Genomic DNA, 115343 nt, shown 5'->3' with positions numbered 1-115343 from the left:
GACTGGTGCACGTGCATGCCCGAGCCGTTGTCACCGAAGAGCGGCTTCGGCATGAAGGTCGCGGACTTGCCGTTCTGCCAGCAGGTGTTCTTCACGATGTACTTGAACAGCTGCAGGTCGTCGGCCGCCGCGAGCAGGGTGTTGAACTTGTAGTTGATCTCCTGCTGGCCGCCGGTGCCCACCTCGTGGTGGCCGCGCTCGAGCTCGAAGCCCGCGTTCTGCAGGTTGGTGGAGATCTCGTCGCGCAGGTCGACGTAGTGGTCGTACGGGGCGACCGGGAAGTAGCCACCCTTCGGGCGGACCTTGTAGCCGAGGTTCGGGCTGCCGTCGGCGTTGACCTCGTTGCCGGTGTTCCAGGAGCCGGAGATCGAGTCCAGCTCGTAGAAGGCGCCGTTCATGCCGGAGTCGTAGCGGACCGAGTCGAAGATGTAGAACTCGGCCTCGGCGCCGAAGAAGGCGGTGTCGGCGATGCCGGTGCTGACCAGGTACTCCTCGGCCTTGCGCGCGACGTTGCGGGGGTCGCGGCTGTAGGACTCACGGGTGAACGGGTCGTGCACGAAGAAGTCCATGTTCAGCGTCTTGGCGGCGCGGAACGGGTCGACTCGGGCGGTGCTGACGTCGGGCAGGAGCATCATGTCCGACTCGTGGATCGACTGGAAGCCGCGGACGGACGAACCGTCGAACGCGAGGCCGTCCTCGAAGACGTCCTTGTTGAACGCGGACGCCGGGATCGAGAAGTGCTGCTGAACGCCCGGCAGGTCGCTGAACCGGATGTCGACGTACTCGATCTTTTCGTCGGCTATGTAGTTGATGACCTCTTCGGCCGTGGTGAACGCCACGCGTGTGCTCCTTCAGTTGGTGCCTGCCGATTGTGCATTCCGGCGGCTTGCGTCGAGACAGACGGTATGGACCTGGTGTTGCCCAGCAATCAAGGTTGTGTTTCGCCAGTGTTACACGTCTCGGAAAACGGTGTATCTCACACCCTCCCCGGGCCATCGTGATCCACCCGCCACGCTGGGCCTATCCTGGGGAGCATGGCGCGAAGCACTGGATCCTGGCTCTCCGGCCCCTCGGCGGCCCTTCCCAAGGGGGAGGACGGCACCGAGAACCTCTACAAGGGCGAGCGGCTCGGATTGCCGGAGTCGGGCCGCGGATCGTTGGTCGGGTCCGGCCGACGTCTCGCGGCCTTCATGATCGATTGGCTGATGGGCGGCGGCGTCGCGCTCCTGATCCTCGGCGGGGATGCGCTCGACGGCCGGCTCGGCAGCATCATCCTGATGGTCTGGTTCGTCGTCGGCGTGCTCACGGTCTCGCTGTTCTCCTTCACCCCCGGCCAGTACTGCGTGGGACTGCAGGTGGCCCGGGTCGACGCGCCGGTGCCCGTCGGCATCGTGCGTGCGCTGGCCCGCCAGGTGCTGCTGGTGTTCGTCATCCCCGCGCTGATCACCGATCTCGACGGCCGCGGCATGCACGACCGCGCCACCGGCACTGCGCTGGTTCGCTCGCGCTAGTAGCCCCGCACCCGAACGCGAAGTGCCCTCGACGTGATTCACGTCGAGGGCACTTCGGTTGTGAGGGGGGAGGGTCAGCGCCTGCGCATCGTGCGCTGGACGCCCTTCATCTTGGCTCCGCCGGGCAGCGGGCCCTTCGGCATGGCCGGGCCGCCGCGGGCGCCGAGCGCAGCCAGCCGCGCCTCGATCGAGTCCATCCGCTTGGTGTCGATGTTCTTCGGCAGCTTCGCGAGGTACTTCTGCAGCTGCGACAGCGGCACCTGGCCCTCGTCGTTGCCGATGATGATGTCGTAGATCGGGGTGTCGCCGACGAGCCGCGCGGTCTTCTTCTTCTCCTGCGCGAGAAGGGACTTCACCCGCTGAGGCGAACCCTCGGCGACCAGGATGACGCCCGGCCTGCCGATCACCCGGTGCACGGCGTCGAGCTGGGTTGTGCCGGCGATCGCGTTGGACACCCGCCAGCCGCCCTGCAGGTTGTCCAGTGCCCAGGCACCGGCGCCTGCCTGGCCCTCGGCCTTGCCGTACACGGTCTTCTGCACGCGCCTGCCGAAGATGATGAACGCGGCGAGCACGCCGAGCAGGATGCCGATCGGCAGCAGGAACCACTCGATTCCGAAGATGAGGCCGACAAGGAAGAACACCACGGCGAGCCCGACGACGGCACCGATCATCAGCGGCAGCAGCAGCTTGTCTTCTTTGCGCTGCATCTGGAACGCCTGCCAGAGCTGGCTCCTGCGCTCCTTCGATGCCTGCTTACGGGCCGCTTTCGCCGCAGCCTTCGCCTCTTTGGTGGGCTTGCCCTTGCCGTTCGCCATACGTCACAGGATACGTCCCTGGCCGGAGGCCGATCGCACCCGAGTGGTGGTCGGGCTCAGGCGCGGGCGAGCCGCTCCATCAGGGAGCTGGCTTCCTGCGAGGCGCTGCCCCCGTCGGCGAGATGTGCCTGGCCTTCGGGCAGCTCGCGGCCGTGGTGCGCCATCGCCTGCGCGTAGAGGCGACCGGCCCGGTAGGAGGAGCGGACCAGCGGTCCGGCCATCACGCCCGCGAAGCCGAGTTCGGTGGCGAACTGGGAGTGCTCGACGAACTCCTCCGGCTTGACCCACCGCTCGACGGGATGATGCCGCGGCGACGGACGCAGGTACTGGGTGATGGTGATGATGTCGCAGCCGGCCTCGTGCAGGTCGACGAGCGCCTGACGGATCTCCTCTGGCGTCTCGCCCATGCCGAGGATCAGGTTCGACTTGGTGACCAGTCCGAAGTCGCGGGCGGCGGTGATGACGCCGAGCGAGCGCTCGTACCGGAACGCGGGACGGATGCGCTTGAAGATCCGCGGCACGGTCTCGACGTTGTGCGCGAGGACCTCCGGCCGCGACTCGAACACCTCGGCCAGCAGATCCGGCTTGCCGTTGAAGTCGGGGATCAGGTTCTCGACGCCGGTGCCGGGGTTGAGGGCGTGGATCTGGCGGACCGTCTCGGCGTACAGCCAGGAGCCGCCGTCCTCGAGGTCGTCGCGGGCGACGCCGGTGATCGTGGAGTACCGCAGACCCATCGCCTGCACCGACTCGGCGACGCGGCGCGGCTCGTCGCGGTCGAGCGCGTCCGGCTTGCCGGTGTCGATCTGGCAGAAATCGCATCGGCGGGTGCACTGTTCACCGCCGATGAGGAAGGTGGCCTCGCGGTCCTCCCAGCACTCGTAGATGTTGGGGCAGCCCGCTTCCTCGCAGACCGTGTGCAGACCCTCCCGCTTGACCAGACCCTTGAGCTCGGAGTACTCCGGGCCCATCTTCGCTCGGGTCTTGATCCAGTTGGGTTTGCGTTCGATGGGGGTCTCCGCGTTTCGGATCTCGATACGGAGCAGCTTGCGTCCTTCTGGGGCCACAGTCACGGCTCCGATGCTACGCCCGGCGCGAGGACGCCGATCGACCGGGAGAGGCGCAGGCGATGGGCGTCAGGCGAACCGGTGCGTGGTGAAGCGGGTAGGCGCGGCCGCGGCCGCCTCGTCGAAGGTGATGCGCTCGATGTCGTGCTCGGTGACCTGGAGTTCGCCGTCGAGCGCGGCCGCGACCGCGGCGACGACAACAGGGGTGATCTCGGCGACGGTGACCGTCCGCCCGAGTTCACGCGAGAGCGAGGTGACGCCTGCGTCGGCGATGCCGCACGGGATGATCTCGTCGAAGGCCCCGAGGTCCGCGTCGCAGTTGATCGCGAAGCCGTGCATGGCGACCCCGCGCTGCATCCGGACGCCGATCGCGGCGATCTTGCGCTCGGGCAGCCAGGACCCGCCGGTCAGCGAGGCGGGCAGCCACACTCCTGAGCGGCCCTCGACGCGTCCGCATCCGATGCCGAGGTCGGTGCAGACGGAGATCAGTGCCTCCTCGATCCGCCGGACGTAGTTCACGACGTCGACCGGCACGGCGAGCTTGACGATCGGGTAGCCGACCAACTGTCCGGGCCCGTGCCAGGTGATCTTGCCGCCGCGGTCCACGTCGATCACCGGGATGCCGTCGGTGGGCCGGTCCTCAGGGGCGGTGCGACGCCCGGCGGTGTAGACGGACGGGTGCTCCAGCAGCAGCAGGGTGTCACGCCCGCTGTCCGCGGCCCGCTCGGCGACCAGTTCGCGCTGCAGATCCCATGCCGCCAGGTAGTCGAGAGTGCCGAGACTCCGCACCTCGAGGGGATCCGTGCTGAACCGAACCGAGGAAGTGGTGCCCATGGGGCACACGTTACGCCGGGCCCACCGGTCGGCTGGGCGCGGTCCGGGCCGAGGGCAGTCAGTCCGACAGCGCGGCGTCGATGGCTTCGCCGATCGTGTTGTGGTGGAAGGTGAATCCGGCGCTCTCCAGCGCCGTGGGTAGGACCCGCTGCCCGGTCAGTGCGACCTCGTCCGCGATCTCGCCGACCAGCGCGCGCACCGCGAATCGGGGCACCACCCATGGCGTCGGGCGGTGCAGGGCGCGGCCCAGCTCGGCTGTGAAGCACGCGTTGGTCGCGGGCGAGGGCCCGGCGAGGTTCACCGGGCCGCTCAACGTCTCGGTTCGCAGCGCGAACGCGATGGCGTCGAGCTCGTCCTCGAGGGAGATCCAGGACAGGTACTGCCGCCCGGTGCCGAGTCGGCCGCCGAGCCCCAACCGGAACAGCGGACGCAGGCGGCCGAGCAGCCCGCCCCGCGGCGAGATCACCGCCGCGCTCCGCAGCAGCACGGTGCGCACCCCGGCCTCCCTGGCGGGCATGGTCGCCGCCTCCCAGTCCCGACACAGGTCGGCCAGGAAGCCGGTTCCCGGCGCCGCGGTCTCGTCGACGACCCGCTCGCCGGTGTCGCCGTAGTAGCCGACCGCGCTGGCATTGAGCAGCGTCGGCACCCCGGCATCGGCGACCGCCCGCGCGATCACGTCGGTGGAGGTGATGCGGCTGTCCCGCAGCGTCTGCTTGAACGCACCGTTCCACCGGGTATCGCCGAAGTTGGCGCCGCACAGATTCACCACCGCGTCCGCGTCGGTGAAGGCGCGCTCGTCCAGCTCGCCGCGCTCGGGGACCCACCGGTACTCGTCCGGACCCGCGGCAGGCCGCCGCACCAGCCGCCGGATCTCGTGGCCGTCCGCCCGCAGCGAAGCCACAAGGGATGACCCGATCAAGCCGGACGAGCCGGCGATTGTCACTCGCATCGTGCTGCCTCCTGACGCCGTCGGGGGCACCACCGGTGATCCGGTGGTGCCCCCGACGGGCGTGTCCGTGCTGCCGATCTACAGGTCGAGCTAGAGCCCCAGGTCCGCCTCGAACGAGGCTTCCTCGAGCCGCTGCTTGATCGTGGTGAGGAACCGACCCGCGTCGGCGCCGTCGATCAGGCGGTGATCGTAGGTGAGCGGCAGGTAGCACATCGATCGGACGCCGATGGACTCGTTGCCGTTCTCGTCGGTGATCACCATCGGGCGCTTGACGATCGCGCCCGTGCCGAGCATGGCGGCCTGCGGCGGCACCAGGATCGGGGTGTCGAACAGGGCGCCCTGGCTGCCGATGTTGGTGACCGTGAAGGTGCCACCGGCCAGCTCGTCCGGCTTGAGGCCGCCGGAGCGGGCCCGCTTGGCGATGTCCGCGATCGCGCGGGCCAGGCCGGCCAGCGACAGGTCGCCCGCGTTGTGGATCACCGGGGAGAGCAGGCCCTGCTCGGTGTCCACGGCGATGCCCAGGTGCTCGGCCGCGTGGTAGGTGATCTCCTTGGCGTCCTCGTTGTAGCTGGCGTTGACGTTCGGGTGTGCCCCGAGCGCCTCGACGACGGCCTTCGCGAAGAACGGCAGGAAGGTCAGGTTCACGCCCTCACGCTCGGCGAACCCGGCCTTGGCCTGGGCCCGCAGGGCGACGATCTTGGTGACGTCGACCTCGAAGGTCTGGGTCAGCTGCGCGGTGGTCTGCAGCGACTCCCGGGTCTTGACCGCGGTGATCTGGCGGATCCGGTTGACCTTCTGGGTGGTGCCGCGCAGGTGCGCGAGCTCGGGCCGGACACCCGCGGCCGGTGCGGCCGGGGCCGCGGCGGCGGGAGCAGCGGTTGCCGGGGCTGCGGCCGGGGCCTTCTTCGCCTCGGCTGCGGCCAGCACGTCCTGCTTGCGGATCCGTCCACCGACGCCGGTGCCGGTGACCGTCGACAGGTCGACGTTGTTGTCCGTGGCCAGCTTTCGGACCAGGGGGGTCACGTACGGGCTGCCGTCACCGGAGGGTGCTGCCGCCGGAGCGGGTGCGGCCGGAGCTGCGGGCGCCGGAGCTGCGGGAGCGGGCGCCGGTGCCGGGGGAGCTGGAGGTGCGACCGGGGGAGCCGGCGGTGCCGGGGGAGCCGGCGGCGCGGCGGCCGGTGCCGGGGGAGCCGGCGGCGCGGCGGGCGCGGCGGGCGCGGCGGCGGGGGCGCCCGAACCGATGACGGCGAGCTGGCCGCCGACCGGGACGGTGTCGTCCTCCTGGGCGCTGATCTCGAGCAGCGTGCCCGCGACGGGCGAGGGGATCTCGGTGTCCACCTTGTCGGTCGAGACCTCGAGCAGAGGCTCGTCGACGGCGACCGAATCGCCGACCGCCTTGAGCCAGCGGGTGACGGTGCCCTCGGTCACGGACTCGCCGAGTTCCGGCATGGTGATCGGGGTTCCGGACGCCGCCTCGGCGGGCGCGGGTGCGGCGGGTGCCTCTGCGGCCGGGGCGGGGGCGGCGGGCGCCTCTGCTGCGGGCGCAGGCGGTGCGGCCGGTGCGGGTGCGGCGGGCTCCGGGGCGGCTGCGGGCGCGGGTGCGGCGGCTTCTCCAGCCGCGCCGATCACGGCGAGCTCTCCGCCGATCTCGACGGTCTCATCCTCGTGCGCGACGATCTTGGTCAGCACGCCTGCCACCGGGGAAGGGATCTCGGTGTCGACCTTGTCAGTGGAGACCTCGAGCAAGGGCTCGTCGACTTCGACCGTATCTCCTTCCTGCTTGAGCCACCTCGTGACAGTCCCCTCGGTAACGCTCTCACCAAGAGCTGGCATCTGGACGGAGAAGGCCATGCTTTTGACTCCTCGACAGTTGTGTTCGGGTTGTTGAGTTTTGCCGACTTGTGGTCGAAATCCATTGTGCGTGTCGTACTGGGTCCACGGGGCGTGTTGCGAACCGTGGACCTCGCGGACCCATCCTGTCATTGATCGGATTCGCCCGTCCTATGAGGGCCTGGTCACATGTTCCACATTCAGTTCTCAGCAAGCGCTGGCAAACTTGAAACTGGTCAGAACGGGCGGTCGCGCCACGGTGGGAGGAGGTAGGACGTGGGTCTTTTCAGCAGGCTCTCGAGGGGACGGGCGGGTTCCGGCCGACACGGCACGCGCGGACCCGACGCCAAGTACCTGGCGAACTGGGTGCACACGCACACCGGGGTCGAGGCCTTCGTCGAGCCGCAGACCACCGTCACGCCGGTCACGGTCGTGCTGGTCGCGAACGACGGGGAATGGACGCGACGCCCGGTGGGCGGGGTGCACGGAGCCCGCCGCCTCGGCGAGGATCTGCACATCCCCGTGTACGACGTCCACAAGACCGGGTACCCGCAGCGGATGCGCGACTACGACGCCCGGCAGAAGATCCTGCGCAACCGCGCCCGCGAGGCGTAGGCGGCCGCGCCGCCCGTGAGTCCTTCCGGCCCGCGGCGGGGCCGGAAGGACTCACAGGGTGTCAGCCCTGCTGGTCGATGTCCTCGAGGACGCTGATCATGGTACGCACCGGGACCCCGGTGCCGCCCTTGCCGGTGAAGCCGAACGGCCCGCCGGTGTTATAGGCCGGACCTGCCACGTCGATGTGCGCCCACTGCACGCCCTCGGCGACGAACTCCTTGAGGTAGATCGCGGCGGCGAGCATGCCGCCCCAGCGATGGTTGGTGACGTTGGCCAGGTCGGCGACCTTCGAGTTGAGGTCCGCGCGCAGCTCGCCGGGCAGCGGCATCGCCCACGCGTTCTCGCCGATCTGCTGCGAGATGCGGGCGACGCGGTCGCGGAACTCGTCGGTGCCCATCACGCCGGGCGTGCGGTTGCCCAGCGCGACCATCTGCGCCCCGGTCAGGGTGGCGGTGTCGATCAGGTAGTCGGGCTCCTCCTCGCAGGCGCGAACGATCGCGTCGGCCAGGATCAGCCGTCCCTCGGCGTCGGTGTTGATGACCTCGACCGTGGTGCCGCCGTACTGGGTGAGCACGTCGCCGGGGCGCTGCGCGGTGCTGGACGGCATGTTCTCGGCCATCGGCACCCAGGCGTCGACGCCGACCCTCAGGCCGAGCTTCGCGGCCAGCACCACCGTCGCGACGACCGCCGCGGCGCCGCCCATGTCGGAGGTCATGTTCTCCATGCCCGCGGCAGGCTTGATCGAGATGCCGCCGGTGTCGAAGGTGATGCCCTTGCCGACCAGGGCCACGGACCTGCCGCCGGACCCCTTGTGGGTGAGCCGGACCAGTCGCGGCTGACGCGAGGAGCCCTTGCCGACGCCGAGGATGCCGCCGAAGCCGCCCTTCTCGAGCGCCTTCTCGTCGAGGATCTCGACCTCGAGTCCGGCCGCGGTGCCGAGCGCCTCGGCGCGGGCGGCGAACTCCTCCGGGAAGAGGTGGCTCGGCGGGGTGTTCACGAATTCACGCGCGGTGGCGACGGCCTCGGCGATCGCGGCGGACCGGGCGAGGGTGCTCGCGGACTCCTGGTCGCCGGGCTCCTCGACGAGCAGCTCCACGCGGGCGAGCGGCTTCCCGTTGTCCTTCGGCGCCGACTTGGCCGACTTGAACCGGGTGAAGGTGTAGGCGCCGAGGTAGAAGCCCTCCGCGGCCGCGCCGAGGTCGAGCGAGGACAGCGTGGTCGCCGCGACGGTGGTCCCGGCCAGCGCGCGGGCCGCGACGCCCGCGCCCTCGCGGATCCGCTGGGCGTCCACGTCGTCGGGGTCGCCGAGCCCCACCGCGAGGATGCTGGCGACGCCCGAGCCCGCGGGCGCCGGGATCCGGGTCAGTTCCTCCGCCTTGCCGGTGGCCCCGACCGCGACCAGCCCGGCCAGCACCGCCTCGGCGGTCGCGTCGTCGAGCGCATCGCCGACCGAGGCCTCCGGGCCTTCGGCGCCCTTGGTGAGGCCGATGACGAGGACCTCCACCGACTCGGCGACGGATCCGGCCAGCGCGAGCTCGGGGCCGAGGGGCGCGGTGGGGGTCTTGGCGGCACTCACTTCGATCTCCTGATCTGTTGGTGAACAACTGCGGGCCAACTCTAGTGCGGGGGCGATGTCCCGGTCGGCTAGCGTGTTCGCCCATGAGCGACGCTGAACTCTTGCAGGGCCCCCTCCGCGCGGTGCACGCCGAACTGGGTGCCACCTTCGCCCCGTTCGGCGGCTGGGAGATGCCGGTTTCCTACGCGGGTGTGGTGGCCGAGCACACCGCGGTCCGCGAGACCGTCGGCGTCTTCGACGTCAGCCACCTGGGCAAGGCGCTGGTCGCGGGACCGGGTGCGGCCGAGTTCGTGAACGCCTCTCTGACCAACGATCTGGGCAAGATCGGGCCCGGCCAGGCGCAGTACACCCTGTGCGCCACCGAGACCGGCGGCGTCACCGACGACCTGATCGTCTACTACGTCAGCGACGAGGAGGTCTTCCTCGTCCCGAACGCGGCAAACACCGCGGCCGTCGTCGCCGAGCTGGCCGCCAAGGCTCCCGCCGGGATCACGGTGACCGACCAGCATCGCGAGTTCGGCGTGCTCGCCGTGCAGGGTCCGAAGTCCGCGGAAATCCTTGCCGCGCTTGGGCTTCCGTCCAACATGGAGTACATGTCCTTCGCTGACGCCACCTTCGGGGGAGTCACCGTTCGGGTGTGCCGCACCGGGTACACCGGTGAGCACGGCTATGAGCTGCTCCCCGCCTGGGACGACTGCGAGAAGGTGTTCCGCGCGCTCGTCGCCGAGGTCCGTGCCGCAGGCGGTGAGGTCGCCGGGCTCGGTGCCCGCGACACCCTGCGCACCGAGGCGGGCTACCCGCTGCACGGTCACGAGCTGTCGACGGAGATCTCGCCGCTGCAGGCGCGCTGCGGCTGGGCGATCGGGTGGAAGAAGCCGGAGTTCTGGGGCCGTGCCGCGCTGGTCGCCGAGAAGGAGGCCGGACCGGCCCGCAAGATGTGGGGCATCAAGGCGCTCGACCGTGGCGTGCTGCGTCAGGGCCAGACCGTCATGCGTGACGGCGCCCCGATCGGCGAGACCACCTCGGGCACCTTCTCGCCGACCCTGAAGGTCGGGATCGCGCTGGCGCTCATCGATACCGATTCGGGTGTCGGGGTGGGGGATCAGATCGAGGTCGACGTGCGCGGCAGGGCGTTGCGCTGCGAGGTCGTCAACCCGCCGTTCGTCCCCGTCCACACCAAGTAAACGTCCTCACCCGGTTCGATAGGATTCCCGCCATGACTGGTGTTCTCGACTTCACGCGCATCCCGCACCCCTCGCCCGCCACAGCCGCGGAGCGCGATCGGGTGCTGGCTGCTCCCGGGTTCGGGAAGTACTTCACCGATCACATGGTGACGATCGACTACACCGAGGGACGCGGGTGGCACAGCCCGACCGTGCAGCCGTACGCCCCGCTCCAGCTCGACCCGGCGGCCATGGTGCTGCACTACGGCCAGGCGATCTTCGAGGGGCTCAAGGCCTACCGCCAGCAGGACGGGTCCATCGCCTCGTTCCGGGTGACCGCGAACGCGGACCGTTTGCGTGCCTCGGCCCGCCGCATCGCGATGCCCGAGCTGCCCGACGACCTGTTCCTCGCCTCGATCACGGAGCTGCTCGCGGTGGACCGGGACTGGGTGCCCGCCGCGGGCGGCGAGGACTCGCTGTACATGCGCCCGTTCATGATCTCGACCGAGGTCGGGCTCGGGGTGCGTCCGTCCACCGAGTACCGGTACCTGCTGATCGCCTCGCCCGCCAGTGCCTACTTCCCGCGCGGGGTGAAGCCGGTGAGCGTGTGGCTGTCCACCGAGTACGTGCGTGCGGCTCCCGGCGGCACCGGAGCGGCCAAGTTCGCAGGCAACTACGCGGCCTCGCTGGTCGCGCAGGCGCAGGCGGCCGACGAGGGCTGCGACCAGGTGGTGTGGCTCGACGCGAAGGAGCGCTGCTACGTCGAGGAGATGGGCGGGATGAACCTGTTCTTCGTCTTCGGGTCCGGCTCGTCCGCCCGACTGGTGACCCCGGAGCTGTCCGGTGCGCTGCTGCCCGGCATCACCCGCGACTCGCTGCTGACGCTGGCCGCCGATGCGGGGTTCGCGGTCGAGGAGCGCAAGATCAGCACCGACGAGTGGCGCGAGAAGGCCGCCTCCGGCGAGATCACCGAGGTGTTCGCCTGTGGCACGGCCGCGGTGATCACCCCGGTCGGCACGGTGAAGTCGGCCGCGGGTGAGTTCACCATCGGCGACGGCGGATCGGGCGAGGTGACGATGGCCCTGCGCGACACCCTCACCGGGATCCAGCGAGGCACCTTCGCGGACACCCACGGCTGGATGTCCACGCTGGCCTGAGTCCGGCAGCGGGAGGGCGCCGCAGGCGCACCTACCGGGTGCGTCAGTCGACGTCCTCGACGGCGATCCGGCCGAGCCGCCGACGGTCGGAGAGGATGTCGATCTCGGCGATCCGCCCGCGCCTGATCGTCACACCGACGACCGCGAGCACCCGGCCCCGCGCGATGGTGACCACCCCCGCGGTCCCGTTGACCAGCACCGGACGGGCGAACCGGGCCAGTCGCGAGAAGGTGATCGTTCGAGCCGCCACCGCAGGCGCCCCGGTGACCACAGCGGGTACTCCCGCCTGGGCCGCTCCTGCGTCGGTCCGCAGGACCACGTCCGGATCGAGCAGCGCCACCAGCCGGTCGAGGTCGCCGCCGCGCGCGGCGGCCAGGAAGGCGTCCACGACCTCGCGTTGGCGTGGCCGATCGGTGTCGGGAACCGGGGCGCTCCGCACGCGTCGTCGCGCGCGACTGGCGAGCTGCCGGGCGGCCTCGGGCGACCGATCCACTATGGGGGCGATGTCGTCGAACGGCACGGCGAACATGTCGTGCAACACGAACGCTAGCCGCTCCGCCGGCGGCAGCGTGTCGAGCACCACGAGCAACGCCAGCCCCACCGAATCTGCAAGGAGCGCTTCGTGTTCGGGCCCCGTGTCGTCTGGCCCGGCGACGATCGGGTCGGGTAGATGAACGCCGAGGAGGGTCTCGCGGCGCGCACCGCGGGCCCGCAGCAGGTTGAGGCACACGCGGGCGAGCACGGTGGTGAGCCACCCGCCCAGATTCCGCACGTCGTCCGTGTCGGCGCGGCTGAACCGCAACCACGTCTCCTGGACGGCGTCCTCGGCCTCGCCGACAGACCCGAGCATGCGGTAGGCCACCGCCCGTAGGTGTGCGCTGTGCGCCTCGAACTCTTCCGCCAAGAAGTCGTCGCCGTCCATCGGTCACATTCCTTCGTCGCCGTCTGTCAATTAGATGACGGACAGAACCCGGCCGGTGTGACAACGGCGAGCCGGGTGATCAGACAGGAGACCCGACATCATGAACGCAATCACGAACACCTCCCCGATCACCGCGCGGCGATTGCGCCCCGGCGACCCGATCGAGCACCGGACCCTGACCACCATCGGAGGGGACCGGATCGCTCTCCCCGATCCCTCCGGGCTGACCCATCTGCAGTTCCGACGCTTTGCGGGGTGTCCGATCTGCAACGTGCACCTGGCGTCGATCGCCCGGCGGCACGACGAGATCCGCGCCGCCGGGATCCGCGAGGTCGTGGTGTTCCATTCCCCGGCCGAGCACATGCGGCCGCACCAGGGCCGGCTGCCGTTCGCGGCGATCGCGGACCCCGACAAGGTCCTGTACGCCGCCTTCGGCGTCGGATCCGCGGCCAGGGCGGTGCTGCACCCGAGTGCCTGGAGCGCCCCGCTGCGCCCGCGGACCTGGGCCGTCGTCGCGAAGGGTGTTCGGGCGGGCGGGCTGCCGACCCCACGCGGACAGAGCGTCCTCGGGTTGCCTGCCGATTTCCTGATCGGCCAGGAGGGCACGGTGCGGGCCGTCAGGTACGGCAGGCACGCGGCCGATCACTGGTCGGTCGACGAGATCCTGAGCGAGGCCGCTGCCGCGCCGTCCCGGAGGTGATGCCCGCCCGCGGCCTCACCCGGCCAAAAGCGCACCGACGGCGACGACGGTGACCGTCACCTCGACCGCCGCGCCGAGCACGTCCCCGGTGACGCCGCCGAACCGGCGGACGCAGTGCCGGGTCAGCAGCGCGGTCGCGGCCAGCGCTGCGAGCACCACGACCGGTCCCTGCCACCAGCGGCCGGGTACCGCGAACAGGGCAGCCGCGGTCAGCGCCAGCGACCACAGCGCGCACGACCACCGGCCCTGGCTGTCGGCGACCAGCGCGCCGAACCCGGTCGGGCCCGCTGCGGGAACACCGCGCCTGCAGGCGAGCACGACCGCCACCCGGCCCGCCGCCACGGCGACACCGATCGCGATCCACTGCCCGGACTGGGCCAGCGAGCCGAACGAGAGGGCCTGCGCGCCGATGCAGACGATGAGGGCGACCACGCCGAAGGGGCCGATACCCCCGCCGCGCATCACCTCGAGGGCGCGCGCGGGCGGGCCGTAGCAGCCGAGCCCGTCGACGGTGTCCGCCAGCCCGTCGACGTGCATGCCGCGGGTGAGCAACGCCAGTGCCGTCACCGCGATCAGCCCGGCCAGGGCCGGATCGAGCGAGGCCGCGAGCAGCAACCAGAGTAGGCAGGCACAGGCGGCGCCGAGCAGCATCCCGACCACCGGGGTCGCGGCGATCGCCCGACGGCCGGCCGTCCGGTCGATCGCCGGGGCGTCGGGATCGTGGCGTGCGGGCAGCACCGTCAGCCAGGACAGTGCGAGCCGGATCCCGCCGAGCGCGTCGGTCACCGTCAGCGCGCCTCGGCCTCGGTCTCGTCGTCGGCCTCGGAATCGGTTGCCTGCTCACCGGATTCGGTGCTCACACCCGCGTCGGCGAAGGTTGCCATGTCGGCCAGGGTGGCGACCGCGGACTGCAGCACGGGCAGCGCCACCAGCGCACCGGACCCCTCGCCGAGTCGCATGCCCAGTTCGAGGATCGGGTCGAGCCGCAGGTGCTTGAGCGCGATCGTGTGCGCCGGCTCGGTGGAACGGTGGCCTGCGACCCACCACTCGCGGGCGCCGGGCGCCAGGTCCTCCGCGACCATGGCGGCGGCCGTCACCACGACGCCGTCGAGGATGACGGGGGTGCGGCGCAGCGCGGCCTGGGCCAGGAACCCGGCCATCGCCGCCAGGTCCGCTCCCGCGCCCACCCGCAGTAGCGCCACCGGGTCGGCGGTGACGGGCCGGACCCGGCGCATCGCGTCGCGGATGGCCGCGGTCTTGCGGCTCCAACCGGCGTCGTCGACGCCGGTGCCACGCCCGACCGCGGCGACCGGCTCGGTGTTGGTCAGCGCGGCGATCAGCACCGTCGCGGGCGTGGTGTTGCCGATGCCCATCTCGCCCGCGATGAGCAGATCGGCGCCGCTGTCGATCTCCTCATCGGCGATGGCGCGCCCCGCCGCGATGGCCTGCAGCGTCTCCGACTCGCTGAGCGCGTCCTCGCGGTCGATGGATCCGCTCGAGCGCCGGACCTTGTGCGTGGAGACGGAGGGCTCGGTGTCGGTCGCGACGGCGATGTCGACCACCCGTACCCCCGCCCCCGTGGTGGCGGCGAGCGCGTTCACGGCCGCGCCGCCCGCCTGGAAGTTGGCGACCATCTGCGCGGTCACCTCGGCGGGGTACGCGGACACGCCGTGCGCGGTCACGCCGTGGTCGCCCGCGAAGACGACGACCCGGGGGCGCGCGAACACCCGTGGCGGGCACTGGCCCTGGCAGGCCGCCGCCCATCCGCCGAGCGCCTCGAGCCGGCCGAGCGAGCCCGCGGGCTTGGTCAGCTGCTGCTGGCGGGCGTCGGCCTCGGCCGCGACGGCCGGGTCCGGGGGCGTGACGGCCTCGAAGGCCGCCTCGGAGGGGATGCCCGATTCGGTTGTCACAGTTGACCTCTCACTTCAGCGTGGTACCGCTTGAACGTGTCACTTGAAATAGGCGTCACTTGAGTCTGGTCGCCAGCCCGGCAACGACGAGGAGCACCTCGTCGCAGACCTGGGCCATCCTCGCGTTGAGGGAGCCGATCTCGTCTCGGAAGAGTCGACCGGACCGGGTCTCGGGGATCACGCCGAGGCCCACCTCCGGGCTGACCAGGACGAGTCTGCCGCGATGGTCGGCGACGGCGTCGACCAGGTCGTCGATCCGGGGGGCGAGGGTGCCTCGTGGGAGTTCCCAGGCCTGCGCCGCGTCCATCTCCGCGGTCAGCCAGGTGCCGAGATCGTCGACCATGGTCGGGGCGGCGTCGGTGCGCAGCAGCTCGGCGAGCCCGGCGCCGGTCGCGCTCTCGACGGTGGTCCACTCCCGCGGTCGGCGGCTGCGGTGCGCCTCGATCCGCTGCTCCCAGTCGGCGTCGTCGGCGTCGAGGCGGGCCGTGGCGATGTAGCGGACGGCGGTCGGCGCGGATCCGTCCATCAGTGCCTCGGCGTGGCCGGACTTGCCGGATCGTGCCCCGCCGAGCACGAGGGTGCGTAGCGGCGGCTGCGGGGCGGGGGACGGCACGGGCTAGACGGTACCAACGGCAGGGGCGCGGTCGCCGAACCGTCGGCGGTAGTCGGCGGGAGCCAGCCCGACCTGCCGGTGGAAGTGGTGGCGCAGGAGCGCGCCGGACCCGAACCCGCAGCGGCCCGCGATCTCCTCGAGCCCGTAGCCGGTCTCCTCGAGGAGCTGCTGGGCCAGCAACACCCGTTGCGTCGTCAGCCATTTGACCGGCGTGGTCCCGGTCTCGGCCGCGAACTTCCGCGCGAAGGTGCGGGTCGACATCGTCGACCGAGCCGCCAGGCTCTCGATGCTGTGGGCGGCGTCGAGGTGCTCGCTCATCCATCGCAGGGTGTCGGTGATGCTGTCGTCGGCGCAGTCGACCACGGCCCGCTCGATGAACTGGCGCTGGCCGCCGTCCCGTTGCGGCGGCACCACCATGCGACGCGCGATGGTGTTCGCGACGGCGCTGCCGAGTTCGCGCCGGACCAGGTGCAGGCAGGCGTCGATCCCGGCGGCGGTGCCCGCGCTGGTGATGAGGTTGCCCTCGTCGACGAAGAGGACGTCCGGATCGACGGTGGTGGTGGGAAAGGCGCGGGCCAGCTCGTCCGCGTGAACCCAGTGGGTGGTGCACTTGCGTCCGTCGAGCAGCCCCGCGGCGCCTGCCAGGAACGCGCCCGAGCAGACCGTGAGCACGGTGGCGCCCGCGTCGGCGGCCTCCCGCAGCGCCGCGACGACGGCGGGCGGGAAGTCGGTGCGGGTCGCGGAGGCCGGGATCGCGACCAGGTCCGCCCCGCGCAGTCCGTCGAGTCCGCGCTCGGGGGTGATGGAGATGCCAGGGGTGACGGACGTCAGGGGTACGCCCGCCTCCGGGCCGCAGACCCGGAAGTCGAAGGCGGGCAGGCCCGCCGCGGTGCGGTCGACGCCGAACACCTCGCAGACCACGCCGAACTCGAACATGGCGGCGTGGTCGACGAGGAGTACCGCGACCGAGGACAGCATGAGCACAGTATATGGCGCGATATTGACGAACTATGTCATTGCTGCCACTGTTGGCGGCAAATCCATGGCCGCAAAATTACAGCCATGACCACATTCATTGCGCTCGTCCTGCTGATGATCGCCCTACAGGGAGTCTTCGTGGCGGTCGCCCGCCGCGACCGGGACCGGGAACCCGCCGGCATCCGGCGATACCGGTTCAACCACTTTCGGTCCGATGTCGCCTCGGGTTCGGTGAACGTCGTCGATCGGGACGCCGAACGGATGTTCGCCGACCTCCAGGCCGTGCGGCACCGGGCGCCGCACAGCTGAGGGGCACCGACTAGACGGCGTCGCCAGGGGAGACCCGGGGCTGCGGCGCCCGCATCTTCCGGATCTGCGAGGCCCGGACGAACGCGTACGAGCCCAGCTTCAGGCCGCCGTCCATGGTGTCGGGGAACCTCTCGCGGACCTGCCGATTGATGGTGCGGCCCATGATGTACCCCTCGGCCAGCATGAACAACATCAGCACCAACATGCCCAGCGTCACGATCGACTGGATCGCGGGGCTCAGGAACATCGCCATGATCAGCAGCAGCGCCAGCGGCATGAACAGCCCCACCAGGTGCCTGCGGGAGTCCACGAGGTCGCGGACGTAGGCGCGCACGGGGCCCTTGTCGCGCGGCAGCAGGTACTTGTCCTCACCCGCGAGCATTCGGGCGCGTCGATCGGCGGCGGTCGCCCGGCGCTCCGCGGAGGCCTGCTTGCGCTCCTCCTTGCTGCCCTGGGTCTGCTTGCGTCGAGCCCGCGCTTCCTTTGCGGTCAGCGGTGCGGGTGCGACCGGGCCGCGTCGCTTGCTCTCGGCCTCGCGGCGCTTCGGGGTCGGCCTGCCCTTGCCCTCGGTCTCAGACGTGGGGGAGGTCAGTTCGACCGCGGTCGACTCGACGACCTCATGGTCGCCGTTGTCGGGGGTGTCGGAGTTTCCTCGGCGCAGCAGCTTCACCCCTTCAGGTTACTTGCCGTGCGCGTGCATCGATTCGCACCCGTCCCGTCGGGATGGACACGGGGTCACCCCGCGCCGCGCTGCCGGGCGGCGCCGCCGGTCCTACACTCGGCCGATGCGAGTGCTGATCGCGCCGGATTCGTTCGGGGACACCCTCACCGCGGTCCAGGCCGCCGCGGCGATGGCGGCCGGCTGGTCCGCGGGTAGGCCCGACGACGAGCCGATCGAGGCGCCGCAGTCGGACGGCGGACCCGGTTTCGTCGACGTGCTGGCGGCCCGGATCGGTGAGCCGATCGCCGTGACCGTCGACGGCCCGCTCGACGCGCCCGTGCGGGCCCACTGGCTGGCCGCCGGGGACACCGCCTACCTCGAATCGGCACAGGCGTGCGGCCTGGCGTTGCTCGGCGGGCCGCCGGATCCGCGCACCGCGGTCGCCGCGCACAGCCGCGGCGTCGGGCAGCTGATCGCCGCGGCTGTGGACGCGGGCGCCACCACGGTGGTGGTCGGGCTCGGCGGCAGCGGCTGCACCGACGGCGGCAGGGGACTGGTCGAGGCTCTCGGCGGCGGGACCGACCGCGCGGCCGTCGCCTCCGCGCGGGAGCGGCTGGCGGGGATCCGGCTGATCGCCGCCACCGACGTGCGGAACCCGCTGCTCGGCGAGCACGGCGCCGCCGTGGTGTTCGGGCCGCAGAAGGGTGCGGACGCCGCGGCGGTCGAGGTGCTGGAGCGGCGCAACGCCGAGTGGGCGCGGGTGCTGGAGTCGGCCGCTGGTAAACGGGTGGCCGACGTCGAGGGGGCGGGCGCGGCGGGCGGGATCGGGGCGGCGCTGCTGGCGCTCGGCGCGACGAGGGAATCGGGTGCCGCGGTGGTCGCGAGCCACACCGGGCAGGAGTCGCTGTTGGCGTCCGCCGACCTGGTGCTGACCGGGGAGGGGCGGTTCGACCACCAGTCGCTGCGCGGCAAGGTGGTGATCGCCCTCGCCGAGGCGGCGGCCGGGCACGGGGTGCCGACCGTGGTGATCGCGGGTCAGGTGCAGCTGGATGCGGGCGAGGCCGAGGCCGCGGGCCTGCGCGCGGTGTACTCGGTGACAGATCACGCCGGCTCGGTGCGCCTGGCGATGTCCGATGCGGCTGGTCAGCTGCGCGCGCTCACCGAGAAGGTGGCCCGGCAGTGGCCGCAGGAGGGGCGATGACACGGCCGCTGGTGGCGCGGTAGGGGCGCGGCGCGGCACACTGGAGGCAGTCCGACCCGGAACATTGTCGACGGCGCCGTCACCGTCGTCGGCCCCGTCAGGAATACTGCACGGCAGAGTACCGTTGAAGCGTTCACGGGTTTGGTACGAGCGAACAGGGAGAGCCCATGACTGTGCAGAACGAGACGACAGCTCCGGTCGAGACGGAGGCGCACAAGGTCACCATGACCGACGCCGCCGCGTCGAAGGCCAAGGCGCTGCTCGACCAGGAAGGTCGCGACGACCTCGCGCTGCGCATCGCCGTGCAGCCGGGCGGCTGCGCCGGACTGCGTTACCAGCTCTTCTTCGACGACCGGAACCTCGACGGTGACCTGGTCGTCGACTTCGGTGGCGTCAGCCTCGCGGTCGATCGGATGAGCGCGCCGTACGTCGAGGGCGCCTCGATCGACTTCGTCGACACCATCGAGAAGCAGGGCTTCACGATCGACAACCCGAACGCCACCGGCTCCTGCGCCTGTGGAGACTCGTTCAACTGATCCGCCCCCGCGACGTCCGCGTCGCGTGAGTCCGTCGACACCTCTGACGCGGTGCCCCACGTGGGCCCGCGTCAGAGTCGTATTCGGGGTACCGCCAGGGTGCTCTGGTCGCCGCGGCGCCGACGTGCCGGTACCGTGGCAGTTTTGCGGCACATCAGCGCCGCGGCCGACGGACATGGCCGCGGTATCGACGAACTACTGAGAGGTCTCTGCGCGTGACAATTGCGGTCACCGGCTCCATCGCCACCGATCATCTGATGCGGTTCCCCGGGCGCTTCGCCGACCAGCTCCTCGCCGACCAGCTCAGCCACATCTCGCTGAGCTTCCTGGTCGACGACCTGGTGGTGCGTCGCGGCGGCGTCGGCGGCAACATCGCGTACGCCATGGGCGTGCTCGGTGGCACCCCGCTGCTCGTCGGCGCGGTCGGTGCCGACTTCGCCGAGTACCGCGCCTGGCTCGAGTCCGCCGGTGTCGACTGCGACTCGGTGCACGTCTCCGAGACCGCCCACACCGCGCGCTTCGTGTGCACCACCGACGAGGACATGGCGCAGATCGCGTCGTTCTACCCCGGCGCCATGAGCGAGGCGAGGGAGATCTCCCTCGAGGGCCTGGCCGAGGGCGTCGATCTGGTCCTGATCGGCGCGAACGACCCCGCGGCGATGATCCGGCACACCGAGCAGTGCCGCGAGCTGGGGCTGCCGTTCGCGGCCGACCCCTCGCAGCAGCTCGCACGGCTGTCCGGCGCGGAGGCGAAGGAACTGATCGGCGGCGCGAAGTACCTGTTCACGAACGAGTACGAGTGGGGCCTGCTGCTGCAGAAGACCGAGCTCACCGAGTCCGAGGTCGCGGAGCAGGTGGGACTGCGGGTCACCACGCTCGGCGCCAAGGGAGTCGAGATGGTGGACCGCGAGGGCAACTTCGTCCGCGTCGGCGTCGTGCCCGAGAAGGCGAAGGTGGATCCCACCGGCGTCGGCGACGCATTCCGCGCCGGATTCCTGGTCGGACAGAGCGCCGGCCTCGGCCTGGAGCGGTCCGCTCAGCTCGGCTCGCTGGTGGCGGTGTTGGTGCTCGAGACCACCGGCACCCAGGAATGGACCCTGGACCGAGACGACGCCGTCAAGCGCCTGGCCGAGGCCTACGGCACCGACGCCGCGGACGAGATCGGCGCCCTGCTGAAGTAACTGGCGGCTACGCCGCCTGTGCGCGGTTGACGAGTCCTGAGACTCGTCAACCGCGCACAGGCGCGAAGCGCCTAGACGTGGACCGGGTAGACCGGTTCCTGGATCTGCGGCACGATCCGCTTCTCCACGAAGATGCCGTGCCACACCATGAAGCACAGCACCGTCCACAGTCGGCGGCTGTGATCCGACGCGCCGTCGCGGTGCTCGTTCAGCATCGCCGTGACCGCCGCCTTGTCGAAGATGTGGTCGGTCTGCGAGTCCGCGATCTGCTGGTGTGCCCAGTCGAACAGCTCGGTGCCGCGCAGCCAGTGCCGCAGCGGAACGGGGAACCCGAGCTTGGCGCGGTGCAGCACGTGCGGCGGGACGATGCCCTCCAGTGCCTGGCGCAGCGCGTACTTGGTGGTGTGCGGCGCAGATGCGGCTCTCTTCGTTCGCCTGGTGGTGATCTTCTGCTCCAGCGGCACCCGCGAGGCCACCTCGAAGACCTCGGTGTCGAGGAAGGGCACCCGCAGCTCGAGCGAGTTCGCCATCGTCATCTTGTCGGCCTTGACCAGGATGTCGCCGCGCATCCAGGTGAACAGGTCCAGGTGCTGCATCCGGGCCACCGGGTCCCAGTCCCGCGACTGCGCGTAGATCGGCGCCGTCACGTCCTGGTGCGTCCACTCCGGTCGGAAGTCGCGCAGCACGGCCCGCAGCTGGGCGTCGCTGAAGCTGCGCGCGTTGCCGTAGTAGCGATCCTCCAGCGTCATCGAGCCGCGGTGCAGCAGGCTCTTGCCGCGGGTGCCCTCCGGGATCCGGTCGGAGAGCTTGCCCGCGGCCCGGCGCAGCGGGGCGGGCAGGTATTCGAACGGCTTGAGCGAGAGCGGCTCGCGGTAGATGGTGTAGCCGCCGAACAGCTCGTCCGCGCCCTCGCCCGAGAGCACCACCTTGACGTGCTTGCGGGCCTCCTTCGCGACGAACCACAACGGCACAAGGGCCGGGTCGGCGACCGGGTCGTCGAGGTACCAGATGATCTCCGGGATCGAGGCCGCGAACTCGGCCGGGCTGACGACCTTGACCACGTGCTTCGCACCGATCGCGGCGGCCGACTCGGCGGCGACGTCGACCTCGGAGTAGCCCTCGCGCTCGAACCCGGTGGTGAAGGTGATCAGGTTCGGGTTGTGCCGGATGGCCAGGGCCGCGATCGCGGTGGAGTCGATGCCGCCCGACAGGAACGACCCGACGGTCACGTCCGCCCGCATGTGCTTGGCGACGGAGTCCTCGAGGGCCTCGGCGATCTCCTGGTAGCGGGCCTGCTCGGAACCAGGGGTGAACGGCTTGGCCGGGAACTTCGGGGTGAAGTAGCGGGTGATCCGCGGCGCCTCGCCTGCCCGCACCCAGGCATAGGAGCCGGACTCGAGGCGGCGGATGTCGGCGTGCAGCGTCTCCGGTTCGGGCACGTACTGCAGCACCGTGTAGTGCTCGGTGGCGCGGGGATCGAGGTCCGTGCCGATGCCGATCAGCTCGGTCAGCTCCAGCAGGCTCTTCTTCTCGCTGCCGAAGGCGGTGCCCCCGGTGCCCGTCGCCAGGAACAGCGGCTTGATCCCGAACGGGTCCCTGGCCAGGAACAGGTCCTTGGTCTCGGTGTCCCAGATCGCGAACGCGAACATGCCGCGCAACCGGCGCACCGCGTCGGCTCCCCAGTGGTGGTACGCCGCGACGATGGCCTCGCTGTCGCCCTCGGTGCTGAACTCGGCACCGTGATCCCGGGCCAGCTCGGCCCGCAGTTCGAGGTAGTTGTAGATCTCACCGTTGAAGGTCAGCGCGTATCGGGTCGGGTTCTCCGGCGGGCCCCAGCGCAGCGGCTGATGCGAGTGTTCGATGTCGATGATCGAGAGCCGGTTGAAGCCGAAGATCAGGTCGTCGTCGTTCCAGGTTCCGTGCTCGTCCGGCCCGCGGTGCCGCAGGCAGTGCATCGCCGAGTCGACGCGCGAAACCGCGTCTTCGGTGGTGCCGGAGGAGGTCAGTAGCCCGAGCAGTCCGCACACGGCGTCCAATACCTCTATTCGCTCTTGGGGAAGGCTCCACACTGGTATGCAGCGGATTGCCGAATAACTCTGCCGAGTATGCCGCAGACTCGCGGAACTGATGTTGTGACCCGACGGTGGAGAGGCGCCAGCTTTGGTCTACGCTGCGTAGTATTCGGGCGTCCGGCTGGGGCTGCCCTTATTCATTGCGGCGATCAGGAAGGCGTGAACGTGGCGCAGAGTCGGATCCTTCGACGAGCAGGGCTCGCAGCATCTTTGGGCCTTGCTGCCATGCTGCTGTCGGGATGTTCGATCGACAATTCGGTGCTTCGGTTCGGATGGCCGTCGGGCATTACCCCGCAGGCTGAGCGGATGCGTGAACTGTGGACCTGGTCGGTCATCGCCGCCCTGTTCATGGGCGTGATTGTGTGGGGCCTGACCTTCTGGGTGGTCATCTTCCACCGGAAGAAGAAGGACTCTCCGGAGTTCCCCAGGCAGACGGCGTACAACGTCCCGCTGGAGCTCTTTTACACCGCGGTGCCGTTCGTCATCATCGCCGTGCTGTTCTACTTCACCGTGGTCGTGCAGAACTACGTCCACGAGAAGAAGGACGACCCGAACGTGGTGGTCGACGTGACCGCGTACCAGTGGAACTGGAAGTTCGGTTACCGCAGCATCGACCTGCGTGAGGGCGGTGCCAAGTACGACGGCGTCGACGTCGCAGCGCAGGCGTACGCCGAGGAGCCGGCAGGCGAGCAGGTGCTCCGCGGCGAAGAGGTTCCGCCGCCGAACGCGGGCAAGTCCGCGAACGACATCTCCTACCTGCGATTCGACAAGATCGAGACCGTCGGATCCAGCCAGGAGATCCCGATCCTCGTGCTGCCCACTGGCAAGCGCATCGAGTTCGTGCTCAACGCCGCGGACGTCATCCACGCGTTCTGGGTGCCGGAGTTCCTGTTCAAGCGCGACGTCATGCCGAACCCGGAGCAGAACCACTCCGACAACGTCTTCCAGATCAGCGAGATCACCAAGGAAGGCGCGTTCGTCGGCCGCTGCGCCGAGATGTGCGGCACGTACCACGCGATGATGAACTTCGAGGTCCGCGCGGTCAGCCCGGAGAAGTTCGCCGAGTACATCGAGCTGCGCAAGCCGCTCGACGAGGGTGGGCAGGCGCTGACCACCGCCGAGGCGCTCGCGAAGATCGGCGAGTCTCCGGTCGCCACGTCCACGCAGCCGTTCAACACGGAGCGGACGTACCGGCAGGCCACCACCGTCCTCGAGGGCGAATACCAGTAGCAGTGCCGACGGCACCCAGACCCATCAACCGCTGAAGGACTTGCTGAAATGAAGATCGAAGCCAAGCTCTTTGAGATCTTGACGGTGTTTTTCATCCTCGTCGCGATCGTCTACGGCGTCTTCACCGCCGCATCGCGTACCGGAGTCGAGTGGGCCGGCCTGACCGCGATCGTGCTGTCCGCCGGACTTACCCTGATCGTGGGCACGTACTTCCGGTTCGTGGCACGGCGACTCGACACCCGCCCCGAGGACTACGACGACGCCGAGATCTCGGACGGCGCGGGCGACCTGGGCTTCTTCAGCCCGGGCAGCTACTGGCCCGTCCTGCTCGCCTTCGCGGCGGCATTCACCGCGGTCGCGCTGGCCTTCTTCCAGCCGTGGCTGATCGCGGTCGGCGTGGCGCTGATCCTGGCCACCGCCGTGGGTCTGGTCTTCGAGTACCACGTCGGACCCGAGAAGCACTGAGCCGCATCACACCTGAGCACGGCGAGGGCGCCGAATCCCACACGGGGTTCGGCGCCCTCGCCGTTTAGGCTCGGCGATCCGCCCATTCGATTCGTCGTCGGGTTCCGTGTTGCCCGGGCTATGGTCGGACGGCAAGGCGCTGTCGGCGGTTCCGACGTGGGGCCGGCGGGCGTTCCGATGGGTGACGACGGAATGTGAGTGGCCATGGTGGATCGAGCGGGCGAGTACCGAGGGGTTCTTCCGATTCCGGACCGGCAGCACATCGGTCTGACGACCTACGACGCGAAGGATCCGGACACCGCGTTCCCGCCGATCGAGCCGCTGCTTCCGCCGGAGGGCGCACCGAACGTTCTCGTGATCCTGCTCGACGACGTGGGATACGGTGCCAGCAGCGCCTTCGGGGGACCGGCGCACACGCCGACCGCCGAACGCCTGCAGCGCGGCGGACTCACCTACACCCGGTTCCACACGACCGCGCTGTGCGCGCCGACCCGCGCCGCGCTGCTCAGCGGCCGTAACCACCATTCGGTCGGGATGGGCATGATCACCGAGACCGCGACCTCGGCGCCCGGCTCGTCCGGGCTCCGCCCCAACACCAAGGCCGCACTGCCGATGACCTTGAAACTCAACGGCTATTCCACCGCACAGTTCGGCAAGTGCCACGAGGTACCACCGTGGCAGACCTCGCCCGTCGGCCCGTTCGACGCCTGGCCGACCGGCGGTGGCGGGTTCGAGCACTTCTACGGGTTCATCGGCGGCGAGAACAACCAGTACTACCCGGCGCTGTACGAGGGCGTCGCCCCTGTCGAGCCGGACAAGTCGCCCGAGGAGGGCTACCACCTCACCGAGGACCTGGCCGACCGGGCCATCGACTGGGTGCGCACCCAGAAGGCGCTCGCGCCCGACAAGCCGTTCTTCGTCTACTTCGCCCCCGGCGCCACTCACGCCCCGCATCACGTGCCCGCCGAGTGGGCCGACAAGTACGCGGGCCGGTTCGCGGGCGGCTGGGACGCCCAGCGTGAATCGATCCTCGATCGGCAGAAACAGCGCCAGGTCGTGCCCGATGACGCCGAACTGACCGCCCGTCCCGACGCGATCCCGGCATGGGACGACATGGACGAGGCACTCAAGCCGGTGCTGGAACGCCAGATGGAGGTGTATGCGGGCTTCCTCGAGCACACCGACTTCCACGTCGGCCGCGTCGTCGACGCGATCGACGCGATGGGGGCGCTCGAGAACACCCTGATCTACTACATCGTCGGCGACAACGGGGCCTCCGCCGAGGGAACGCTGAACGGGGCCTTCAACGAGATGGCGAACTTCAACGGCCTCGCCGCGATCGAGACCCCGGAGTTCATGGCGGAGGTCAAGGACAAGCTCGGCACCGTGGAGGCCTACAACCACTATTCGGTTGGCTGGGCCTGGGCGATGTGCTCACCCTTCCAGTGGACCAAGCAGGTCGCCTCGCACTGGGGCGGTACCCGCAACGGGACGATCGTGCACTGGCCGAACGGCATCACCGCCAAGGGCGAGATCCGTTCGCAGTTCACCCACGTCATCGACGTCGCGGCCACCGTGCTCGAGGCCGCCGGGCTGCCCGAGCCCACATTCGTCAACGGAGTGCAGCAGGCGCCGATCGAGGGCACCAGCATGCTGTACAGCTTCGACGACGCTTCCGCGCCGGAGCGGCACGACCTGCAGTACTTCGAGATGGCAGGCAATCGGGGCATCTACCACAAGGGCTGGAGCGCGGTCACCCGGCACAGCACCCCATGGCTGCCGAACGAGGTACTGCCGGCGCTCGACGACGACGTGTGGGAACTCTACGACGGCACCACCGACTGGACCCAGGCCCACGACCTGGCCGCCGAGATGCCCGAGAAGCTCGCCGAGTTGCAGCGCCTGTGGCTGATCGAGGCCGTGAAGTACAACGTGCTGCCGATCGACGATCGCCGGTTCGAACGAATCAACCCGACCATCGCCGGTCGCCCCCAACTGATCTCGGGCAACACGCAGGTGCTGTTCCCGGGGATGAAGCGGCTCAGCGAGCACAGCGTCATCGACATCAAGAACCGATCCTTCTCGGTGACCGCCGCGGTCGAGACGCCGACGAACGTCGCCACCAACGGCGTGGTCATCGCGCAGGGCGGTCGCTTCGGCGGATGGGCGCTCTACGTGAAGAAGGGGCGAACCGCGTTCGTCTACAACCTGCTCGGCATGAGGGAGTTCACGATCGAGGCGACCGAGGACATCCCCGCGGGCAGTCACCAGATCCGCGCCGAGTTCGCATACGACGGGGGCGGCCTCGCGAAGGGCGGCGATGTCACCCTGTTTCACGATGGCCGCCCCGTCGGTACCGGGCGGGTGGAGCAGACGCAGCCGATGATCTTCTCCGCGGACGAGACGACGGACATCGGCGACGACTACGGGATGCCGGTCAGCGTCGGGTATCTGGGAGAGACCAGGTTCAACGGCCGCATCGACGTCGTGCAGATCGAGGTCGGCGACGACGACCACTCCCATCTCATCGACCCGGAGGAGGCCATCCGGGTCGCTACCTCCCGTCAGTGACGGAGGGCAGGCTCCGGTTTCCGCCGTTGCCGTTGCCGATCTGTTCGGCCGGGTACATCCACGTGGGACGAACCTCGGGGGCGGCAGCTGCGGTGGCCGCAGCCGCGGCGGTCGGTTGCGCCTGCGGTGCCGTCTCCCGCCCGTGCACCACCAGGGCGTAGGCGAGTGCCGCGAAGGCGGCGGTACTGACGACCGCCCGCACGATGTTCCAGGTGACCCAACGGGATTCGAACTGTTCGCGTACCACGTCGGGGTTCGCGATGACGTCGCCCGCCCGTGCGAGTTCGTCGTTGAGTGGCACGTTGACGGCGGCGGTGATGACGAGCATCGCGACATAGAAGACCAGCGCGGCGATGATCCAGGGGAGCGTGCCGCGTGCCGAACGCAGGTGCAGGAGCAGCGCCGCGACGGTGAGGACGAGCCCACCGAGGAAGCAGATCATGAACCAGCCGTTGAGGATTGCGACGTTGATCTTCTGCATCGCCGAGATGAAGGTCTGGTCGTCGGTGCGGCCCAGACCCGGCATCACCGCGTAGGCGAACGCGGCGAACAGTCCCGCCATCAGTCCGGCGGTGACACCGGCGCCGAGCAACGTGATCGTCTGGAGGAGTTTGGTGTTCATCACGGTCACCCCACGTTCCAGATGCCGGTGGCGGCAGCGGCGGAGGCGTACTCGGCGAAGTCGCGCGGCGCGCGGCCCAGTGCTCGCCGGACCCCGTCGCCCGGCTCCGCGTTCCGTCCGTCGAGGACGGTGGTGAACAGATACATCAGCAACTCGACGACGTCGGCCGGTACCTGCTCGGCGGCGAGTCCCTCGGCGAAGTCCTCGGCGGGCACCTGCACGTAGTCGATGGTCCGACCGGCGGCGGTGGCGATCGTGCCGACGGCCTCCGCGAAGGTGATCGCGCGGGGCCCGGTGAGCTCGTAGATCTCTCCGGTGTGCCCGTGCTGGGTGAGCGCGGCGAGGGCGACGTCCGCGATGTCCTCGACGTCGACGAACGGTTCGGGGATGTCCCCGGCCGGCAGGTACACCTGGCCGGCGAGGATCGGATCGAGCAGGTAGCCCTCGCTGAAGTTCTGGGCGAACCAGCTCGCCCGCAGGATCGTGGTGTCCGCGCCCGAATCCGTCAGTGCCTTCTCGCAGGCCTGCGCCTCGACCTCGCCCCGGCCCGACAGCAACACCAGGCGCTGCACACCGCGGTCCACCGCCAACTCGGAGAACGAGGCGATGGCCTCCACCGCGCCGGGGGCCGCCAGGTCCGGGTAGTAGGAGATGTACGCCGCCGTCATGCCCTCCAGTGCCGGCTCCCAGGTCGCGGTGTCCTCCCAGTCGAACGGGACCCCACCCGAGCGGGTGCCGATACGTACCGGCAGGTCGAGACCGGTCAACCGCTGCGCGACGCGGCGGCCGGTCTTGCCGGTGCCGCCGAGGACGAGGGTTGCGGGGTTCGGTGTGTGGCCGTTCATGGGGATCTCCTTGCCGCTCGAATGTTGTTGTCCCCATTACGATCGCTCAGGGGAAGGTCGCCAACAACGGCAGTTTGCGCAAGAATCGTTAACCTGTGGCTAAACAAAGGGGGTTGCCGCATGGAGCGGCGCGACATCGAGATCTTCCTGACCCTGGCCGAGGAGCTGCACTTCGGCCGCACGGCGGAGCGACTGCACGTCTCCACCGCCCGGGTCAGTCAGACCATCAAGGCGCTCGAGCGCCGCGTCGGCGCCCCGCTGTTCGAGCGGACCAGCCGCCGGGTGACACCCACCCCGATCGGCCGACGGCTCGAGGAGGACCTCAGGCCCGCGGACGAGCAGATCCGGGCGGCCATCGCCAGGGCGATCGCCGCCGGGCGGGGGCTCGACGGTGTGCTGCGGGTGGGATTCGTCGGGACCGCGCTCGGACAGTTCGTACTCGAGGTCGCGACCACCTTCCAGGAGCGGCACCCCGGGTGTCGGGTCCAGATCCGGGAGAGTCACTACAGCGACGGGGTCGGGCTGCTGTTGAGCGACGAGATCGACGGCCTGGTCGCGGCGGCCGATGTCGGGCACGTCCGGGAGCTCGAACAGAGCCCGGTGCTGCTGCGCGAGCAGACGTCACTCGCGGTCTCGGCCCGGCACCCGTTCGCGCGCCTGGAATCGGTGACGATCGAGGACCTCGCCCGGGCGAAGGTGTTGCGGCCCCGCGGAATTCCGGACGATCTCGACGAGGCCACGGTGCCGCGGAGCACGCCGAGCGGCAGGGTCATCGAACGCGGACCCGACTTCGGGACGGTTCAGGAGATGCTGGCGCTGGTCGGGGCCGGGCAGGGGGTGTTCCCGGTGCCCACCCACGCCAGTCGATACGACGCGCGCCCGGACGTGACGTACGTGCCGGTGGTCGACGGCACCGCCCTCGAGTGGCGACTGATCTGGCGGGCGGCGGGTCAGACGAGCCGGATCCGCGCCTTCGCGGAGGCGGCACAGGATTTCGTGGCGGCCAGGGGAAACCCACTGCTGGAGGGGTGAGCGGCGGCGTCGGCCGTGCCTTGGGGGAGGGGAGCGGTGCGAGCGCCGGGCCACCGGAACGACGAAGGCCCCGAACCCAATGGGTTCGGGGCCTTCGCCTGGTTCTAACCGGGTCAGTGGCCGCCGTCCGTGGACGGCTTCTCGCCGTCCGTGAGCGGCTTCTGGCCGTCGGCGTACGCGCCGTGACCGTGGGCCTTGTCCTGGTAATCCTTGAGGATCGCCATCTGGTCGTGCTCGTTCTTGTGCTCGGCCGCGAGCAGTGCCGCGGCCTCGTCGGCCGGATCCGCGACGAGCAGCGATCCGGAGCCGGGCTTGCCGGCCGAACCGAGCTTGTTCATCTTCTTCGGGATCGCGGCGCCCTGGTACTCCAGCGGGATCGGGTGGCCGTGGTCGTCCACGGGTCCGAGCGGCTGGTGGACCTCGACGTACTCACCGTGCGGCAGACGCTTGATCACGCCCGTCTCGATGCCGTGCTCGAGCACCTGGCGGTCGCTGCGCTGGAGGCCGAGGCAGAACCGGTAGGTGAAGAAGTACGCCAGCGGCGGCAGCACGATGATGCCGATGCGGCCCATCCACGTCGTCGCGTTGATCGAGATGTCGAACTTGTACGCGATGATGTCGTTGATGCACATGATCGTCAGGATGGCGTAGAACATCAGGGCCATCGCGCCGAGCGAGGTGCGAACCGGAACGTCACGCGGACGCTGCAGCAGGTTGTGGTGAGCGTCGTCCTTGGTGAACTTCTTCTCGATCCACGGGTATGCGATCAGCACCGTGAACACCAGGCCCATGATGAGCGCGACCGCGAACACCGCCGGGATCGTGTAGGTGCCCCACAGGTAGATCTCCCACGCCGGCCACAGACGCGCCATGCCGTCGGTCCACATCATGTAGATGTCGGGCTGGACGCCCGCGGACACCTGGGACGGGTTGTACGGGCCGAGGTTCCAGATCGGGTTGATCTGCAGCAGGCCACCCATCAGCGCGAGGATGCCGAAGGTGAAGGCGAAGAACGCGCCGCCCTTCATCGCGAAGACGGGGAGGATGCGGACGCCGACGACGTTCTGCTCCGTGCGGCCGGGGCCGGGGAACTGCGTGTGCTTCTGGTACCAGACCAGCGCCAGGTGCGCGCCGATCAGCGCCAGGATGATGCCCGGCAGCAGCAGCACGTGTGCCACGTACAGACGCGGGATGATCAGCTGACCGGGGAAGTCGCCGTCGAAGATCAGCCACTGCAGCCAGGTACCGACGACCGGGACACTCAGCGTGATGCCGGACAGGGCGGCGCGGAGGCCGGTGCCGGACAGCAGGTCGTCGGGGAGCGAGTAGCCGAAGAAGCCCTCGAACATCGCCAGGATCAGCAGCAGGCAGCCGATGACCCAGTTCGCCTCACGCGGGCGACGGAACGCGCCGGTGAAGAAGATGCGCAGCAGGTGCACGATGATCGACGCGGCGAACATCAGCGCGGCCCAGTGGTGGATCTGCCGGACGAACAGGCCGCCGCGAACCTCGAACGAGATGTCGAGTGTCGTGGCGTACGCCCGCGACATCTCGACGCCGCGCAGCGGCTGGTAGGCGCCGTCGTAGACGACCTCCGCCATCGACGGATCGAAGAACAGCGTCAGGTAGACACCCGAGATCAGCAGGATCACGAAGCTGTAGAGCGCGATCTCGCCGAGCATGAAGGACCAATGGGTCGGGAAGACCTTGTTGATCTGCCTGCGCATGCCCGCGGCCAGGTGGTACCGAGAGTCCATGCCCTCGGCCGCCTTGGCGGCGTGAGCGGAGACCTTGGACTGGTTGTCTGTCACTGTCATGAAGGACGCTCCCAAAATCCCGGGCCGAGAGCTTCGACGAAGTCGCCGTTGGCGACCAGGAAGCCCTCTTCATTCACTGTAATCGGCAGCTGCGGCAGTGCGCGAGCAGCGGGACCGAAAATCGGCTTTCCGTACTGGAGAGCGTCGAACTGCGACTGGTGGCACGGGCACAGGATCCGGTTGGTCTGCTGCTCGTAGAGCGACGTCGGGCAGCCGAGGTGCGTGCACAGCTTGGAGTACGCGAAGTAGTCGCCGAAGTTGAAGCTCTCCTGGCCCTTGCGCTTGACGGCCTTGTTGGCATCCTCGGTCCGCAGGCGGATGAGCATGACCGGGTTGTCGGCGCGCTTGAGGGCGTGTGCCAGGGCGCGCTCGCTGCCGCGCTCGGACTCACGGAACGGGAAGACCGTCTCCATGGCGCCCGCGTCGAGATCCTCCGGGCGGACAAGGACGACGTCGTCGGTGCGACCAGTGTAGCGACGCAGGTAGATGGTCTCGCCGGGGAACGTCGGGGTCCAGCCCGAGGTCCACAGGTCGGACTTGTCGCCCTTCGCCCACGGGTTCTTGATCAGACCGCCGAGGGGCATGATCGCCATGATGCCGAGGGCGCCCGCACCGAAGCCGAGGCTGCGGGTGATCAGCTTGCGACGACCGATGGTCGAGGTGTCGAGCGTGTCGCTCAGCTCCGCGACGATCGTCCTGCGGTCCTGCTCCGGCGAGCCGCCGTCGTGGCGGTCCTGGATGGAGACCTCTTCGGGGATGAACTTCTTCGTGAACTGCACCGCGCCGATACCGACACCGAGGATCGCGAGACCCATGGTGAGGCCGATCAGCGGCGTGTACAGGTTGTACGCGTTGTAGCCCTCCTCGCCCATGCCCTTGTACTCCCAGGGCCAGAAGAGGTAGATCCCGATGAACGCGAGGGCAGAGATGCCGGCGATCGTGAACCAGATGGCCACGCTCCGCTCGGCACGCTTCTCCGCCTTGGTGTCCTTGACGGGCCACCGCTCGCGGCGGAATGCGATGTCGACGCCATCGAGGTTGGTACCGAGTTCGACGAGCTCGTCGCGACTCATCGCGGCGAGTTCTTCCTCGGTGTGCTTCTTAGGCGTATCGCCGTGACCGGCGTCGCTCATGACTTTGCTCCGATCCAGAGTGCTGCGCCAACAACCGCAACGATTCCGATGGCCCACATGGCCATGCCCTCGGGGCCGGTGCCGAACCCGCCGAGGCCGTAGCCGCCGGGGTTCTTGGACTCGGTCGCGGACTTGACGTAGGCGATGATGTCCCGCTTCTCGTCCGGGCTCAGCTGCCGGTCGGAGAACTTGGGCATGTTCTGCGGACCGGTGGCCATCGCCTGCCAGATCTGCTGCTCGCTCGCCGGCTCCAGCGGCGGGGCGAACTTGCCGGAGGACAGCGCGCCGCCCTTACCGGTGAAGTTGTGGCACGAGGCGCAGTTCAGGCGGAACAGCTCGCTGCCGCGGGCCACATCGTCGCCGCGCAGCGACGACTGGGCGATCTCGCCGTTCTCGTCCCGGACCACGGTCGGACCGCCGCCGTTGGCCTGGATGTAGGCGCCGAGGGCGTCGGTCTGCTTGGTGTCGAACTTCGGCGGCTTGCGAAGGGCCTGGGCCTCGTTGCGCACCGCAGGCATGCGGCCGGAGGACACCTGGAAGTAGACGGCGGCCTCGCCGACGCCGATGAGGCTCGGTCCACGGTCCTGGACACCCTGCAGGTTCGCACCATGGCAGGTGATGCAGGACGTGTCGTAGAGCTGCTTACCCTCGCGGATCAGCGCTGCCGAATCGTCGGACGCGGTGGCCACCTGCGGAGTCGGCGTCAGCGCCGCGGCGAGGAAACCGGCACCGACAAGGCCCATCATCAGGACCATGGCGCCGGTGACGCGCCGCCGGAACTTTCGCTGCCGACGGGCTTTCGTGGCAGACGCGCTACCGGCGGCTGCTGAAGGGGGGGATGAACTCATCTGTATCCCTTTGGTCTCGCGGGACGGACTGAACGGGCTTGGGCTGTGAACTGCGTTCAGCTTCTTAACGGATGAAATAGATGGTGGCGAACAGGCCGATCCACACGATGTCGACGAAGTGCCAGTAGTACGAGACAACGATCGCAGCCGTTGCCTGTGCCGGGGTGAACTTGCTGACCTTGGTACGCGCGATCAGGAAGACGAAGGCGACCAGACCACCGATCACGTGCAGGCCGTGGAAGCCGGTCGTCATGTAGAAGACCGAGCCGTACGCGCTGCTCGAGAGCGTGGTGCCCTCGTGAACCAGGTGGTAGTACTCGTACGCCTGGCCGAGCACGAAGATCGTGCCCATGATGAGGGTGATCGTGTACCAGCGGCGCAGCCCGAAGACGTCACCACGCTCAGCGGCGAAGACGCCCATCTGGCAGGTGAAGGAAGAAGCCACCAGCACCGCGGTGACGGGCACCGCGAGGCCGAGGTTCAGCTCGGTGGGCTCCGGCGGCCAGTGTCCGTCCGCCTGCGCGCGCGCGACAAAGTACATCGCGAACAGGCCGGCGAAGAACATCAGCTCGCTGGACAGCCAGACAATGGTGCCGACGCTGACCATGTTCGGCCGGTTCAGCGAGTGCACGCGCTGGGTGATTGCGGATCCTTGGGTCCCTACTGCGCTCGTCACAGACAGAAGTATGACGCTTCGTCGTAAGCGAGTACTACCCGGGTCCGTTCTTGGCGCGTCGCGGCCTACGACCAGTATGCCGTGGTCTGTGATTGTGCAGGTAGTCGGGCATGCGAGGCTGGCGTCATGGAACGAGTGCGGTGGTGGCGCAAGCGGTTCGGGCGGCGTAAGGCGGTGCCGCTCGACGCGACGCGGACCGATCTTGTGGTGGTGGCGTCGAGCTTCGACGACGCGGAGGCATGCAGCCGGGCGCTGGAGCGGGCTGCGGGGTCGGAGCCTGGGTGGATCGAGGAGGCGGACGCCGTCCTGCGGCACCACCTGTGGGTGCCTGCGGATCAGGTGCACGGGGCGGTCGAGCTCGCGGGTCAGGACCGCTACACCGTCGCGGCGCCGGACGCGCCCGCGCCGCAGGAGGTCGACCCGGCGGGGGCGGAACCGGGGGCCGAGGAACTGGTGGCGTTGGTGCTGCAGCGGGTGCAGGTCCTCGACGCGCTGCACTGTTCGCAGGAGCGCTCCCGGATGGCGGGGTTGGCGCAGCGCGCGGGTGGTCGTGTCCTCGGATGGGATGCGCTGCAGCCGCCGCGGAATCCGGTTGCCCGTACTGACTAAGCTTCGTCTTCGATTGTGCTGACGGCGACGGGAAGAGGCGGTTGCGATGGGGAGTTGGCCAGAGGTGCTCGGTGCGCTGACGGACGGACGCGATCTCGATCCGGGGACCGCATCGTGGGCGATGGACGAGATCATGTCGGACAACGCCACCTCCGCGCAGATCGCGGCGTTCGGCATCGCACTGAAGATGAAGGGCCCGACCCCGTCCGAGGTGAGCGGCATCGCCGACGCGATGCTCGCGCATGCGCGCACGATCGATGTCGACGGTGACGCGGTGGATGTCGTCGGCACCGGCGGTGACCGGCAGCAGACCGTCAACATCTCCACGATGGCCTCGGTCGTGGTCGCCGCCGCGGGCATCCGGGTGGTCAAGCACGGAAACCGGGCCGCGTCCTCGAAGAGCGGCGGCGCCGACGTGCTCGAGGCGCTCGGAGTCCGGATCAACCTGAGCCCGGACGCCGTCGCGCGGTGCGTGCGCGAGGTGGGGATCGGGTTCTGCTTCGCGCCGACCTTTCATCCCGCGTTCCGGTTCACCGCTGGTCCGCGCAAGGAGATCGGCATCCCGACGGTGTTCAACGTGCTTGGGCCGCTGACCAACCCCGCGCGGCCGCGAGCCGGCCTGATCGGTTGTGCCTTCGCGGACCTGCAGCCCGTGGTGGCGGGGGTCCTGGCGCGCAGGGGCAGCAGCGCACTGGTGGTGCGTGGCGACGACGGACTCGACGAGATCACCACGTCGACCACGAGCACGGCGTATGTCGTGTCCGGTGGGCAGGTGCGCGAGGACAGCATCGACCCGACGGCGCTGGGGATCGAGCGGGTGCCGCTGTCGGCCCTGCGTGGCGGGGACGCCGAGGCGAACGCGGTGATCGCGCGGGCGGTGCTCGGCGGCGAGCGGGGTGCCGTGCACGACGCGGTGGTCCTGAACGCGGCGGGCGCGATCGCCGCCCACAGCGGTCTCTCGGGCGATCTCGACAGCGCCCTGCGTGCGGGCCTCGAGCGGGCCGTACGCGCGATCGACAGTGGCGACGCGGCTGCGCTGCTCGACCGCTGGGTCGCGGTCTCCACCGAACTGGCGGACTGACGCCCACCGGGTGCGGGAACCGCCGTCGGTCGAACCGAACGGCGGTGCCCGCCCCGGATCACTCGCCGATGGAGAAGGCGGCCTCGACGTCTGCGCTGGCGTAGGAGCGGAAGGCGATGTGGGTCGTCGTCTGCTCGACGCCGTCCACCTTGTTGATCGCGCCGGTGACCACCTCGGCGATCTGGGCGTGGTCTCGGACCTTCACGATGGCGATCAGGTCGACGTCGCCCGCGCACGAATAGACCTCGGACACCCCGGCGATGTCGGCCACCGCTTGCGCGGTCTCCGGGATCCGGTTCGCTTTGGCGTGAATGAGGACGATGGCGTTGATCATCTCGCTCCTTGGCTGCGGTGGCGTCCTATCTATAGGAAGGGCCGTGTGGGTCCTTGTCCATAGACGGGCGTCCGACTCTGTTCTTTCCTCTGTCACCCTAGGCGGTGCCTGCCGCCGCGGCGGCTCCCCGCGCCACCGCGCACCATTGCAGCCAGCCGCCACCGCCGCGCGCGGGTTCGGCGTATCCGTGGCTCGCGCGCACGATCCGGACCCCCGGCGTCTCGAGCCAGCCGGCGATGAGCCCGGCCTCGCCCGCCATCGCGCCCCGCAGCGGTGACGGCTCCTCGATCACGGTCTCGGCCGACAGGGTCAGTGCTTCGACGACCGGCATCGGAGGCACGCCGCGTTCGGCCACCCCTGCGGAGGCGAGCCTGCCTGCCCGGATCACCGCCAGCTCCCAGCCGCCGGAGGGCGAGGGGCGCGCGGCGACCAGTTCGTCGACGGCGGCGAGGCTCGCGAGGCGCTGAGCCCGGCGGAGCGCGAGCGCCAGGGCCGTGGTGCGGTCACGGAGCCGCGCGGCACTCTCGAACAGCTCGGCCGCGGCGAGTTCTTCGATCCGGGCACGGAGCCCGTGCAGCGGCGCATCGTCGGTTCCCCGGAAGAGCGCGTGCGCGGTGTCCGGTGCACGGCTGTACTCGGCCGCGCTCTGTGGCGTGCCCCCGGCGGGGCAACCGCCGACCGCACTGTCCGGACAGTCGGGCCCATGGGGCTGGTCATCGCGAATTCTCTTGGTGCACGTCCTGATTCGGCAGATGTCGGCGATCGTCGCGGCGACCTCCGCCGCGTCCGTGCGGGAACCGAACGGGCCGAGGGCGTCGGAGGTCGCGCTACGCGAGATCGCGAGCCGGGGGAACGGCTCGGCGGTCCGGGTGATCCACCACGCCCGGCGGGGGAACTTCGAGCGCCGGTTATAGGGAGGGGCGTGCGCGCCCAGCAGCCGGAGTTCGCGCACCGACGCCTCGAGGGCGTGCGCGCACTCGACGTGGTCCACCCTGGTGGCCAGCGCCACCATCTCCTTCATCCGTGCGCGGGTCTCTGATCCCGTGAAGTAGCCGCGCACCCGGCGCTGCAGGTTGACCGCGGTGCCGACGTAGAGCACTTCGTCGGACGGGCCGCGGAACAGGTAGACGCCCGGGGTGCGGGGGAGGTGCGCGGCGAGCCCGCGCTTGCCCCGCTGCGCGGCGGAGACGTTGGGGAGGTAGTCGACCAGTTCCGGGTAACTGTGTACGCCCAGGTTGCCGACCCGTTCGATGAGCCCGTGCAGCACCTCCACCGTCGCCCTGGCGTCGTCGAGGGCCCGGTGGGTGGGCTTGGTGCTGACGTCGAAGAGGGCGGCGAGGGCCGAGAGCTTCACCGAGGGCGCCTCGTCCCGACCGAGCACCCGGCGGGCCAGCTTGACGGTGCACAGCACCTGGAACGGTGGCCAGGGCAGCTCGCAGCGGGCAGTGGCGGCCTTGAGGAAGCCGATGTCGAAGGGCGCGTTGTGGGCCACCAGGACGGCGCCGCGTGCGAACTCGAGGAAGCTCGGGAGCACCCGCTCGATTCGCGGCGCCCCGATCAGCATGGCGGAGGTGATACCGGTCAGCTCGACGATGTACGGGGGCATCGAGCGGCCGGGATCGACGAGGGTGGACAGCTCGCCGATGATCTCGCCGCCACGGATCTTGACCGCACCGATCTCGGTGATCGCGTCCTCGCCGGGCGCGCTGCCGGTGGTCTCGAGGTCAACGACGACGAAGGTGGTGTCCCGCAGTGGGGTGTCGAGCTCGTCGAAGCTCAGCTGGGCGTTTGGCGGACTCTGCGGACTCACCCGGCTGAGGCTAGGGGCGGCCACCGACAGGGCCCACCTGTCGCGGCCGTCGCGCGGTCCGTGTCGGACCGCGCCGCTAGTTTCCGTCGCAGAGGCCTGCGAAACGCCGCGAGGCCACCGGCAGAGACGAGGATCACAGTGATTGTCGATTGCAACGACTGCGAGGTTCGCAATACCGCGTGCGGCGACTGTGTGGTGACGGTGCTGCTCGGTCCGCCCGGTGTCCGGCCGGGGGTGCGGGCCGTGGACTCTGCGGGGTCGGCCCGTATCAGTATTGAGCAGGACGAACGGGTCGCTCTTGACGTGCTCGCCGATGTCGGGCTGGTGCCGAGGCTTCGGTTGGTGCGCGCTGCGGATACCACGCAGACCGGTCGGTCGTTATCTGTCCGTGACCCGGGAGTGGCCTAGCGCCCATTTATGGGCGATATGTCCGAATCGGCCGATTGGTCGGGCGTGTTGGGTCGACAGGGGCTCGACGCTTTCGTAATCTTCCTGAGACCTAGCGGAGTCTTGCCACACCATCCGGTGCGGCATCGCCAGGTACCGCCTAATCGATCACTCGTGAGAGCGATCGTGCCGGGAACCCAAGTTTCTCTGGGGTGAATCCCGTCGGAGCGCGAATGCGTGCCGCCGGGTAGGGCTGATCTTCCCAGCCCGAACCCGTCAGCTAACTCGGTCGGCGGATGAACGGAAGAAACGGAGTACCCCTTCTCGTGGCTTCATCCACTACCCAGCGTTCGGTGCGACGCATTGCCGTTGCCAGCGCGCTGACCTTCGGTGCCATCGCAGTCTCTGCCGGCCCGGCCCTCGCCGAGCCCGTCACGATCTCTGGCATCGGAACCTTCGACATCCCGGGTGTGCCTGCCCAGACCATCCAGGTCCCCGGCCTCCCGGCCTTGCCCGGCGCGCCGGCCCCCGCGCCGCTGGTCTCCGCAGGTGACAAGGCCGTTCAGGCCGCCGCGAGCAAGATCGGTTCGCCCTACGTGTACGGCGCCTCGGGCCCGGACTCCTTCGACTGCTCGGGCCTCGTGCAGTGGGCCTTCAAGCAGGCGGGCATCAACCTGCCGCGCACCAGCTACGACCAGGCTTCGGCTGGTACGCCGGTCTCCACCTCCGCCCTCAAGCCGGGCGACGTGGTCTCCTTCTACGGTGGCTCGCACTCGGGCATCTACGCGGGCAACGGCGAGGTCATCCACGCCGCGACCTCCGGTACCCCCGTCAAGCGCGCACCGCTGTCGTCCATGCCGATGGACGGCGCCCGCCGCTACTGAGCGCCGCGCACGAACCCTCGTGGTGGGCCCGAACCGTCTCTGACGGTTCGGGCCCACCACGTTTTCGTCGGCGGGTCTGCGCCTGTCGCACGGCCCTCGGGGTGAGCGGAAAATGTCTCGGCAGTTTGGGTGGACATCGTCGTATGCCATTCCGTAACCTGTCTGAGACCTTCCGAAATCTTGCCGCGTCACCCGGCGTGGCATCGGGGGTCACCACCACACAGGATCCGGGCGCCGCAGGCGCAGGTCCGGTACCGGGGACGGAGTCGCCGGGGTGAATCTCCCGCTCGGACCTCGGTTCGTGGGGCAGGGCTGATCTTCCCAGCCCGACCCGTCCGCCAATCCGGCCGACGGGAAGTGGAAGAACGGAGTACCAGCTTTCGTGGCGTCACAGAGACTGAAGCGATCTACCAGCGCAGTGCTGGCAACGGGCCTGCTGTCCCTCGGAGCAGTCGTGGTCCCCGCGGGCACCGCAGCCGCGGATCCCGCGCTGGAGAATCCGACAGCCGCGCTCGAGAAGCTCTCCGAACTCTCCCGGACGTCCGAGCAGACCAGCGAGGCGTTGCACAACGCCCAGATCGACCTCGAGTCCAAGACCGCCGTCCAGCGCGACGCCGAGTCCAGGCACGCCGCCGACGAGAACCTGTTGACCGAGGCGAAGACCAGGATCGCGCAGTTCCAGCCCGCGGTCGACAAGCTCACGACGGCCAGCTACCAGGGCGCTCGCGTCAATCGACTGTTCGCGGTGATGGTCTCGGATTCCCCGCAGCAACTCCTCGACCAGATGTCCACGCTCAGCGTGCTCTCCGAGGACACCGCGGCCCAGGTCGGCCACTTCAAGCAGGCCACCGACGAGGCCGCCACCGCGGCCGAGGCCTCGCGCCAGTCCGCCGACGCGGCGCGCACCGCCACCGAGCAGGCCAGGTCGATCAGCGACGACCTGCAGAACAAGCAGAGCGACCTGCAGGCCCAGATCGCGCAGGTCACCCAGGCGTTCGGCGCGCTCAGCGGTTCGGAGCGGGCCGCCCTCGCCGGTAGCCCGTTCCCTCCCGGATTCGATCCGCAGACCCTGCTCAAGGGGCTCGTGCCCGGGTCGAACTCCGGCGCGCTGCAGGCAGGCCTGACGAAGGTCGGCAAGCCGTATGTCTGGGGCGCCACCGGTCCGGATTCCTTCGACTGCTCCGGCCTGATGGTGTGGGCCTACAAGCAGGTCGGTAAGACGCTGCCGCGTTCGAGCCAGGCCCAGGCCGCGGGCGGGATCCCGGTCTCGCGCTCCGAGCTGCAGCCGGGCGACCTGGTGCTGTTCTACCCCGACATCTCGCACGTCGGCATGTACGCGGGCAACGGCAACATCCTGCACGCGTCCACCTTCGGTGTTCCGGTCAAGGTCGCGCCGATGGACGCGTACCCGTTCTACGGCGCCAGAAGGTACTGAACGGCGTACCGGACGTCCCGCCGCGGCAGCCACGGCGTCGGATCCGGAATTGGGAGGCGGCTGCGCTCGCGGGGTTGCTGCTCGCCGTCGTCGTGGTCGGCGCACTGACGGCCCGGTCGCAGCTGACGGAATCGGAACCGCGTGGCGCCGAGGGCGCCGCCGCCGTCAATCCGTACGAACAGGCGCGCCGCGCGGGGGTTCAGGACCTCCTGAACCGCTGGGCGGGCGCCGTCAGGGCCGGTGACACCGACGCGCTCGCCGCGCTGTTCGACCGCGCCGCTGCGCCCGAGTTCCTCGCCTCCGAGATCCGCCGCAGCGAGCATCTCGCCGCGGTGCCGTTGGCGGACTGGGGCTACGAGATCGGATCCGACCCCGAGACCCCGGTCCCGACGGACCTGGCCGAGCAGCTCGACGCCACCGACGTGTGGGCGGTGCCCGCCTACCTGCGCTACGCCGTCCAGGGCGCCGATGCCGGTCCCACGCGCAAGCCCGTCTCACTGATCGTCGCCAGGCGGGGGGAGAACTGGACCCTGGTTTCCGACCGGTCACTCCCCGAGTACGGACGCGATACCTGGCGGGGCCCTTGGGATTTCGGCCCGGTCGTCGTGCGAGAGGTGGAGACCGGTTCGCACTCGTCGGTGGTGCTCGGTCACTCCGACCAGGAGGAGCTGATCGACGCGATCGCGGCGGACCTCGCGGACGCGGTGTCCTCGGTGACCGAACTGTGGGGCCCCGACTGGTCGCAGCGGGCGCTGGTGGTCGTCAGTTCCTCTCAGGAGGAGTTCATGGAGCAGGTCGGAGCGGACCACAGCGGCTCCGATATCGCCGCGGTCGCGGTCTCGGACGTCGTCGAGCCCGGGTCCGACTCTGCGACGGGCCAGCGCGTCGTGTTCAGCCCGGCCGCGTCGGAGCGACTCGACGAGGACACCCGGCATTCGGTGCTGCGACACGAGCTCACCCACGTGGCCGCCCGCGCCGCGACCACCGACGGATCGCCGATGTGGATGCTGGAGGGGTTCGCCGACTACGCCGGTCACCGCGATGCCGATGCTCCCGTCGGTCGGGCCGCGCCGATTCTGGCGGCGGCGGTCGTCGCGCACGGGCCCCCGACGCGGCTGCCCGTCGACGCGGACTTCATGGCAGGCGGGGAGCGCGCCCAGGCGGCATACGAGCTGGCCTGGTCCGTCTCGGCGTTTGTCGCCGACCGGTTCGACGAGCCGACGCTGCGCGAGCTGTACGTGGACCTGGCGACCGGACCCGTCGACAGCCACGAGCTCGATGTGAAGCTGCACGAGGCCGTCGGGCTCTCCGCGTCCGAGTTCGTGACCGACTGGGGCCGCTGGGTCGCCGAGGGCCTCGACTGAGAGCCGGTCGACCCGACCCTGCGCAGCGGCCCCCCGTGTCCGGCAATTACGGTGAACATATGCGCCGAACCCTGTTGGTGACGAATGACTTTCCGCCCCGACCGGGAGGCATCCAGTCCTACCTCCAGTCCTTTGCGAACGCGCTGCCTGCCGACGAGTTGGTGGTGTACGCCCCGCGCTGGCGGGGTGACAGCCACAAGAAGTTCGACGCGCGTCAGCCGTTCGAGGTGGTCCGCCACCCCACGACGCTGATGCTGCCAACGCCGCTGGTGGCCCGCCGGGCGGCCAAGCTGGTGCGGTCGCGCGAATGCGACAGCGTGTGGTTCGGCGCGGCGGCCCCGCTGGCACTGCTCGCCCCCGGGCTGCGCCGGGCAGGCGCGGAGCGGGTGGTGGCGAGCACGCACGGCCACGAGGTCGGCTGGTCGATGCTGCCGGGCGCCCGGCAGGCGCTGCGCCGGATCGGGAACACCACGGACACGGTCACCTTCGTCAGCAAGTACACGCGCGGCCGGTTCGCGTCCGCGTTCGGAGCAGACGCCGCGCTCGAGCACCTGCCGCCCGGTGTCGACACCGAGGTGTTCCGACCCGACCCGGCGGCAAGGGCGGAGCTGCGGGCGCGATACGGGCTTGGCGATCGCCCGACCGTGCTGTGTCTGTCGCGGCTGGTCCCGCGCAAGGGCCAGGACGTGCTGATCCGGGCGCTGCCGCGGATCCGTGAGTCCATCGACGGCGCGGTGCTCGTCGTCGTCGGCGGCGGCCCGTACCAGGGTCGACTCCACGCGCTGGCCAAGGAGACCGGGATGGCCGAGCACGTGGTGTTCACGGGCACCGTGCCGTCCGCCGAGCTCGCGGCGCACCACACGATCGCCGACGTGTTCGCGATGCCGTGCCGGACCAGGGGAGCGGGCCTCGACGTCGAGGGGCTGGGCATCGTGTTCCTCGAGGCCTCGGCCTCGGGCGTTCCGGTCATCGCGGGTCGATCCGGTGGCGCGCCGGAAACGGTGCGGGAGAACGAGACCGGGCACGTCGTAGACGGGCGGTCGGTCCGGCAGGTGGCCGACTCGGTGATCTCGGTGCTCGCCGATCGCGACCGCGCGGCGGCCATGGGCGCAGCCGGCCGCACGTGGGTGACCGAGCAGTGGCGCTGGGATGCGCTGGCAGCCAAGCTCAGCGGCCTGCTGCACTAGGTGCTGCGCACCCGTGCGTGGTTGACGAGTGCTGGCACTCGTCAACCACGCACAGGCGGCGGAGCCGCCTACTTGGCGTAGATGGCCTCGATGTCGTTCGCGAAGCTCTGGTGGATGACGTTCCGCTTGAGCTTGAGCGTCGGCGTGAGCTCGCCGGTCTCCTCGGTGAAGTCCACCGGCAGGATCCGGTACTTCTTGATCGACTCCGCGTGCGAGACCAACTTGTTGGCCTCCGCGATGGCCGCATCGACCTCCGCGATCAGGTCGGCATCGGCGATCAGATCGGCGACGGTGGCCTCGGCAGGCTTGCTGTTGCGCGCCTTCCAGCCCGTCCACGCGTCGGGGTCGACCGTGATCAGGGCGCCGATGAAGGGCTTCTGGTCGCCGACCACGAGCGCCTGGCTGATCAGCGGGTGCGCGCGGAGCTGGTCCTCGAGCTGCGCGGGCGCGACGTTCTTGCCGCCCGCGGTGACGATGATCTCCTTCTTGCGCCCGGTGATCGTGATGTAGCCCTCGGAGTCGACCGAGCCGAGGTCGCCGGTGTGGAACCAGCCGTCCTCGAGCGCCTCGGCGCTGGCGGCCTCGTTGCGCCAATAGCCACCGAAGACCACCGGCCCGGAGAGCAGGATCTCGCCGTCCTCGGCGATGCGAACCGCGTTGCCGGCCAACGGCCTTCCGACGCTGCCCACCTTCTGGCCGCCCGGCGTGTTCACCGCCACCGCCGCGGTCGTCTCGGTCAGGCCGTAGCCCTCGAAGATCGTCACGCCGATGCCACGGAAGAAGTGGCCGAGGCGGGCACCGAGCGGGGCGCCGCCGGAGATGGCGAGCTGGCACTGACCGCCGAGCGCGGCACGCAGCTTGGAGTACACCAGCTTGTCGAACGCCGCGTGCTTGACCTTGAGGCCGAAGCCGGCACCGCCGGTGTCCTTGGCCTCGCTCCACTCGACCGCGGTCTCGGCGGCCTTGTCGAAGATCTTGCCCTTGCCCTCGGCGTGCGCCTTCTGGCGGGCGGTGTTGAAGACCTTCTCGAACACGCGGGGCACCGACAGGATGAAGTCGGGCTTGAACGTGCCGAAGGTCGGGACCAGGTTCGGGATGTCGGAGGTGTGGCCGACGGTGGCGCCCGCGTCGAAGGCCGCGAGGGAGACCGCGCGGGCGAGCACGTGCGCCAGCGGCAGGAACATCAGGGTGCGACGGCCCGGGCGCAGCAGCTCGCCGAATCCGGAGGTGCTGATGCCGCGCGACTCGGCGATGAGGTTGGAGTGGGTGAGCTGGCAGCCCTTCGGGCGACCGGTGGTGCCGGAGGTGTAGATCAGGGTCGCGGGGTCGGTCGCCTTGAGCGCGTCGGCGCGGGACCGGACCTCGTCGTCGCTGACATCGGCGCCGAGCGCGATCAGTTCCGCCACCGCTCCCGGCGTGCCCTCGATCTGCAGCATCTTGCGCAGGGCCGGTGACTCGGCCGCGACCTGCTCGAGTGCCTTCGTGTGGCCGTCGTTCTCGACGAACAGCGCGACCGCGGCGGAATCCTCGAGGATCCACCGCACCTGCTCGGCCGCGGAGGTCTCGTAGACCGGCACGGTGACGCCGCCCGAGGCCCAGATCGCGAAGTCGATCAGCTGCCACTCGAACCGGGTCGAGGACATCAGGGCGACCCGATCGCCTGGCTGCACGCCGAATGCGATCAGGCCCTTGGCGAGGGCGGTGACCTGGTCCGCGAACTCGGCCGCGGACACATCGGTCCACGTGCCGCCGGTCAGCCGGGTGAAGACGGCCAGGTCGGGTGTGTTCGCCGCATGGGTGAACACCGAGTCGACGGCGGACGCGTCCTCAGGGATGGTGAATGTTGACGGAACGCTGAATTCACGCACGAAGACCTCCGGCACTGCGGTGTACTGACGAGTAGGTTTTGCTGCGGTTCCACTTTAACCCGTGCTGATCGGCCCTGGCCCGCACCCGCCGCGCGGAGTGTGTGAAGCTAATCCGGTGAGCAGCATTCAGGTCTCGGACCAGACCTTCATCGCGGCGCCGCCGGCATCGGTCGCGGAGTCGATCGGCGTGGTGTCGAAATGGCGCCGCTGGTGGCCGGATCTCCAGATCAGCGTGCGGGAGGACCGAGGCGAGAAGGGGATTCGCTGGACGGTCACGGGCGCGCTGACCGGAACCATGGAGGTCTGGCTGGAGCCGGAGCTCGACGGCACGATCGTGCACTACTTCCTGCACGCCGAGCCGACCGGCGCCGGTCCAGCGGAACTGGCCGAGCTCGATCTCGGGGCCCTCACCCGGGCGCGCCGCGTGGCGGGCAAGGTGATGGCCTTCGGCACCAAGCGCGAGCTCGAGGCCGGTCGGCCTGCCGGAGAGTCGCCGACCCCCAGGTGATCGCCCGCCGACGGTGTCGCGCGGTGCGGCCGGTCGTTGTGCGCGCACATCTGTTTCCTGTGTGATGGGTTCGAGTGCCTTCGTGGCTGTCCTGGAGTGAAAGGAAGCGTTGGTCGTATGGCCGACAAGACCAAGAGGTCGATCAGCATCGCCGCTCCGTCGGGTCGGGTGATGGACGTGATCGCCGATTACGACGCGTACCCCGAGTGGGTGGCTGCGGCGAAGTCAGTCGAGGTGCTCGCCCGCGGGGCGAACGGTCGCGCGCGGCGGGTCCGGTTCGTGCTGGATGCCGGGATGGTCAAGGACACCTACGAACTCGACTTCGACTGGGCGCCGGACGGAAAGTCCGTGCGCTGGTCGCTGGCCTCCGCCGAGATCCAGAAGTCGCAGGACGGCTCGTACACCCTCGAGGACCAGCCGGACGGGACCACCACGGTCACCTACGAGCTGACCGTCGACCTGAACATCCCGATGATCGGGCTGTTCAAACGCAAGGCCGAGAAGGCGATCACCGACACCGCCCTCAAGGAATTGAAGAAGAGGGTCGAAGGCTGACCGGGCGCGGCTCCGATGCGAACACCCAGGTCCGGTTCTTCATAGGAAAGGGTGGCGTCGGGAAGACGACACTGGCGGCCGCGACCGCGATTGCGCTGGCGCGCACCGGAGACCGCGTCCTGCTCATCTCGCTCGATCGCGCGCACTCGCTGACCGAGGTGCTCGCGCTGGAGGGCGCGGCCGCAGCGGCGGGTACCGGTGTCCTCGCCGTGGCCGACGGCTTCGACGCGCTCGAGCTCGACACCCTGACCCTGCTCGAGGATCGACTGGTCGCGCTGTCGGCCCTGATCCCCAGCGGCACCGATCACGAGCACGGTTCTGCGCTGTCGCTGCCCGACCCGCAGGAACTGACCGGACTGCCCGGTGCCGAGGAGTTGCTCGGGCTGGCCGAGGTGGCCCGGCTCGCGCAGGGAGGGGACTGGGACGCCGTGCTGGTCGACTGCCCGCCGACCGGGGAACTGCTGCGCCTGCTGACGGTTCCGGACATGGTGCACGACTATCTCGAGCGGATCTGGCCCCGATACCTCAGGGCCACGGTGCCGGGAGCGCAGCGCTGGCAGGCGATTGCCGCGCTGCTGGTCGACCGTCTCAGTGACTTCACGCTGCCGGTCCGGGCGATGCTCACCGACCGGCAGAACACCTGTGCGCGAATGGTGCTCACCGCGGATGCGGTCGGCGTGGCCGAGGCGCGGCGAACCGCGGCGGCGATGTCCGTGCTCGGCGTGCGAGTCGACGGCTTGATCGTGAACAGGATTCTGCCGCAACATGATCCGGTCCCGGCCAAGGGCGTGGACCATCCGGCTCTGCGCTGGTATGCGGAGCGAGCGGAGCGTGAGCGTGTGCAGCTGGATTCGCTGGCGGGCTCGCTCGGCGGGCTGCCGGTCCGCACGGCCGACGAGAACGCCCTCGAGCCGGTAGGGTTTGACTCTCTCGCCGCGCTCGCCGATGCGCTGTATCCGGCCGGGGTCGATCCGCTGACCGCCGCGGACGACGATTCGGCGGGGGCGAGGGTGGAACTGGAGTCAGGGTCGGGGGTGGAATCGGTGTACGCGCTGCGACTGCGCATGCCCCTGGTAGACCCGTCCACGCTGACCCTCGGCAGGGTCGAGGACGACCTGGTGGTCGGCGCGGCAGGGGTCCGGCGCAGGGTCAGGCTGGCGTCCGTGCTCCGGCGCTGCACCACGGTCGGCGCCCAGTTCGAGGACGGCGATCTCGTCGTCCGGTTCCGCCCCGATCCGCAGGTCTGGCCGCTGTGAGCGACGATCACGCGGACCTGGTCGCCGAGCTGCGGGCGCTCACACATGCGGCGTTCGATCGGCTGGAACCGCTGCTGCAGAAGGCGTCCGAGGCCGCCGCTGCCGCCGCGAACCCCGACGGCGGCGAGCCGGGGCCATACGGGTGCAGTTGGTGCCCGGTGTGTGCGCTTGCGGCGCTGGCCCGAGGCGAGCAGCACGACCTGATCACGCTGCTCGGTTCGCAGGCGGCGGTGCTGCTCGCACTGCTCCGGCAGATCCTGGACGAGCACGGGGCGCATCCCGACCCCGACGGTGGGCCCGACGGATCGACGGCCGCTCCTGGCGCGCAGGCGCAGGGTGCTCGCCCGAAGTTCGTCCCGATCTCGGTTCAGGTCGAGCACAATCGTTGACCATGGGCACGCGCACCGGCGGTCGGACCGCACTCACGATCGGTATCGACGTCGGCGGAACCAGCATCAGGGCGGCGGTCGTCGATGCCGACGGTCAGGTGCTCGACTCGACGTTCGCGCCGACTCCGCGGTCTGCGCAGGCGCTGGAGGACGGGCTCGACCGCGCGGTCCGGGAGCTCTGCGGGCGGCACGAGATCGTCGGCGTCGGCCTCGCGGTGGCGGGCTTCATCACCCCGGACCGGTCCACGGTGCGCTTCGCGCCGCACCTGCCGTGGGTGGACGCACCGGTCGCGCGCGACCTCAGCGATCGCCTCGGCATGCCGGTGATCCTCGAGCACGACGCCAATGCGGCTGCCTGGGCGGAGTACCGGTTCGGCGCCGCGGCAGGCGGGCAGAACGTGTTGATGATGTCGATCGGGACCGGGATCGGTGCGGGACTGCTGATCGGCGGCGAGCTCTACCGGGGTAGCCACGGGGTGGCACCCGAGCTCGGGCACGTACAGGTGATGTCCGGCGGCCGCCCCTGCGCCTGCGGCAAGCGCGGCTGTTGGGAGCGGTATTGCAGCGGCACCGCCCTCGTCGACACCGCGATCGAGTTGCTGGCCGCCAATCCGGCCGAGTCGACGGTCCTGGCGCGCGAGGTGGCGGGGAACCCGGGGGGCCTGACCGGTCGCCGGGTGGCGGGCGCGGCACAGGACGGCGACAAGGTCGCGATGGCGACGATGGCGGAGTTCGCGCGCTGGTTGGGCGTCGGGCTCGCGATGGTGAGCGATGTCTACGACCCCGACCTCGTGGTGATCGCCGGTGGCGTCGCCAGTTCGGCGCCGCTCTTCCTCGACGACGCGCGTGAGCACTACGCCACCCTCATCACCGGGTCCGGACATCGTCCACTGGCCCGGATCAGGCCGACCCAGCTCGGCGAGGCGGCGGGGATGATCGGTGCGGCCGAACTCGCTCGCACGGAACTGGAATCCTGACCGGCTCGCGCGGGCACCGGTGGCCGGGGTGCCCCTCCGGTGGACCACATGCACCGGCCGTGAGTACAGTCATCACACGAGAAACATAGCGTGAGCACGGATGACTTCGGGAAGGGTGCCATGTGGTACTGGCTGGTCAAATACATTTTTCTCGGACCGATCCTGCTGGTGCTCGGGCGCCCGACTATCGAAGGCGCCGAACACATTCCGAGTGATGGTCCGGCGATTCTCGCCAGCAATCACCAGGCCGTGATGGACTCGTTCTACCTGCCACTGCGCTCGCCGCGCCGGATCACTTTCCTGGCCAAGAGCGAGTACTTCACCGGCACCGGACTCAAGGGCCGATTCCAGCGGTGGTTCTTCTCCGCGGTCGGCCAGGTGCCGATCGACCGGACCGGCGCCGATGCTGCGCAGGACGCGCTCAATGCGGGCATGAAGGTGCTCGGCGACGGCAAGCTGCTTGGGATCTACCCCGAGGGCACCCGTTCCCCGGACGGCCGGTTGTACAAGGGCAAGACCGGCATGGCGCGGATGGCGCTGCAGTCCGGCGTCCCGGTCATCCCGGTCGCGATGATCGGTACCGACAAGCTCAACCCGATCGGCTCGCGCTTTCCACGTTTCGCGAAGATCGTGATCAAGGTCGGCGAGCCGATCGACTTCTCGCGCTTCAACGGCATGGGTGGGAACCGCTTCGTCGAGCGCGCGGTCACCGACGAGGTCATGTACAAGCTGATGGCGCTCTCCGGTCAGGAGTACGTCGACATCTACGCGGCCACGCTCAAGAACAAGCCCGCCGAGACGGCGGCGCCCGCACCCGCGCCCGCCGCCGACCGGATCCCGGACACCCGGGCGAGCTAGATCAGGTCCAGCGGCTCCCCGAACCGGTGAAAGTAGACCTCGTAGGCGAGCCCGCCGAGGTTGGCTGGATCACCGACGTCGACGTGTGCCGGCATCCGGCTACGCCCTGCGAGGACCGCTTCGTATGTCACGCGCCCCTGGCTGACGACCCAGTGCGCCGCGTCTTCGAGGCCGTCTTCAGACTCGTCGGGCCCGAGATCCGACCGATATGGCTCGTCCTGTAGCTCGGCGGCGAAGTCCAAGAACAGGTCTTGAAACTTGTGGACGGCGCCCTTCGGCAGTCGTCCGAGAATTTCGCGAAGGTGATCACGGCTCCGTGAGGCCTCCTCTATGACGTTCCAGAACCAGTCGACGTCCGAATCCCCGTCGTGGCGATCATCGTCGGCCATGGCCTCTCCCAATCTTCCAGACGAGCGGGCTACGCGACCGGGGCAGGCACCCGCGACAGCTCGTCCGCGGCGATCCGTTTCGGCCTCCCCGTGACGCCGGCCGCGGCGACCAGCACCAGCGTCGCCAGGCCCCACCACACGTACGACGACGCCAGGAACTGATCCCACAGCGGCCAGCCGAGGCCGCTGGACCGTCCGGGGGACAGTCGCCAGTGCGGGGCCACCACGAACAGCGCCGTTCCGGTCGCGACCCAGAGCGCCCAGCCGAGGCTGCGGCGCGTGTATGCCAGGTGTCCCAGGATCAGCAGCGTCGGGACCACCCACACCCAGTGGTGTGACCACGACACCGGCGAGACCAGGAGGCCGAACAGCGCCGTCACGGTGAGCGCGAGCGCGGGCATGTCCGCGGCCAGCGCCTTGCGCGCGGCCAGCACGGTGACGACCAGAACCGCCGCGCTCGCCAGGATCCACAGCGGGGTGCGCAGCGAGGGGTCGAGGCCGAGCCGAGCCAGCATGCCGGTGATCGACTGGTTGGCCGCATAGGCGGGCCTGCCGATCCGGTTGGAGTCGATGAGGGTGTCGGTCCAATACTGCTTGGAATCGGTGAACGAGACCGCGAAGCCGATTGCGCTGCCTGCGACGAAACTCACGGCGGTGACCACCGCGGCCCGGAAGTCCTTGCGCAGCAGGAAGTAGAGCACGAACACCGCGGGCGTGAGTTTGACCGCAGCGACGAGACCGACCAGCGCGCCGCGCGGCCACGGCGTCTTCTTGAGCAGGCAGTCGGCGGCGACCAGGGCCATCAGCACGATGTTGATCTGGCCGTAGTTGAGGGTGGAGTACACCGGCTCGAGCAGCAGCGCCCCGGCGAACGCCGCCCCGGCGATCCACAGCATGGTGCGTTCCGGCAGGACGCCGATGGAGGTGAGGGTCACGACCACGGTCGCGAAGAGCAGCAGCAGGGAGAGCACTGTCAGGGCGATGCTGGCCTCGCCGAGGCTGATCGCGGACATCGGACTGAACACGATCGCGGCGAGCGGGGGATAGGTGAACGGCAGCGACTTGCCGAGTGCGGTCGGCGGCATCGGACCGTAGAGCGCGACGCCGTTCGCCAGCGCGGTGCCGCCGATGCGGTACACGTCGAGGTCGATCCGGTAGTAGCTGCCGATCTGCCGCAGGCCGGGGAACCCGACGAGGTTGTAGATCACGCCGATGGCAGCGGCGATCAGGATGCACACGCGGGCCGCGGGGGCGGCGACGATGCGCCGGATACCCGCGCCCCGGCCGACCGGCCCTCGATCGGCGTCGTCCGCCGCTGGTGCCGCCGTTGTGTCGGCTTCTGGTGTGTCGGTGCTCACGTGGTCGCTGGGAGCGGTCTGATCCTGGCCAGGCACCAATTGTCCTTCGGGTCGGGGGCGGTGGTCGTGGGGAAGTGCCGGGCGGCATAGTCTGCCCGGGTGCGCTACTTCTACGACTGCGAGTTCATCGAGGATGGTCGCACAATCGACCTGGTTTCGATCGGCGTGGCCGCCGAGGACGGTAGAGAGTTCTATGCCGTCTCCACCGAGTTCGACCCCACGAAGGCGGGGAAGTGGGTGCGAGCCAACGTCCTGCCGAAGCTCCCGCAGCCGTCCTCGCCGTTGTGGCGCTCGCGCGCGCAGATCCGCGACGACCTTCTCAAGTTCCTCGTTCCGCGCCCCGGGGTCACGCCGGAGCTGTGGGCCTGGATCGCGGCATACGACCACGTCGCGCTCTGCCAGTTGTGGGGGGACATGACCGCGCTGCCGCGCTCGCTGCCGCGGTTCACCCGTGAGTTGCGCCAGTACTGGGAGGACAGCGGGTCGCCCGCGTTGCCGTCCGCTCCGGCCGACGCGCACGACGCGCTGGCCGACGCCAGGCACAACCTGGTCAAGTACGAGGCGATCCGCGCGGCACTCGCGATTCGCTGACTTATCGGCCCCTTTGCGTGTCGCGTTCGACAGAGCGAATATCCTGTACTGGTGAACTGGACTGTCGACGTTCCGATCGACCGCTTGCCCGAACTCCCGCCGCTGCCCGCTGCGATGCGCCAGAAGCTCGATGAGGCGCTGAGCAAGCCCGCCGCCCAGCAGCCGAACTGGCCCGAGGACCGGGCCGCCGCGATGCGTACCGTGCTCGAGAGCGTGCCGCCGATCACGGTCGCGAGCGAGGTGGAGGCGCTGCAGAACAACCTCGCCGAGGTCGCCCGCGGCGAGGCGTTCCTGCTCCAGGGCGGTGACTGCGCGGAGACGTTCGCGGACAACACCGAGCCGCACATCAAGGGCAACATCCGCACCCTGCTGCAGATGGCCGTCGTGCTCACCTACGGGGCGAGCCTTCCGGTCGTCAAGGTCGCGCGGATCGCGGGCCAGTACGCCAAGCCGCGTTCGTCGAACATCGACTCGCTCGGGCTGCAGTCCTACCGGGGCGACATGGTGAACTCGCTCGTCGCCGAGGAATCGGTGCGGGTCCACGACCCGTCCCGCCTGGTCCGCGCGTACGCGAACGCGAGCGCGGCGATGAACCTCGTCCGCGCGCTCACCGGTGCCGGCATGGCGGACCTGCACAAGGTGCACGACTGGAACCGGGAGTTCGTCGCGTCGTCGCCCGCCGGCGCCCGGTACGAGGCGCTCGCCGCCGAGATCGACCGAGGCCTGCAGTTCATGAACGCATGCCGGGTCACGGATCCGAGCCTGCACCAGGCGCAGATCTTCGCCAGCCACGAGGCGCTCGTCCTCGACTACGAGCGGGCGATGCTGCGGCTCGACAACGACGACGACCACCCGAAGCTGTACGACCTGTCGGCGCACTTCCTGTGGATCGGCGACCGGACCCGGCAGCTCGACGGTGCGCACATCGCGTTCGCCGAGATGCTCGCGAACCCGATCGGTCTCAAGATCGGCCCGAGTACGACCCCCGAGATGGCGGTCGAGTACGTCGAGCGGCTCGACCCGACCAACAAGCCCGGCCGGCTCACCCTGATCTCGCGGATGGGCAACGGCAAGGTGCGCGACCTGCTGCCCGCGATCATCGAGAAGGTGCAGGCCACCGGTCACCAGGTGATCTGGCAGTGCGACCCGATGCACGGCAACACCCATGAGGCGTCCACCGGCTACAAGACCCGCCACTTCGACCGGATCGTCGACGAGGTGCAGGGCTTCTTCGAGGTGCACAACGGACTGGGCACCCACCCGGGCGGCATCCACGTCGAACTGACCGGCGAGAACGTCACCGAGTGCCTCGGCGGCGCGCAGGACATTTCCGACCTGGACCTGTCGGGCCGCTACGAGACCGCGTGCGACCCGCGACTCAACACCCAGCAGTCCCTCGAACTGGCCTTCCTCGTGGCGGAGATGCTTCGCGGCTGAGCCGTCGGATTCCGCAGAGCGGCCCGTACCCTGCCCGGGTGCGGGCCGCTCCGCGTCTGGCGACGGTGTCGGTGGCCGGCGATACGGTTGGTGCGATCGAATCGAGTACCCAACCATCGCAGTGAGGGACACATCATGAAGATCACCGAACCGACGCTGGGGACCCCGTGTTGGGCCGAACTCGGCACGACCGATGTCGCGGCGGCCGGACAGTTCTATGGCGGCCTGCTCGGCTGGAAGCCGGAGACGGATCCGAACCCGGAAGCGGGCGGCTACACGATGATGCTGCTCGATCAGGACCCGGTGGCCGCTGCCAGCCCGCTCTATCAGGAGGGCCAGCCCGTCGCGTGGACGGCCTCGATCGCGGTGGCCGACGTGGATGCGACCGCGCGAGCGGCCACGGAGGCAGGAGGTTCGGTGATCGCCGAGCCGATGGATGTGTTCGATCTGGGCCGTTTCGCGGTGCTCGCCGACCCGGCGGGTGCGGTCATCTCGATCTGGCAGGGCCGCAAGTTCCAGGGCGCGGCCAGGCTGAACGAGACCGGGGCGCTGTGCTGGATCGAGCTGCGTACCCGGGACACCGCGGGGGCGATCGAGTTCTACCGCACCGTGTTCGGCTGGACGGTCACCGCGGGTGACGGTTACACCCAGTGGGGCCTCGGCGGCACCGACTTCGGCGGCATGATGGCGATGGGTGAGGACTTCCCGGAGGGCATTCCGCCGCACTGGGCGCTGTACTTCGGCGTGGACGATGTCGACGCCGCGGTCGAGAGGGCGACGGGTCTCGGCGGCGCCGTGCACGTGCCGGGCACCGACATCCCCGAGACCGGCCGGTTCGCGGTCCTGACGGACCCACAGGGCGGCGCGTTCGCGGTCTTCCGCCCGCAGGACTGAGCTGGGCGCGGCAGGCCCGATGGGCGGGCCTGCCGCGCGCGGGCTGCGGCTGGCATCATGGCGGAAGTGACTCGTATTCGACTCGTCGCCACCGATCTCGACGGCACCCTGCTGCGGTCGGACCGCACGATCTCACGCCGGACGGCCGCGGCGATGGCGGCGGCGGGGGAGTCCGGGATCGAGATCGTGTGGGCGACCGCGCGAGCCCGCCATTCCGTCCACGAACTCGCGCTCGACTGCGGCTTTCGCGGCAGGGCGATCTGTGCCAACGGCGCGGTCGTTCTCGACCTCGCGGACGGCAGTGCCCTCGTCACCGCGACGACGTCGATCACGACGGATGCGGCGACGACGGCGATGGTTCGGGTGCGGTCGCTCATGCCGGGGGTGGTGTTCGCGAATGTCGGACCGACGAGTTTCGTCGCCGAACCCGAGTACGCCGCGCTGTGCGAATTCGCCGATCATCACCGGCACCCGCACGAGATGGCACTCTCGGAGCTATTGCCCGCGCTGGACGAGCCGATGGTGAAGATCGTGGTGCGGCACCCCGAGGTGTCCAGCGCGGAGTTGTACCGCGCCGCTGTGGCGGCAGGGGTCGACGGCGTCGAACTGACCCATTCGGGCGCGCCCTACCTCGAGATGGCCCCGTCGGGGGTGTCGAAGGCCAGTGCCCTCGCGGAGCTGTGCTCGGCAGGTGGGATCGAGGCGCACGAGGTCGCCGTCGCGGGCGACGGGATCAACGACGTCCCGATGCTGGCGTGGGCGGGGACCGCCCTGTGCCCGTCGAACGCGCTGCCGGAGGTGAGGGCGCTGGCCGACCGCGTCCTGGCCGGCAACGACGAGGACGGCGTCGCCCGCTACCTCGAGGAACTCGTGGGGGCGCCCGGTCGGTGAGCGGCCGGGTCAGGGCACCGCGACCAGCGACACCGTGGTGCCCGCCTCGACCCGTGTTCCGGGTCCGGGGCTCTGGGTGAGGACCAGCGACCGGTCGGAGTCGGTGACCTGCCTGATCTGTGGCACCAGGCCGAGGCCGGTCAGCTCATCGCGGGCCGAGCCCACCGTGCGCCCGAGCATCGAGGGCAGCCGGACCGCGGTCGAGACGATCAGCGTGACGCTCGATCCCGCTCCGACCTGCGTGCCGGTCGACGGGTCGGTACCGATCACATCGCCGCCGTCGACGCCGCTGTCGAACTCTTCGCGGGTCTCGCCGACGGTGATCCCGACGGCGTCAAGGGCGGCCCTGGCCTCATCGGCGGATTTGCCGCGCACGTCCGGCATCCGGACCGGCGGCGAACCCTTGCTCCGGATCATCTGGACCTGTGACCCGACGTCGAGCACCGTGCCCGGACCCGGCTTCAGCGCCGCCACACCGCCATTGGGCACCTTGGTGCTGAAGGCCTCACCGCCCTCGACGGGCACGAAGGTGCGCTCGCGCAGCACCCGGTCCACCTGATCCGGGTCGCCGCCCGCGGGCAGCTCGGGGACCGCGGGCCTGCCGAGCGACACCAGCAGGGCCACCACCGACTCCTTCGGCACCCGGGACCCGGCGGCGGGATCGGTGCCGAGCAGGGTGTCGACCGGGGCGCTGTTCGAGTACTCGCCGCGGATCTCGGCGCTCAGCCCGGCGGCCTCGATCGTCGACGTCGCCGAGGCGCGGTCAAGGCCGTCGATGGCGGGCACCGCCGCGTACCGGCCGGACCCCATCCACCACCCGCCGAATCCGACCGCGACCCCGAGCAGCAGGATCACCAGCAGCCACACCATGATCGTGCGGCGCGAGCGCTGACGCTCGGCCGCGAAATCGGGGAACTCGTACTGGGCCGGGTCGCGACGGTGCTGCCGTGTCGCGCCGGGGTCCACCTCCGACTGCGGGAACTCCGGCTGGCGCGCGGTCAGGTCGGTGACCACCTTGGTCGGCTGCGGGCCTGCGTGCTGGATGCCGGGGTGCACCGCGGTCGGGGCGGCCGACGCCAGTGCCGTCGTCGCGTCGTTCGGTCCGGCCGTGGTCGCCGCGGGCGGTGGCAGCGCGCCCGCGACCTGCATGGCCGCGCTGAGGTGCTGCGCGGATCGTCTCGGGGCGGGTACCCGGTAGGCGGGCAACTGCAGTTGCCGGCTCACCGAACGCAGCGCCGCCGACATCTCGCCCGCGTTCGTGAATCGTTCCTCGGGGTCACGGGCGGTGGCCTCGAGCACCAGCTGGTCGAACTCCGGCGGCACCCCCTGGATCTGGGAACCCGGGCTGGGTACGTCGGCGTTGATCCGCTGATAGGCGATCGAGAGCGAGGTGTCGCCGGTGAACGGCGTTCGGCCGGTGAGCATTTCGAACAGCAACACGCCGGTCGCGTACACGTCGCTGCGGGCGTCGGCGTTGCCGGTGGTGACCTGCTCGGGGGAGAGGTAGGCGGCGGTACCGAGGATCACGCTGCTGGAGGTGGCGTTGGATCCGGCGACCGCGCGAACCAGACCGAAGTCGGCGATCTTGACCTCGCCCGAGTCGGAGATCAGCACGTTCTCCGGCTTGATGTCGCGGTGCACCAGGCCGGCGCGGTGCGCGACCGCGAGCGCGTCGAGCACCGGTCCGGTGACCGCGGCCGCGGCATGCGGCGGCATCGGGCCGCGCTCGCGCAGCAGCTCGCGCAGCGTCCCGCCCGCGACCAGCTCCATCACCAGGAACGCGTGTTCGCCGTCGACGCCCTGGTCGTACACGGCGACCAGCCCGGGATGGGTCAACCGGGCCACCGCGCGGGCCTCGAACTCGAAGCGGGCGACGAACTGGGGGTCCTGTGCGAACTTCGGGTCCATGACCTTGATCGCGACCGGCCGGTCGAGCCGCATGTCGAGGCCGCGGTAGACCATCGACATCCCGCCGCGCGCGATCGGGGAGTCCACCCGATAGCGGCGGTCGAGCAGTGTGCCGATCAGCGCCTGATCTCCTGGCCCCACCCGCGCTTACCCCGTTTCTCTTCTACTCGGTGATCCACCGCAGCAGTTTCGACAATGTCCGCATCGATGGTAGCCAGCGGGCCGCCCGCCCGGTGCCGACGGCGCGGCGGTCGCGATCGCGCGGACCGCCCATGAGGTACCGCGCACCGACCCGATACCGTTACCCATGTGAGTGCAATCCCTTATAGCGACGACGTCCTCGATCCCTCGGTAGAGCTGCTGCAGCTCGCGGATGTGGCCAAACTGCTCGGAATCGTCGTCACCCGGGTGCACCAGATGCTCCGCGACGGCGAGCTGGTCGCCGTGCGCCGCGACGGCGTCATCGGCGTGCCCGCAACCTTCTTCACCGCGGACGGCGAGGTGGTCCGGCTGCTGTCCGGTCTGCTCGTGGTCCTGCGCGACGGCGGTTACAGCGAGGAGGAGATCCTGCGCTGGCTGTTCACCGAGGACGAGACCCTGCCGGGCGCCCCGGCGGACGCGCTGCACACCGACCTCGCCCGCGAGGTGGTTCGCCGCGCCCAGGCGATGGCCTTCTAGGCGCGTCGATTCGATGAGCCCGCCGCCGGGGCTCCCGGGACTACGCTTTCCGCCATGACATCCATGAACGGCAAGGTTGTCCTCATCACCGGCGGCGCGCGTGGTGTCGGAGCGGAGGTCGCCCGTCGGCTGCACGCCAAGGGTGCGAGGCTCGTGCTGATCGACCTGGACGCGGAGCCGCTGCGCGCGCTGGCCGAGGAACTCGGTGGTCCCGATCGCGCGCTGACCGTCGTCGCGGACGTGTGCGACCTCCCGTCGATGGAATCGGCTGTCGCGCAAGGGGTCGAGAAGTTCGGTGGCATCGACGTCGTGATGGCGAACGCGGGCATCGCGAGCTATGGATCCGTCCTGGCGGTCGATCCGGCGACCTTCAGGCGCGTCGTCGACGTGAACCTCGTCGGCGTCTTCCACACGGTGCGCGCCGCCCTGCCCTCGATCATCGAGCGCAGGGGATACGTCCTGGTCGTCTCGTCGCTCGCGGCGTACACCGCCTCACCCGGGCTGGCTGCGTATCACGCGTCCAAGGCGGGGGCCGAGTACTTCGCCAACACCCTGCGGCTCGAGGTCGCCCACCTGGGGGTCGACGTCGGCTCCGCCCACATGGCCTGGATCGACACCCCGCTGGTCCAGGACGCCAAGGCCGACCTGCCCGCGTTCACCAAGATGCTCGCCGCGCTGCCCGGCCCGCTCGGGAAGACGACGTCGGTGCAGGCGTGTGGCAGCCGCTTCGTGGCGGGGATCGAGAAGCGATCGAGCCGGATCAACGTGCCGGGCTGGGTCGGCGCGTTGCGCTGGCTGCGCCCGCTGGTGCAGACCCCGATCGCCGAACGCGACATCCGCAGGCTCGCGCCGGTGCTGGTGCCCCAGATGGACGCCGAGGTCGCCGGCCTTGGGCGGTCGCTGAGTGCCCGCACGCAGGCGCTCGAGCAGGAGTAGCCGCTCAGCTACGGGCCGCCGCGACCGCGGACTCGAGCAGTCGCGGCGCGACCAGCGTCAGCCGCCGCCGCCTCGGCACCACCGCCCGCCGGTCGAGCACCCGGTAACCGCTCGCCTCGATCTCGTCGAGGATCGCGGAGTACAGGTCGAACGCTGCGGTGATCGCGGGCCGCGCCCTCGGCTCGAGCATCGCCAGTCCCGGCCGGGCATCGCGGTAGCCGGACCGGTTCAGTGCGACGACATGGGCGAGGGCCCGCCCGACACGGGGGTCCGTGGCCCCGGTGGACTGGCAGTGGCGCAGCAGGTCGCCGTCCACGCCGAATGCGGACAGCTCCTCCGTCGGCAGGTAGATGCGTCCGCGCCGCAGGTCTTCGCCCACGTCGCGGATGAAGTTGGTGAGCTGGAAGGCCTCGCCGAGCGCGGCGGCCGCGGGCTCGGCCTGGGCGAGCGGCGTCACCGTGCCCAGGATCGGCAGCATCTGCTTCCCGATCGCCGCGGCCGAGCCGTGCATGTAGCCGCGGAGCTCGTCCATCGAGGCGTAGACGGCACGAAATCCGGGCGCACCGGGCAGGTCCATACGCATGGACCCGAGGAACGCGGTGAAGTGATCGAGCGGGATGGCGTACCGGCCGATGGTGTCGGCTACCGCCAGCACGACCGGTCGGACGTCGTCGGTGGGGCTGCCCGCGACGGCGGCCGTCAGCTCGGATTCGATCCTGTCGAGTTCGGCCAGGCAATCGGAGGCGGGACGGCCGGCAGGGGCGTCGATGTCGACGAGGTCGTCCACGGTGCGGGCGAATCCGTACAGCGCGTACACGGCCGGCCTGCGGTGTTCGGGTAGCAGCCGGGTGGCGAGTGCATAGCTGCGGCCGTGCTCGGCCGCCAGCCGCTCGCAGTACCGGTAGGCGGCTCCGAGATCGCTCGCCGCCGCACGATCGTCCAGCGTCGTCATCTCAGTCCCGGCCGGGGGCCGCCCCGGCGCCGGAACGGGTGTCCGCGGCGTCGGCGACGGCGGGCGTGGAGCGCAGGCGCAGCGGATCGACGGTCACCAGCGACTTGGCCGCGACGAGCGCCGCAAAGGTCGCGAGCAGCACGTGCACGAGGGTGTACAGCCCGGGATTGCCGTCCGGCTGGAAGACCAGCATCAGCCACGTGGACAGGCCGACCAGGATCATCAAGGTCGTGGTCGACAGGGCGAAGCCCGCGGCGACGGCGAGCGGCCACGAGTAGTACCAGGGCAGCGCGGCGGGGGAGAGCACCACGATCGCGACCAACGCGATCAGGATGCCCATGACGGCCTCCCGCGGCGTCCGGCGGAAGCGCCACCACACCGCAACGAGGATCACCACCAGCGCGACCGCGGAGATGGCGCGGGTCACCTCCAGCACCGGGCCCAACCGCAGCCCGGTGAACCAGGAGGTGCTGACGGTGACGATGTGCGCCATGATCGTCGGCAGCGAGAGCCAGTTGATGATCTTCGCCGATCCCGACAGCGCGGTGAGCCACCCGATGCCGACGCCCGCGATGGCCGAGGCCGCGGCGAACACGGCGGCGAACACGGCGAGCCCCGCGCCCGCGGTCTTGGCGAACAGTGCCAGCGGCGACGGCGGGGTGCGGCCTTCTGCCACCGCGCGGTCGCGTTCGTGGATCATCCAGATCCAGACCAGGAACGGCAGCGCGACGCCGGCGGTGGCCTTGATGGCGACACCGACCGCGACCACCGCGATGCCCGCGACGTGGCGCCGCTCGAGCACGAGCGCGATGCCGGCCGTCATCAGGCCAACCATCAGCATCTCGTTGTGCACGCCGCCGATCAGGTGGATCAGGACCAGCGGGTTGAGCACCGCGAGCCACAGCGCGGTCGCCTGGTTGCCGCCGAGCTGGCGGGCCAGGTGCGGTACCGCCCACATGGTCAACGCGAGACCGGGCAGCATGGTCAGCCGCAGCAGCATCGTCCCGGCGATCACGTTGTCGCCGGTGATCGAGGTGATGCCCTGGCCGAGCAGTAGGAAGATCGGTCCGTACGGAGCGGTGGTGGTGGTCCAGACGATGCTCACGTTGTCGAGCAGGATGCCGGGATTGGCCACCGGGCCGACCGCGTACGGGTCGAAGCCGTCCCGCAGCAGCGCGCCCTGCGCCAGGTACGAGTACGCATCCCGGCTGAACATGGGCACAGCCAGCAGCAGCGGGGCCGTCCACACCGGGACCACCCAGCGCAGCTCGTGCAGCGTGGTCGTGCCGCGCAGCGTGCAGCGGCCGAGGCGGACCCACGCCGCGATCATCAACAGCACGCCGACCCACACGAGGATCGTCGACAGGATCAGGCCGTGCCCGAAGCGCAGCCAGGACAGGTGCAGCGCCTCGAGGAGCGGATCCTCGCGCCGAACGCTGCCCGAGCCGAAACCGCCGAAGGTGATCATCGACGCGCCGACCAGCCCGAGGATCGCGGCGTGTCCCGCCTCGCTGCGCGCGAACCCGGCGACGGCGCGGAGACGCCCGGCACTCGGGGCCTGGCCGTTACTGTCGCCGGTGTGCCTGTCAGCAGCGGAAAGTGGGGACGTCATCGGTGCGGCTCTTCCCCCATGGCTGTGCGTTGACTGCGGTCCGGCCGGGCAGGACCCGTCGACGGAATGCGTGGACAGCTGGTTAGTTTAGTGGTTCGGTGTTCCGCAGCGGGAAACGCCTATCGCGCGTGGTGCGTCTGTGACCTGGCACGCAGTTCGCCCGCGATCCGCTGGGCGGCGAGCTTCCCGGAGACCAGCACGGTCGGCACCCCGACCCCCGGGGTGGTGCCGGACCCGGCGAGCACCACGTTCTCGGCTCCGGTGTCGAGGTTTCCGCGCCGGAACGGTCCGGTCTGCGCGAAGGTGTGTGCGGCGGCGAACGGGGTGCCGGCGGACATTCCGCGGTCGGCCCAGGTCTGCGGGGTGTCGATCAGGTCAACAAGGAACCCCTCGGCGATCCCGGTATAGCCGCGCCGCTCGAGCTCGACGAGCAGCTCGCGGACGTACGGCCGCCCGAGGGCGGCCCAGTCCAGCGGGGCGCTGTGCAGGTTCGGGCACGGCGCCAGCACCGACAGTGGCTCGTGCGGCACACCGTCACGGTCGATCAGCAGTCCCGGGTCGGTGACCGCGGGGCGGGTGAGCAGCAGCGACGGGTCGCTCATCAGCCTGCCGCGACCGCGGCGCGCGGTGATCTCGGCGAACGTCTGCTCCCAGGCCGCCCCGAAGTCGATGGTGTGGTGGCCCGAGTCGGTCCAGCGCGCGGCGACGGAGGCGGGGATGGTGCCGTGTGCCACGACAGCGGAGGGAGAGTGCCGGACCGGCCGCCGCGGCAACGTCCGACGCTGCAGCAGGGCACTCCCGCCGCCGAGGTCCGCGGTCAGGACCACGGCGTCGACCTCGAACGCCGATCCGTCGGCAGCGATCACCCGCGTCGCCCGACCGTTCCTGTAGTCGATCCGGCTCACCTCGGTCCCGAGTGCGAGCGTGCCGCCCGCGGCGGTGAAGGCGCCTGCCATGGCCTCGGCGATCGCCCGCATGCCGCCGTCGGGGAAGTACACGCCCATCGAGGTGTCCATGTGGGCGATCGCGCCGTAGATGCCGAGCGCCCGCGCCGGGCTCAATCCCGCGTAGAGCGACTGGAAGGTGAAGATGCGCTGCAGCCGCGGGTCACGGAGGTACTTCTCGACGCGTGGCCCGAGCCTGCCGAAGCCGCCGATCCGGACCAGCGTCGACAGGTCCGCGAGGGCAGCGCGCGAGCCGACCAGGTCGAGCGGCGAGTCGAAGTTCGCGTCGATGAACCGGTCGAACTCGGCCGTGAAGATCCGCTCCAGCCAGGAGCGCAGCCGGAGGTAGCGGCCCGCCTCGTCGGGACCGCACGCCCGGGCGACCTCCGCAGCCATCGCGTCGGGGTCCGAGTGCACGGCGATCGCCCCGCCGTCCGCGAATCGCGCGTGATATGCCGGGTCCAGCCGGTGCAGGCGTAGCGGCGGGGACACCGACCCGAAGTCGGCCCCGACCGCGGCCAGCGCCTCGGCGACCAGTTCCGGCATGGTGAGAACGGTTGCGCCGCTGTCGATCTGGTAGCCGGGTCCGTCGTACACGCCGACCCGGCCACCGACCGACGGATCGCGTTCGAGGAGGGTGACCGCGCGGCCGGTGCCAAGCAGGTGCAGCGCGGCCGACAGTCCGGACAGCCCTGCCCCGACGACCACCACGTGATCGGTGCGACCCGGGACCGTGCGCAGGCCCACGCCGATCAGGCCGTACGACGGGTGGCGGCCAGCGCCATCGCGCGCAGGTTCTGCTTGGCCGACTCCGTTGCGGTGCTCGTGTCGAGGGCGCGCAGGCCCCTGGCGGTGAGCTCGTCGATGCGGCGCTCGACCTCGTCCACCGCACCGAGATCGGTGATGATCGCGCGCAGCCGCTGCACCTGCTCCTCGGTGAGATCGGTGCCGATGCTGCGCCGCAGCACGTCCGCGGTGCCACGGTCACTGGCGTCGGCCCGCAGCAGGGCCTCGGCGAACAGCACGGTCCGCTTGCCCTCGCGCAGGTCGTCGCCGGAGGGCTTCCCGGTGACCGCCGGGTCCCCGAACACCCCGAGCAGGTCGTCGCGGAGCTGGAAGGCGATGCCGATGTCGGTGCCGAACTCCCGATAGGCGGCGATCAGATCCGGATCGGCCGCGGCGAGGGCGGCGCCCAGGTGCAGCGGTCGCTCGATCGTGTATGCCGCCGTCTTGTAGCGATTGATCCGCAGCGCCGCGGCCACCGACTCGTCGGCGGTCACCTCGGTGCTCACGTCCAGGTACTGGCCCCCGAGGACCTCGGTGCGCATCGCCGACCACACCGGGCCGAGCCGGACCTGGGCGGCGGCGTCGACCCCGGACTCGCGGACCATGTCGTCCGCCCAGGCCAGCGCGAGATCACCGAGCAGGATGGCCACGGATTCACCGAACTTCGCCGGTTCGCCTGACCATCCGCCCGAACGGTGCCGGTCGGCGAACTCGACGTGCAGGGTGGGAAAGCCCCTGCGGGTGCGGGAGGAGTCGATGATGTCGTCGTGCACGAGGGCGCACGCCTGGACCAGCTCGAGCGCGGCGCAGGCCCGCAGCACCGCGGCGGCGTCGGGACCGGTCGGGTCGCCACCGGCGCCCAGCCAGCCCGTCCAGGCGAACGCGGGCCGGACCCGCTTGCCGCCGCGCAGGACGAAGGCCTCCAGCGCGGTCGTGGCGTCGGTGAACGTGCCACCGACGGCATCGGTGATCGGCCTGCGACTGTCGAAGAACTCGCGCAGTGCCGTCTCGACGGCGGCGGGCAGCGACTCGGTGGCCTCGGGGGAGGCGGCGTGGGCGGACAGGGTGTCCTCCTCGGTGATTGCCCCGGGAATTGCCCTGGGAAGGTGATCGACACCCTCACCCTAGTGGTCCGTCGAAGTCGCCCTCGCTGCCCGCCACTATGATTGTCGAGTGACATTCGATGCCGTCAGGGGACGGTCAAGCGAGGGCTGGGTGACCCAGACCCCGTCGATCGTGGACCGGATCGGTTCGAGCGGCGGGCGGATTCCCTTCTCGGTGGAGTTCTCGCCGCCGCGCGATGCCGATGCGGAGGCACGTCTGTGGCGCGCGGTCCGCGAGTTCGAGCAGATGCAGCCCGCGTTCGTCTCGATGACCTATGGGGCCGGCGGATCGACAAGGGACCGGACCGTGCGCGTCACCGGTGCCCTCGCCGAGGAGACCACGCTGCTCCCGGTCGCCCATCTGACCGCCGTCGGCCACAGCGTCGACGAGTTGCGTGCGATGGTCGGCGCCTACGCGGACCGCGGCATCAGCAACATCCTGGTGCTGCGCGGCGATCCGCCTGGCGATCCGCTCGGCGAGTGGGTCCGGCATCCCGACGGCGTCGAGTACGCCGAGGAACTGGTCCGGCTGGTCCGCGACCTCGGCGACTTCCATGTCGGTGTCGCGTCCTTCCCCGAGGGGCACTTCCGGGCGCCGGACCTCGACCACGACACCAGGTACCTGGTCTCCAAGCTGCGTGCCGGGGCGGAGTACTCGATCACCCAGATGTTCTTCGACGTCGAGGACTATCTGCGGCTGCGCGACCGGGTGTCCCGGTACGACGCCGAGCAGGGTGCCAAGCCGATCATTCCGGAGATCATGCCGATCACGTCGCTGCGCTCGGTGAAGCGGATGGTGGAGCTGTCCGGATCGCAGCTGCCGCGCGAGCTCGCGGAGCGGCTGGATCGCGCGGCAGGCCACGGACCCGAGGAGAACCGCGCCGCGGTCCGTGAGATCGGCATCGAGCTCGCCACCGAGATGAGCGAGCGGTTGATCGCCGAGGGTGCACCCTGCCTGCACTTCATCACGCTGAACTTCGCCCGAGCGACCCGCGAGGTGCTGGCCCGCCTCGGACTGGCCACCTCGGTCAGGTAGCGCTTCGCGCCCGTGCGCGTGTCGTGCCCCACCCGGGGTGCAACACGCGCACCGTGCGTCAGCGCCTCGGGTGCCTGCTGAAGTACGCCATCGCGCCGACCACGAGCGCGACGCCAAGCGTGACGCCCGCGACGATGCCCGCCCAGCCGGCGAAGCCGCGGGTGCTGGGGTCGGCGTATCGGGTCTCGGCGCGGAGCGTGCTCACCTCGCCGGGCGGCAGCTTCCAGGTCACGATGGAGTCGGCGTCGCGGGTTCCGTTGGTGGTGTTCACCCGCGCGGGAAAGGCGACGCTGAACTGGACGTCGCTGCCGTCGGGCACCGATTTGAGGTCCGCCTTGCCCTCCAGGACCACGACGTCGCCGTTGCGCCGGAAGTCCAGCTGGATGGAGCTGCCGGTCTGGCTGGACATCGCCCCGAGCTGCTGCACCTCGCCGAAGGTCAGGTCACTGAAGAAGGCCTGACTGCCGACGTAGCCGTCCTGCTTGTACGCCTGAACCCGGACCTTCGAGATCAACGAATCCGGCGGGATCAGCTCAGGGCCCTTGTCGTTGTCGTCCGCGGGAACCGTCGCGGCGACGATCTGTCCCGACACCCGGTCGTCGGGTGAGACGCCGAGTGACGCCTGGACCCGAAGGCACCCGCTGAGCACCGGGATGCAGATCAGGAGGAGCAGGGAGAGGGCGAACAGTCGGACGCGGGATCGACTTCGGACATCGGAGTGGGGCTGCTGCACAGCGTTATCGTGCCAGGCAGCCATGCAGGTGTCAGGCGGTAGGGGTACGCGGCGTGGCGGATCCGGTGGCTCCCGGCCCGCTCATCGGCGCAGCACCCGGCGCAAGCCTCCGAACCGGGCGTCGGACAACGCGATCCGCGCGGCGCTGCGCCCGCTCGACCCGGACACTCCGCCGCCCGGGTGGGTGGACGCGCCGGTCAGGTACAGCCCCTTCGCGCCGGGCACCCGGTGTCCCGACAGTTCCGGCAGGGGCCGCCACATGAACATCTGGTCCAGCGACATCTCGACGTGCATCACGTTGCCGCCGATCAACCCCATCTCGGACTCGAGGTCCGCGGGGGTCTGCACCAGCCGGTGGCGCACCGAGTCCGTGAATCCCGGTGCCAGCCGCTCGATCTCGGCGACGATCCGGTCACCCTCGGATTCGGCGAGGTCCGCCCAGTCGCGTCCGCCGGTGAGTGAGTAGGGATGCCACTGCGACCACAGCGTCGCCTGGTGTTCGCCCGCGGGGGTCAGGCTCGGGTCGATCCCGCTGAAGCTCATCGCGAGGACCGCGGGGACGGGCGGCAGCTCGCCCGCCAGCGCCGCGCCGTGTGCGAGCCTCAGCTGCGCGCGATCCGAGACCAGTAGCTGAAGCCCGGAGGTGACGGTCTCGCCCGCCGGGGCGCTGGGATAGCAGGGGAGCGAATCGGTTCCGAGGCGGACCACCATGCCGATCCCCGGCCCGACCCGGATCCGCCGGCGCCACCCATCCAGTTGCGTCCGGTCGTGGCCGCCGCGCTCGAGCAGGTCGAGGGTGGTCAGGATGTGGCAGCCGGCCACCACCGTCCTGGCCTGGACCTCGTGGCCATGGGCGGTGCGTACCGTCCAGCCCTTCGGCGTGCGGCGCAGCTCGGTCACCGCGTCGCCGAGTCGCACCGATCCACCGTCCGCGGCCAGTCGCGACGCCAGGGCCCGGGTGAGGGCGCCGCTGCCGCCGACCGCCCGGCCCGGCGGCAGGGTGTGCATCAGCGCCGCGAACCCGACCATCGGGGCGGTGCCCGGCTCGGACATCGGTGGACCCGACTGCGCGCCGAACCAGGCCAGAGCCGCCTTGAGGCGCTCGCTGTCGAAGTAGTTGTCCAGCAAGCTGTCCCCGGAGGCGAGGAACTCCCGTGAGAACGCCGCGGCGCCAGCGCCCCGATCCAGGGTGCCGAACGAGCGGGCCAGCCTCCCACCGGTCGGCGGCCCGGCGAACGCCCGCATCACGCCCGCGGTGCGCGGACCCCAGGTGTCGACGAACTCTCGGTATGCCCTCGCGTCGGCGGCCCCGCAGGACTCGGCGATGGAGGCGCAGGTCCGGTCGAGGCTGCGGTGGAAGACGATGCCCGGCCTGCCGGACTCGGGCGGCGCGGGCGCGAATGCCCAAGGGTCGCAGTCGAGATAACGCAGTCCGTGCGAGGCGAGGTCGAGGTCCTCGATGATGCCGGTGTGCCGGATCATGATGTGCGCGGACGAACCGCGGTCCACCTGATGGCCGGGGAACCGTTCGACGGTGGACACCGCGCCGCCCACCACGGTGTCGCGCTCGAGCACCTCGACCGACCAGCCGGACCGGGCGAGGTAGCACGCCGACACCAGCGCATTGTGTCCGGATCCCACCACCACCGCGTCGATCATCTGTCCAGGCTATCGGCTGGGGGAGTGCGCGTTCTCGGTCCCTTCGGCGGCGAGCGGCAGCAGGCGCCCCAACACCGCGAACGGCCTGTTGTCCCCGGTGAAGGTGAAATGCCGCACCACATCGGTGAATCCGAGCCTGCGATAGAGACGCCAGGCGCGGTTGTCCTCGTCGTCGACTTCGGGGGTGGACAGCAGTACGTGACTCTCCTGCCGGTCTTCGAGGAGCCTGCGGAGCAACGCCTCGCCGGTGCGGTGTCCCTGTGCGGCACGTGCCACATGGAGTTCGGTCAGCTCGAAGTAGTCGCCGAGGACCTCATGGATCCGCCGTTCGTCGGCGCCGGAACGGTGCATCCCCTCGCGCACCTGCTGGTGCCACCACTGGTGCGGGGCGCCCCGGTAGCCGTAGGCGATGCCGACCATGGTGCCCTCGCCCGAGCCGGGATCGTCGGCGTCGTCGGGGAGGACCGCGGCGACCGCGTGCCAGCCGGGTCGATGGGTGTGTTCGGTCCACATCGGGGCCCGGTGGAACTCGGTCCCCTTCGGGTAGTCCATGGCCTCGACGTAGATGGCAAGCGCCTCGGCCATCCTGCGCCGTAGTTCCTGCGCGGACAGCTCGACCAGCAGCGGTGTCGTGTTGATACCGACCGGACTCACCCTCTCTCTTGACGACGTGTCGGTGGGGGCAGCTATATTGAATATGTCGAACGAATGTTCGATGTCGGCAATCCGGCGAAGCGCGAGGGAAGCGGGCTTCGCCGGATTCCGACCCTAAGGCCTGACCGGTCGTACCGGCGGGTGGCGTGGTTGCGCAGGAGGTGTTCGGAAGATGGCAAGTCAGGCAGTTCAGGCAGCGGCGGCCCTCCGGGTGGGGGCTCCGGCGTCATCGGCACGACACACGGTGTCGCGGGTGGAGGCCCCGGTGTCGCGCCGCGCGCGGGCGCTGCTCGATCGCGCGGACTCGCTGCTGGCCGAGGCGGCGGGTGCGCGGGACGCGTCCGAACGGTTCCGCTCCGCGTACCTCGCCGCGCTCCGCGGTGCCGGGGCCGCGCTCGGGGGTGAGCAACGGCCACGCACCGGATCGCGTAGCGCCTGGGTGCTGCTCGCGCGCGCGGAACCGTCACTCGCGGGGTGGTCGGAGTTCTTCGCCGGGTACTCGGCCACCCGCGCGGCCATCGAGGCCGGCATCTCGCGCACGATCACGCTCGGCGAGGCCGATGATTTCCACCGTGAGGTCTCTCGATTCCTCACCGCGGTCGAGGATCATCTCGGTGGCGACAAACACCTCGATGGCGCGCCGCACACCTTGGTGGGGACGTCTGCCTAGCAGGGGATCTGCGGTGCCAGCGAAATAAGTTGGCATCTCGTCGATGGACTAGGTGGTACGCCGCCACGTGTACTCGTATCATTGACGACAGGTAGCCGCCAACGTCGGAAACCCGCCGCTTCGTACCAACGGATCGGTCGCCACCTTTAGTGCCGGGGGAGGTACCGTGCCACTCTCCGAGCACGAGCAGCGGATGCTCGATCAGATCGAGAGCGCGCTTTACGCCGAAGATCCGAAATTTGCTTCCTCCGTGAGGGGAGGCCGTATGCGTGCGGCTTCGAGCAAGCGTCGACTTCAGGCTGGAGCTCTCTTCTTTCTCGGACTCGTCCTCTTGGTCGCGGGCGTCGCGCTCCCGTTCAAGCCGGGCGGTTTCCCGATCATCAGCCTGCTCGGTTTCGTAGTGATGTTTGGAGCCGGGGTTCTGTTCCTCATGCGGGGATCGAAGAAGGGCCTCTCGGCAGTGCCTGACGAGCCCGGCAGGCCCACGAAGGGGTCGGTCGCAGGCAAGCGCGCTGACGGCCGCAAGGGCGGCAGCAGCGGGGGATTCTCCTCGCGTATGGAAGACCGGTTCAAGCGGAGATTCGAACAGGAGTAGCCGAAACGCCGTCGCGGAGGCAAGAGTCCAGGCGGCAGGTAACAGCGGAGCGGCGTGACACCCAGGTGTCACGCCGCTTTTGCGTTGGCTGTCGATGGTGTCGCCACGGATCCCCACCTTCCCCCCACATTTCCCCCACTCTTCCCCCACATTCCTCCCCGGGCCGGTCGAGCTCGGTGTGGATGTCTCGCCGCATCCGTCTGACCTGGGGTTTCAGTATGAGGTGGTGGCGTACCTCGCTGTGACGCCCCGGCAGTGGGGAAGATCGCACAGTTTTTCCCCACATCGCACCACCGCTGTGAACTGGTCTTTTGATGCAGATTGCGGGCGTGGAACCCTAAATTGGCATTGAAAGTGGAGGAAAGTGGGGTAACGTGGTGCGCAGCGGAACGTGCAGACGGACCGCAAGGGCCTAGGACGTTCGAATCGGACGCAGGGTGGAGGTGTCGAGATGTTTCTCGGTACCTACACGCCGAAGCTCGACGACAAGGGGCGGCTGACGTTGCCCGCGAAGTTTCGAGATGCACTGGCGGGAGGGTTGATGGTCACGAAAGGGCAGGACCACAGCCTCGCGGTGTATCCCCGAGAAGAGTTTGCCGCTCTCGCACGCCGAGCCGCCGCAGCATCACGCAGCAATCCCGAGGCCCGCGCCTTTGTGCGCGGCCTGGCGGCAGGCACCGACGAGCAGCATCCCGACGCCCAGGGACGGATCACCCTCTCTGCCGACCACCGCCGTTACGCGGGGTTGTCGAAGGAGTGTGTGGTGATCGGATCGGTCGATTTCCTCGAGATCTGGGACGCGCAGGCGTGGCAGAGCTACCTCGAGGAGCACGAAGAGAGCTACTCACAAGCCAGAGCCGAGTCACTGGGCGAGATCTTCTAGCCCAGCCAGAGCCGTACGGCGAGTGCCGCGAGGCCTCTGCCCGAACGCCGACCCTGACGCACTTCCCCAGCGCCAGGTTCGGTCAATCGGACAGGGACCTCGAGGCATTCGCCACTCTTCCCCCTTCGCGATCGGAAATTCCCGAAGCACTCAAGACCCGGAGGCAGCAATGGTGGACGATGAGGCAAACGGCCCCGCCTCCACCGGCGAGTTCGGGCACGTCCCGGTACTGCTCGGTCGCGCGGACGAACTGCTCGGCCCGGCGCTGACGGCGGTTTCGCCGGACGCCGCGGGCGCGGTGATGATCGACGCGACACTCGGCCTCGGCGGCCACTCCGAACACTTCTTGCGGACCTACCCGGGTCTGCACCTGATCGGACTAGACCGCGATCCCAACGCTCTCGAGATCGCCGGCAAGCGGCTGGCGCCGTTTGGTGACCGAGTCACGTTGGTGCACACCAGGTATGACGGAATCGTCCCGGCGCTCGAGCAGGCGGGACTGCCGCCGGTGGAGTCGGTGCACGCAATCCTCTTCGACCTCGGTGTCTCGTCGATGCAGCTGGACGAGGCCGAGCGCGGCTTCGCCTACTCGGTGGACGCGCCGCTCGACATGCGGATGGACCCCACCAAGGGATTGACCGCGGCCGACGTGCTCAACACCTACAGCCATGGCGATCTCGCCAGGGTGCTCAGTACATACGGCGAGGAGCGCTTCGCCGGCCGGATCGCATCAGAGATATTGCGCCGCAGGCAGATCGAGCCGTTTACCACCAGTGCGCAGTTGGTCGAGGTGCTGTACGCCTCGATTCCCGCGGCCACGCGGCGCACCGGTGGCCACCCCGCGAAGCGGACCTTCCAGGCTCTTCGGGTGGAGGTCAACGGAGAGCTCGATTCGCTACGTGCGGCGATCCCGGCTGCGCTCGATGCACTGGCGATCGGCGGGCGCGTGGTCTTCATGTCCTACCAGTCGCTGGAGGACCGAATCGTCAAGCAGGAACTGACACCCCGCACCAAGTCCCGCAGTCCGGAGGGGCTCCCGATGGAGCTGCCGGGCATGGGTGCGGAGTTCGCATTGCTCACCCGTGGGGCGGAACGGGCGAGCGAGCAGGAGATAGAGGAAAACCCGCGGTCGGCCCCGGTCCGATTGCGTAGTGCCGAACGGATTTCCAGGAGGGTGACGGCATGACAGTTCCCGTGAGGCCGGGCGGTTCTCGATCCACTGATGCCGGTGTCGTCAGGCCAAGGGGGCGCGGTCGCGCCGCGGTGGCCGCGGGCAAGCGTTCCACCGCCGCGCAGCGCGCATACGAGCGTCGGCAGCAGCGTGCCGCGATCCAGCCCGTCGGAGAGGCGGCGGACCGTCGCCGCGGCCACTTCACGGCGCGAATCCCGTTCGTCGCCACCATCATCGGCATGTTGTCCGTGGGGCTGGCGCTGACCCTGGTGCTGACCACCCGGGCCGCGGAGGACTCCTATGAGCTCAGTGCGGCCAAGGCACACAACCAGGACCTGATGGAGCAGCGCTCCGCGCTCGAGCGCGACGTCCGGGAGGGCAACTCCGCTCCGGAGCTGGCCCGCAAGGCGACCGAGCTCGGCATGATCCCCGCGAAGGACGTCGCCCGGCTCGTCGTGAACCCGGACGGCACGGTGGACATCGTCGGCAAGCCGACCCCGGCGCAGGGTGCGCCTGCGGCGCCGCTGAACCCCCAGCCGCCCGCTCAGTCGAGCGCGGCGCCGCGGACCGGCAACACCGCGGCCCCGGTGCCGACCACCCGGCCGGCAGCCCCGACAACGCCCGCGCCCCGTCCCGGCGCGCCGTTGGCGGCCAATCAGCCGCAGCTGCAGGCACAGGGTGAACAATTGGTACCCATGAGCAGGCCCACCCCGGACACCGGACAGGCAGGTAACGCGGGCGGTCGCGGGTGACCCGAGGTACCGCGCCCGCACCCGCACCGCGTCGTGCGCCGGTTCGACGCGGTGCCCGCCAGGACGACACCTCCTCGTTCCGGTTCCGGTACAGGACGGGCCGCGTCACCATGTTCATCGCGCTCGGGGTCGCCTCGGTGCAGCTGCTCTGGATCCAGGGCATCGAGGCGCCCAAGCTCTCGGCCGAGGCCGCGAATCAGCGGTCGGTTACCGTGATCGACCCTGCGACCAGGGGCTCGATCACTGATCGCCGTGGCAACCCCATCTCCTTCACGATGGAGGCGAAGGCGCTGACCTTCCAGCCGACCAAGGTGCGCAAGGAGCTCGAGGCCGCGCGCGCGAAGAGTGAGAAGGCGCCGACGGTCGACGAGCGGCTCGAGGCCATCGCCAAGGGCGTCAACGCCAAGCTCGGTGACTCGGCGCCGAAGAAGGACGTGCTCGCCCAGCTCAAGAGCAACGAGACCTTCGTCTACCTGGCCCGCAGTGTCGACCCGGCCGTGGCCGCGAAGCTCAGCGAGGACTTCCCGGAGATCGGCCTCGAGCGCCAGGACATCCGTGAGTACCCCGGTGGCTCGCTCGCCGCGAACCTGGTGGGGGCGACCGGTTGGGACGGTCACGGTCTGCTCGGGCTGGAGGATTCGCTCGACTCCACCCTCGCGGGCACCGACGGCTCCCAGACCTACGACCAGGGCTCGGACGGCGCCGTCATCCCCGGCAGCTGGCGCGACAAGCAGCCGGCGGTCGACGGCTCGACCGTGGAGCTCACCATCGACTCGGATCTCCAGTATTACGTGCAGCAGCAGGTGCAGCAGGCCAAGAACCTCTCCGGCGCGAAGAACGCCTCCGCGGTGGTCCTCGACGCGCACACCGGCGAGGTGCTCGCGATGTCGAATGACAACACCTTCAACCCGTCGCTTGGGCTCGGCAACAGCGGCAAGGCCGAGCTGGGCAACCTGCCGGTGAGCACGCCGTTCGAACCCGGTTCGGTGAACAAGATCGTCACCGCGGCCGCGGCGATCGAGTACGGGCTCACCAAACCCGATGAGGTGCTCCAGGTTCCGGGCTCGATCCAGATGTCCGGCGTGTCGGTGAAGGACGCCTGGTCGCACGGCGTCGCGCCGTACACCTCGACCGGAGTCTTCGGGAAGTCCTCCAACGTCGGCACGCTGATGCTCGCGCAGCGAGTGGGGGAGGACCGCTTCGCGGACATGCTGACCCGCTTCGGACTCGGGCAGCGCACCGACGTCGGTCTGCCGGGCGAGAGCGCGGGCGACGTCCCCAGCCGCGACCAGTGGTCGGGCGGCACCTTCGCCAACCTGCCCATCGGTCAGGGCCTGTCGATGACGCTGCTGCAGATGACAGGCATGTACCAGGCGATGGCGAACGACGGGGTCCGGATCCCGCCACGGGTCGTCCGCGCGACGATCGACGCGGACGGGAACCGGTCCGAGACCGAGCGCCCGGAGGGCATCCAGGTGGTCAGCGCGCAGACCGCGACGACGGTGCGGGACATGTTCCGGTCGGTCACCCAGCGCGATCCCATGGGATACCAGCAGGGCACCGGCGCACCCGCGGCTGTCGAGGGCTACCAGATCAGCGGCAAGACCGGCACCGCGCAGCAGGTGGATCCCGCCTGCAAGTGCTACTCGAACTCGAATTATTGGATCACCTTCGCGGGGATCGCCCCGTCGGACAACCCGCGGTTTGTGGTCGGCATCATGCTCGACGCCCCCGTCCGCAGCGCCGACGGTTCGGGTGGCCAGTCCGCTGCGCCGCTGTTCCACAACATCGCCTCCTGGATGCTGCAGCGGGACCGGGTGCCGCTGTCCGCCGATCCCGGACGACAATTGGTGCTCCAGGCCGACTGACTGTCGGCGAGCGGGCCGCGGGGCCGACCACACCGCGTTGTCGACGGCGTTGTCGATGACCGAGTCCAGTCTGTGACAGTTCGCCGGTAACCTGACACGTCGGCCAGCAGCCCAGCCACCGATCCGAACCCGAGAGGAGCCACCTGCCCGTGCAAGGGACGAACACTCCGCAGCACTCGACGGGAGAGGTGGCAGGCCCCGCAGGCTCCGTGCCTGGCGACCTGCGCCCCGAACACCCACCGCAGACGCCGGTGACCGCGCTGGCCGAGCTGATCGGCGCGCGGGTCCAATGGGTCGCAGGAACCGCTGCGACCGCTGCGACCGCTGCGACCGCTGCGACCGCTGCGACCGCTGCGACCGCGGAGTCCGCGGGCGACGCCCCCGTCTCCGTGACGGGGGTCGAGCTACGCGCCCAGAGCATCGAGCCGGGTGACCTGTTCGCCGCACTGCCCGGAGCCCGTGCGCACGGAGCCGAGTTCGCCGCGTCCGCCCTCGAACGAGGTGCGGTCGCCGTGCTGACCGATCCCGCGGGCATGGCCACGCTGGCGGCGCTCGCCCCGGCGACCGCGCTGCCGGTGCTGGTGCACCCGGATCCGAGGTCGGTCCTCGGTGAGGTCTCGGCCACCGTCTACGGGCGGCCCGCGGATCGGTTGCAGGTCATCGGGATCACCGGCACCTCGGGCAAGACGACCACCGCGTACCTGGTCGAGGCCGGTCTGACCGCGTCCGGTCGCAGGGCCGGGCTGGTCGGGACCATCGAGACCCGGATCGAGGGGCGCCGCGTGCCGAGTGCCCTGACCACCCCCGAGGCGCCGCAGCTGCACGCGCTCTTCGCGGTGATGCTCGAGCGCGGGCTCGACACCGTGGTGATGGAGGTCTCGAGCCACGCGCTCTCGCTCGGCCGGGTGGACGGAACCGACTTCGCGATCGGCGCGTTCACCAACCTCTCCCAGGATCACCTGGACTTCCACGACGGACTCGACGACTATTTCGCGGCCAAGTCCAGGCTGTTCGCCAGGGACTCCACCGTTCGGGCCCACCGCGCCGTGGTGTGCGTCGACGACGAGTGGGGCAGCCGGATGGCGGAGATCGCCGCGGCGGCGGTGCCGCCAGAATCCGCGGCGGCGGTGCTGCCAGAATCCGCGGCGGCGGTGCCGCCAGAATCCGCAGCCGAGGCGCCACCGACGACGGTCTCGATCACCACCGGCGGAGCGGACTGGACCGCCTCCGAGGTCGTCGCGGCCGAGGACGGTTCGCAGCGGTTCGTCGCGCACGGACCCACCGGGTCGCTGCCGGTCGCGCTGCGCCTGCCCGGCCACTACAACGTGGCCAACGCGTTGCTGGCCCTTGCGACACTGGCCGCGGCAGGCGTCGACCCGGAGCGGGCCGCCGCGGGCATCGGGTCGGTTGACGTGCCGGGTCGGGTGCAACGGGTCGACCGCGGACAGGATTTCCTGGCGGTCGTCGACTACGCGCACAAGCCGGCCGCGCTGGAGGCGGTCATCGCGACACTGCGCGGACAGTCGGCGGGCCGGCTGGCCGTGGTGGTCGGAGCAGGCGGCGACCGCGACCAGGGCAAGAGGCCGATGATGGGCGAGGTGAGCGCCAGGGGAGCAGACCTGGTGATCATCACGGACGACAACCCGCGCAGCGAGGACCCGGCCGCGATCCGCGCGGCGGTCCGCGAGGGCGCGCTCGGCGTGCCCGAGGCGGCGCGCGCGGAGGTCCGCGAGTTCGCGGACCGAGCGGAGGCCATCGCCGACGCCGTCCGCTGGGCCGAGCCGGGGGACATGGTCCTCGTCGCGGGCAAGGGACACGAGATCGGACAGGAGATCAACGGGGTGAAGCACCCATTCGACGACCGCGAGGTCCTCGCCGCTGCGATAGACGCGGTCGGCCGTAGCGACGAAGGGCAGGTCCGATGATCCCGATGAGCCTGGCCCGGATCGCCGAGATCGTCGGCGGCACGCTGCACGATGTGCCCGATCCCGACACCATGGTGACCGGCACCGTGGAGTTCGACTCCCGCAAGGTCACTGCCGGGGGACTGTTCCTCGCGCTGCCCGGCGCCCGTGTGGACGGGCACGACCATGCGGCCGCGGCCGTCGCCTCCGGGGCGGTGGCGGTGCTCGCCGCCCGCCCGGTCGGCGTGCCCGCGATCGTGGTGGCTCCGTTGCCGCCCGCGCAGACCAACGCGATGGCCCTCGAACACGACACCGACGGCTCCGGGGCAGCGGTGCTCGAGGCACTGGCCGCCCTGGCCAGGACGAGCACCGATGACCTGGCGGCGCGAGGCCTGACGGTTGTCGGGGTCACCGGGTCGTCGGGCAAGACCTCGACCAAGGATCTGCTGGCGGCGGTGCTCACCCCGCTCGGTTCGGTGGTCGCACCGCCCGGATCGTTCAACAACGAGCTCGGGCACCCCTGGACGGCGCTGCGCGCGGATGCGGACACCGACTTCCTGGTCCTCGAGCTCTCCGCGCGGGGCACCGGTCACGTGGCCGCGCTGGCGGAGACGGTCCCGCCGCGGATCGGTGTCATCCTCAACGTCGGCACCGCGCACCTCGGTGAGTTCGGTTCCCGCGACGCGATCGCGCAGGCCAAGGGCGAGCTCGCCGAGGCGCTGCCCGCGGCGGAGGACGGCGGGGTCGCGGTGCTCAACGCCGACGACCCGCTCGTCGTGGCGATGGCGGAGCGGACCCGCGCCCGGGTGGTGCTGGTCGGTCAGTCCGAGCGTGCGGACGTGCGGGCCGTGGACGTGCACCTCGATGCGGAGGCCCGCCCCTCCTTCACATTGGAGTGCCGCTACCCGGTGGGTTCCGCCCACGAGGGCGACGTCGCGACGGTACAGATCCAGCTCGGCGTGCACGGTGAGCACCAGATCGGCAACGCGCTGGCCGCGGCCGCGGTGGCACTGGAATGCGGAGCCACCGTCGCCCAGATCGCCACGGCACTCGGCGCCGCGACGGCCGCGTCGGTACGCCGGATGGACGTGCGGCACCGAGCCGACGGCGTCACGGTGATCAACGATTCGTACAACGCCAACCCCGATTCGATGCGCGCGGCGCTCAAGGCCCTGGTGTCGATGGGACGTTCGGGTGAGGGCGCGCCGCGCCGTACCTGGGCAGTGCTCGGGGAAATGGCCGAACTCGGACCAGAATCAGTGATCGAGCACGACGCCATCGGGCGGCTGGCCGTACGACTGGACGTCAGCAGGCTGATCGTGGTCGGCACCGGCAGGCCGTCCCGCGCGATGCACCAGGGCGCGGTCATGGAGGGGTCCTGGGGCGAGGAGTCGATCGTGGTCCCCGACCAGGCGGCCGCGCTCGCCGTGCTCGAGGCGGAACTGGCAGGCGATGACATCGTCTTGGTCAAGGCCTCACAGTCGGTCGGATTGTGGGCGGTGGCGGACACACTGCTGGAGGGCCCGCAGGGCGAGCAGCGGACTAACACGGAGGAAGACCAGTGAGACAGATCCTCTTCGCGGGAGGTATCGCGCTCGCCGTGGCGATCCTGCTCACCCCCGTCCTGATCAAGGCGTTCTCGCGCCAGGGCTTCGGTCAGGAGATCCGGGTCGAGGGTCCGGCCAGCCATCAGTCCAAGCGCGGCACCCCCACCATGGGCGGCGTCGCGATCATCGCCGGCCTGTGGGCCGGCTACTGGGGCTCGCACCTGATCGGGATCGGCTACGACGCGGACGGCCCGAGCGCCTCCGCGCTCCTGGTCCTCGGATTGACGACCATGCTCGGCGGTGTCGGCTTCCTCGACGACTTCATCAAGATCCGCAAGCAGCGCAACCTCGGGCTGAACAAGACCGCGAAGCTGGTCGGTCAGCTGATCGCGGCTGTCCTGTTCGGAATCCTGGCGCTGCAGTTCCCCGGCGCGACCGGCCTGACACCGGGCAGCACGAACCTGTCCTATGTCCGAGACATCGCCACGGTGTCGATGGGCTCGGTGGTGTTCATCCTGTTCTGCTACCTGCTGGTCAGCGCCTGGTCGAACGCCGTGAACCTGACCGACGGGCTCGACGGTCTCGCGGCAGGCTCGATGACCCTGGTGCTCGGCGCCTACACGATCATCACCTTCTGGCAGTACCGCAACTCGTGCGAGCGCGATCCGGTCACGGGCTGCTACGACGTCCGCGACCCGCTGGACCTGGCGCTGATCTGTGCCGCGGCGGCAGGCGCGTGCATCGGCTTCCTGTGGTGGAACGCGGCGCCCGCGAAGATCTTCATGGGCGACACCGGCTCGCTCGCCCTCGGTGGCCTGCTCGCCGGGCTGTCCATCGTCACCCGCACCGAGCTGCTGATGGTGGTCGTCGGAGCGCTGTTCGTCGCCGAGGCGACCTCGGTGGTCGTGCAGGTCGCGGTGTTCCGATCGAGCAGGCGGCGGGTGTTCCGGATGGCGCCGTTCCATCATCACTTCGAGTTGGCCGGGTGGGCGGAAACCACGGTGATCATCAGATTCTGGTTGCTCGCCGCGATCGCCTCGGCCATCGGACTCGCGCTGTTCTACAGCGAGTACCTCGCCGACATCGGAGGCTGAGCTTGTCACTCCACAGCGCCGCAGTTCCTTCCGGACCTCCGTCGGTTCTGCCGCCCGAGTTCGCCCGCCTGCACGGCAGCCGGGTCCTGGTCGCGGGATCGGGGATCTCCGGCCGGGCCCTGATCGAACCGCTCCGCGAGCTGGGCGCCGATGTCACGGTCACCGACGGCAACCAGGCCTCGCTCGACGCCCTGGCCGCTTCGACCGGGGTGGAGGTCACGGCGCCGGAGCGGGCCGCGGCCGAGATCGGCGCGTTCGCGCTGGTCGTCACGAGCCCCGGCTGGCGCCCCGACGCGCCCGTGCTGTCCGCGGCTGCGGGCGCCGGGGTCGCGATCTGGGGCGACGTGGAGTTCACCTGGCGGCTCGACCGCGCGCAGGTATACGGACCCGCCAGGAAGTGGCTGGTGGTGACCGGCACCAACGGCAAGACGACCACCACCTCGATGCTGGAGTCGATCCTGCGGGCCGCCGGGATCGCGACGGTCGCCTGCGGGAACATCGGCCTGCCGATCGTCGACGCGCTCCGGGCCGAGCGCCCCCGCAACGAGGTGCTGGCGGTCGAGCTCTCCTCGTTCCAGCTGCACTGGGCGCCGTCGGTGCACCCGACGGCCGGGGTGATCCTCAACATCGCCGAGGACCACCTGGACTGGCACGGCGGCATGAAGGGCTACATCGACGCGAAGGCGCAGGTGCTGACCGGGGACGTCGCGGTGCTCGGGCTCGACGACCCGGTCACGGCCGGACTGTCGCGGGTGTCCACCGCAGGGCGGACCGTCGGGTTCCGGCTGGGCCTGCCCGCTCCCGGCGAGCTCGGGGTGGACGGTGACCGCCTCGTCGACCGCGCCTTCGCGGACGACGAGACCCTCGCGTTGGCCGACGAGATCACCCCGCCAGGACCCGCGGGTCAGATGGACGCGTTGGCCGCGGCCGCATTGGCCAGGTCGATCGGCGTCGGCGCCGCTGCGGTTCGGGAGGGTCTGCGCAGCTACCAGGTCGGCCCGCACCGCGCGGCGCTCGTCGCCGAGGCGGACGGCATCACGTACATCGACGACTCGAAGGCGACGAACCCGCACGCCGCACGCTCGTCGCTGCTGGCACACCCACGGGTGGTGTGGGTCGCGGGCGGTCTGCTCAAGGGCGCGAGCGTCGACGAACTCGTCACCGAGGTGGCCGATCGGCTCGTCGGCGCGGTCCTGCTCGGCCGCGATGCGACGCAGATCGCACAGGCACTCGCGCGACACGCACCCCAGGTGCCGGTCGTGCGGGTGGATGCGGGAGACGATGCAGGGGTGAGTCCCGCGCCGAGCCCGGAATCGCCCGATGCCGTGATGGCGCGCGCGGTCCGCACCGCCGCGTCGATGGCCAGGCCGGGGGACACGGTTCTGCTGGCGCCCGCGGCGGCGTCGCTGGACATGTTCACCGACTACGGGCACCGCGGCCGGAGCTTCGCACAGGCCGTGGCGGAAGTGGCGGGTCGGTCGCGATGAAGCAGGCCGCGGGACCCCGCACCCGCTTCGGCGCCTGGCTGGCGCGCCCGCTGGCCTCCTTCCACCTGATCGTCACGATCACCGGCCTGCTCACCGTGCTCGGGCTCGTGATGGTGCTGTCGTCCTCGAGCGTGGAGGCGTACGCCGACAGCGGCTCCGCCTACGGCATCTTCACCACGCAGCTGATCTTCGTCGCGCTCGGAACCGTGCTGTTCTACGTGGCGCTGCTGCTGCCGGTCCGGGTCATGCGCACGATGGCATTGCCCGCGTTCGCCGTGTCGGTGGTGCTGTTGGCCCTGGTGCTGATCCCCGGCATCGGCACCCTGTCGGGCGGCGCACGACGCTGGTTCACCCTTGGCCCGCTGTCGTTCCAGCCGTCCGAGCTGGCGAAGGTGACCCTGGTGGTCTGGGGCGCGCATCTGCTGGCATCCCGCAGGCAGAACGCCTCCATCAAGGAGATGGTGGTGCCGCTGGTGCCCGCGGCGCTCCTGGTCTGCGTGCTCATCGTGCTGCAGCCGAACCTGTCGACCACCATCGCGTTCGGCATCATCCTGGCGTCGTTGCTCTGGTTTGCCGGACTGCCCCTGCGCCTGTTCCTCGGCATCGTCGGGGCAGGTGCCGCGGCCGCGCTGGTGCTGGCGCTGACCGCCGGTTACCGGTCCGACCGCGTCAAGGCCTACCTGAACCCCGGCGCCGACCCGCAGGGCATCGGCTATCAGGGCAGACAGGCCAAGTTCTCCCTTGCCGACGGCGGCTTGTTCGGTCGCGGGCTCGGGCAGAGCCGGGCCAAGTGGAGTTACCTGCCCAACTCACACAACGACTTCATCTTCGCGATCATCGGCGAGGAACTGGGCTTCCTTGGCTGCATGCTGGTGATCGGGCTGTTCGCGCTGTTCGTCTACGCGGGGCTGCGGATCGCGATGCGCTCGATCGACCCGTTCCTGCGCCTGCTCACCGCGACCGCGACCACCTGGATCCTGGCCCAGGCGCTGATCAACATCGGCTACGTGATCGGCCTGCTCCCGGTCACCGGCCTGCAGTTGCCGCTCGTCTCCGCGGGTGGCAGTTCGATCGCGATCACCCTGTTCATGTTCGGCGTCATCGCCAACGCCGCCAGGCACGAGCCGGAGGCGGTCGCCGCCCTGCACGCCGGTCAGGTCGGGCGGTTCGGCAGGATGCTGCGGCTGCCCATGCCGGAGCAGTACTCGCCCGCACGGGCGGAGGCCGCACGCAAGGCGGCACAGGCGAAGGCGGCACAGAAGCGCGCGGCCCAGCAGCGGGCCGCCCAGCAGCAGCGGGCCGCCACCCCGCCGCCACGCAGGCGGGCGGTGGCGGGCAGGCCCGCCCCCGACCCGCGGCGGGCGGATCCGCGACGCGGACGGGCACTAGCATCAGACGAGCGGACACGACGGTCGAACGGCCGCACAGGAGAGCGAGGATTTCGTAGGTGAGCGGCACTTCAGAGACTTCACCGGTCGCGTCGCGCGCCTCAACCGGTCCGTCCGTCGTCGTCGCGGGCGGGGGTACCGCCGGACACATCGAACCCGCGATGGCGGTGGCCGATGCGCTGCGCAGGCTCGACCCCTCCGTCACGGTCACCGCGCTCGGCACCGAGCGTGGGCTCGAGACGACCCTGGTTCCCGAGCGTGGCTACCGCCTCGAACTGATCCCGCCGGTGCCGCTGCCGCGCAAGCCGTCCAAGGATCTGCTGCGGCTGCCGGGCCGGGTCGTCCGCTCGGTGCGGCGCACCCGCGAGGTGCTCGAGGAGACGAATGCCGACGTGATCGTCGGGTTCGGTGGCTACGTCGCCCTGCCCGCATACCTGGCGGCAGGCAAGGGGCTCACCCGCCGCCGTCGACGGGTCCCGGTCGTCGTGCACGAGGCAAACGCCAGCGCAGGCATCGCGAACAAGATCGGTGCCCGGGTCGCGGCCCGCGTGCTCGCCGCCGTGCCGGGTTCGGGAGTCGCCGCTCGAGGTGCCTCGGACGCGGAGGTCGTAGGGATCCCCGTCCGCGCCTCGATCACCGGGCTCGATCGCGCCGGGCTGCGCGCCGAGGCCAGGGCGCATTTCGGTCTGCCCGCGGACGGCCCGGTGTTGCTGGTGTTCGGTGGGTCCCAGGGCGCGCGTTCGCTGAACGAGGCCGTCTCCGGTGCCGCCGAGGCGCTGGCCGCGGCCGGGATCTCGGTGCTGCACGCGCACGGCCCGAAGAACACGCTCGAGGTGGCCCAGCTGAACCCGGCCGCGCCGTATGTGGCGGTGCCGTATCTGTCCCGGATGGATCTGGCGTACGCGGCCGCCGACGCCGCGATCTGCCGCTCCGGGGCCATGACCGTCGCGGAGGTCTCCGCGGTCGGCATGCCCGCGGTCTACGTGCCGCTGCCGCACGGCAACGGCGAGCAGGAGCTCAACGCGAAGCCGCTGGTGCGGGCGGGCGGTGGCATGATCGTCGCCGACGCCGACCTCACGCCGCAGTTCGTGGCGGATACGGTGGTGCCGTTGCTGGGCGATGCCGCCCGGCTGAGCGAGATGGGCAGGTCCGCCGCCGATGCCGGGCACCGGGATGCGGCGGAGGCGGTGGCCCGGATCGTGCTCGACGTGGCGAAGGGACTCGGGGTGTCCAAGCAGTCGGAGAGGTCGGAGGGCGGGCGATGACCGAGGTGCGCGGGGCGCAGTTGCCCCCCGAGTTGCAGCGAGTCCACATGGTCGGCATCGGCGGCGCAGGCATGTCCGGCATCGCCCGGATCCTGCTGGCCAGGGGCGGTCAGGTGTCCGGCTCGGATGCCAAGGAGAGCCGCGGGGTGCTCGCGCTGCGGGCCCGCGGCGCCCAGGTCCGGATCGGGCACGACGCGGGCGCGCTCGACCTGCTGCCCGGCGGCCCGACGGTCGTGGTGACCACGCACGCGGCCATTCCGAAGGACAACCCGGAGCTGGTGGCAGCGCGCGAGCGCGGCATCCCGGTGATCCTTCGCCCGGCGGTGCTCGCCTCGCTGATGCAGGGCAACCGCACGTTGCTGGTCGCGGGTACGCACGGCAAGACCTCCACCACCTCCATGCTCGTGGTCGCCCTGCAGCACTGCGGTGTCGACCCGTCGTTCGCGGTCGGCGGTGAGCTCAACGAGGCGGGCACCAACGCCCACCACGGAACCGGCGACGTCTTCGTGGCGGAGGCCGACGAGAGCGACGGCTCGCTGCTGCAGTACGACCCCGACGTGGTCATCGTGACGAATGTCGAGGCCGATCACCTCGATTATTTCGGGACCACCGAGGCCTACGTCCAGGTCTTCGACGATTTCGCGGAGCGGATCGCCCCGGGGGGCCTGCTCGTGGTGTGTCTCGACGACCCGGGCTCGGCGGCACTGGCCCAGCGGGTGGTGGCACGCGACCTGCCCGGCATCCGGGTCCTCGGCTACGGCAGCGGTGACGTCTCGGTGGAAGGTATCGAGATCGGCGCCCGCCTGGTGAGCTGGCAGGCCCGCGACATCGGGGGCATCGCAGAGTTCGAACTGTCCGGCGAAGAAGGCGTGCGCACACTGCGATTGGCGGTGCCGGGCCGGCACATGGCGCTCAACGCGATGGGCGCGATCCTCGCCGCCCGCGAGGTGGGTGCGACGGTCGAGGAGGTCATCGAGGGCATCGCCGGGTTCGGCGGCGTGCATCGGCGTTTCCAGTCCACCGGCCGTGAGAACGGCGTGCGGGTGTTCGACGACTACGCCCACCACCCCACCGAGGTCCGCGTCGTGCTCGGGGCGGCCCGCGAATTGGTCCGGCCGGGAACGGAATCGGCGAACGGCCGGGTGATCGTGGTCTTCCAGCCGCACCTGTACTCGCGAACGCTGGCGTTCGCCGAGGAGTTCGGTGCCGCGCTCGACCTCGCGGACGAGGTGGTGGTGCTCGACGTGTACGGCGCGCGGGAGGAGCCCCTGCCCGGGGTCAGCGGCGCGCTGGTCGCGCAGGCGGTCACCAAGCCGGTGCACTACCAGCCGGATCTCTCGCTCGCCCCCCGCCAGATCGCCGCGCTCGCGCGGTCCGGCGACATCGTGATCACCATGGGTGCGGGCGACGTGACGATGCTCGGCAAGGAGATCCTCGGCGCCCTCGGGGCCACACCCGCCGCGGGCCGACCGCGGTGACGACGGACAGCCAGGGTCGCGCCGCGCGCCCCGCTGCCGGGGGCGAGGATCGCGCCGCAGGCCCCGCCGGGCCCGAGGCGCGATCCGCACGCCCCGAGCGTAAGGGGAGCAAGCGAGATCGCAAGGGGGGCAAGCGCGACCGCAAGGAGAGCAAGCGAGCCGCCGGGAAACCTCGTCGGGGCAGCCGCCCACGTATTCGGAAGCGGCCGTTGATCATCGCGCTGTCGGTGATCGCGCTGGTCGGCCTCGTCGCGGCGGCCTGGTTCACCCCGGTGCTCTCGGTGCGCAAGGTCTCGGTGGTCGGCAACGTCGGCGTCCCCGGCGACGAGGTGCTGACGATCCTTGCCATCCCGACCGGGAAGCCGCTGCTGCAGGTCGATGTGGACGCGGCCGCCAGGAGGGTGGCCTCGATTCCGAAGGTCGATCATGCGCGGGTCGAACGCCGTTATCCGTCCACGGTGCGGGTCACGGTCGTCGAGCGGGCGCCCGCCGTCTTCTACGACACCCCCGAGGGCACCCACCTGATGGACGCGGGCGCGGTCGCCTACGCGATCGAACCGCCGCCGCCTGGGGTGCCGCGCCTGAAGGTCGAGCGGCCCGGTCTGGAGGATCCGGTGACGGTCGACGCGCTCAAGGTGCTCACCTCGATGCCGCCGCCGCTGCGGGCCCAGGTCGGGGAGGTCGCCGCAGGCTCGATCTCCGATATCCGGGTCACCCTGCTCGACGGGCGGCAGCTGGTGTGGGGGAGCGTCGAGAACACCGAACGCAAGTCCGCCATCGCGCTGCCGCTGCTCGGCCAGCCGGGCAAGGTGTACGACATCTCGAGTCCCGATCTGGTCACCGTCAAATGAGCGCGACGACAAATCGTGTCGCCCGTCGGCGCGCCTGCTGGCGGATCGGACCTGTCGTGCATAGCGTTTCGTTTCAGTCGGCTACTTGACATAACTCTAAGCCTATGGTTGAGGTTGAGGGTTTATCTGAGAAGTGCCGCATCACCAGCAACATCCGCCCCACCAGCACGACGTAATTTCAGTTATACGAGCATCACCCCGAGCGCGTTCACACACACGGAAGGCGAGAGCCCATGACGCCCCCGCACAACTACCTCGCCGTTATCAAGGTCGTCGGCATCGGCGGCGGCGGCGTAAATGCGGTCAACCGCATGATCGAGCAGGGACTCAAGGGAGTCGAGTTCATCGCCGTCAACACCGACGCGCAGGCGCTGCTGATGAGCGACGCCGACGTCAAGTTGGATGTCGGCCGAGAACTCACCCGCGGTCTCGGCGCAGGCGCCGACCCCGAGGTGGGCCGCAAGGCCGCCGAGGATCACAAGGACGAGATCGAAGAGGTCCTCAAGGGCGCGGACATGGTCTTCGTGACCGCAGGCGAGGGCGGTGGCACCGGTACCGGTGGCGCACCGGTCGTGGCGAGCATCGCCCGCAAGCTGGGCGCGCTGACCGTCGGCGTTGTCACCCGGCCGTTCTCCTTCGAGGGCAAGCGGCGTGGCGGCCAGGCGGACAACGGGATCCAGGCCCTGCGGGAGTCCTGCGACACGCTGATCGTGATCCCCAACGACCGGCTGCTCCAGCTCGGCGACGCCGCCGTGAGCCTGATGGACGCGTTCCGCAGCGCCGACGAGGTCCTCCTCAACGGCGTCCAGGGCATCACCGACCTGATCACCACCCCCGGCCTGATCAACGTGGACTTCGCGGACGTCAAGGGCGTCATGTCCGGAGCGGGCAGCGCGCTGATGGGCATCGGATCCTCGCGCGGTGAGGGCCGGGCGATCAAGGCCGCCGAGTCGGCGATCAATTCGCCGCTCCTCGAGGCCTCGATGGAGGGTGCGCGCGGCGTGCTGCTGTCCATCGCGGGCGGCTCGGACCTGGGTCTTTTCGAGATCAACGAGGCGGCCTCGCTGGTGCAGGAAGCCGCCCACATCGATGCGAACATCATCTTCGGCACGGTCATCGACGATTCGCTCGGCGACGAGGTCCGGGTGACGGTCATCGCGGCGGGCTTCGACGGCGGCACGCCGACGCGTCGCCCGGTCGAGCCGGCCGCCGCAGCGGCGACGGCGTCGGCGGCGGCGGGTAACGGTGCGATCGGAGCCGGCCGCGCCGGTGAGATCGGTCGGCCGCCGCAGCACCAGGCCCCCGATCCCACTCCCGCGCCGAACGGACGCGACGGACGCGAGCGTCGCGACGGTCGCGAGAACACCGGTTCCGGTCTGCCGCCGGTCCCCGTGAGCGCACCGAGTCGAACCGTGCCGGTCACCGATGACGACGTCGACGACGTGGACGTGCCCGACTTCATGCGTCGGTGACGGGCGGCTTCCGGGTTCGTCGGGTAGTCACCTCTCGAACCGGGGGCGTCTCGGCGCCCCCGTATGACTCCTTCAATCTCGGCGACCACGTCGGCGACGACCCGGCCGCTGTGGCCGCGAACCGTCGCAGGCTCGCGGACGGCATCGGATTGCCGTTCGAGCGGTTGGTCTGGATGGAGCAGATCCACAGTCGGAACGTCACCGTGGTGGACGGGCCCGTCACGGGTGTCGTCGAGGCGACCGACGCGCTGGTCACGGACGTGCCCGATCTGGCTTTGGTGACGCTGTCCGCGGACTGCGTGCCGCTGCTGCTCTCCGACGACAAGGCCGGGGTGATCGCCGCGGTGCACGCAGGCCGGGTCGGTGCCCGGATCGGGATCGTGCCGCGCGTGCTGGACGCGATGGTGGCGAAGGGCGCGGCGGTCGAACGGATCGGCGCCTTCCTCGGACCCGCGGCGAGCGGCCGTCAGTACGAGGTGCCCGCGGCGATGCGCGCGGACGTCGAGAAGCATCTGCCGGGCAGCGCGACCACTACGGTGCACGGCACCCCGGGGATCGACCTACGGGCGGGCCTGCGCCGCCAGCTGCTGCAGGCCGGCGTGTCCGGGGTGGCGGAGGACCCGCGCTGCACGATCGAGGACCGCGCGCTGTTCAGTCATCGTCGGGGCGCGCCGACCGGGCGGCTGGCGGGTGTGATCTGGATGGAGTCGACGCCAGGTGAATGACGCACCGTCGCCGCGGGCAGCCGAGATCGCATCCGCGCTCACCAGTGTCGGCGAGCGGCTGACGCGGGCCTGCCTGGATGCGGGCCGCGACCCGGACGACGTCCAGTTGCTGCCGGTGACCAAGTTCTTCCCGGCCTCCGATGTCGCGATCCTGTTCGGGCTGGGCTGTCGCGAGTTCGGTGAGTCGCGCGAGCAGGAGGCCTCCTCCAAGGTCGCCGAGCTCGGTGAGCTCGACGCAGCAGGCATCGGCGATGTCCGGTGGCACATGATCGGCAGCGTGCAGCGGAACAAGGCCCGCTCTATCGCACAGTGGGCGTACGCAATTCACTCCGTGGACAGCCCGAGGCTGGTCGATGCCCTCGCGAAGGCCGCGACCGTCGCATTGGGGGAGGGCGGCAGGGACCGGCCGCTGCGGGTGCTGCTCCAGGTCAGTCTGGACGACGACCCGCTCCGAGGTGGCGTACCGCTCGACGAGCTGCCCGAGCTCGCCGACCGCACCGAATCGGCGGCCGGGCTTGAGCTTTCGGGGCTGATGGCGGTTCCCCCGTTGGGGGCCGATCCGGAGCAGGCGTTCGCGGCGCTGCAGGCCGCGCACACGGAGCTGCTCCGCAGTCATCCCGCGGCGACGGAATTGTCGGCGGGGATGACCGGTGATCTGGAGGTCGCCGTACGGTACGGTTCCACCTGCGTGCGTGTCGGAACCGCACTGTTGGGTTCCCGGCCGATAGCCTCGAACTGATCGGCGCACCGCCCGATTGTCCGCCGCGCCAAGGAAGGTCGACGATGAGCACTCTGCACAAGTTCAAGGCTTACTTCGGCATGGTCCCCCTCGAGGATTACGAAGACGATTACCTCGAGGAGCCGCGCCGCGCACCCCGCGGTGGACGTTACGAGGGTGAGCTGGACCGTGAGTACGACGATGTCGGCTACGTGCCCCGCGACGAGCTCGACGAGCTCGACCGCCCGGCCGCGCCCCGTCGGATGGAGCCGCTGCCCGCGCGCAGCACCCGTCCCGGCGCTCCCGTCGGTGCCCGCACGCCCGCGACCCGCGGCGCGCTCGCGGTCGACACCCAGCCGCGCGTCGAGAGCCGACGCGCGCCCGTATTCGACGAGGGCGGACCGCTGTCCAAGATCACCACGCTCCGCCCCCGCGACTACGGCGAGGCTCGTATCATCGGCGAGCGCTTCCGCGACGGCACCCCGGTCATCATGGACCTGGTGGAGATGAGCAACGCCGACGCCAAGCGCCTCGTCGACTTCGCGGCCGGCCTGGCGTTCGCGCTGCGCGGCTCCTTCGACAAGGTGGCCACAAAAGTGTTTCTCCTCTCACCTGCCGATATCGATGTCTCCGCCGAGGAGCGGCGTCGGATCGCCGAAACCGGCTTCTACAACCAGAAATAGGCGGTCTGGACGGGCTGGAAGTAGGCTGGCCCGGCCGGATGTCCTGAGGCCGGTGCGGACCGATCTCGTTTTGATTGGTCCGGCCGAGTCAGGCAAAGTGATGGAGTGACCTTGTTCGCGGTGATCTACTTCCTGCTCTTCGTCTTTTGGTTGTTACTCATCGGACGGATCATCGTCGAGTTCATCCGGACATTTGCTCGCGATTGGCGACCCACCGGCATTGTGGTTGTCATTCTCGAAGCGATATTTACGGTCACAGATCCACCGATCAAGCTGCTCCGGCGGCTAATTCCGTCGATAAATCTCGGCGGGGTTCGGTTGGACCTATCAATCATGGTCTTGCTGTTCATCGTCTTCATCTTGATGTCGGTCGTTCAAGGACTGGCCGCGTGATGTCGATGGTTGAGTCGTGGCGCGACCTACGGGTCTGGTGTGACAGAATGGACGCCAGTTACAGTGGGATTGCTTGGTTTCCCGCTGTATGCGCTATAACTGAATGCTTGCTCGACCGCCAACAGACGCGTGAAGGGATCCTTCCATGCCGCTGACACCAGCTGATGTGCACAATGTCGCGTTCAGCAAGCCGCCTATCGGCAAGCGGGGCTACAACGAAGACGAGGTCGATGCGTTTCTCGACCTCGTCGAGCAGGAGCTCTCGCGACTGATCGAGGAGAACGCGGATCTCCGCCAGCGCGTGGGTGAGCTCGATCAGGAGCTCGCGGATGCGAAGAAGGCTCCTCGGCCGGCAGGTGCCGCGCCGGAGCCCGTTCGGGTTGTAGAGCCGCCCAAGCCGGTCGCCCCGGTCGCAGCCCCCGCGCCCGCCGCTCCCGTCGCTCGCCCTGGCAACACCGAAGAGGCGAACCTGCAGGCCGCGAAGATCCTGGGCCTCGCCCAGGAGATGGCGGACCGCCTGACCGGCGATGCGAAGACGGAGTCGGAGCAGCTGGTCACCACGGCCAGGACCAACTCCGAGCAGCTGGTCAGCGACGCGCGGACCCGCTCCGAGGCGATGATCTCCGACGCACGGCAGAAGTCCGAGGCACTGCTCTCCGACGCCCAGACGCGTTCCGAGACGCAGCTGCGTCAGGCCAAGGAGAAGGCGGATGCGCTCCAGGCCGACGCCGAGCGCAAGCACACCGAGATCATGGCCACCATCAACCAGCAGCGCAGCGTGCTGGAGGGCCGGATCGAGCAGCTCAAGACGTTCGAGCGCGAGTACCGGGTGCGGCTGAAGTCCTACCTGGAGTCGCAGCTCGAAGAGCTCGAGCAGCGCGGTTCCGCGGTCCCCGTGGACGGTGGCCAGGAGGCGTTCGGTGGCGAGGCTTCCAAGCCCGGCCTGAGCCAGACGTTCGCCAAGGGCAACAACTAAGACGGAAACGCCCGTCGTGCTGGTCCTGACGCTCGTAATGGCAGCGGTGGGGTTCGCGCTGCTGGTGATCGCCCTGATGACCGGATCGGTCGTCTGGGCATGGGGATGCATCGTGGTCTGCGTGATCGGTGCGGTGTTGCTGCTGGTGAGTTCACTACGCGGCAACACCGCACCGGACGCGGCCGAACCCGGTGCCCCGCCATCGGGCGGGCGGGCCGACGCGAGCCGGGAGTCGTCGGACAGGCGATTTGACGCCGACGACTAGAATCGCAGTCAGTATGTGGCGTTGATCCGGCCATCACCGGGGAGCCTTCGGAAGAACGGCACGCGTTCGAGATGGACGGGTCGCTCAGTAGAACCGAACGGGTGGGCCCGTCACAGCCCAGCACGAGAGGTCCGGGCCGCGGCGCTGCCGCGTCCGGGCAAGCGGGGTGGTACCGCGGTCGCAGCGCAGAGGCGCTGCCGTCGTCCCCGTGCCAGACACGGCACGAGGGAGTACTGAGTTGACGAACAACTCGACCGGCAACGGATCCGACCAGACGGGCGCAGGCTATCCGCGAGTTGATCTCGGCGGCGGCAAGGCCAACACGAACGTGCGTTTCCCCGAACTCGAGCAGCGGGTGCTGGCCGAGTGGGCCTCGGACGACACGTTCCGCGCCTCCATCGCCAACCGGGCCGACGCGCCCGAGTTCGTCTTCTACGACGGCCCGCCCTTCGCCAACGGCCTGCCGCACTACGGTCACCTGCTCACCGGTTACGTCAAGGACCTCATCCCGCGCTTCCAGACGATGCGCGGCAAGAAGGTCGAGCGCCGGTTCGGCTGGGACTGCCACGGGCTGCCCGCCGAGCTCGAGGCCGAGAAGCAGCTCGGCATCAAGGACAAGTCCGAGATCGAGGCGATGGGCCTCGCCGAGTTCAACGCCGCCTGCAAGTCCTCGGTGCTGCGCTACACCGACGAGTGGCGTGAATACGTCACCCGCCAGGCGCGCTGGGTCGACTTCGACAACGACTACAAGACCCTAGACCTGGACTTCATGGAGTCGGTCATGTGGGCGTTCAAAGAGCTGCACGACAAGGGACTGATCTACCAGGGCTTCCGGGTGCTGCCGTACAGCTGGTACGAGCAGACCCCGCTGTCGAACCAGGAGACCAAGCTCGACGACGCGTACAAGATGCGTCAGGACCCGGCGGTCACCGTCGACATGCCGCTCGTCGCACCCGGGTCGCCGCTCGACGGCGCGAACGCGCTGATCTGGACCACCACGCCGTGGACGCTGCCGTCCAACCTGGCGATCGCCGTGCACCCCGAGATCGACTACGTCCAGGTCGAGGGCAAGGACGGCAAGCGGTACGTGCTCGCCAAGGACCGGGTGGCCCACTACGCCCGCGAACTCGGCGAGGAGCCCGCCGTGCTCTCCGAGCACAAGGGCGCCGAGCTGGTCGGCCTGTCCTACGAGCCGCCGTTCGACTTCTTCCACGGACCCGGCAAGGGCCACGAGAACGCGCACCGCACGCTCGCCGCCGACTACGTCACCACGGACTCCGGCACCGGAATCGTCCACCTCGCACCGGCTTTCGGTGAGGAGGACATGGACTGCGCGACGGCCAACGGCATCGAGATCGTGCAGCCGCTCGACGCGGGCGGCAAGTTCACCGCGATGGTGCCGCCGTACGAGGGCCTGCAGGTGTTCGACGCCAACCCGGTCATCGCCAAGGACCTCAAGGCGGCCGGCAAGCTGCTTCGCCACGAGACGATCGAGCACTCGTACCCGCACAGCTGGCGCAGCGGCCAGCCGCTGATCTACATGGCGGTGCCGTCGTGGTTCGTCGCCGTGACCAAGTTCCGGGACCGGATGGTCGAGCTGAACCAGGAGATCACCTGGGTTCCCGAGCACATCCGCGACGGGCAGTTCGGCAAGTGGCTCGAGGGCGCCCGCGACTGGAACATCAGCCGCAACCGGTACTGGGGGAGCCCGATCCCGGTCTGGATCTCGGACGATCCGGCATACCCGCGGACGGACGTGTACGGCTCGCTCGACCAGCTGGAGGCCGACTTCGGCGTGCGGCCGACCGACCTGCACCGGCCGATGATCGACGACCTGGTCCGCCCGAACCCGGACGACCCGACCGGCAAGTCGATGATGCGTCGCGTCCCCGAGGTGCTGGACTGCTGGTTCGAGTCCGGCTCGATGCCGTACGCGCAGGTGCACTACCCGTTCGAGAACAAGGACTGGTTCGACGGCGGCAACGGGCAGGAAGGCCACAACCCCGGCGACTTCATCGTCGAGTACAACGGCCAGACCCGCGGCTGGTTCTACACGCTGCACGTGCTGGCGACCGCGCTCTTCGACCGCCCGGCGTTCAAGACCGTCGCCGCCCACGGCATCGTGCTCGGCGACGACGGCCTGAAGATGAGCAAGTCCAAGGGCAACTACCCCGATGTCAACGAGGTGTTCGACCGGGACGGCTCGGACGCCATGCGGTGGTTCCTGATGTCCTCGCCGATCCTGCGCGGCGGCAACCTGGTCGTCACCGAGCAGGGCATCCGCGAGGGTTCCCGGCAGGCCCTGATGCCGCTGTGGAACGCGTGGAGCTTCCTGCAGCTGTACGCGGGCAAGCCGGGACAGTGGCGCACCGATTCGCCGAATGTGCTCGACAAGTACATCCTGGCGAAGTTGTCGGGCACCCGTGACGCGATCACCGAGGCGCTCGAGGTCAACGACATCGCCGGTGCCTGCGACGAGCTGCGGACCTTCTGCGACGCGCTGACCAACTGGTACGTGCGCCGGTCCCGGACGCGGTTCTGGGACGAGGACCGCGACGCCATCGACACCCTGCACACCGTGCTCGAGGTCGTGACGCGGCTCGCGGCGCCGCTGCTGCCTTTGGTCACCGAGGTCATCTGGCGCGGCCTCACCGGCGGGCGTTCGGTGCACCTGACGGATTGGCCGGAGGCCACCGATCTGCCGTCCGATCCGGAGCTGGTCAGCGCGATGGACGAGGTCCGCTCGGTCTGCTCGACCGTGCTCGGCCTGCGCAAGGCGCAGAACCTGCGGGTGCGGTTGCCGCTGCCCGAGGTGACCGTCGCGGCCGAGGACGCGGAGCGGTTGCGCCCGTTCCTCGGCATCATCGCCGACGAGGTCAACGTCAAGAAGGTGGACCTGACCGAGGACGTGGACGTTCACGGCAAGTTCGAGCTCGTCGTCAACGCACGGGCCGCGGGCCCGCGTCTCGGCAAGGACGTGCAGACGGTCATCAAGGCGGTCAAGGCGGGGGACTGGTCCGAGGTGGACGGTGTCGTCACGGTGTGGCCGGGTCGCTCCGCAGGCTCCGCTCCTGAAGCCGGCATCGCGCTGCTCCCGTCCGAGTACACCCAGCGCCTGGTCGCCGCCGAGCCCGAGTCCACCGCGGCCCTGCCGGAGAACGCGGGCCTGGTGGTCCTCGATTCGGCGGTCACCGAGGAGCTCGAGGCCGAGGGCTGGGCGAAGGACCGCATCCGCGAGCTGCAGGACGCCCGCCGCGCGGCGGGCCTGGAGGTCTCGGACCGGATCGTCGTCACGTTGCAGGTGCCCGAGGACCGGCTCGACTGGGCCGTCAGGCACCGTGAGCTGATCGCGGGGGAGATCCTCGCGACCAGCCTCGAGCTCGGCGAGGCCAGCGGTCCAGGGGCCGTCGACCTGGGCGAGGGCGCCCGGGTCGTGATCACCAAGGCGTGAGGAGTGTCGGTGCCCCGTTGTCGGGGTACCGGCGTAGCTTCCCACCTATGAGCACCAGCAAGGAGACGGTCGCGCACGTCCTCGGGCAGCTCGAGCCCCTGGACGTGCGCGCCCGCGCGATGTTCGGCGAGTACGGGTTGTACTGCGACGAGAAGATCGTCGCGCTGATCTGTGACGACACCGTCTTCGTCAAACCGAGCGAGGCGGCGGACGAGTACCTCGACGCGGTGACCCTTGCCGCGCCGTATCCGGGTGCGAAGGACTACCTGGCGATCCCACCGGAGCGACTGGCCGACACCGACTGGCTCCACGAGTTCATCCAGCGCACCGCCGATGCGCTGCCCCAGCCGAGGAAGAAGAAGCCCCGATCGCGATGACGCTCGCACCACGATGACCGGGCCGACCACCTCGCGCCGCTGGGTGCTGCACCTCGACATGGACGCGTTCTTCGCCTCCGTCGAGCAGCTCACCCGGCCGACGCTGCGTGGGCGGCCGGTGCTCGTCGGCGGGCTGGGCGGTCGCGGAGTTGTCGCGGGTGCCAGCTACGAGGCGCGCGCCTACGGGGCGCGGTCGGCGATGCCGATGCACCAGGCCAGGCGCATGGTCGGCGCGGGCGCGGTGGTGCTGCCGCCGCGCGGCGGCCTCTACTCGATGCTCAGCAAGACGGTCTTCGACGCCCTGCGTACCCGGATGCCGGTGCTCGAGATGATCTCCATGGACGAGGCGTTCGGGGAGCCGCAGGAGCTGGCCGGGGCGGATGCGGTAGCGGTCCGGGTGTTCGCGGAGGAGTTGCGCGCCCTGATCCGGGACCGGACCGGGCTGGTGGCGTCGATCGGCGCCGGGTCGGGCAAACAGATCGCGAAGATCGCCTCCGGGCTCGCGAAACCGGATGGGGTCCGGGTGGTCACCCCGGCCGAGCAGCGCGGGCTGTTCGAGGCGCTGCCCGTCCGGAAGCTGTGGGGGATCGGCCCGGTCGCGGACGAGAAGCTGCGCAGGCTCGGGATCGAGACCATCGGCGGGCTGGCCGCGACCTCCTCGACCGAGATCGTCTCGGTGCTCGGCGCCACGCTGGGGCCGAGCCTGCATCGCCTGGCGCAGGGGATCGACGACCGCCCGGTGGCCGAGCGCGCCGACGCGAAGCAGGTGAGCGCCGAGACCACCTTCGCCGCCGACCTGGTGACCCTTGACCAGCTGCGTGCGGCGGTGGAACGCACCGGCGCCGCCGCGCACTCCCGGCTGCTCGGCGACGGCCGGGCGGCCAGGACCGTGGTGTTGAAGCTGAAGAAGTCCGACATGAGCATCGTCACCCGCTCGGCCACCCTGCCCTACGCCACGGCGGACCTGCAGACCCTGGTGGCCACCGCGCAGCGGCAGGTGATCGATCCGCTCGAGCTGGGCCCGGTGCGACTGGTCGGGGTCTCGCTCGGGGGACTCACCTCTGTTCGGCAGGGCTCGCTGTTCCCCGACCTGGACCAGGGCGATGTGATGCTCGTCACAGAGGAGAGGCGGCCGGAGGCGGACGCGCCGCCCGCGCCGGTGGTCGCGGATGCGGTCCGTTGGCGCCCCGGTCAGGACGTCGCGCATAGTGAGTTCGGTCACGGATGGGTCCAGGGCTGCGGACATGGCGTGGTCACGGTCCGATTCGAGACACGCTCGACCGGGCCGGGCCTCGCGCGTACCTTTGCCGAGGACGACGGCGGACTTGGCCGCGCGGACCCCGAGGCGAGCCTTCATTAAGGATCACCTTATTTTTATGGTGTTCACTACTGTCACAGACAGACTTCGGTGGATGCCATAGTGGACGCAACCCCTGAATCGCTCTGAGCACCAACGAGCACCGAGAACATGTTCACCCGAGAAAAGGAAAAGCATTGATGCTCCGCAAGACCCTCATCGCCGGTGTCGCCGTGGCGGCCGCCCTCTCGCTCGCCGCCTGTGGTGACGACACCAACACGGCGGAGAAGACCACGACCGCCAAGGCCACCACCACGGCTGCTGACAGCAGCCTCGACTACCCGGCCGCGCCCTCCGCGGTCGAGCTGAACGCGATGCTGGTCAAGGGCCTCGACCCGGCCACCCCGGCCGCCGAGAAGGTCACCCTCGTCCAGGACGGCGAGTCGGACCCGGGCCTGTTCGACGCCGTGGCCGCGGCCGCCAAGCAGTCCAACGCCACCGTCACCGTCGTTGACCCGATCCTCGACAACGGCGACGGCACCCTCACCGCCACCGTCAACATGGACATCGGCGGCCAGGTAAGCGCCGGCACCGCCGGCTTCGTGGTCGAGAACGGCCAGTGGAAGCTGTCGAAGGAGTACGCCTGCAACATCGTCAAGCTGGCGAACCTCACCTCGCCTGCCTGCGTCTGACGCTAGCTGGAACCGACCGAATGCCGGTGCCCCGCAAGGGGTGCCGGCATTCGGCGTTTCACACGGGAGCGGCGGCGCCGATCCGGTCCGCTGCGGTGCGGGCCAGCCGCGCGAGCAGGTCCTGGCCGATCGGCTGCTGGCCGGAGGCCACCAGCTGCACGAGGGTCGAGCCGACCTGAGCGATGACCACGTCCGAGGTCATCGTGACCCCGTCGCTGGACGTCAGCAGCCGCACCGCGATCGAGGCGTCGCCCACCGCCGGCTGCTCGAGGCCGCCGAGCCGGTACTGCACCTCGAAACCGTCGGCGTCCGTGCCCCGGTACTCGGTACACCCGGAGAGGGTCTCCTGGACGCGGGCCAGCGCGCCGGCGGCGCCACCGTCCGGGTAACTCGCGGCGTCGATGTCGACGCTGGTGAAGTCCGGCCCGCCGAACCTCGCCAGGGCGCGCGACGTCGACCCGGGCACCTGGTCCGCCACCTCGCGCAGCACGGCCGCGCACGCCTGCGGATCGGTGCTCGACCGGTCGGCGGCGTCGTACTCCGGGGCCGGCGGCAGACCCAGGTCCTGCACCGGATCCGCAAGGGGCGCAAAACCGGTCGGTAGGTCGGCGGTGGTGAGCAGGGCGGCCTTCAGCCGGGCCGGATCGGTGATCGGGCCTGCGCCTGCCGTCGCCGAGGCTGTCACCTGGGCGGGCAGCGGAGGCAACGACGTGGCTGCCTCCTCGCCGCCGGATCCGCCGCACCCCGCGAGCAGGGGCAGCGCGGCCACCGTGCAGGCCAGGACGCGCGTGCGGCGCATCAACCGGCCCACTGCACGCGGTTGGTGATGGTCTGCCGAAGCGTCGTGGTGGCGTTCGGGTCGCGGTAGCTCTGGTGACCGCCAACGGTGACGTCCCCGCCGACGGGCAGCGGCTGATTCAGGTCGACGACCATGGTGCCGGTCCCCGTCATGACGTACGTGTCGATGTTGAGCCTGCTCGACTTGTCCGGCAGATCCCACACGGGCGACTCGGGCGTCTGCGTCACCGTGACGTCGACCGTGAGCCGGTCCCCGTCCCGTTCCCGCAGGGTCGCCGTCGTCACCTGGTCGAGCGCGATCCCGCTCATGACCTGTTGCCGGAGCGTCCAGACCGCCCCGATCCCGATCTCCGCGTCCGGGAACGACACCGTGCGATAGACGGACTGGTAGAAGGCCTGCTCGACGGCGGAGCGGGCGATATCCCTCGAGTCGGGGTCAGGGGCGATCCGGAGCGAGGTGATGGCCCCGGTCGGCTGCACGGTGAAGCCCGCGCCCGACCCCTCCGACTCCTTCAGTGCGTCGGACAGCCGCGGGTCCGGGGTGCCGATCGATCCGAGCGTCAGGTCCACCTGGATCGCCGGATCGGACTGCTCGCCTCGCACGGTCGCGGTGAGCGGTGTGCGCAGCTCCGGGGTCGAGAAGTCCTGCTGTGGCTGATCGTCGATCTGCTGATAGACCTGCGAACGGGTCGTCAGCGTGGCGTGCTGCTCGGAACCGATCGGCGGGTGCACGGTGACCCGCTGACGCGGCTCCGCGCCCGGATCGAGGACGGTGGCCGTCACCGCCGACACCGGGACGGTGACCTCGGTGGCGGACGCGGTGGCGACATCGGTGGGGGCGGCATCACCGCCGGACCCGCACGCGGAGACGAGGGAGGTGAGGGCGAGGGTTGCGGCGACCAGAGCGGTCCGGGCCGTCGCCGTTGCCGGGAGGGCGGACCGAGGAGAGAACACAGGCACCCGACCAGGTTAGCCACGGTTGGGTGTGGTGGGGCCCGGCGTGCCACCGTAAGGGATGATGGCGGGGTGAGTGAAGCGGAAAATGCGGAGAACCCCGACGCCGGGGCGAGCGAGGCAACGGGAGGTGGAACCGCGGTGGCCGCCGTGCAGGCGCCGCTGAGGATGCCGATGCTGGTCGCGATCGCGGCGCTGATCCTGGGACTGGACCTGGTCACCAAGATCCTCGCGGTGCGGCACATCAAGCCCGGCGAGCCGATCGAGCTGATCGGTGACGTGGTGACGCTGACCCTGGTCCGCAACCCGGGCGCCGCCTTCTCGATGGCCACCGGGATGACCTGGGTGCTGACCCTGGTCGCGATCGGCGTGGTGATCGGCGTCATCAAGATCGGCCGGACGCTGCGGTCGCCGTGGTGGGCACTCGGCCTCGGCCTGGTGCTCGGCGGTGCGCTCGGCAACCTGATCGACCGGATCTTCCGGGCCCCCGGCCCGCTTCAGGGCCACGTCGTCGACTTCGTGTCGGTCGGCTGGTGGCCGGTGTTCAACGTCGCCGACTCGGCCATCGTCTGCGGCGCGATCCTGCTGGTCGCGCTCACCCTGTTCGGGTTCGAACCCGACGGCACCCGGGCGGGCGCCGATTCCGACGCCACCGCCGACTCCGACCTCGATGCAGGCAAGGCGGCGGACGCATGAGGGAGACACGGTCGATGCCCGTACCCGACGGGCTCGAGGGCATGCGCGTCGATGCGGGCCTTGCCCGGCTGCTCGGCCTGTCGCGGACCGCGGTCGCCGCGCTCACCGACGAGGGTGCGGTCCTGCTCGACGGCATCGCGGTCGGCAAGTCGGACCGGCTGCCTGCCGGTGCCTGGCTCGAGGTCGAGCTGCCCGAACCCGCGCGGCCGCTGACGGTGGAGGCGCAGCCGGTCGAGGGCATGGAGATCTTGTACTCCGACGACGACGTCGTGGTGGTGGACAAGCCGGTCGGCGTCGCCGCGCACGCGAGCGTCGGCTGGACCGGACCCACGGTCATCGGCGGGCTCGCCGCGGCGGGCTTCCGCATCTCGACTTCCGGGGCGCACGAGCGACAGGGCATCGTGCACCGGCTCGACGTCGGCACGTCCGGCGTGATGGTGGTCGCGACGAGTGAGCGCGCGTATACGCTGCTCAAGCGCGCGTTCAAGCAGCGCACCATCGACAAGCGGTATCACGCGCTGGTGCAGGGCCACCCCGACCCGAGTAGCGGCACGATCGACGCGCCGATCGGACGGCACCGCAGCAACGACTGGAAGTTCGCGGTCACCGCGGACGGCAAGCCCAGCGTCACGCACTACGACACGGTGGAGGCGTTCCAGGCAGCCAGCCTGCTCGACATCCACCTGGAGACCGGGCGCACACACCAGATCCGGGTGCACTTCGCGGCGCTCCGGCATCCCTGCTGCGGCGACCTGACCTACGGCGCCGACCCCCGGCTCGCGGAGCGGCTCGGCCTCGAACGGCAGTGGCTGCACGCCCGCGCGCTCGGGTTCGCGCACCCCGCGGACGGCCGCTGGATGGAGATCACCAGCGACTACCCGAAGGATCTGCAATACGCCCTCGAGGTCCTCAGGAGTGCGTGATCGGGCCGGGGCGATCGTGGCGGTCTGCTGCGCTCTCGCCCTGGCGGTGCTGGTCGTGGTGCTCGGCCTCGCCAACCCGCCGCGGCCGACCTCGATCGCGACCGACCGGCTCGGTCCCGACGGCGGCGAGGCGGTCAGCGAGTACCTCGATCGAGCGGCCGACTCGGTCGGCGGGTCCGACGCCGATCAGCACTGGGCGCTGGTCTCGCTCGGCCCCGAGGCGACCGTCGAACAGGCCTACCGCCTCGCCGACGGCGTCCGGATCTCCCAGGTGCTGTTCCGGGTGCCGATCGATCGGGTGCAGACGCCGCTGATCGTCGTGGACGTGCCCGCGGACGAGGCGGCGGTGCGCCGTTCCCCGCTGGTCGCGGCCGGACGATTGCAGGGCTCGGCGGGGGAGTGGGACCGGCAGGCCCGCATCGATGCTGTGTCGGCCGGGCGCCTCGCCGACGGGTGCGCCTGTGTGGTCGGGATGACCGTGCGCGGCGACCTCGCACAGCTCCGCGCCCTCGCGGCACGGCCCGGCGTCCGGGCCGTGGAGGCGCTGCCCGCGGACGCCGAGTACGGACGGTTCGCGGTCACGCCGCTGCTGCCCGAGCAGACTTCCGCCGTGGCCCCCGGCCCGGACGACGGCGACGTGCCCGCCCGGTGAGAACTGCCCGCCCGTTCAGTCCTGCTCGGTGTGCTTGCGCAGGAACTCGATGGTCCGCTCCAGCGCCAACCGGCCGTCCTCGTTGTCGAGCTTGAACTGGTATTCGTGCCCGAGCGCCGGCTTGTGGTCGGCCGGGTAGAAGACGGTCGTCACGTCCACGTCGAGCCCGCGCAGCCGCTCGGCGAGCGGCACCGACTGGGTATCGGTGAGCGGGTCGGCGTTGCCCCCACTGATGTAGGTGGGCGGGAACTGCCCGGTCACGTGGAGGATCGTGGACATCTGTGCCACCGCGGCCGAATCGTCGAAGTCCTTGGTGCCGAGGGAGGACCAGACCAACTGGTCCATGGCCCAACCGAGGATTCCTGGCAGGCCGACAACCTTCCTCACGTCGAAGACGCCGCAGTTGAGCACCACACCGCGCAGCTGGCCGGGGCGCAGCGCAGGGGTGACGCCGACCTCGCGGGCGTAGTCGGGGTTGGTGATCAGCGCCGCGAGCTGGCTCGAGAGCTGGGCCCCGGCGGAGTCGCCCGCCAAGACGATCCGCTGCGGATCCACGTGCAGCCGTTCGGCGTTCGCGATCAGGTAGGCGTGCGCGTCGTTCAGCTGGTGCACGGGGGTGGGGTAGGTCTGGTCGGGGCCGAGTGAGTAGTCGAGCGAGACCACGGTGAAGCCCGCGGCCGCGAGCAGCCGGTAGTAGGGCGCGAAGTCGGTCTTGTGGCAGGAGATCCAGCCGCCGCCGTGGGTCCAGATCACCGTCGGCAGCGGGCCCTGCGCCGCCTCGGGGAAGTAGACGTCGAGGTGGGCGTCGGGGTCTCCGTCTCGGTACTGCTGGTCCGTGACGCGCGCGACCCCGGCGGGCTCGTGTGCGCCGAGAGCCGCGGTGACGCGGTCCGCGTCCCACTCGAAGCCCCAGCGCACCGCCCTCGTGAAGGGTCGCGGGGTGACCCGGGAGACGAGCACGCCTGCCGCCGCCGTCACGACCGGGACGGCGAGCCCGAACAGCCCGAGTCGCTTCCATCGGCCGCGGGTGCGCAGCGCAGTCGAGGTGTCGCCGACTTCGGTCATGATGGTTCCTTCCGGTGTGCGGCGTCACCCCGACGGTGGCCGCAGGGACAGTCTGGCAGCTCGGCAGGGGGCTAGGGCGCGGTGTGCGCCTTCAGGAACTCGACGGTCCGCTCCAGCGCCCGTGTGCCGTCCTCGTTGTCCAGGTCGAACTGGTACTCGTGCGGCAGCGCGGGCTCGTGGTCTTCTGGATAGAACAGCGTGGTGACCTCGACGCCGAGCCCGCCGAGCTCGGCCGCCAGCGGCTTGGACTGCTTGTCGGTCAGCGGATCGCCGTTGCCGCCGCTGATGTAGGTGGGTGGGAACCCGTCGGTGACGTGGCGCATGGTCGACATCTGCCCGATCGCCGTCGAGTCCTCGAAATCGCGGCTGCCGGTGTACGCCCAGAGCGATTGGTCCGCTCCCCAGCCGACGATGCCGGACCCGCCCGTCATCTTCTCGACGTCGTAGATCCCGCAGTTCAGCACGACACCGCGCAGCTGCTCGGGGCGCAGCGCCGGAGTGATGTCGAGCTCGCGCGCGTACTCGGGGTTGGTGACGAGGGCGGCCAGCTGGCTGGAGAGCTGCGCACCGGCCGAGTCGCCCGCGAGCAAGATACGGCTCGGATCGACGTGCAGGCGCTCCGCGTTCGCGACGACATAGGCGTGTGCGTCGTTGAGCTGGTGCACCGGGGTCGGGTAGGTGCGCTCGGGCCCGAGCGAATAGTCGAGGGAGACGACGGTGAACCCGCGCTCCGCCAGCAGCTGGTAGTACGGCGCGTAGTGCGACTTGTTGCCGGAGATCCAGGCGCCGCCGTGGGTCCAGATCACTGTCGGCAGCGCCTCGGTCGCCGTCTCGGGGAAGTAGACGTCGAGGAGGGCGTCGGAGTCGCCGTCCCGGTACTGCTGATCGGTGATCGAGGCGATGCCCTGCGGGGTGTGCTTCTCGAGGGCGCTGGTGGTGGTCGCCGCGCCTCGGTCGAAGACGACGCGGACGACCATGGCGCCGGGCCACGGGCTGAGCGTGAAGGCGAGGACCGCGGCAAGGATGAGCGCGAGCAGGATGCCGACGACCCAGAGGATCCACCGCCTCCAGCGCGAGCGCGGGCGGGCGCTCGGGGAGGGCGATTCGCTCTGGGTGTCGATGGTCACAGACTCTCCTCGGTGGTGGTCGGGCGCGCCGGGCGTCAGTATCTCCGATCGAGGTGAGGGGTCGTGAGCAACACACCGCCCGCCGCGCTCCGCCTCGGCGCGGGTGACCGAAGCTGTCGGCCCCAGCGCCTACACTCGGTTCGCTAGTTATGAGGTCGCTGAAAACATCGGGGCGCTCCACGTCCTTCGAGAGCTAGAGAGGCGCGCGTGGCTGACTCGTTCGTGCATCTGCACAATCACACTGAGTATTCGATGCTCGACGGTGCGGCCAAGGTCGGTCCGATGTTCAAGGAAGCTCAGCGGCTGGGCATGACCGCGGTGGGGATGACCGACCACGGCAACATGTTCGGAGCCAGCGAGTTCTACAACGAGGCCAAGAAGCACGACATCACCCCGATCATCGGGATCGAGGCGTACATCGCCCCTGAGTCCCGCTTCAACACCAAGCGCGTGCTGTGGGGTGACCGGAGCCAGAAGTCCGACGACGTCTCCGGTAGCGGCGCCTACACCCACATGACGATGCTCGCGGAGAACGCGACCGGCGTGCGGAACCTGTTCAAGCTCTCCTCCCGCGCCTCGATCGAGGGCCAGCTCGGCAAGTGGGCCCGGATGGACGAGGAGATCATCGCCGAACACCACGAGGGGATCATCGCGACCACCGGTTGCCCCTCCGGCGAGGTACAGACCCGGCTGCGGCTCGGCCACGACCGCGAGGCCCTCGAGGCTGCCGCGAAGTGGCAGGAGATCTGGGGCAAGGACAATTTCTTCCTCGAGCTGATGGACCACGGACTGTCCATCGAGCGCCGCGTGCGTGAGGGGCTGCTCGACATCGGCCGTCAGCTGGGCATCCCGCCGCTCGCGACCAACGACTGCCACTACGTCACCAAGGACGCCGCCGAGAACCACGAGGCGCTGCTCTGCATCCAGACCGGCAAGACGCTCAGCGACCCCACCCGGTTCAAGTTCGACGGTGACGGCTACTACCTCAAGTCGGCCGAGGAGATGCGGGCGATCTGGGACGACGAGGTCCCGGGCGCCTGCGACTCGACTCTGCTGATCGCCGAGCGCATCCAGCCCTACGACGATGTCTGGAAGCACCGCGACCGAATGCCGATCTTCCCGGTGCCCGAGGGTGAAACCCAGGCCAGCTGGCTGCGGAAGGAGGTGCTGACCGGGCTGGACCGCCGCTTCCCCGGCGGCCCGCCGCAGGAGTACCTCGAGCGCGCCGACTACGAGATCGACGTCATCAACGAGATGGGCTTCCCGGCCTACTTCCTCGTCGTCGGTGACCTGATCAACCACGCCAAGGAGGTCGGCATCCGCGTCGGCCCCGGCCGTGGCAGCGCGGCAGGCTCGCTCGTCGCCTATGCGATGGGCATCACCAACATCGACCCCATTCCGCATGGTCTGCTGTTCGAGCGGTTCCTCAACCCCGAGCGCGTCTCGATGCCCGATATCGACATCGACTTCGATGATCGCCGCCGCGGGGAGATGGTCCGCTACGCCACCGAGAAGTGGGGCAGTGACCGCGTCGCCCAGGTCATCACGTTCGGCACCATCAAGACGAAGGCCGCGATCAAGGACTCGGCCCGAGTCCAGTTCGGCCAGCCGGGCTTCGCGATCGCCGATCAGATCACCAAGGCGCTGCCGCCGCCGATCATGGCCAAGGACATCTCGGTCTCGGGCATCACCGACCCTGAGCACGAGCGCTACAAGGAGGCCGTCGAGGTCCGCGCGCTGATCGACTCCAACCCGGACGTCGCGAAGATCTATCAGACCGCCAAGGGTCTGGAGGGCCTGATCCGCAACGCCGGCGTGCACGCCTGCGCGGTGATCATGTCGTCCGAGCCGCTCACCGACGCGATCCCCGTGTGGAAGCGCGCGCAGGACGGCGCGATCATCACCGGCTGGGACTACCCGTCGTGTGAGGACATCGGCCTGCTCAAGATGGACTTCCTGGGTCTGCGGAACCTGACGGTCATCGGCGACGCGCTCGAGAACATCAAGGCGAACCGGGGCATCGACCTCGACCTGGACACCATCCCGATGGACGACCCGGCCACCTTCGAGCTGCTCTCGCGCGGGGACACCCTCGGAGTCTTCCAGCTCGACGGCGGCGGCATGCGCGAGCTGCTGAAGCTGATGCAGCCGACCGGCTTCGGCGACATCGTCGCCGCCCTCGCGCTCTATCGTCCCGGGCCGATGGGCATGAACGCGCACACCTCCTACGCCAAGCGCAAGAACGCGCTCGAGGAGGTCAGCCCGATTCACCCGGAGCTGGAGGAGCCGCTCAAGGACATCCTCTCGGAGACCTACGGACTGATCATCTACCAGGAGCAGATCATGCACCTGGCGCAGAAGGTGGCGGGGTATTCGCTGGGCCAGGCCGACCTGCTGCGCCGCGCGATGGGTAAGAAGAAGCTCTCGGAACTGGAGAAGGCGTACGCCGGATTCCGTCAGGGCATGCTCGACAACGATTTCGGTGAGGCCGCCATCAAGGCGCTGTGGGACACGGTGCTGCCGTTCGCCGGCTACGCGTTCAACAAGTCGCACTCCGCGGGCTACGGCCTCGTCTCCTACTGGACTGCGTACCTCAAGGCCAACTACCCGGCCGAGTACATGGCCGGTCTGCTCACCTCGGTCGGCGACGACAAGGACAAGTCCGCGATCTACCTGGCGGACTGCCGGAAGATGGGCATCACGGTGCTGCCACCGGACGTGAACGAGTCGGCGGTCAACTTCGCCTCGGTCGGCAGCGACATCCGGTTCGGCATGGGCGCGGTGCGCAATGTCGGCGCGAATGTGGTGGCCTCGATCATCAACGCGCGCACCGAGAAGGGGAAATTCACCGATTTCTCCGACTATCTCAACAAGATCGATGTGATCGCCTGCAACAAGAAGGTCACCGAGTCGCTGATCAAGTCGGGGGCGTTCGACTCGCTCGAGCATCCCCGCAAGGGCCTGTTCCTGATCCACACCGACGCCATCGAGTCGGTCCTCGGCACCAAGAAGGCCGAGGCGGTCGGGCAGTTCGACCTGTTCGGGGACGCGGGCGGTGCCGATGAGTCGCTGTCGTCGGTGTTCGCGATCCGGGTCCCGGAGGAGGAGTGGGAAACCAAGCACCGCCTCGCGTTGGAGCGGGAGATGTTGGGGCTCTATGTCTCCGGGCACCCGCTCAACGGGGTCGAGCACATCCTCCGGCAGCAGTCCGACACCTCGATCGCCTCGATCCTCGAGGGCGAGGTCAAGGACGGCGCCCAGGTGACTCTGGGTGGCATCATCGCCTCCGTGGACCGGCGGGTGAACAAGAATGGTCTGACCTGGGCCATCATCCAGCTCGAGGACCTCGTCGGCGGCATCGAGGTGCTGTTCTTCCCGCAGGCCTACTCGGTCTACGGCATGGACATCTCGGAAGACGCCATCGTGCTGGTGAAGGCGAGGGTCTCGATCCGTGACGATCGGATGTCGCTGATCGGCAACGACCTCGCGGTGCCGGACCTGTCCGCGGTCGGGGTGGCCAAGCCGGTGGCGGTGAGCCTGCCGACGCGGCTGTGCACCGAGGACAAGGTCGGCGCTCTCAAACAGGTGCTGACCCGCCACCCGGGCACCTCGGACGTGCACCTGCGATTGATCAGCGGCGACCGCATCACCACCCTCAAGCTGGACGACAGCCTGCGAGTGGAGCCATCCTCCGCGTTGATGGGTGACCTGAAGGCGTTGCTCGGTCCGGGCTGCCTGGCCGGCTGAGCCGGACCGGGGTAGCGCCGCACACGGCAGGCCGTCGCGTATCCCTTTACGGCGTAAGGCAACAATGATCGCGATTGCTTACCCCGTAAGGAGTTGAGTTCGGTGAGTGTAGGTACAGGTCACAGCGATGCCGCCCGATCGATGGCGCTGCTGTGGCGGGCGCCCGAGGTCCCGAGATCCGCGCCGGGGCCGAGGCAGGCGCTGACCGTGGACGAGATCGTCGCGGCCGCCATCGAGGTGGCGGATGAAGCCGGGATGGCGGGTCTGTCCATGCGTGCGGTCGGCGCCCGGCTGGGGCGCACGGCGATGGCGCTGTACACCTACGTGCCGAGCAAGGCCGAGCTGGTGGACCTGATGTACGACAGGGCACACGGCGAGCTGCCGACCCACTACGACCTCGCGGAGGGTTGGCGTCCGGCCGTCACATCGTGGGCAAGGGACCTGTGGGCCTTCTACATCCGGCATCCGTGGACGCTGACGGTCTCCTATGCGCGCCCGGTGCTCGGACCCGACGAGCAGGCCGTCCTCGAGGCGCTGGTGCGGATCCTGTTCGAGGCCGGACTGTCCGCTCGGGTCCTGCGCCGGGTCGTCGGCGCGCTGTTCCACTTCGTGCGCGGCGCCGCCGCGGCGGTTGCCGATTCGCGGCGGGCGGCCGGCGCGACCGGGATGTCGGACGAGCAGTGGTGGTCGACGCGGTCCGCACTTCTGCAGCAGGTGGCCCCGGACTTCGCCGAACGCTTTCCGATGCTGGTGCGGCTCGGGGTCGAGGCCGCCGCGGAGGAGCGGGACGCGTTCCTGGAGGGCGGTCGGGCGCCGGATCTCGAGGACGAGGCGACCGAGAACTTCGCCGTCGGGCTCGACGTGCTGCTGGACGGCATCGAGCGTAACCGCTCGGCCCAGGTGGCGGTGGCTAGCGGCCGGACCGCGTGACCCGGTCGCCTGCCCAGTACAGGCGGCGCGCCCACCACACGGCCACGGTGGCCGCGGCGGCCACCAGCACGGCAGGCTGCATCGCCTGGGTGATGGCGAGCAGGGCGACGAACACCAGCAGGCCCGCGGCCAGCGCCTCGAGCTTGTAGAGCGGCCATTCGGTACCCGCCAGGTTCACCGAGGCGCCACGGCCGCGCGCACTCCGGTGTGGCGTGGTGGCGAAGTCGGCGGTGGTCATGAGTTCAGGCTACTAGGAGATCGAAGTTCGGTCCAACGAACACTTGAGTTCGTTGGGCTGACTTCGGCCCGTCGGGCTGCACGGCCGTGGCCGGAGGTGTTCACTGAGGGCATGCCGCTGACAGGAGAATACGAGCCCAGTCCGATGAAGTGGTCCGCCGATCAGGCTGAGCTGTATGAGAGTTCGGGCGGAACCGAGGGCACGACCATGCAGGGCAAGCCGGTGGTCCTGCTCACCACCAAGGGCGCCAGATCCGGCAAGCTCCGCAAGGCCCCGTTGATGCGCGTCGAGCACGAGGGGGAGTACGCGATCGTCGCCTCGCTCGGTGGCGCGCCGAAGCATCCGGTCTGGTACCACAACGTCGTCGCGGATCCGCACGTCGAGCTGCAGGACGGCCCCGCCAAGTGGGACATGATCGCCCGCGAGGTCACCGGCGAGGAGAAGGCCGTGTGGTGGGAGCGTGCCGTCGCGGTCTGGCCCGACTACGCGGAGTACCAGAAGAAGACCGACCGCCAGATCCCCGTATTCGTGCTCACCCCTCAGTAGCCAGGAGGGCCGCCGTGGCCGCGGAGACCGTTGCAGACCAGATCGTGTCCCAGCTCGTCGCCGCGGGCGTCCGCCGGATCTACGGCATCGTGGGTGACAGCCTCAACCCGATCGTCGACGCGGTCCGCCGCACCGGCGGCGCGGGCGCGGGCGGCATCGACTGGGTTCACGTCCGGCACGAGGAGGCGGCGGCGTTCGCGGCGTCAGCCGAAGCGCAGATCACCGGCGAGCTGGCCGTCTGCGCGGGATCCTGCGGGCCCGGCAACCTGCACCTGATCAACGGGCTGTACGACGCGAACAGATCGGGGGCGCCGGTGCTCGCCATCGCCTCGCACATCCCGAGCACCCAGATCGGTACCGGCTACTTCCAGGAGACCCACCCGGACCGGCTGTTCGTCGACTGCTCGCAGTACGCGGAGATGATCAGCACCCCCGCACAGTCGCCGCGGATCGTGCACACCGCGATGCAGCACGCGCTCGGCCGGTCGGGAGTCGCGGTGATCACGGTGCCAGGCGACATCGCCGACCTTCCGGCCGCGGGCACCCCGCCGACGCTGGTCAAGACGCGGCCGCCGGCGGTCGTGCCCGCCGACGCCGACGTCCGGGCCCTCGCCGACGCGATCAACGCCGCCGAGCGGGTCGCGATCTTCGCGGGCGCGGGGGTCCGCGAGGCGAGGGACGAGCTGCTGGCTCTCGCCGACACCGCTGCCGCGCCGATGGGCCACACGCTGCGGGGCAAGGAGTGGATCCAGTACGACAACCCGTTCGACGTCGGCATGGCCGGCCTGCTCGGCTACGGCGCCGCGCACGACGGCATGCACGGGGCGGACCTGTTGCTCCTGGTGGGCACCGACTTCCCGTACGACCAGTTCCTGCCCGACGACGTCCGCACCGCGCAGATCGACGTCGCCAGGGAGAAGCTGGGCAGGCGCACGAGCCTGGATCTGGCGGTGCACGGCGACACGGTCAGCACGCTGCGGGCGCTGAACCCCCTGGTGCACCGCAAGACCGACCGGGAGTTCCTCGAACGGTCGCTCGATCGGCACCGCACCCTGATGGAGAAGGTGGTCGGGGCGTACACCAGCCCGGTCAAGCAGCGCACGCCGATCCATCCGGAATACGCGGCGTCGATCCTCGACGACCTTGCGGCGGAGGATGCGGTGTTCACCGCCGACACCGGGATGTGCAACGTGTGGACCGCGCGCTATCTGAACCCGAACGGGTCGCGGCGTTTCCTGTCGTCGGCGCTGCACGGCTCGATGGCCAACGCGCTCCCGCACGCGATCGGAGCGCAGCTCGCCGCGCCGGACCGGCAGGTGATCTCGGTGTCCGGCGACGGTGGGCTGTCGATGCTGCTCGGCGAGCTCGTCACCGTCGCCTCGTTCCGGATCCCCGTCAAGATCGTGGTGTTCAACAACTCGACCCTCGGGATGGTCAAGCTCGAGATGCTGGTCGACGGGCTGCCCGATTTCGGTTGGGGGTACCTCCCTGCACGAAGTGCTCGGGGACATCGGGACCGGCCTGCGGGAGGCGCTGGCGCATCCGGGCCCTGCGTTGGTCGACCTCGTGACCGATCCGAATGCGCTGTCGCTGCCGCCGTCGATCACCGGCGGGCAGGTCAAGGGCTTTGCCCTCGCGATGTCGAAGATGGTGATGAACGGCGGGGTCGGTGAGGCCGTGCAGATGGCGAAATCCAATCTGCGGAACATTCCCAGGCCCTCCCAGTTCGACCCCCGGGGCTGAGATGCCGGGTCGGGTCGCCGACCCGCGAGCGCAGGTGGCAGCATATTGAGGTGTCGAAATCCCCGGAACTCGCCGACCTGATGGCCACTCTGCCGCTCGATGCGGACGAGATCGATGCTGCCCAGAGGCGAATTTCCGACGTCGTCGCGGTGACCCCGCTCCAGTTCAGCGAGCGGCTGTCGGCGGCCACGGGTGCCAAGGTGTACCTCAAGCGCGAGGACCTGCAGGTCGTCCGGTCGTTCAAGCTGCGCGGCGCCTACAACCTGATGGTCCAGCTCACGGCGCAGGAGCGGGAGTCGGGCGTGGTGTGTGCCAGCGCGGGCAACCACGCGCAGGGCGTGGCCTACGCGTGTCGGACGATGCAGATCCGCGGCCGGATCTACGTGCCCGCGAACACGCCGCGGCAGAAGCGTGACCGGATCAAGGCGCACGGCGGCACGTTTGTCGAGTTGATCGCCACCGGCAAGACCTATGACGCGGCCGCGGCGGCGGCCAAGGAGGACGTCGCGCGGACCGGCGCGACGATGGTGCCGCCCTTCGACGACCCGCGAACAGCGGCAGGCCAGGGCACCATCGCGGCCGAGATCGTCGAACAGCTCGGCGAGCAGCCGGGCACGGTGATCGTCCCCGTCGGCGGCGGCGGGCTGATCGCGGGAATCGCCACGTACCTGCACGAGCGTTCCCCGCACACCGCGATCGTCGGCGTCGAGCCGAGCGGCGCCGCATCGATGACGGCCGCGCTCGTCGCGGGTGGCCCGGTGACGCTGCCCGAGATCGACCCCTTCGTGGACGGAACGGCCGTCCGTCGGATCGGCGACCTGCCGTTCGAGGTGATGGCCGCGCTGGGCGCAGGCATCGTCTCGCACGGTTCGCTGCCGCTGATGGCCCAGCCGCGCTCCGGCATCCCGGGCGAAGGTACGTTCGCCATGATCCACACCGACGAGGGCGCGGTCTGTACTGCGCTGCTCGGTCTCTACCAGAACGAGGGCATCATCGCCGAGCCGTCGGGTGCGCTGTCGGTGGCGGCACTGGAGCTGGTGAAGGTCGAGCCGGGGAGCACGGTGGTCTGCCTGATCTCAGGCGGCAACAACGACGTGTCGCGCTACGGCGAGATCCTCGAGCGTTCGCTGGTCCACCTCGGGCTCAAGCACTACTTTCTTGTGGACTTCCCGCAGGAGCCGGGTTCGCTGCGTCGGTTCCTCGACGAGGTGCTCGGTCCTGAGGACGACATCACCCTCTTCGAATACGTCAAGCGGAACAACCGGGAGACCGGCGAGGCGCTGGTGGGCATCGAGCTCGGCTCGGCCGCTGGCCTGGACTCGCTCCTGGAGCGAATGCACGGATCCGGTATGCACGTCGAGCAGCTCGAGCCCGGCTCGCCTGCCTACCGCTACCTCACGTAGGCAGGGCGTGAGTCGGGCTGACCGGTCGGGTCAGGGGAGGGTCCGCACGAAGTCGAAGAAGGCGGGTGCCAGAGCGGGATTCGCATTGCTCGAACCGCTGATGGCGCCTGCCGCGCCGCCGATCACGGCCCCGGGGATACAACCGACGAACAGGAACAGGACGCAGCCGACCACGGCTCCGACGCCGGCCCCGATGTTCGCGTTGATGTTTCCACCACCCATCCAACCGATCTCGAACTGCGTGACCAGGTTGTCGTAGGCAGCCTGGCTGTACACCTCGTGGGGTTCGAGCACACCGGTCAGCGGATCCGGGCTCTCGGGGGCCTGGTAGGTGATGGTCGTGTCATCCGGGGGCGGCGGTGCGGCGTAGGAAGTACCGGCGCCGATCCCCATCGTCGCGATGACCAATACGGAGAGCGTCGTGCCTTTGTGAAGTTTCACTTGGGGGCTCCTCTCATTCCAAGGAGACGGCCCCGATCTGGTCTAAGACCGTCCGGAACATCGCTTCGAATGATAACCGCCGAGCTGCCCGAATAGCCATCCTCCAGATGTCCACGATCGCGATCACGGCCGGCGACGTTTTCTGCCGAAACCGCCTCTGAGCAGTGCAATTCCGGCTACTGTGATGGGACTCAGGAGGCGGCATCTGATGCCCGAACGGGCTCCTGTCATAACTGCCGGCGAGGGTGCGCCGCCGGCCAGGAACCCCGCGTGCTGACCGAAGGTGAACTCGCAGAGGGCAACCCGCTTCTGCCGGCCGGGCGAGTAGGCGTCACCGGGCATTCCACCGGCTGAAGAACGGTTCGGTTATCGCTCGGATCGGTCGCGCGATCGTCTGGCCGTAGGTCCCGAACAGCTCGTCCCGCGAGTCGAACGTGCCTAGGTTCGCGGCCACGAAACCGGACAGGTCCAGGCACGACCGAGACGACTGCCCGCCCCAGTTGATGGGGGCCCGTGCGAGCGCGTCGAACAGTGTCTCCTCTCCGCTGTTGGCGAAGGGCTCCGCATCGATCGTGCAGTCGCCGCCGTCGAAGATCTCGGACGCGTCGAGCCACCGGCCGTCGACCAGGAATTCCGGCCAGGCGAGCAGGACTCGATCGGGAACCAGGCCGTGGAGGTATCGGAAACGCGGGTACCAGAACTCGCCGTGCAGGACCAGGCCGCGAACCCTGGTGTGGATCGAATGCCGGCGGGCCAACCCCTCGACGACCGCCAGCCGCTGACTGCACGAGCCGCGGCCACGGCGAATCGTCGTCGACATCGGTTGCTGGTCATCGAGTGCGTAGACGCCGCGAACCTCGCGCCGGACGCAGGTGTGCGCGGTTCGGAGAAAGGAAGTCGGCGTCGCCGGAGCTTCCGGTGCGGGGAGGACTCGGTCGTAGAGTCGCTCCGCATCGCGCGCGGACCAGTCCAAGATCGGGGTCGCGGTCACGGATCCGGATGAGTCGGCGGCCGTGGTGGGCGTCAGCGGCCTACCGCGCCACGAGGTCACCGCGCTGCACGTCATCTCGCGACGATAGCGCTCTGATCCCCTCCCGCTCGGCCCGAGTACTCCTGCGCGGACGCGGTGATGTGGCGCACACTTGTCCCAGCTCGTGAACTCGCAGCCGTCCCAGGAGGTGTGGGAATCCATGGCAGTCGAACTGCTCGAGAACTACGTCAACGGTCGCTTCGTGGCCTCGACGGCAACGGATTCGATCGAAGTGGTCAATCCGGTGGACGAGACGGTGGTCGCCAGGGCGCCGATCTCCACCAAGGCCGATATCGATTCCGCCGTCGCCGCGGCCAGGGAGGCATTCACGTCGTGGGGGCGGACCACCCCTGGTGTCAGGCAGGCCGCGCTGCTCGCGCTCGCTGATGCGATCGAGGCACACAGCGACGAGCTCGTCGATGCCGAGTGCCGTAACACCGGCCAGCCGAAGGCGGTCATCGCCGCCGTCGTGGTGAAGGTCGGCGCGGATCAGCTCCGATTCTTCGCGGGCGCGGCTCGCATGCTCGAGGGCAGGTCCGCCGGCGAGTACAAGGACGGATTCACCTCATACGTCCGGCGGGAACCGATCGGCGTGGTCGGTCAGGTGACGCCGTGGAACTACCCGTTCCTGATGGCCATCTGGAAGCTCGGGCCCGCGGTCGCCGCCGGGAACACGGTGGTGCTCAAGCCGAGCGACACCACCCCCGAGAGCACGCTGGTTCTCGCCCGGCTCTCGAAGGGCATCCTGCCCGACGGTGTGCTGAATGTCGTGCTCGGCAACGGCGGCACCGGCGCGACCCTCGTCGAGCATCCCGACCTCGGCCTGGTCTCGATCACCGGGTCGGTCCGCGCGGGTATCGCGGTTGCGGTGTCGGCGGCGAAGCAGCTCAAGCGGGCCCACCTCGAACTCGGAGGCAAGGCTCCCGCGGTGGTGTTCGCGGACGTCGACGTCGACAAGGCCGCAGGTGGGATCGCCGAGGCGGCGTTCTTCAACGCGGGCCAGGATTGCACGGCCGCCACGAGGGTGCTGGTGCACGCGTCGATCCACGACGAGTTCGTCGAGGCGCTGGTGGCCAAGGCAAAGGGCCTCAAGGCCGGGCTGCCCACCGACCCGGACACCTTCTACGGGCCACTCAACAATGTCAAACAATTCGCTGCGGTGACCGGCAAGATCGCCTCGCTGCCTGGGTACGCGAGGATCGTTACCGGTGGAAAGCGGATGGGGGAGAAGGGTTTCTTCCTCGAACCGACCGTCGTCACCGGCGTGCGACAGGACGACGACATCGTTCAGGAGGAGACCTTCGGCCCGGTGCTGACCGTCCAGCCCTTCACCGACGAGGAACAGGCTGTCGAACTCGCCAACGATGTCCGGTTCGGTCTGGCCTCGAGCGTGTGGACGAGGGACCACGGGACTGTCCAGCGGATGTCCGCCGCACTCGATTTCGGGGCGGTGTGGGTGAACTGCCACATTCAGTTCGTCGCGGAAATGCCCCACGGCGGCTTCAAGTGCTCCGGTTACGGCAAGGACCTTTCGGCCTACGGGGTCGAGGACTACACCCGAATCAAGCACGTCATGAGTGCCAACGACTGAGCGTGATTCCCTCCGCTCCCGCACATCGAGGACCGACACCATGGATGTACTCCGGTACCGACTGCCGCAGGAACGGATGCTCCGTACTCCGCTGCCCGGGCCGAGATCACAGGCTCTCACCGTCCGCCGCAAGGCCTCCGTGGCGGCGGGGGTGGGGTCGAGCGTTCCCGTCTACGCGGTGGATGCCGACGGCGGCGTCCTTGTCGACGTGGACGGCAACTCGCTCATCGACATGGGGGCCGGCATCGCGGTCAACAGCGTGGGTGCCTCCAACCCTGCGGTCGCACAGGCGGTCTCCGAGCAGGCCGCGCATTTCGCGCACACCTGTTTCATGGTCACCCCATACGAGGGGTACATCGCGGTTGCCGAGGAGTTGGCGGTGTTGACCCCGGGCACCCACGAAAAGCGTTCGGTGCTGTTCAATTCCGGCGCGGAGGCGGTCGAGAACGCGGTCAAGGTGGCGCGGCTGGCCACCGGTAGAAACGCCGTCGTCTGCTTCGATCACGCTTACCACGGACGCACGAACTTGACGATGGCGTTGACCGCGAAGGCGATGCCCTATAAGGCGAACTTCGGTCCGTTCGCCCCGGAGATCTACCGGATGTCGATGTCCTATCCGTTCCGCGACGAGGCCGGACTCGGCGGCGCCGAGTCGGCACGCCGGGTCATCAGCCAGATCGAGAAGCAGATCGGTGCCGACACGGTGGCGGCGATGATCATCGAACCGATTCAGGGCGAGGGCGGATTCATCGTGCCCGCACCGGGATTCCTGCCCGAGCTGGCCAACTGGGCACGGTCGAACGGGGTCGTCTTCATCGCCGACGAGGTGCAGACCGGCTTCGCCCGCACCGGCGCCTGGTTCGCCAGCGAGGACGAGGCCATCGTGCCGGACATCATCACGATGGCCAAGGGCATCGCGGGCGGCCTGCCCCTCGCCGCGATCACCGGCCGGGCCGAGCTGCTCGACGCGGTGCATCCAGGCGGGCTCGGCGGCACCTACGGCGGCAACCCGATCGCCTGTGCGGCGGCGCTCGCCGCGATCGAGTCGATGCGCGAGCTGGATCTGCCCAGACGCGCTCGGCAGATCGGGGAGCTGTCGCAGCGCCGGCTGCGGGCGCTGGCGGCCGAGGTCGACGTGATCGGCGAGGTGCGGGGCCGCGGGGCCATGCAGGCGATGGAGTTCGTCCGGCCGGGCGGCATCGAGCCGGACCCGGACATCACCAAGGCCATTGCGGCACAGGCGTTCCAGCAGGGCGTCATCGTGCTGATCTGCGGCACCTACGGCAATGTGATCCGGCTGGTCCCGCCGCTGGTGATCGGCGAGGACCTGCTCGGCGAGGCCCTCGACGTGCTCGAAACCGTCATCAGATCTCTGGCAGGGAGCAACGGTGGCTGAACCATCTGCGACCGGCCGCCTTCTCTCCGTCGCGTTCGATACGAGGGGGAGGCCGTCGTCAGGCCGGCTCGGCGTGGCCCTCGCGGCCGAGTAGGCGGTCCACGACCTTGCGATACAGCTCGGGGTCGGGCTGGGGCAGGCCGAGGAGCGCCGCGAGGTAGA

108 protein-coding genes, 1 pseudogene and 1 riboswitch (2 of these 110 only partly in view) are annotated in these 115343 nt (G+C 69.7%); of the genes and pseudogenes, 68 read left to right on the top strand and 41 right to left on the bottom strand.

From position 1 onward, the window contains the following. A protein-coding gene (gene glnA / locus JOE46_RS07210) for a type I glutamate--ammonia ligase (RefSeq protein ID WP_097212117.1) crosses the window boundary here: on the bottom strand, positions 1 to 839 show its 5' portion. 598 nt of this gene lie to the left of the window's left edge; only the first 839 of its 1437 coding nucleotides appear in the window; the start codon lies at positions 837 to 839; the stop codon falls past the left edge of the window. Between the two features lie 195 nt (positions 840 to 1034). Between glnA and JOE46_RS07205 the strand changes: the two genes are divergently transcribed. After that, the gene (locus JOE46_RS07205) at positions 1035 to 1511 is read left to right on the top strand and encodes an RDD family protein (RefSeq protein ID WP_097212118.1); all 477 of its coding nucleotides are present in this window, start codon (positions 1035 to 1037) and stop codon (positions 1509 to 1511) included. A 74-nt stretch (positions 1512 to 1585) separates the two neighbouring features. On the opposite strand, the gene JOE46_RS07200 is transcribed toward JOE46_RS07205, so the two are convergent. The 5 genes from JOE46_RS07200 to sucB form a co-directional block, all read right to left on the bottom strand. Then, positions 1586 to 2326, bottom strand: a complete 741-nt coding sequence (locus JOE46_RS07200) for a DUF4191 domain-containing protein (RefSeq protein ID WP_097212119.1) — start codon at positions 2324 to 2326, stop codon at positions 1586 to 1588. A 56-nt stretch (positions 2327 to 2382) separates the two neighbouring features. After that, positions 2383 to 3396: a lipoyl synthase gene (gene lipA / locus JOE46_RS07195; RefSeq protein WP_077041971.1), complete on the bottom strand. Its 1014-nt coding sequence runs from the start codon at positions 3394 to 3396 to the stop codon at positions 2383 to 2385. Between the two features lie 63 nt (positions 3397 to 3459). Next, positions 3460 to 4224, bottom strand: coding sequence for a lipoyl(octanoyl) transferase LipB (gene lipB / locus JOE46_RS07190; RefSeq protein WP_097212120.1), 765 nt, complete (start codon positions 4222 to 4224; stop codon positions 3460 to 3462). A 58-nt stretch (positions 4225 to 4282) separates the two neighbouring features. Continuing rightward, the gene (locus tag JOE46_RS07185; RefSeq protein WP_097212121.1) at positions 4283 to 5173 is read right to left on the bottom strand and encodes a TIGR01777 family oxidoreductase; all 891 of its coding nucleotides are present in this window, start codon (positions 5171 to 5173) and stop codon (positions 4283 to 4285) included. 90 nt (positions 5174 to 5263) lie between these two features. Next, a complete protein-coding gene (gene sucB / locus JOE46_RS07180) occupies positions 5264 to 7024 on the bottom strand; it encodes a 2-oxoglutarate dehydrogenase, E2 component, dihydrolipoamide succinyltransferase (protein ID WP_209926657.1) in 1761 nt (586 codons plus the stop codon). Positions 7025 to 7279: 255 nt separating this feature from the next. Here sucB and JOE46_RS07175 point away from each other — a divergent pair, with 255 nt between their 5' ends. Further along, positions 7280 to 7618: an oxidoreductase gene (locus tag JOE46_RS07175; RefSeq protein WP_097212123.1), complete on the top strand. Its 339-nt coding sequence runs from the start codon at positions 7280 to 7282 to the stop codon at positions 7616 to 7618. A gap of 61 nt (positions 7619 to 7679) precedes the next feature. Here the strand turns inward: JOE46_RS07175 and JOE46_RS07170 are convergent, their stop codons facing one another. Next, positions 7680 to 9194 (bottom strand): leucyl aminopeptidase, encoded by a 1515-nt coding sequence (locus JOE46_RS07170; protein ID WP_209926655.1) that lies wholly within the window; start codon positions 9192 to 9194, stop codon positions 7680 to 7682. A gap of 83 nt (positions 9195 to 9277) precedes the next feature. Here JOE46_RS07170 and gcvT point away from each other — a divergent pair, with 83 nt between their 5' ends. Next, positions 9278 to 10378, top strand: coding sequence for a glycine cleavage system aminomethyltransferase GcvT (gene gcvT / locus JOE46_RS07165; protein WP_209926654.1), 1101 nt, complete (start codon positions 9278 to 9280; stop codon positions 10376 to 10378). A gap of 32 nt (positions 10379 to 10410) precedes the next feature. Then, positions 10411 to 11514, top strand: a complete 1104-nt coding sequence (locus JOE46_RS07160) for a branched-chain amino acid aminotransferase (RefSeq protein WP_097212126.1) — start codon at positions 10411 to 10413, stop codon at positions 11512 to 11514. A gap of 43 nt (positions 11515 to 11557) precedes the next feature. Here JOE46_RS07160 and JOE46_RS07155 read toward each other — a convergent pair whose 3' ends face one another. After that, positions 11558 to 12436 carry a sigma-70 family RNA polymerase sigma factor gene (locus JOE46_RS07155; protein WP_209926653.1) on the bottom strand — a complete coding sequence of 293 codons (879 nt, stop codon included), beginning with the start codon at positions 12434 to 12436 and terminating at the stop codon, positions 11558 to 11560. A gap of 100 nt (positions 12437 to 12536) precedes the next feature. On the opposite strand from JOE46_RS07155, the gene JOE46_RS07150 reads away from it, so the two are divergent. After that, entirely contained in the window at positions 12537 to 13136 is a 600-nt protein-coding gene (locus JOE46_RS07150; protein WP_209926652.1) for a peroxiredoxin-like family protein, read from the top strand. 15 nt (positions 13137 to 13151) lie between these two features. Here JOE46_RS07150 and JOE46_RS07145 read toward each other — a convergent pair whose 3' ends face one another. Genes JOE46_RS07145 through JOE46_RS07130 form a run of 4 tightly spaced genes read right to left on the bottom strand, consistent with a single transcriptional unit; the run spans position 13152 to position 16637 of the window. After that, a complete protein-coding gene (locus tag JOE46_RS07145; protein ID WP_097212129.1) occupies positions 13152 to 13922 on the bottom strand; it encodes an adenosylcobinamide-GDP ribazoletransferase in 771 nt (256 codons plus the stop codon). A 2-nt stretch (positions 13923 to 13924) separates the two neighbouring features. Then, positions 13925 to 15046: a nicotinate-nucleotide--dimethylbenzimidazole phosphoribosyltransferase gene (gene cobT / locus JOE46_RS07140; protein WP_209926651.1), complete on the bottom strand. Its 1122-nt coding sequence runs from the start codon at positions 15044 to 15046 to the stop codon at positions 13925 to 13927. A gap of 55 nt (positions 15047 to 15101) precedes the next feature. Further along, complete coding sequence (locus JOE46_RS07135) at positions 15102 to 15659, bottom strand: bifunctional adenosylcobinamide kinase/adenosylcobinamide-phosphate guanylyltransferase (RefSeq protein ID WP_257017494.1); 558 nt, start codon at positions 15657 to 15659, stop codon at positions 15102 to 15104. Between the two features lie 3 nt (positions 15660 to 15662). Then, positions 15663 to 16637 (bottom strand): GlxA family transcriptional regulator, encoded by a 975-nt coding sequence (locus JOE46_RS07130; protein ID WP_097212215.1) that lies wholly within the window; start codon positions 16635 to 16637, stop codon positions 15663 to 15665. An 84-nt stretch (positions 16638 to 16721) separates the two neighbouring features. Between JOE46_RS07130 and JOE46_RS07125 the strand changes: the two genes are divergently transcribed. After that, positions 16722 to 16946: a hypothetical protein gene (locus JOE46_RS07125; RefSeq protein ID WP_209926650.1), complete on the top strand. Its 225-nt coding sequence runs from the start codon at positions 16722 to 16724 to the stop codon at positions 16944 to 16946. Between the two features lie 10 nt (positions 16947 to 16956). Here the strand turns inward: JOE46_RS07125 and JOE46_RS07120 are convergent, their stop codons facing one another. After that, on the bottom strand, positions 16957 to 17616 hold the full coding sequence (locus tag JOE46_RS07120) for a DUF3043 domain-containing protein (protein WP_209926649.1): 660 nt from the start codon (positions 17614 to 17616) through the stop codon (positions 16957 to 16959). A 115-nt stretch (positions 17617 to 17731) separates the two neighbouring features. Between JOE46_RS07120 and JOE46_RS07115 the strand changes: the two genes are divergently transcribed. The 3 genes from JOE46_RS07115 (at position 17732) to JOE46_RS07105 (ending at position 20525) form a co-directional block, all read left to right on the top strand. Next, positions 17732 to 18808 carry a glycerate kinase gene (locus tag JOE46_RS07115; RefSeq protein ID WP_209926647.1) on the top strand — a complete coding sequence of 359 codons (1077 nt, stop codon included), beginning with the start codon at positions 17732 to 17734 and terminating at the stop codon, positions 18806 to 18808. Positions 18809 to 18975: 167 nt separating this feature from the next. Continuing rightward, entirely contained in the window at positions 18976 to 19344 is a 369-nt protein-coding gene (locus JOE46_RS07110; protein WP_027500065.1) for an iron-sulfur cluster assembly accessory protein, read from the top strand. A 215-nt stretch (positions 19345 to 19559) separates the two neighbouring features. Beyond that, entirely contained in the window at positions 19560 to 20525 is a 966-nt protein-coding gene (locus tag JOE46_RS07105; protein ID WP_136910022.1) for a carbohydrate kinase family protein, read from the top strand. Positions 20526 to 20596: 71 nt separating this feature from the next. Here JOE46_RS07105 and asnB read toward each other — a convergent pair whose 3' ends face one another. Next, the gene (gene asnB, locus JOE46_RS07100) at positions 20597 to 22552 is read right to left on the bottom strand and encodes an asparagine synthase (glutamine-hydrolyzing) (RefSeq protein ID WP_097212216.1); all 1956 of its coding nucleotides are present in this window, start codon (positions 22550 to 22552) and stop codon (positions 20597 to 20599) included. 204 nt (positions 22553 to 22756) lie between these two features. On the opposite strand from asnB, the gene JOE46_RS07095 reads away from it, so the two are divergent. From JOE46_RS07095 to JOE46_RS07085, 3 genes are all read left to right on the top strand, one after another. Continuing rightward, the gene (locus tag JOE46_RS07095) at positions 22757 to 23827 is read left to right on the top strand and encodes a cytochrome c oxidase subunit II (RefSeq protein ID WP_027500068.1); all 1071 of its coding nucleotides are present in this window, start codon (positions 22757 to 22759) and stop codon (positions 23825 to 23827) included. Between the two features lie 48 nt (positions 23828 to 23875). Next, complete coding sequence (locus tag JOE46_RS07090; RefSeq protein ID WP_097212136.1) at positions 23876 to 24292, top strand: cytochrome c oxidase subunit 4; 417 nt, start codon at positions 23876 to 23878, stop codon at positions 24290 to 24292. A gap of 204 nt (positions 24293 to 24496) precedes the next feature. Beyond that, positions 24497 to 26863 (top strand): arylsulfatase, encoded by a 2367-nt coding sequence (locus JOE46_RS07085; protein WP_209926645.1) that lies wholly within the window; start codon positions 24497 to 24499, stop codon positions 26861 to 26863. Here JOE46_RS07085 and JOE46_RS07080 read toward each other — a convergent pair. Together JOE46_RS07080 and JOE46_RS07075 are read right to left on the bottom strand one after the other, a co-directional pair. Then, a complete protein-coding gene (locus tag JOE46_RS07080; RefSeq protein ID WP_209926643.1) occupies positions 26847 to 27485 on the bottom strand; it encodes a DUF1772 domain-containing protein in 639 nt (212 codons plus the stop codon). The two genes, JOE46_RS07085 and JOE46_RS07080, sit on opposite strands and share 17 nt — an antisense overlap. Before the next feature lie 5 nt (positions 27486 to 27490). After that, complete coding sequence (locus JOE46_RS07075; RefSeq protein WP_097212138.1) at positions 27491 to 28330, bottom strand: NmrA family transcriptional regulator; 840 nt, start codon at positions 28328 to 28330, stop codon at positions 27491 to 27493. Between the two features lie 120 nt (positions 28331 to 28450). Between JOE46_RS07075 and JOE46_RS07070 the strand changes: the two genes are divergently transcribed. Beyond that, positions 28451 to 29362 carry a LysR family transcriptional regulator gene (locus JOE46_RS07070; protein ID WP_097212139.1) on the top strand — a complete coding sequence of 304 codons (912 nt, stop codon included), beginning with the start codon at positions 28451 to 28453 and terminating at the stop codon, positions 29360 to 29362. A 113-nt stretch (positions 29363 to 29475) separates the two neighbouring features. Here JOE46_RS07070 and JOE46_RS07065 read toward each other — a convergent pair whose 3' ends face one another. From JOE46_RS07065 to JOE46_RS07050, 4 genes are all read right to left on the bottom strand, one after another. Beyond that, entirely contained in the window at positions 29476 to 31179 is a 1704-nt protein-coding gene (locus tag JOE46_RS07065) for a cytochrome bc complex cytochrome b subunit (RefSeq protein WP_097212140.1), read from the bottom strand. After that, on the bottom strand, positions 31176 to 32312 hold the full coding sequence (locus tag JOE46_RS07060; RefSeq protein ID WP_097212141.1) for a ubiquinol-cytochrome c reductase iron-sulfur subunit: 1137 nt from the start codon (positions 32310 to 32312) through the stop codon (positions 31176 to 31178). Before JOE46_RS07060 ends, JOE46_RS07065 begins: the two co-directional genes overlap by 4 nt. Next, positions 32309 to 33160: a cytochrome c gene (locus JOE46_RS07055; protein WP_097212142.1), complete on the bottom strand. Its 852-nt coding sequence runs from the start codon at positions 33158 to 33160 to the stop codon at positions 32309 to 32311. The genes JOE46_RS07060 and JOE46_RS07055 overlap by 4 nt, the downstream gene beginning before the upstream one ends. Before the next feature lie 64 nt (positions 33161 to 33224). Continuing rightward, positions 33225 to 33836 carry a heme-copper oxidase subunit III gene (locus JOE46_RS07050; protein WP_097212143.1) on the bottom strand — a complete coding sequence of 204 codons (612 nt, stop codon included), beginning with the start codon at positions 33834 to 33836 and terminating at the stop codon, positions 33225 to 33227. A gap of 126 nt (positions 33837 to 33962) precedes the next feature. Between JOE46_RS07050 and JOE46_RS07045 the strand changes: the two genes are divergently transcribed. Together JOE46_RS07045 and trpD are read left to right on the top strand one after the other, a co-directional pair. Further along, the gene (locus JOE46_RS07045; protein ID WP_097212144.1) at positions 33963 to 34445 is read left to right on the top strand and encodes a hypothetical protein; all 483 of its coding nucleotides are present in this window, start codon (positions 33963 to 33965) and stop codon (positions 34443 to 34445) included. A gap of 46 nt (positions 34446 to 34491) precedes the next feature. After that, positions 34492 to 35526, top strand: coding sequence for an anthranilate phosphoribosyltransferase (gene trpD / locus JOE46_RS07040; protein WP_097212145.1), 1035 nt, complete (start codon positions 34492 to 34494; stop codon positions 35524 to 35526). Between the two features lie 58 nt (positions 35527 to 35584). Here trpD and JOE46_RS07035 read toward each other — a convergent pair whose 3' ends face one another. Both JOE46_RS07035 and JOE46_RS07030 read right to left on the bottom strand, forming a co-directional pair. After that, on the bottom strand, positions 35585 to 35860 hold the full coding sequence (locus JOE46_RS07035) for an Lrp/AsnC family transcriptional regulator (protein WP_077041953.1): 276 nt from the start codon (positions 35858 to 35860) through the stop codon (positions 35585 to 35587). Between the two features lie 97 nt (positions 35861 to 35957). Beyond that, positions 35958 to 37670 (bottom strand): DEDD exonuclease domain-containing protein, encoded by a 1713-nt coding sequence (locus JOE46_RS07030; RefSeq protein WP_179800570.1) that lies wholly within the window; start codon positions 37668 to 37670, stop codon positions 35958 to 35960. Between the two features lie 138 nt (positions 37671 to 37808). On the opposite strand from JOE46_RS07030, the gene JOE46_RS26320 reads away from it, so the two are divergent. The 5 genes from JOE46_RS26320 to JOE46_RS07010 all read left to right on the top strand — a co-directional run bounded on the left by JOE46_RS26320 (position 37809) and on the right by JOE46_RS07010 (position 42927). Further along, entirely contained in the window at positions 37809 to 38078 is a 270-nt protein-coding gene (locus JOE46_RS26320; protein ID WP_097212147.1) for a hypothetical protein, read from the top strand. Between the two features lie 126 nt (positions 38079 to 38204). Continuing rightward, positions 38205 to 38368: riboswitch (cyclic di-AMP (ydaO/yuaA leader) on the top strand. A 15-nt stretch (positions 38369 to 38383) separates the two neighbouring features. Beyond that, positions 38384 to 38941: an NlpC/P60 family protein gene (locus JOE46_RS07025; RefSeq protein WP_179800571.1), complete on the top strand. Its 558-nt coding sequence runs from the start codon at positions 38384 to 38386 to the stop codon at positions 38939 to 38941. Between the two features lie 382 nt (positions 38942 to 39323). Further along, on the top strand, positions 39324 to 40376 hold the full coding sequence (locus JOE46_RS07020; protein WP_097212149.1) for a C40 family peptidase: 1053 nt from the start codon (positions 39324 to 39326) through the stop codon (positions 40374 to 40376). Positions 40377 to 40453: 77 nt separating this feature from the next. Further along, positions 40454 to 41740 (top strand): hypothetical protein, encoded by a 1287-nt coding sequence (locus JOE46_RS07015; protein ID WP_373560258.1) that lies wholly within the window; start codon positions 40454 to 40456, stop codon positions 41738 to 41740. Between the two features lie 59 nt (positions 41741 to 41799). Beyond that, positions 41800 to 42927 (top strand): glycosyltransferase family 4 protein, encoded by a 1128-nt coding sequence (locus tag JOE46_RS07010; protein ID WP_097212151.1) that lies wholly within the window; start codon positions 41800 to 41802, stop codon positions 42925 to 42927. Positions 42928 to 42995: 68 nt separating this feature from the next. Here the strand turns inward: JOE46_RS07010 and JOE46_RS07005 are convergent, their stop codons facing one another. Continuing rightward, positions 42996 to 44795, bottom strand: coding sequence for a long-chain fatty acid--CoA ligase (locus JOE46_RS07005; RefSeq protein ID WP_097212218.1), 1800 nt, complete (start codon positions 44793 to 44795; stop codon positions 42996 to 42998). Between the two features lie 115 nt (positions 44796 to 44910). On the opposite strand from JOE46_RS07005, the gene JOE46_RS07000 reads away from it, so the two are divergent. The 6 genes from JOE46_RS07000 (at position 44911) to JOE46_RS06975 (ending at position 49338) form a co-directional block, all read left to right on the top strand. Beyond that, positions 44911 to 45303 carry a polyketide cyclase / dehydrase and lipid transport gene (locus JOE46_RS07000; protein ID WP_097212152.1) on the top strand — a complete coding sequence of 131 codons (393 nt, stop codon included), beginning with the start codon at positions 44911 to 44913 and terminating at the stop codon, positions 45301 to 45303. A 117-nt stretch (positions 45304 to 45420) separates the two neighbouring features. Continuing rightward, entirely contained in the window at positions 45421 to 45858 is a 438-nt protein-coding gene (locus JOE46_RS06995; RefSeq protein ID WP_097212153.1) for an SRPBCC family protein, read from the top strand. Beyond that, on the top strand, positions 45834 to 47114 hold the full coding sequence (locus JOE46_RS06990; protein WP_307861344.1) for an ArsA family ATPase: 1281 nt from the start codon (positions 45834 to 45836) through the stop codon (positions 47112 to 47114). The genes JOE46_RS06995 and JOE46_RS06990 overlap by 25 nt, the downstream gene beginning before the upstream one ends. Continuing rightward, complete coding sequence (locus tag JOE46_RS06985) at positions 47111 to 47503, top strand: hypothetical protein (RefSeq protein ID WP_097212154.1); 393 nt, start codon at positions 47111 to 47113, stop codon at positions 47501 to 47503. Before JOE46_RS06990 ends, JOE46_RS06985 begins: the two co-directional genes overlap by 4 nt. 2 nt (positions 47504 to 47505) lie before the next feature. After that, complete coding sequence (locus tag JOE46_RS06980; RefSeq protein ID WP_097212155.1) at positions 47506 to 48480, top strand: ROK family protein; 975 nt, start codon at positions 47506 to 47508, stop codon at positions 48478 to 48480. Between the two features lie 120 nt (positions 48481 to 48600). Then, positions 48601 to 49338 carry a 1-acyl-sn-glycerol-3-phosphate acyltransferase gene (locus JOE46_RS06975; protein WP_097212156.1) on the top strand — a complete coding sequence of 246 codons (738 nt, stop codon included), beginning with the start codon at positions 48601 to 48603 and terminating at the stop codon, positions 49336 to 49338. Here the strand turns inward: JOE46_RS06975 and JOE46_RS06970 are convergent. Then, positions 49335 to 49727 (bottom strand): DUF4240 domain-containing protein, encoded by a 393-nt coding sequence (locus tag JOE46_RS06970; protein ID WP_097212157.1) that lies wholly within the window; start codon positions 49725 to 49727, stop codon positions 49335 to 49337. The two genes, JOE46_RS06975 and JOE46_RS06970, sit on opposite strands and share 4 nt — an antisense overlap. A gap of 29 nt (positions 49728 to 49756) precedes the next feature. Further along, positions 49757 to 51121, bottom strand: a complete 1365-nt coding sequence (locus JOE46_RS06965; RefSeq protein ID WP_373560255.1) for a glycosyltransferase 87 family protein — start codon at positions 51119 to 51121, stop codon at positions 49757 to 49759. A 63-nt stretch (positions 51122 to 51184) separates the two neighbouring features. Between JOE46_RS06965 and JOE46_RS06960 the strand changes: the two genes are divergently transcribed. From JOE46_RS06960 to JOE46_RS06945, 4 genes are all read left to right on the top strand, one after another. After that, entirely contained in the window at positions 51185 to 51676 is a 492-nt protein-coding gene (locus tag JOE46_RS06960; protein ID WP_097212158.1) for a polyadenylate-specific 3'-exoribonuclease AS, read from the top strand. Between the two features lie 51 nt (positions 51677 to 51727). Continuing rightward, positions 51728 to 53113, top strand: a complete 1386-nt coding sequence (locus tag JOE46_RS06955) for a class II 3-deoxy-7-phosphoheptulonate synthase (RefSeq protein WP_077041945.1) — start codon at positions 51728 to 51730, stop codon at positions 53111 to 53113. A 135-nt stretch (positions 53114 to 53248) separates the two neighbouring features. Then, on the top strand, positions 53249 to 54007 hold the full coding sequence (locus JOE46_RS06950; RefSeq protein ID WP_097212159.1) for a VOC family protein: 759 nt from the start codon (positions 53249 to 53251) through the stop codon (positions 54005 to 54007). A gap of 66 nt (positions 54008 to 54073) precedes the next feature. Further along, positions 54074 to 54898 carry an HAD family hydrolase gene (locus tag JOE46_RS06945; protein WP_097212160.1) on the top strand — a complete coding sequence of 275 codons (825 nt, stop codon included), beginning with the start codon at positions 54074 to 54076 and terminating at the stop codon, positions 54896 to 54898. 9 nt (positions 54899 to 54907) lie between these two features. Here JOE46_RS06945 and pknB read toward each other — a convergent pair whose 3' ends face one another. After that, positions 54908 to 56947 (bottom strand): Stk1 family PASTA domain-containing Ser/Thr kinase, encoded by a 2040-nt coding sequence (pknB, locus tag JOE46_RS06940; protein ID WP_097212161.1) that lies wholly within the window; start codon positions 56945 to 56947, stop codon positions 54908 to 54910. 168 nt (positions 56948 to 57115) lie between these two features. On the opposite strand from pknB, the gene JOE46_RS06935 reads away from it, so the two are divergent. Together JOE46_RS06935 and JOE46_RS06930 are read left to right on the top strand one after the other, a co-directional pair. Next, on the top strand, positions 57116 to 57484 hold the full coding sequence (locus JOE46_RS06935) for an Rv2175c family DNA-binding protein (RefSeq protein WP_077041941.1): 369 nt from the start codon (positions 57116 to 57118) through the stop codon (positions 57482 to 57484). A gap of 54 nt (positions 57485 to 57538) precedes the next feature. Next, positions 57539 to 58420 (top strand): SDR family oxidoreductase, encoded by an 882-nt coding sequence (locus JOE46_RS06930; RefSeq protein ID WP_097212162.1) that lies wholly within the window; start codon positions 57539 to 57541, stop codon positions 58418 to 58420. A gap of 4 nt (positions 58421 to 58424) precedes the next feature. On the opposite strand, the gene JOE46_RS06925 is transcribed toward JOE46_RS06930, so the two are convergent. The 4 genes from JOE46_RS06925 to JOE46_RS06910 form a co-directional block, all read right to left on the bottom strand. Continuing rightward, entirely contained in the window at positions 58425 to 59372 is a 948-nt protein-coding gene (locus tag JOE46_RS06925) for a phytoene/squalene synthase family protein (RefSeq protein ID WP_097212163.1), read from the bottom strand. Between the two features lies 1 nt (position 59373). After that, positions 59374 to 60984 (bottom strand): alpha-(1->6)-mannopyranosyltransferase A, encoded by a 1611-nt coding sequence (locus JOE46_RS06920; protein ID WP_209926641.1) that lies wholly within the window; start codon positions 60982 to 60984, stop codon positions 59374 to 59376. Between the two features lie 119 nt (positions 60985 to 61103). Beyond that, positions 61104 to 62681: a phytoene desaturase family protein gene (gene crtI / locus JOE46_RS06915; protein WP_097212165.1), complete on the bottom strand. Its 1578-nt coding sequence runs from the start codon at positions 62679 to 62681 to the stop codon at positions 61104 to 61106. Next, positions 62681 to 63796 (bottom strand): polyprenyl synthetase family protein, encoded by a 1116-nt coding sequence (locus JOE46_RS06910; protein WP_373560259.1) that lies wholly within the window; start codon positions 63794 to 63796, stop codon positions 62681 to 62683. Before JOE46_RS06910 ends, crtI begins: the two co-directional genes overlap by 1 nt. A gap of 133 nt (positions 63797 to 63929) precedes the next feature. On the opposite strand from JOE46_RS06910, the gene metF reads away from it, so the two are divergent. Continuing rightward, positions 63930 to 64853 carry a methylenetetrahydrofolate reductase [NAD(P)H] gene (gene metF, locus JOE46_RS06905; RefSeq protein ID WP_269590223.1) on the top strand — a complete coding sequence of 308 codons (924 nt, stop codon included), beginning with the start codon at positions 63930 to 63932 and terminating at the stop codon, positions 64851 to 64853. Between the two features lie 58 nt (positions 64854 to 64911). Here metF and JOE46_RS06900 read toward each other — a convergent pair whose 3' ends face one another. From JOE46_RS06900 to JOE46_RS06890, 3 genes are read right to left on the bottom strand one after another with little or no spacing between them, the layout of a single operon-like run. Next, a complete protein-coding gene (locus JOE46_RS06900) occupies positions 64912 to 65610 on the bottom strand; it encodes a DUF3153 domain-containing protein (protein ID WP_097212168.1) in 699 nt (232 codons plus the stop codon). A 57-nt stretch (positions 65611 to 65667) separates the two neighbouring features. Then, complete coding sequence (locus JOE46_RS06895) at positions 65668 to 67245, bottom strand: NAD(P)/FAD-dependent oxidoreductase (protein ID WP_209926637.1); 1578 nt, start codon at positions 67243 to 67245, stop codon at positions 65668 to 65670. A 9-nt stretch (positions 67246 to 67254) separates the two neighbouring features. Beyond that, a complete protein-coding gene (locus JOE46_RS06890; protein ID WP_097212170.1) occupies positions 67255 to 67899 on the bottom strand; it encodes a GNAT family N-acetyltransferase in 645 nt (214 codons plus the stop codon). A gap of 172 nt (positions 67900 to 68071) precedes the next feature. Between JOE46_RS06890 and JOE46_RS06885 the strand changes: the two genes are divergently transcribed. The 25 genes from JOE46_RS06885 (at position 68072) to JOE46_RS06765 (ending at position 95901) form a co-directional block, all read left to right on the top strand. After that, complete coding sequence (locus tag JOE46_RS06885; protein ID WP_209926634.1) at positions 68072 to 68569, top strand: SAV_6107 family HEPN domain-containing protein; 498 nt, start codon at positions 68072 to 68074, stop codon at positions 68567 to 68569. A gap of 166 nt (positions 68570 to 68735) precedes the next feature. After that, positions 68736 to 69164 (top strand): DUF3040 domain-containing protein, encoded by a 429-nt coding sequence (locus tag JOE46_RS06880; RefSeq protein ID WP_097212171.1) that lies wholly within the window; start codon positions 68736 to 68738, stop codon positions 69162 to 69164. Between the two features lie 451 nt (positions 69165 to 69615). Beyond that, positions 69616 to 70047 carry a division/cell wall cluster transcriptional repressor MraZ gene (gene mraZ, locus JOE46_RS06875; RefSeq protein WP_027502251.1) on the top strand — a complete coding sequence of 144 codons (432 nt, stop codon included), beginning with the start codon at positions 69616 to 69618 and terminating at the stop codon, positions 70045 to 70047. Between the two features lie 169 nt (positions 70048 to 70216). Next, positions 70217 to 71233, top strand: a complete 1017-nt coding sequence (rsmH, locus tag JOE46_RS06870; protein WP_097212172.1) for a 16S rRNA (cytosine(1402)-N(4))-methyltransferase RsmH — start codon at positions 70217 to 70219, stop codon at positions 71231 to 71233. Beyond that, complete coding sequence (locus JOE46_RS06865) at positions 71230 to 71970, top strand: hypothetical protein (protein ID WP_245220961.1); 741 nt, start codon at positions 71230 to 71232, stop codon at positions 71968 to 71970. The genes rsmH and JOE46_RS06865 overlap by 4 nt, the downstream gene beginning before the upstream one ends. After that, positions 71967 to 73838, top strand: coding sequence for a penicillin-binding protein 2 (locus JOE46_RS06860; protein ID WP_257017496.1), 1872 nt, complete (start codon positions 71967 to 71969; stop codon positions 73836 to 73838). Before JOE46_RS06865 ends, JOE46_RS06860 begins: the two co-directional genes overlap by 4 nt. A 143-nt stretch (positions 73839 to 73981) precedes the next feature. Then, complete coding sequence (locus tag JOE46_RS06855) at positions 73982 to 75763, top strand: UDP-N-acetylmuramoyl-L-alanyl-D-glutamate--2,6-diaminopimelate ligase (protein WP_209928987.1); 1782 nt, start codon at positions 73982 to 73984, stop codon at positions 75761 to 75763. Beyond that, on the top strand, positions 75760 to 77307 hold the full coding sequence (gene murF / locus JOE46_RS06850; RefSeq protein WP_097212176.1) for a UDP-N-acetylmuramoyl-tripeptide--D-alanyl-D-alanine ligase: 1548 nt from the start codon (positions 75760 to 75762) through the stop codon (positions 77305 to 77307). Before JOE46_RS06855 ends, murF begins: the two co-directional genes overlap by 4 nt. Further along, a complete protein-coding gene (gene mraY / locus JOE46_RS06845; RefSeq protein ID WP_097212177.1) occupies positions 77304 to 78383 on the top strand; it encodes a phospho-N-acetylmuramoyl-pentapeptide-transferase in 1080 nt (359 codons plus the stop codon). The genes murF and mraY overlap by 4 nt, the downstream gene beginning before the upstream one ends. 47 nt (positions 78384 to 78430) lie before the next feature. Then, entirely contained in the window at positions 78431 to 79870 is a 1440-nt protein-coding gene (gene murD, locus JOE46_RS06840; RefSeq protein ID WP_374102916.1) for a UDP-N-acetylmuramoyl-L-alanine--D-glutamate ligase, read from the top strand. After that, positions 79867 to 81321, top strand: a complete 1455-nt coding sequence (gene ftsW, locus JOE46_RS06835; RefSeq protein WP_209926633.1) for a putative lipid II flippase FtsW — start codon at positions 79867 to 79869, stop codon at positions 81319 to 81321. Before murD ends, ftsW begins: the two co-directional genes overlap by 4 nt. Next, positions 81318 to 82523: an undecaprenyldiphospho-muramoylpentapeptide beta-N-acetylglucosaminyltransferase gene (gene murG / locus JOE46_RS06830; protein WP_097212179.1), complete on the top strand. Its 1206-nt coding sequence runs from the start codon at positions 81318 to 81320 to the stop codon at positions 82521 to 82523. The genes ftsW and murG overlap by 4 nt, the downstream gene beginning before the upstream one ends. Continuing rightward, on the top strand, positions 82520 to 84001 hold the full coding sequence (gene murC / locus JOE46_RS06825) for a UDP-N-acetylmuramate--L-alanine ligase (protein WP_097212180.1): 1482 nt from the start codon (positions 82520 to 82522) through the stop codon (positions 83999 to 84001). The genes murG and murC overlap by 4 nt, the downstream gene beginning before the upstream one ends. A gap of 209 nt (positions 84002 to 84210) precedes the next feature. Beyond that, positions 84211 to 84852 (top strand): cell division protein FtsQ/DivIB, encoded by a 642-nt coding sequence (locus tag JOE46_RS06820; RefSeq protein ID WP_245220960.1) that lies wholly within the window; start codon positions 84211 to 84213, stop codon positions 84850 to 84852. A gap of 233 nt (positions 84853 to 85085) precedes the next feature. Then, on the top strand, positions 85086 to 86324 hold the full coding sequence (ftsZ, locus tag JOE46_RS06815; RefSeq protein ID WP_077041926.1) for a cell division protein FtsZ: 1239 nt from the start codon (positions 85086 to 85088) through the stop codon (positions 86322 to 86324). Next, positions 86321 to 87049: a peptidoglycan editing factor PgeF gene (gene pgeF, locus JOE46_RS06810; RefSeq protein WP_097212181.1), complete on the top strand. Its 729-nt coding sequence runs from the start codon at positions 86321 to 86323 to the stop codon at positions 87047 to 87049. The genes ftsZ and pgeF overlap by 4 nt, the downstream gene beginning before the upstream one ends. Further along, the gene (locus JOE46_RS06805; RefSeq protein ID WP_097212182.1) at positions 87042 to 87788 is read left to right on the top strand and encodes a YggS family pyridoxal phosphate-dependent enzyme; all 747 of its coding nucleotides are present in this window, start codon (positions 87042 to 87044) and stop codon (positions 87786 to 87788) included. The genes pgeF and JOE46_RS06805 overlap by 8 nt, the downstream gene beginning before the upstream one ends. A gap of 44 nt (positions 87789 to 87832) precedes the next feature. Continuing rightward, a complete protein-coding gene (locus tag JOE46_RS06800) occupies positions 87833 to 88450 on the top strand; it encodes a cell division protein SepF (RefSeq protein ID WP_097212183.1) in 618 nt (205 codons plus the stop codon). Between the two features lie 105 nt (positions 88451 to 88555). Continuing rightward, complete coding sequence (locus JOE46_RS06795) at positions 88556 to 88843, top strand: YggT family protein (protein ID WP_097212184.1); 288 nt, start codon at positions 88556 to 88558, stop codon at positions 88841 to 88843. Between the two features lie 145 nt (positions 88844 to 88988). Beyond that, the gene (locus JOE46_RS06790; RefSeq protein ID WP_097212185.1) at positions 88989 to 89819 is read left to right on the top strand and encodes a DivIVA domain-containing protein; all 831 of its coding nucleotides are present in this window, start codon (positions 88989 to 88991) and stop codon (positions 89817 to 89819) included. A gap of 16 nt (positions 89820 to 89835) precedes the next feature. Then, positions 89836 to 90084 carry a hypothetical protein gene (locus JOE46_RS06785; protein ID WP_097212186.1) on the top strand — a complete coding sequence of 83 codons (249 nt, stop codon included), beginning with the start codon at positions 89836 to 89838 and terminating at the stop codon, positions 90082 to 90084. Positions 90085 to 90322: 238 nt separating this feature from the next. Further along, a complete protein-coding gene (ileS, locus tag JOE46_RS06780) occupies positions 90323 to 93535 on the top strand; it encodes an isoleucine--tRNA ligase (RefSeq protein ID WP_097212187.1) in 3213 nt (1070 codons plus the stop codon). 47 nt (positions 93536 to 93582) lie between these two features. Next, complete coding sequence (locus JOE46_RS06775; protein ID WP_097212188.1) at positions 93583 to 93912, top strand: TfoX/Sxy family protein; 330 nt, start codon at positions 93583 to 93585, stop codon at positions 93910 to 93912. 13 nt (positions 93913 to 93925) lie between these two features. Beyond that, positions 93926 to 95272 (top strand): DNA polymerase IV, encoded by a 1347-nt coding sequence (locus tag JOE46_RS06770; RefSeq protein WP_097212189.1) that lies wholly within the window; start codon positions 93926 to 93928, stop codon positions 95270 to 95272. A 134-nt stretch (positions 95273 to 95406) separates the two neighbouring features. Continuing rightward, positions 95407 to 95901: a hypothetical protein gene (locus JOE46_RS06765; protein ID WP_179800573.1), complete on the top strand. Its 495-nt coding sequence runs from the start codon at positions 95407 to 95409 to the stop codon at positions 95899 to 95901. A 58-nt stretch (positions 95902 to 95959) separates the two neighbouring features. Here the strand turns inward: JOE46_RS06765 and JOE46_RS06760 are convergent, their stop codons facing one another. Further along, positions 95960 to 96700, bottom strand: coding sequence for a sensor domain-containing protein (locus tag JOE46_RS06760; RefSeq protein WP_245220959.1), 741 nt, complete (start codon positions 96698 to 96700; stop codon positions 95960 to 95962). Beyond that, on the bottom strand, positions 96700 to 97602 hold the full coding sequence (locus tag JOE46_RS06755) for a hypothetical protein (protein ID WP_097212225.1): 903 nt from the start codon (positions 97600 to 97602) through the stop codon (positions 96700 to 96702). Before JOE46_RS06755 ends, JOE46_RS06760 begins: the two co-directional genes overlap by 1 nt. A 219-nt stretch (positions 97603 to 97821) precedes the next feature. Between JOE46_RS06755 and lspA the strand changes: the two genes are divergently transcribed. The 3 genes from lspA to JOE46_RS06740 are packed head-to-tail and all read left to right on the top strand — an operon-like array spanning position 97822 to position 99924. Further along, positions 97822 to 98349 carry a signal peptidase II gene (lspA, locus tag JOE46_RS06750; protein ID WP_218840976.1) on the top strand — a complete coding sequence of 176 codons (528 nt, stop codon included), beginning with the start codon at positions 97822 to 97824 and terminating at the stop codon, positions 98347 to 98349. Then, the gene (locus JOE46_RS06745) at positions 98346 to 99272 is read left to right on the top strand and encodes an RluA family pseudouridine synthase (protein WP_097212192.1); all 927 of its coding nucleotides are present in this window, start codon (positions 98346 to 98348) and stop codon (positions 99270 to 99272) included. Before lspA ends, JOE46_RS06745 begins: the two co-directional genes overlap by 4 nt. Further along, positions 99265 to 99924 (top strand): hypothetical protein, encoded by a 660-nt coding sequence (locus tag JOE46_RS06740; RefSeq protein ID WP_257017497.1) that lies wholly within the window; start codon positions 99265 to 99267, stop codon positions 99922 to 99924. Before JOE46_RS06745 ends, JOE46_RS06740 begins: the two co-directional genes overlap by 8 nt. A gap of 15 nt (positions 99925 to 99939) precedes the next feature. On the opposite strand, the gene JOE46_RS06735 is transcribed toward JOE46_RS06740, so the two are convergent. Next, positions 99940 to 100989, bottom strand: coding sequence for an alpha/beta hydrolase (locus tag JOE46_RS06735; protein ID WP_097212193.1), 1050 nt, complete (start codon positions 100987 to 100989; stop codon positions 99940 to 99942). A 71-nt stretch (positions 100990 to 101060) separates the two neighbouring features. Then, positions 101061 to 102116 carry an alpha/beta hydrolase gene (locus JOE46_RS06730; protein ID WP_257017498.1) on the bottom strand — a complete coding sequence of 352 codons (1056 nt, stop codon included), beginning with the start codon at positions 102114 to 102116 and terminating at the stop codon, positions 101061 to 101063. Positions 102117 to 102323: 207 nt separating this feature from the next. Here JOE46_RS06730 and dnaE point away from each other — a divergent pair, with 207 nt between their 5' ends. Together dnaE and JOE46_RS06720 are read left to right on the top strand one after the other, a co-directional pair. Next, the gene (dnaE, locus tag JOE46_RS06725; RefSeq protein WP_097212194.1) at positions 102324 to 105863 is read left to right on the top strand and encodes a DNA polymerase III subunit alpha; all 3540 of its coding nucleotides are present in this window, start codon (positions 102324 to 102326) and stop codon (positions 105861 to 105863) included. A gap of 102 nt (positions 105864 to 105965) precedes the next feature. Further along, positions 105966 to 106793, top strand: coding sequence for a TetR/AcrR family transcriptional regulator (locus tag JOE46_RS06720; protein ID WP_307861257.1), 828 nt, complete (start codon positions 105966 to 105968; stop codon positions 106791 to 106793). On the opposite strand, the gene JOE46_RS06715 is transcribed toward JOE46_RS06720, so the two are convergent. Further along, positions 106774 to 107031, bottom strand: coding sequence for a hypothetical protein (locus JOE46_RS06715; protein WP_209926631.1), 258 nt, complete (start codon positions 107029 to 107031; stop codon positions 106774 to 106776). The genes JOE46_RS06720 and JOE46_RS06715 overlap by 20 nt on opposite strands. A gap of 111 nt (positions 107032 to 107142) precedes the next feature. Between JOE46_RS06715 and JOE46_RS06710 the strand changes: the two genes are divergently transcribed. The 3 genes and pseudogenes from JOE46_RS06710 (at position 107143) to ilvA (ending at position 110723) form a co-directional block, all read left to right on the top strand. Then, positions 107143 to 107577: a nitroreductase family deazaflavin-dependent oxidoreductase gene (locus JOE46_RS06710; RefSeq protein WP_209926629.1), complete on the top strand. Its 435-nt coding sequence runs from the start codon at positions 107143 to 107145 to the stop codon at positions 107575 to 107577. 14 nt (positions 107578 to 107591) lie between these two features. Beyond that, a pseudogene (locus JOE46_RS06705) lies at positions 107592 to 109320 on the top strand (pyruvate dehydrogenase). A 50-nt stretch (positions 109321 to 109370) separates the two neighbouring features. After that, a complete protein-coding gene (gene ilvA / locus JOE46_RS06700; protein ID WP_097212198.1) occupies positions 109371 to 110723 on the top strand; it encodes a threonine ammonia-lyase IlvA in 1353 nt (450 codons plus the stop codon). A 30-nt stretch (positions 110724 to 110753) separates the two neighbouring features. Here the strand turns inward: ilvA and JOE46_RS06695 are convergent, their stop codons facing one another. Together JOE46_RS06695 and JOE46_RS06690 are read right to left on the bottom strand one after the other, a co-directional pair. After that, the gene (locus tag JOE46_RS06695; protein WP_257017500.1) at positions 110754 to 111164 is read right to left on the bottom strand and encodes a hypothetical protein; all 411 of its coding nucleotides are present in this window, start codon (positions 111162 to 111164) and stop codon (positions 110754 to 110756) included. A 331-nt stretch (positions 111165 to 111495) separates the two neighbouring features. Beyond that, on the bottom strand, positions 111496 to 112230 hold the full coding sequence (locus JOE46_RS06690; protein WP_245220958.1) for a hypothetical protein: 735 nt from the start codon (positions 112228 to 112230) through the stop codon (positions 111496 to 111498). A 124-nt stretch (positions 112231 to 112354) separates the two neighbouring features. Between JOE46_RS06690 and JOE46_RS06685 the strand changes: the two genes are divergently transcribed. Together JOE46_RS06685 and gabT are read left to right on the top strand one after the other, a co-directional pair. Further along, positions 112355 to 113785, top strand: a complete 1431-nt coding sequence (locus JOE46_RS06685) for a gamma-aminobutyraldehyde dehydrogenase (protein ID WP_209926627.1) — start codon at positions 112355 to 112357, stop codon at positions 113783 to 113785. Between the two features lie 40 nt (positions 113786 to 113825). Continuing rightward, entirely contained in the window at positions 113826 to 115181 is a 1356-nt protein-coding gene (gene gabT / locus JOE46_RS06680) for a 4-aminobutyrate--2-oxoglutarate transaminase (RefSeq protein ID WP_209926625.1), read from the top strand. 58 nt (positions 115182 to 115239) lie between these two features. Here gabT and JOE46_RS06675 read toward each other — a convergent pair whose 3' ends face one another. After that, on the bottom strand, positions 115240 to 115343 hold the final stretch of the coding sequence (locus tag JOE46_RS06675) for a TetR/AcrR family transcriptional regulator (protein WP_209926623.1). Its footprint extends 445 nt past the window's final position; only the last 104 of its 549 coding nucleotides appear in the window; its start codon lies beyond the right edge, outside the window; the stop codon is at positions 115240 to 115242.

Source organism: Rhodococcus sp. PvR099 (genome assembly GCF_017833315.1).
Lineage (GTDB): Bacteria > Actinomycetota > Actinomycetes > Mycobacteriales > Mycobacteriaceae > Rhodococcus_G > Rhodococcus_G oryzae.
Note: the sequence above shows the minus strand (reverse complement) of the source record. Positions and strands in the feature narration are given on the sequence as shown.

Coding starts and splice junctions, on each gene's coding strand:
- JOE46_RS07205 (WP_097212118.1), top strand. CDS start 1,035: ATGGCGCGAAGCACTGGATCCTGGCTCTCCGGCCCCTCGGCGGCCCTT.
- JOE46_RS07200 (WP_097212119.1), bottom strand. CDS start 2,326: ATGGCGAACGGCAAGGGCAAGCCCACCAAAGAGGCGAAGGCTGCGGCG.
- lipB (WP_097212120.1), bottom strand. CDS start 4,224: ATGGGCACCACTTCCTCGGTTCGGTTCAGCACGGATCCCCTCGAGGTG.
- JOE46_RS07185 (WP_097212121.1), bottom strand. CDS start 5,173: ATGCGAGTGACAATCGCCGGCTCGTCCGGCTTGATCGGGTCATCCCTT.
- sucB (WP_209926657.1), bottom strand. CDS start 7,024: ATGGCCTTCTCCGTCCAGATGCCAGCTCTTGGTGAGAGCGTTACCGAG.
- gcvT (WP_209926654.1), top strand. CDS start 9,278: ATGAGCGACGCTGAACTCTTGCAGGGCCCCCTCCGCGCGGTGCACGCC.
- JOE46_RS07160 (WP_097212126.1), top strand. CDS start 10,411: ATGACTGGTGTTCTCGACTTCACGCGCATCCCGCACCCCTCGCCCGCC.
- JOE46_RS07155 (WP_209926653.1), bottom strand. CDS start 12,436: ATGGACGGCGACGACTTCTTGGCGGAAGAGTTCGAGGCGCACAGCGCA.
- JOE46_RS07150 (WP_209926652.1), top strand. CDS start 12,537: ATGAACGCAATCACGAACACCTCCCCGATCACCGCGCGGCGATTGCGC.
- JOE46_RS07130 (WP_097212215.1), bottom strand. CDS start 16,637: ATGCTGTCCTCGGTCGCGGTACTCCTCGTCGACCACGCCGCCATGTTC.
- JOE46_RS07125 (WP_209926650.1), top strand. CDS start 16,722: ATGACCACATTCATTGCGCTCGTCCTGCTGATGATCGCCCTACAGGGA.
- JOE46_RS07115 (WP_209926647.1), top strand. CDS start 17,732: ATGCGAGTGCTGATCGCGCCGGATTCGTTCGGGGACACCCTCACCGCG.
- JOE46_RS07110 (WP_027500065.1), top strand. CDS start 18,976: ATGACTGTGCAGAACGAGACGACAGCTCCGGTCGAGACGGAGGCGCAC.
- JOE46_RS07090 (WP_097212136.1), top strand. CDS start 23,876: ATGAAGATCGAAGCCAAGCTCTTTGAGATCTTGACGGTGTTTTTCATC.
- JOE46_RS07085 (WP_209926645.1), top strand. CDS start 24,497: ATGGTGGATCGAGCGGGCGAGTACCGAGGGGTTCTTCCGATTCCGGAC.
- JOE46_RS07080 (WP_209926643.1), bottom strand. CDS start 27,485: ATGAACACCAAACTCCTCCAGACGATCACGTTGCTCGGCGCCGGTGTC.
- JOE46_RS07075 (WP_097212138.1), bottom strand. CDS start 28,330: ATGAACGGCCACACACCGAACCCCGCAACCCTCGTCCTCGGCGGCACC.
- JOE46_RS07070 (WP_097212139.1), top strand. CDS start 28,451: ATGGAGCGGCGCGACATCGAGATCTTCCTGACCCTGGCCGAGGAGCTG.
- JOE46_RS07065 (WP_097212140.1), bottom strand. CDS start 31,179: ATGACAGTGACAGACAACCAGTCCAAGGTCTCCGCTCACGCCGCCAAG.
- JOE46_RS07060 (WP_097212141.1), bottom strand. CDS start 32,312: ATGAGCGACGCCGGTCACGGCGATACGCCTAAGAAGCACACCGAGGAA.
- JOE46_RS07055 (WP_097212142.1), bottom strand. CDS start 33,160: ATGAGTTCATCCCCCCCTTCAGCAGCCGCCGGTAGCGCGTCTGCCACG.
- JOE46_RS07045 (WP_097212144.1), top strand. CDS start 33,963: ATGGAACGAGTGCGGTGGTGGCGCAAGCGGTTCGGGCGGCGTAAGGCG.
- trpD (WP_097212145.1), top strand. CDS start 34,492: ATGGGGAGTTGGCCAGAGGTGCTCGGTGCGCTGACGGACGGACGCGAT.
- JOE46_RS07035 (WP_077041953.1), bottom strand. CDS start 35,860: ATGATCAACGCCATCGTCCTCATTCACGCCAAAGCGAACCGGATCCCG.
- JOE46_RS07010 (WP_097212151.1), top strand. CDS start 41,800: ATGCGCCGAACCCTGTTGGTGACGAATGACTTTCCGCCCCGACCGGGA.
- JOE46_RS06995 (WP_097212153.1), top strand. CDS start 45,421: ATGGCCGACAAGACCAAGAGGTCGATCAGCATCGCCGCTCCGTCGGGT.
- JOE46_RS06980 (WP_097212155.1), top strand. CDS start 47,506: ATGGGCACGCGCACCGGCGGTCGGACCGCACTCACGATCGGTATCGAC.
- JOE46_RS06975 (WP_097212156.1), top strand. CDS start 48,601: ATGTGGTACTGGCTGGTCAAATACATTTTTCTCGGACCGATCCTGCTG.
- JOE46_RS06970 (WP_097212157.1), bottom strand. CDS start 49,727: ATGGCCGACGATGATCGCCACGACGGGGATTCGGACGTCGACTGGTTC.
- JOE46_RS06950 (WP_097212159.1), top strand. CDS start 53,249: ATGAAGATCACCGAACCGACGCTGGGGACCCCGTGTTGGGCCGAACTC.
- JOE46_RS06930 (WP_097212162.1), top strand. CDS start 57,539: ATGACATCCATGAACGGCAAGGTTGTCCTCATCACCGGCGGCGCGCGT.
- JOE46_RS06925 (WP_097212163.1), bottom strand. CDS start 59,372: ATGACGACGCTGGACGATCGTGCGGCGGCGAGCGATCTCGGAGCCGCC.
- JOE46_RS06920 (WP_209926641.1), bottom strand. CDS start 60,984: ATGACGTCCCCACTTTCCGCTGCTGACAGGCACACCGGCGACAGTAAC.
- JOE46_RS06900 (WP_097212168.1), bottom strand. CDS start 65,610: ATGGCTGCCTGGCACGATAACGCTGTGCAGCAGCCCCACTCCGATGTC.
- JOE46_RS06895 (WP_209926637.1), bottom strand. CDS start 67,245: ATGATCGACGCGGTGGTGGTGGGATCCGGACACAATGCGCTGGTGTCG.
- JOE46_RS06885 (WP_209926634.1), top strand. CDS start 68,072: ATGGCAAGTCAGGCAGTTCAGGCAGCGGCGGCCCTCCGGGTGGGGGCT.
- mraZ (WP_027502251.1), top strand. CDS start 69,616: ATGTTTCTCGGTACCTACACGCCGAAGCTCGACGACAAGGGGCGGCTG.
- rsmH (WP_097212172.1), top strand. CDS start 70,217: ATGGTGGACGATGAGGCAAACGGCCCCGCCTCCACCGGCGAGTTCGGG.
- JOE46_RS06865 (WP_245220961.1), top strand. CDS start 71,230: ATGACAGTTCCCGTGAGGCCGGGCGGTTCTCGATCCACTGATGCCGGT.
- murF (WP_097212176.1), top strand. CDS start 75,760: ATGATCCCGATGAGCCTGGCCCGGATCGCCGAGATCGTCGGCGGCACG.
- ftsW (WP_209926633.1), top strand. CDS start 79,867: ATGAAGCAGGCCGCGGGACCCCGCACCCGCTTCGGCGCCTGGCTGGCG.
- murC (WP_097212180.1), top strand. CDS start 82,520: ATGACCGAGGTGCGCGGGGCGCAGTTGCCCCCCGAGTTGCAGCGAGTC.
- ftsZ (WP_077041926.1), top strand. CDS start 85,086: ATGACGCCCCCGCACAACTACCTCGCCGTTATCAAGGTCGTCGGCATC.
- JOE46_RS06800 (WP_097212183.1), top strand. CDS start 87,833: ATGAGCACTCTGCACAAGTTCAAGGCTTACTTCGGCATGGTCCCCCTC.
- JOE46_RS06790 (WP_097212185.1), top strand. CDS start 88,989: ATGCCGCTGACACCAGCTGATGTGCACAATGTCGCGTTCAGCAAGCCG.
- JOE46_RS06775 (WP_097212188.1), top strand. CDS start 93,583: ATGAGCACCAGCAAGGAGACGGTCGCGCACGTCCTCGGGCAGCTCGAG.
- JOE46_RS06770 (WP_097212189.1), top strand. CDS start 93,926: ATGACCGGGCCGACCACCTCGCGCCGCTGGGTGCTGCACCTCGACATG.
- JOE46_RS06760 (WP_245220959.1), bottom strand. CDS start 96,700: ATGCGCCGCACGCGCGTCCTGGCCTGCACGGTGGCCGCGCTGCCCCTG.
- lspA (WP_218840976.1), top strand. CDS start 97,822: ATGCCGATGCTGGTCGCGATCGCGGCGCTGATCCTGGGACTGGACCTG.
- JOE46_RS06745 (WP_097212192.1), top strand. CDS start 98,346: ATGAGGGAGACACGGTCGATGCCCGTACCCGACGGGCTCGAGGGCATG.
- JOE46_RS06735 (WP_097212193.1), bottom strand. CDS start 100,989: ATGACCGAAGTCGGCGACACCTCGACTGCGCTGCGCACCCGCGGCCGA.
- JOE46_RS06715 (WP_209926631.1), bottom strand. CDS start 107,031: ATGACCACCGCCGACTTCGCCACCACGCCACACCGGAGTGCGCGCGGC.
- JOE46_RS06710 (WP_209926629.1), top strand. CDS start 107,143: ATGCCGCTGACAGGAGAATACGAGCCCAGTCCGATGAAGTGGTCCGCC.
- JOE46_RS06690 (WP_245220958.1), bottom strand. CDS start 112,230: ATGACGTGCAGCGCGGTGACCTCGTGGCGCGGTAGGCCGCTGACGCCC.
- JOE46_RS06685 (WP_209926627.1), top strand. CDS start 112,355: ATGGCAGTCGAACTGCTCGAGAACTACGTCAACGGTCGCTTCGTGGCC.
- gabT (WP_209926625.1), top strand. CDS start 113,826: ATGGATGTACTCCGGTACCGACTGCCGCAGGAACGGATGCTCCGTACT.